104 protein-coding genes, 1 pseudogene and 1 riboswitch (2 of these 106 cut by a window edge) are annotated in these 110,542 nt (G+C 70.3%); of the genes and pseudogenes, 56 read left to right on the top strand and 49 right to left on the bottom strand.

What is annotated here, in order from left to right; all coding sequences use genetic code 11:
• The 4 genes from M3M27_RS00945 to M3M27_RS00960 all read right to left on the bottom strand — a co-directional run.
• A protein-coding gene (locus M3M27_RS00945) for a hypothetical protein (RefSeq protein WP_434026872.1) crosses the window boundary here: on the bottom strand, positions 1 to 791 show its start. The gene continues 1,306 nt to the left of window position 1, outside the view; 791 of the gene's 2,097 nt are visible here — the first part of the coding sequence; its start codon is at positions 789 to 791; its stop codon lies beyond the left edge, outside the window.
• Positions 792 to 806: 15 nt separating this feature from the next.
• On the bottom strand, positions 807 to 3,563 hold the full coding sequence (locus tag M3M27_RS00950; RefSeq protein WP_434026873.1) for a TonB-dependent siderophore receptor: 2,757 nt from the start codon (positions 3,561 to 3,563) through the stop codon (positions 807 to 809).
• 113 nt (positions 3,564 to 3,676) lie between these two features.
• Positions 3,677 to 4,639: a FecR family protein gene (locus tag M3M27_RS00955; protein ID WP_140724955.1), complete on the bottom strand. Its 963-nt coding sequence runs from the start codon at positions 4,637 to 4,639 to the stop codon at positions 3,677 to 3,679.
• Positions 4,639 to 5,121, bottom strand: coding sequence for an RNA polymerase sigma factor (locus M3M27_RS00960; protein WP_140724958.1), 483 nt, complete (start codon positions 5,119 to 5,121; stop codon positions 4,639 to 4,641). Before M3M27_RS00960 ends, M3M27_RS00955 begins: the two co-directional genes overlap by 1 nt.
• Positions 5,122 to 5,335: 214 nt before the next feature.
• On the opposite strand from M3M27_RS00960, the gene M3M27_RS00965 reads away from it, so the two are divergent.
• Together M3M27_RS00965 and M3M27_RS00970 are read left to right on the top strand one after the other, a co-directional pair.
• Positions 5,336 to 5,911, top strand: coding sequence for a superoxide dismutase family protein (locus tag M3M27_RS00965; RefSeq protein ID WP_434026874.1), 576 nt, complete (start codon positions 5,336 to 5,338; stop codon positions 5,909 to 5,911).
• 50 nt (positions 5,912 to 5,961) lie between these two features.
• On the top strand, positions 5,962 to 6,597 hold the full coding sequence (locus tag M3M27_RS00970) for a superoxide dismutase family protein (RefSeq protein ID WP_434026875.1): 636 nt from the start codon (positions 5,962 to 5,964) through the stop codon (positions 6,595 to 6,597).
• 50 nt (positions 6,598 to 6,647) lie between these two features.
• Here the strand turns inward: M3M27_RS00970 and M3M27_RS00975 are convergent, their stop codons facing one another.
• Entirely contained in the window at positions 6,648 to 7,079 is a 432-nt protein-coding gene (locus M3M27_RS00975; RefSeq protein WP_434026876.1) for an acetyltransferase, read from the bottom strand.
• 90 nt (positions 7,080 to 7,169) lie between these two features.
• On the bottom strand, positions 7,170 to 8,075 hold the full coding sequence (locus M3M27_RS00980) for a hypothetical protein (RefSeq protein WP_434026877.1): 906 nt from the start codon (positions 8,073 to 8,075) through the stop codon (positions 7,170 to 7,172).
• Between the two features lie 86 nt (positions 8,076 to 8,161).
• Here M3M27_RS00980 and M3M27_RS00985 point away from each other — a divergent pair, with 86 nt between their 5' ends.
• On the top strand, positions 8,162 to 9,442 hold the full coding sequence (locus M3M27_RS00985) for an acetyl-CoA C-acetyltransferase (protein ID WP_434026878.1): 1,281 nt from the start codon (positions 8,162 to 8,164) through the stop codon (positions 9,440 to 9,442).
• 155 nt (positions 9,443 to 9,597) lie between these two features.
• On the opposite strand, the gene M3M27_RS00990 is transcribed toward M3M27_RS00985, so the two are convergent.
• The 3 genes from M3M27_RS00990 to M3M27_RS01000 all read right to left on the bottom strand — a co-directional run bounded on the left by M3M27_RS00990 (position 9,598) and on the right by M3M27_RS01000 (position 12,708).
• Positions 9,598 to 10,860: a heme biosynthesis protein HemY gene (locus M3M27_RS00990; RefSeq protein WP_434026879.1), complete on the bottom strand. Its 1,263-nt coding sequence runs from the start codon at positions 10,858 to 10,860 to the stop codon at positions 9,598 to 9,600.
• Positions 10,857 to 11,834: a uroporphyrinogen-III C-methyltransferase gene (locus tag M3M27_RS00995; RefSeq protein WP_434026880.1), complete on the bottom strand. Its 978-nt coding sequence runs from the start codon at positions 11,832 to 11,834 to the stop codon at positions 10,857 to 10,859. The genes M3M27_RS00990 and M3M27_RS00995 overlap by 4 nt, the downstream gene beginning before the upstream one ends.
• Before the next feature lie 109 nt (positions 11,835 to 11,943).
• Positions 11,944 to 12,708 carry a uroporphyrinogen-III synthase gene (locus tag M3M27_RS01000; RefSeq protein WP_434026881.1) on the bottom strand — a complete coding sequence of 255 codons (765 nt, stop codon included), beginning with the start codon at positions 12,706 to 12,708 and terminating at the stop codon, positions 11,944 to 11,946.
• Between the two features lie 43 nt (positions 12,709 to 12,751).
• Here M3M27_RS01000 and M3M27_RS01005 point away from each other — a divergent pair, with 43 nt between their 5' ends.
• The 5 genes from M3M27_RS01005 to M3M27_RS01025 all read left to right on the top strand — a co-directional run bounded on the left by M3M27_RS01005 (position 12,752) and on the right by M3M27_RS01025 (position 16,136).
• Complete coding sequence (locus M3M27_RS01005; RefSeq protein WP_434026882.1) at positions 12,752 to 13,225, top strand: YiiD C-terminal domain-containing protein; 474 nt, start codon at positions 12,752 to 12,754, stop codon at positions 13,223 to 13,225.
• A 296-nt stretch (positions 13,226 to 13,521) separates the two neighbouring features.
• Positions 13,522 to 13,938: a hypothetical protein gene (locus M3M27_RS01010; RefSeq protein ID WP_140724990.1), complete on the top strand. Its 417-nt coding sequence runs from the start codon at positions 13,522 to 13,524 to the stop codon at positions 13,936 to 13,938.
• Positions 13,939 to 14,016: 78 nt separating this feature from the next.
• A complete protein-coding gene (locus M3M27_RS01015; RefSeq protein WP_434026883.1) occupies positions 14,017 to 14,454 on the top strand; it encodes a rhodanese-like domain-containing protein in 438 nt (145 codons plus the stop codon).
• Between the two features lie 118 nt (positions 14,455 to 14,572).
• Positions 14,573 to 15,091, top strand: a complete 519-nt coding sequence (gene secB / locus M3M27_RS01020) for a protein-export chaperone SecB (protein WP_140724995.1) — start codon at positions 14,573 to 14,575, stop codon at positions 15,089 to 15,091.
• 19 nt (positions 15,092 to 15,110) lie between these two features.
• A complete protein-coding gene (locus M3M27_RS01025) occupies positions 15,111 to 16,136 on the top strand; it encodes an NAD(P)H-dependent glycerol-3-phosphate dehydrogenase (protein ID WP_140724998.1) in 1,026 nt (341 codons plus the stop codon).
• Between the two features lie 142 nt (positions 16,137 to 16,278).
• Here M3M27_RS01025 and M3M27_RS01030 read toward each other — a convergent pair whose 3' ends face one another.
• The 3 genes from M3M27_RS01030 to M3M27_RS01040 form a co-directional block, all read right to left on the bottom strand.
• Entirely contained in the window at positions 16,279 to 16,866 is a 588-nt protein-coding gene (locus tag M3M27_RS01030; protein ID WP_140725001.1) for an OmpO family porin, read from the bottom strand.
• Positions 16,867 to 17,140: 274 nt separating this feature from the next.
• Positions 17,141 to 17,617: a tRNA (cytidine(34)-2'-O)-methyltransferase gene (locus tag M3M27_RS01035; RefSeq protein ID WP_140725011.1), complete on the bottom strand. Its 477-nt coding sequence runs from the start codon at positions 17,615 to 17,617 to the stop codon at positions 17,141 to 17,143.
• A gap of 51 nt (positions 17,618 to 17,668) precedes the next feature.
• Positions 17,669 to 18,124, bottom strand: a complete 456-nt coding sequence (locus M3M27_RS01040; RefSeq protein WP_140725014.1) for a hypothetical protein — start codon at positions 18,122 to 18,124, stop codon at positions 17,669 to 17,671.
• Positions 18,125 to 18,471: 347 nt separating this feature from the next.
• Between M3M27_RS01040 and M3M27_RS01045 the strand changes: the two genes are divergently transcribed.
• From M3M27_RS01045 to M3M27_RS01060, 4 genes are all read left to right on the top strand, one after another.
• The gene (locus M3M27_RS01045; protein ID WP_434026884.1) at positions 18,472 to 21,336 is read left to right on the top strand and encodes a M16 family metallopeptidase; all 2,865 of its coding nucleotides are present in this window, start codon (positions 18,472 to 18,474) and stop codon (positions 21,334 to 21,336) included.
• Positions 21,337 to 21,589: 253 nt separating this feature from the next.
• Positions 21,590 to 21,913: a DUF4156 domain-containing protein gene (locus M3M27_RS01050; protein WP_140725020.1), complete on the top strand. Its 324-nt coding sequence runs from the start codon at positions 21,590 to 21,592 to the stop codon at positions 21,911 to 21,913.
• Between the two features lie 101 nt (positions 21,914 to 22,014).
• Positions 22,015 to 23,031 carry a 3-oxoacyl-ACP synthase III gene (locus tag M3M27_RS01055; protein WP_140725023.1) on the top strand — a complete coding sequence of 339 codons (1,017 nt, stop codon included), beginning with the start codon at positions 22,015 to 22,017 and terminating at the stop codon, positions 23,029 to 23,031.
• 93 nt (positions 23,032 to 23,124) lie between these two features.
• Positions 23,125 to 24,033 carry an alpha/beta fold hydrolase gene (locus tag M3M27_RS01060; protein WP_140725026.1) on the top strand — a complete coding sequence of 303 codons (909 nt, stop codon included), beginning with the start codon at positions 23,125 to 23,127 and terminating at the stop codon, positions 24,031 to 24,033.
• 51 nt (positions 24,034 to 24,084) lie between these two features.
• Here the strand turns inward: M3M27_RS01060 and M3M27_RS01065 are convergent, their stop codons facing one another.
• Positions 24,085 to 24,468: a YkgJ family cysteine cluster protein gene (locus M3M27_RS01065; RefSeq protein ID WP_140725030.1), complete on the bottom strand. Its 384-nt coding sequence runs from the start codon at positions 24,466 to 24,468 to the stop codon at positions 24,085 to 24,087.
• A 132-nt stretch (positions 24,469 to 24,600) separates the two neighbouring features.
• Between M3M27_RS01065 and oleC the strand changes: the two genes are divergently transcribed.
• Both oleC and M3M27_RS01075 read left to right on the top strand, forming a co-directional pair.
• Positions 24,601 to 26,247, top strand: coding sequence for an olefin beta-lactone synthetase (oleC, locus tag M3M27_RS01070; protein WP_434026885.1), 1,647 nt, complete (start codon positions 24,601 to 24,603; stop codon positions 26,245 to 26,247).
• Between the two features lie 10 nt (positions 26,248 to 26,257).
• The gene (locus tag M3M27_RS01075; RefSeq protein WP_434026886.1) at positions 26,258 to 27,802 is read left to right on the top strand and encodes a winged helix-turn-helix domain-containing protein; all 1,545 of its coding nucleotides are present in this window, start codon (positions 26,258 to 26,260) and stop codon (positions 27,800 to 27,802) included.
• A gap of 317 nt (positions 27,803 to 28,119) precedes the next feature.
• Here M3M27_RS01075 and M3M27_RS01080 read toward each other — a convergent pair whose 3' ends face one another.
• Entirely contained in the window at positions 28,120 to 29,244 is a 1,125-nt protein-coding gene (locus M3M27_RS01080; protein ID WP_434026887.1) for a serine hydrolase domain-containing protein, read from the bottom strand.
• Positions 29,245 to 29,424: 180 nt separating this feature from the next.
• Here M3M27_RS01080 and oleD point away from each other — a divergent pair, with 180 nt between their 5' ends.
• A complete protein-coding gene (oleD, locus tag M3M27_RS01085) occupies positions 29,425 to 30,411 on the top strand; it encodes a 2-alkyl-3-oxoalkanoate reductase (RefSeq protein ID WP_140725042.1) in 987 nt (328 codons plus the stop codon).
• Here the strand turns inward: oleD and M3M27_RS01090 are convergent.
• Positions 30,354 to 32,066, bottom strand: coding sequence for a 2-isopropylmalate synthase (locus M3M27_RS01090; protein ID WP_434026888.1), 1,713 nt, complete (start codon positions 32,064 to 32,066; stop codon positions 30,354 to 30,356). The two genes, oleD and M3M27_RS01090, sit on opposite strands and share 58 nt — an antisense overlap.
• A 128-nt stretch (positions 32,067 to 32,194) precedes the next feature.
• Here M3M27_RS01090 and M3M27_RS01095 point away from each other — a divergent pair, with 128 nt between their 5' ends.
• Positions 32,195 to 32,965: an AraC family transcriptional regulator gene (locus M3M27_RS01095; RefSeq protein WP_140725048.1), complete on the top strand. Its 771-nt coding sequence runs from the start codon at positions 32,195 to 32,197 to the stop codon at positions 32,963 to 32,965.
• A gap of 193 nt (positions 32,966 to 33,158) precedes the next feature.
• The gene (locus tag M3M27_RS01100) at positions 33,159 to 33,317 is read left to right on the top strand and encodes a DUF1328 domain-containing protein (RefSeq protein WP_140725339.1); all 159 of its coding nucleotides are present in this window, start codon (positions 33,159 to 33,161) and stop codon (positions 33,315 to 33,317) included.
• Positions 33,318 to 33,462: 145 nt separating this feature from the next.
• Here the strand turns inward: M3M27_RS01100 and ddlA are convergent, their stop codons facing one another.
• Positions 33,463 to 34,572 carry a D-alanine--D-alanine ligase gene (ddlA, locus tag M3M27_RS01105; protein WP_434026890.1) on the bottom strand — a complete coding sequence of 370 codons (1,110 nt, stop codon included), beginning with the start codon at positions 34,570 to 34,572 and terminating at the stop codon, positions 33,463 to 33,465.
• A 163-nt stretch (positions 34,573 to 34,735) separates the two neighbouring features.
• Between ddlA and M3M27_RS01110 the strand changes: the two genes are divergently transcribed.
• The 5 genes from M3M27_RS01110 (at position 34,736) to M3M27_RS01130 (ending at position 39,397) form a co-directional block, all read left to right on the top strand.
• The gene (locus M3M27_RS01110) at positions 34,736 to 35,374 is read left to right on the top strand and encodes a ubiquinone biosynthesis accessory factor UbiJ (protein WP_140725061.1); all 639 of its coding nucleotides are present in this window, start codon (positions 34,736 to 34,738) and stop codon (positions 35,372 to 35,374) included.
• Positions 35,371 to 37,032 carry a ubiquinone biosynthesis regulatory protein kinase UbiB gene (gene ubiB, locus M3M27_RS01115; RefSeq protein WP_434026891.1) on the top strand — a complete coding sequence of 554 codons (1,662 nt, stop codon included), beginning with the start codon at positions 35,371 to 35,373 and terminating at the stop codon, positions 37,030 to 37,032. The genes M3M27_RS01110 and ubiB overlap by 4 nt, the downstream gene beginning before the upstream one ends.
• Positions 37,033 to 37,044: 12 nt before the next feature.
• Entirely contained in the window at positions 37,045 to 37,635 is a 591-nt protein-coding gene (locus tag M3M27_RS01120) for an O-methyltransferase (RefSeq protein WP_140725067.1), read from the top strand.
• Positions 37,636 to 37,790: 155 nt separating this feature from the next.
• Positions 37,791 to 38,258, top strand: coding sequence for an N-acetyltransferase family protein (locus M3M27_RS01125; protein WP_434026892.1), 468 nt, complete (start codon positions 37,791 to 37,793; stop codon positions 38,256 to 38,258).
• A gap of 56 nt (positions 38,259 to 38,314) precedes the next feature.
• Positions 38,315 to 39,397, top strand: a complete 1,083-nt coding sequence (locus tag M3M27_RS01130) for an MBL fold metallo-hydrolase (RefSeq protein ID WP_434026893.1) — start codon at positions 38,315 to 38,317, stop codon at positions 39,395 to 39,397.
• On the opposite strand, the gene M3M27_RS01135 is transcribed toward M3M27_RS01130, so the two are convergent.
• Both M3M27_RS01135 and M3M27_RS01140 read right to left on the bottom strand, forming a co-directional pair.
• Complete coding sequence (locus tag M3M27_RS01135) at positions 39,363 to 40,736, bottom strand: sensor histidine kinase (RefSeq protein ID WP_434026894.1); 1,374 nt, start codon at positions 40,734 to 40,736, stop codon at positions 39,363 to 39,365. The genes M3M27_RS01130 and M3M27_RS01135 overlap by 35 nt on opposite strands.
• Position 40,737: 1 nt before the next feature.
• Positions 40,738 to 41,361: a response regulator transcription factor gene (locus tag M3M27_RS01140; RefSeq protein WP_218569751.1), complete on the bottom strand. Its 624-nt coding sequence runs from the start codon at positions 41,359 to 41,361 to the stop codon at positions 40,738 to 40,740.
• A 306-nt stretch (positions 41,362 to 41,667) separates the two neighbouring features.
• Between M3M27_RS01140 and M3M27_RS01145 the strand changes: the two are divergent.
• A pseudogene (locus M3M27_RS01145) lies at positions 41,668 to 42,342 on the top strand (pseudouridine synthase); the annotation flags it as partial.
• A gap of 445 nt (positions 42,343 to 42,787) precedes the next feature.
• On the opposite strand, the gene M3M27_RS01150 reads toward M3M27_RS01145, so the two are convergent.
• The gene (locus M3M27_RS01150; protein WP_434026895.1) at positions 42,788 to 43,093 is read right to left on the bottom strand and encodes a hypothetical protein; all 306 of its coding nucleotides are present in this window, start codon (positions 43,091 to 43,093) and stop codon (positions 42,788 to 42,790) included.
• A gap of 21 nt (positions 43,094 to 43,114) precedes the next feature.
• Positions 43,115 to 43,648, bottom strand: coding sequence for a DUF2059 domain-containing protein (locus M3M27_RS01155; RefSeq protein ID WP_434026896.1), 534 nt, complete (start codon positions 43,646 to 43,648; stop codon positions 43,115 to 43,117).
• Positions 43,649 to 43,784: 136 nt separating this feature from the next.
• Between M3M27_RS01155 and arfB the strand changes: the two genes are divergently transcribed.
• The 5 genes from arfB to lepB all read left to right on the top strand — a co-directional run bounded on the left by arfB (position 43,785) and on the right by lepB (position 49,401).
• Positions 43,785 to 44,216, top strand: a complete 432-nt coding sequence (gene arfB / locus M3M27_RS01160) for an alternative ribosome rescue aminoacyl-tRNA hydrolase ArfB (RefSeq protein WP_140725091.1) — start codon at positions 43,785 to 43,787, stop codon at positions 44,214 to 44,216.
• Between the two features lie 2 nt (positions 44,217 to 44,218).
• Positions 44,219 to 44,848 (top strand): lysophospholipid acyltransferase family protein, encoded by a 630-nt coding sequence (locus tag M3M27_RS01165; RefSeq protein WP_434026897.1) that lies wholly within the window; start codon positions 44,219 to 44,221, stop codon positions 44,846 to 44,848.
• A gap of 25 nt (positions 44,849 to 44,873) precedes the next feature.
• On the top strand, positions 44,874 to 45,875 hold the full coding sequence (locus M3M27_RS01170; protein ID WP_434026898.1) for an isoaspartyl peptidase/L-asparaginase family protein: 1,002 nt from the start codon (positions 44,874 to 44,876) through the stop codon (positions 45,873 to 45,875).
• Between the two features lie 435 nt (positions 45,876 to 46,310).
• Positions 46,311 to 48,461 (top strand): peptidyl-dipeptidase Dcp, encoded by a 2,151-nt coding sequence (gene dcp, locus M3M27_RS01175; RefSeq protein ID WP_434026899.1) that lies wholly within the window; start codon positions 46,311 to 46,313, stop codon positions 48,459 to 48,461.
• Positions 48,462 to 48,774: 313 nt separating this feature from the next.
• A complete protein-coding gene (lepB, locus tag M3M27_RS01180; RefSeq protein ID WP_434026900.1) occupies positions 48,775 to 49,401 on the top strand; it encodes a signal peptidase I in 627 nt (208 codons plus the stop codon).
• 153 nt (positions 49,402 to 49,554) lie between these two features.
• Here the strand turns inward: lepB and M3M27_RS01185 are convergent, their stop codons facing one another.
• Both M3M27_RS01185 and M3M27_RS01190 read right to left on the bottom strand, forming a co-directional pair.
• Positions 49,555 to 50,178, bottom strand: a complete 624-nt coding sequence (locus tag M3M27_RS01185) for a hypothetical protein (RefSeq protein WP_434026901.1) — start codon at positions 50,176 to 50,178, stop codon at positions 49,555 to 49,557.
• A gap of 23 nt (positions 50,179 to 50,201) precedes the next feature.
• Positions 50,202 to 51,170, bottom strand: a complete 969-nt coding sequence (locus M3M27_RS01190; protein ID WP_434026902.1) for a LysR family transcriptional regulator — start codon at positions 51,168 to 51,170, stop codon at positions 50,202 to 50,204.
• A gap of 109 nt (positions 51,171 to 51,279) precedes the next feature.
• Between M3M27_RS01190 and aceB the strand changes: the two genes are divergently transcribed.
• The 5 genes from aceB (at position 51,280) to M3M27_RS01215 (ending at position 59,106) form a co-directional block, all read left to right on the top strand.
• Positions 51,280 to 52,977: a malate synthase A gene (gene aceB, locus M3M27_RS01195; protein WP_434026903.1), complete on the top strand. Its 1,698-nt coding sequence runs from the start codon at positions 51,280 to 51,282 to the stop codon at positions 52,975 to 52,977.
• Between the two features lie 76 nt (positions 52,978 to 53,053).
• A complete protein-coding gene (gene aceA, locus M3M27_RS01200) occupies positions 53,054 to 54,349 on the top strand; it encodes an isocitrate lyase (RefSeq protein WP_140725110.1) in 1,296 nt (431 codons plus the stop codon).
• Between the two features lie 297 nt (positions 54,350 to 54,646).
• A complete protein-coding gene (locus M3M27_RS01205; RefSeq protein ID WP_140725113.1) occupies positions 54,647 to 55,693 on the top strand; it encodes a GGDEF domain-containing protein in 1,047 nt (348 codons plus the stop codon).
• 24 nt (positions 55,694 to 55,717) lie between these two features.
• Positions 55,718 to 58,258 carry a putative peptide modification system cyclase gene (locus tag M3M27_RS01210; RefSeq protein ID WP_434026904.1) on the top strand — a complete coding sequence of 847 codons (2,541 nt, stop codon included), beginning with the start codon at positions 55,718 to 55,720 and terminating at the stop codon, positions 58,256 to 58,258.
• 81 nt (positions 58,259 to 58,339) lie between these two features.
• Positions 58,340 to 59,106 (top strand): IS5 family transposase gene (locus M3M27_RS01215; protein WP_113397320.1). Its coding sequence is split into 2 segments (ribosomal slippage): positions 58,340 to 58,664 and positions 58,664 to 59,106, totalling 768 coding nucleotides; the frame shifts between segments, so codons are not numbered across the junction.
• On the opposite strand, the gene M3M27_RS01220 is transcribed toward M3M27_RS01215, so the two are convergent.
• Entirely contained in the window at positions 59,103 to 59,735 is a 633-nt protein-coding gene (locus M3M27_RS01220) for a TetR/AcrR family transcriptional regulator (protein ID WP_113397321.1), read from the bottom strand. The two genes, M3M27_RS01215 and M3M27_RS01220, sit on opposite strands and share 4 nt — an antisense overlap.
• Positions 59,736 to 59,799: 64 nt before the next feature.
• On the opposite strand from M3M27_RS01220, the gene M3M27_RS01225 reads away from it, so the two are divergent.
• Positions 59,800 to 60,864 (top strand): alpha/beta hydrolase, encoded by a 1,065-nt coding sequence (locus tag M3M27_RS01225; RefSeq protein WP_434026905.1) that lies wholly within the window; start codon positions 59,800 to 59,802, stop codon positions 60,862 to 60,864.
• Here M3M27_RS01225 and M3M27_RS01230 read toward each other — a convergent pair.
• Together M3M27_RS01230 and M3M27_RS01235 are read right to left on the bottom strand one after the other, a co-directional pair.
• A protein-coding gene (locus tag M3M27_RS01230; RefSeq protein WP_113397323.1) for an IS5 family transposase occupies positions 60,823 to 61,589 on the bottom strand; the annotation gives its coding sequence in 2 pieces (ribosomal slippage) (positions 60,823 to 61,265 and positions 61,265 to 61,589; 768 coding nt in all). The two genes, M3M27_RS01225 and M3M27_RS01230, sit on opposite strands and share 42 nt — an antisense overlap.
• Positions 61,590 to 61,659: 70 nt before the next feature.
• Complete coding sequence (locus tag M3M27_RS01235; protein WP_140725351.1) at positions 61,660 to 61,983, bottom strand: NHLP-related RiPP peptide; 324 nt, start codon at positions 61,981 to 61,983, stop codon at positions 61,660 to 61,662.
• 118 nt (positions 61,984 to 62,101) lie between these two features.
• Between M3M27_RS01235 and M3M27_RS01240 the strand changes: the two genes are divergently transcribed.
• On the top strand, positions 62,102 to 63,262 hold the full coding sequence (locus M3M27_RS01240) for a putative peptide maturation dehydrogenase (protein WP_434026906.1): 1,161 nt from the start codon (positions 62,102 to 62,104) through the stop codon (positions 63,260 to 63,262).
• 9 nt (positions 63,263 to 63,271) lie between these two features.
• On the opposite strand, the gene M3M27_RS01245 is transcribed toward M3M27_RS01240, so the two are convergent.
• From M3M27_RS01245 to M3M27_RS01255, 3 genes are all read right to left on the bottom strand, one after another.
• Positions 63,272 to 65,269 (bottom strand): acetyl/propionyl/methylcrotonyl-CoA carboxylase subunit alpha, encoded by a 1,998-nt coding sequence (locus M3M27_RS01245; protein ID WP_434026907.1) that lies wholly within the window; start codon positions 65,267 to 65,269, stop codon positions 63,272 to 63,274.
• A 15-nt stretch (positions 65,270 to 65,284) separates the two neighbouring features.
• Entirely contained in the window at positions 65,285 to 66,895 is a 1,611-nt protein-coding gene (locus M3M27_RS01250) for a carboxyl transferase domain-containing protein (protein ID WP_434026908.1), read from the bottom strand.
• A 204-nt stretch (positions 66,896 to 67,099) separates the two neighbouring features.
• A complete protein-coding gene (locus tag M3M27_RS01255; RefSeq protein ID WP_140725129.1) occupies positions 67,100 to 68,263 on the bottom strand; it encodes an isovaleryl-CoA dehydrogenase in 1,164 nt (387 codons plus the stop codon).
• Between the two features lie 137 nt (positions 68,264 to 68,400).
• Here M3M27_RS01255 and M3M27_RS01260 point away from each other — a divergent pair, with 137 nt between their 5' ends.
• Positions 68,401 to 69,039, top strand: a complete 639-nt coding sequence (locus M3M27_RS01260; RefSeq protein WP_140725132.1) for a TetR/AcrR family transcriptional regulator — start codon at positions 68,401 to 68,403, stop codon at positions 69,037 to 69,039.
• A gap of 17 nt (positions 69,040 to 69,056) precedes the next feature.
• Here M3M27_RS01260 and M3M27_RS01265 read toward each other — a convergent pair whose 3' ends face one another.
• The 4 genes from M3M27_RS01265 to M3M27_RS01280 all read right to left on the bottom strand — a co-directional run bounded on the left by M3M27_RS01265 (position 69,057) and on the right by M3M27_RS01280 (position 72,522).
• Positions 69,057 to 69,332 (bottom strand): DUF3325 domain-containing protein, encoded by a 276-nt coding sequence (locus M3M27_RS01265; RefSeq protein ID WP_434027932.1) that lies wholly within the window; start codon positions 69,330 to 69,332, stop codon positions 69,057 to 69,059.
• Positions 69,333 to 69,385: 53 nt separating this feature from the next.
• Positions 69,386 to 71,011: a PepSY-associated TM helix domain-containing protein gene (locus M3M27_RS01270; RefSeq protein WP_434026909.1), complete on the bottom strand. Its 1,626-nt coding sequence runs from the start codon at positions 71,009 to 71,011 to the stop codon at positions 69,386 to 69,388.
• 481 nt (positions 71,012 to 71,492) lie between these two features.
• Positions 71,493 to 71,831 (bottom strand): DUF3649 domain-containing protein, encoded by a 339-nt coding sequence (locus tag M3M27_RS01275; protein WP_140725141.1) that lies wholly within the window; start codon positions 71,829 to 71,831, stop codon positions 71,493 to 71,495.
• A 46-nt stretch (positions 71,832 to 71,877) separates the two neighbouring features.
• Complete coding sequence (locus M3M27_RS01280; RefSeq protein ID WP_434026910.1) at positions 71,878 to 72,522, bottom strand: DUF4198 domain-containing protein; 645 nt, start codon at positions 72,520 to 72,522, stop codon at positions 71,878 to 71,880.
• A gap of 274 nt (positions 72,523 to 72,796) precedes the next feature.
• On the opposite strand from M3M27_RS01280, the gene M3M27_RS01285 reads away from it, so the two are divergent.
• Positions 72,797 to 73,315: a c-type cytochrome gene (locus tag M3M27_RS01285; protein ID WP_140725148.1), complete on the top strand. Its 519-nt coding sequence runs from the start codon at positions 72,797 to 72,799 to the stop codon at positions 73,313 to 73,315.
• 76 nt (positions 73,316 to 73,391) lie between these two features.
• Positions 73,392 to 75,113 (top strand): ExeM/NucH family extracellular endonuclease, encoded by a 1,722-nt coding sequence (locus M3M27_RS01290; protein ID WP_434026911.1) that lies wholly within the window; start codon positions 73,392 to 73,394, stop codon positions 75,111 to 75,113.
• A 31-nt stretch (positions 75,114 to 75,144) separates the two neighbouring features.
• Here the strand turns inward: M3M27_RS01290 and M3M27_RS01295 are convergent, their stop codons facing one another.
• The gene (locus M3M27_RS01295) at positions 75,145 to 75,516 is read right to left on the bottom strand and encodes a MerC domain-containing protein (RefSeq protein ID WP_140725154.1); all 372 of its coding nucleotides are present in this window, start codon (positions 75,514 to 75,516) and stop codon (positions 75,145 to 75,147) included.
• Positions 75,517 to 75,579: 63 nt separating this feature from the next.
• Here M3M27_RS01295 and M3M27_RS01300 point away from each other — a divergent pair, with 63 nt between their 5' ends.
• Entirely contained in the window at positions 75,580 to 76,905 is a 1,326-nt protein-coding gene (locus M3M27_RS01300; RefSeq protein WP_140725157.1) for a GTP-binding protein, read from the top strand.
• An 808-nt stretch (positions 76,906 to 77,713) separates the two neighbouring features.
• On the opposite strand, the gene M3M27_RS01305 is transcribed toward M3M27_RS01300, so the two are convergent.
• Complete coding sequence (locus M3M27_RS01305) at positions 77,714 to 78,586, bottom strand: EamA family transporter (RefSeq protein ID WP_434026912.1); 873 nt, start codon at positions 78,584 to 78,586, stop codon at positions 77,714 to 77,716.
• Between the two features lie 114 nt (positions 78,587 to 78,700).
• Here M3M27_RS01305 and M3M27_RS01310 point away from each other — a divergent pair, with 114 nt between their 5' ends.
• The 6 genes from M3M27_RS01310 (at position 78,701) to M3M27_RS01335 (ending at position 83,591) form a co-directional block, all read left to right on the top strand.
• Positions 78,701 to 79,363 carry an alpha/beta hydrolase gene (locus M3M27_RS01310; RefSeq protein WP_434026913.1) on the top strand — a complete coding sequence of 221 codons (663 nt, stop codon included), beginning with the start codon at positions 78,701 to 78,703 and terminating at the stop codon, positions 79,361 to 79,363.
• A gap of 57 nt (positions 79,364 to 79,420) precedes the next feature.
• Entirely contained in the window at positions 79,421 to 80,515 is a 1,095-nt protein-coding gene (gene zapE / locus M3M27_RS01315) for a cell division protein ZapE (protein WP_140725163.1), read from the top strand.
• 88 nt (positions 80,516 to 80,603) lie between these two features.
• The gene (locus M3M27_RS01320) at positions 80,604 to 81,065 is read left to right on the top strand and encodes a MarR family winged helix-turn-helix transcriptional regulator (protein WP_434026914.1); all 462 of its coding nucleotides are present in this window, start codon (positions 80,604 to 80,606) and stop codon (positions 81,063 to 81,065) included.
• A 106-nt stretch (positions 81,066 to 81,171) separates the two neighbouring features.
• The gene (locus tag M3M27_RS01325) at positions 81,172 to 81,603 is read left to right on the top strand and encodes an organic hydroperoxide resistance protein (RefSeq protein ID WP_140725169.1); all 432 of its coding nucleotides are present in this window, start codon (positions 81,172 to 81,174) and stop codon (positions 81,601 to 81,603) included.
• Positions 81,604 to 81,628: 25 nt separating this feature from the next.
• Entirely contained in the window at positions 81,629 to 82,660 is a 1,032-nt protein-coding gene (locus tag M3M27_RS01330; protein WP_140725172.1) for an alpha/beta hydrolase, read from the top strand.
• A gap of 223 nt (positions 82,661 to 82,883) precedes the next feature.
• A complete protein-coding gene (locus tag M3M27_RS01335; protein WP_434026915.1) occupies positions 82,884 to 83,591 on the top strand; it encodes an alpha/beta fold hydrolase in 708 nt (235 codons plus the stop codon).
• 21 nt (positions 83,592 to 83,612) lie between these two features.
• Here the strand turns inward: M3M27_RS01335 and M3M27_RS01340 are convergent, their stop codons facing one another.
• Positions 83,613 to 84,431 (bottom strand): DUF2884 family protein, encoded by an 819-nt coding sequence (locus M3M27_RS01340; RefSeq protein ID WP_434026916.1) that lies wholly within the window; start codon positions 84,429 to 84,431, stop codon positions 83,613 to 83,615.
• Between the two features lie 194 nt (positions 84,432 to 84,625).
• On the opposite strand from M3M27_RS01340, the gene M3M27_RS01345 reads away from it, so the two are divergent.
• Positions 84,626 to 85,042 (top strand): hypothetical protein, encoded by a 417-nt coding sequence (locus M3M27_RS01345; RefSeq protein WP_140725182.1) that lies wholly within the window; start codon positions 84,626 to 84,628, stop codon positions 85,040 to 85,042.
• Positions 85,043 to 85,079: 37 nt separating this feature from the next.
• On the opposite strand, the gene M3M27_RS01350 is transcribed toward M3M27_RS01345, so the two are convergent.
• From M3M27_RS01350 to M3M27_RS01360, 3 genes are all read right to left on the bottom strand, one after another.
• A complete protein-coding gene (locus M3M27_RS01350; RefSeq protein ID WP_140725185.1) occupies positions 85,080 to 85,382 on the bottom strand; it encodes a hypothetical protein in 303 nt (100 codons plus the stop codon).
• A 141-nt stretch (positions 85,383 to 85,523) separates the two neighbouring features.
• A complete protein-coding gene (locus M3M27_RS01355; protein ID WP_434026917.1) occupies positions 85,524 to 86,564 on the bottom strand; it encodes an NADP-dependent oxidoreductase in 1,041 nt (346 codons plus the stop codon).
• Between the two features lie 137 nt (positions 86,565 to 86,701).
• On the bottom strand, positions 86,702 to 87,664 hold the full coding sequence (locus M3M27_RS01360; RefSeq protein ID WP_140725193.1) for an aldo/keto reductase: 963 nt from the start codon (positions 87,662 to 87,664) through the stop codon (positions 86,702 to 86,704).
• Between the two features lie 178 nt (positions 87,665 to 87,842).
• Between M3M27_RS01360 and M3M27_RS01365 the strand changes: the two genes are divergently transcribed.
• Together M3M27_RS01365 and M3M27_RS01370 are read left to right on the top strand one after the other, a co-directional pair.
• Positions 87,843 to 88,697: a class I SAM-dependent methyltransferase gene (locus M3M27_RS01365; protein ID WP_140725196.1), complete on the top strand. Its 855-nt coding sequence runs from the start codon at positions 87,843 to 87,845 to the stop codon at positions 88,695 to 88,697.
• A 160-nt stretch (positions 88,698 to 88,857) separates the two neighbouring features.
• Positions 88,858 to 89,397 carry a pseudouridine synthase gene (locus M3M27_RS01370; RefSeq protein ID WP_140725200.1) on the top strand — a complete coding sequence of 180 codons (540 nt, stop codon included), beginning with the start codon at positions 88,858 to 88,860 and terminating at the stop codon, positions 89,395 to 89,397.
• A gap of 175 nt (positions 89,398 to 89,572) precedes the next feature.
• On the opposite strand, the gene M3M27_RS01375 is transcribed toward M3M27_RS01370, so the two are convergent.
• From M3M27_RS01375 to M3M27_RS01395, 5 genes are all read right to left on the bottom strand, one after another.
• Positions 89,573 to 89,980, bottom strand: coding sequence for a hypothetical protein (locus M3M27_RS01375; protein ID WP_434026918.1), 408 nt, complete (start codon positions 89,978 to 89,980; stop codon positions 89,573 to 89,575).
• A 133-nt stretch (positions 89,981 to 90,113) separates the two neighbouring features.
• Positions 90,114 to 92,627 carry an ATP-dependent helicase HrpB gene (gene hrpB / locus M3M27_RS01380; RefSeq protein ID WP_434026919.1) on the bottom strand — a complete coding sequence of 838 codons (2,514 nt, stop codon included), beginning with the start codon at positions 92,625 to 92,627 and terminating at the stop codon, positions 90,114 to 90,116.
• Between the two features lie 86 nt (positions 92,628 to 92,713).
• Complete coding sequence (locus M3M27_RS01385; protein ID WP_434026920.1) at positions 92,714 to 93,490, bottom strand: APH(3') family aminoglycoside O-phosphotransferase; 777 nt, start codon at positions 93,488 to 93,490, stop codon at positions 92,714 to 92,716.
• 146 nt (positions 93,491 to 93,636) lie between these two features.
• Entirely contained in the window at positions 93,637 to 94,341 is a 705-nt protein-coding gene (locus M3M27_RS01390; RefSeq protein ID WP_434026921.1) for a hypothetical protein, read from the bottom strand.
• A 194-nt stretch (positions 94,342 to 94,535) separates the two neighbouring features.
• Positions 94,536 to 95,846, bottom strand: coding sequence for an NCS2 family permease (locus tag M3M27_RS01395; protein WP_434026922.1), 1,311 nt, complete (start codon positions 95,844 to 95,846; stop codon positions 94,536 to 94,538).
• 382 nt (positions 95,847 to 96,228) lie between these two features.
• On the opposite strand from M3M27_RS01395, the gene M3M27_RS01400 reads away from it, so the two are divergent.
• Positions 96,229 to 97,032 carry a TatD family hydrolase gene (locus tag M3M27_RS01400; RefSeq protein ID WP_434026923.1) on the top strand — a complete coding sequence of 268 codons (804 nt, stop codon included), beginning with the start codon at positions 96,229 to 96,231 and terminating at the stop codon, positions 97,030 to 97,032.
• 62 nt (positions 97,033 to 97,094) lie between these two features.
• On the opposite strand, the gene M3M27_RS01405 is transcribed toward M3M27_RS01400, so the two are convergent.
• Positions 97,095 to 97,766 (bottom strand): VOC family protein, encoded by a 672-nt coding sequence (locus tag M3M27_RS01405; protein ID WP_434026924.1) that lies wholly within the window; start codon positions 97,764 to 97,766, stop codon positions 97,095 to 97,097.
• A gap of 56 nt (positions 97,767 to 97,822) precedes the next feature.
• A complete protein-coding gene (locus M3M27_RS01410) occupies positions 97,823 to 98,719 on the bottom strand; it encodes a LysR family transcriptional regulator (protein WP_140725225.1) in 897 nt (298 codons plus the stop codon).
• Between the two features lie 197 nt (positions 98,720 to 98,916).
• Between M3M27_RS01410 and M3M27_RS01415 the strand changes: the two genes are divergently transcribed.
• The 6 genes from M3M27_RS01415 (at position 98,917) to M3M27_RS01440 (ending at position 104,626) form a co-directional block, all read left to right on the top strand.
• Positions 98,917 to 100,164 (top strand): MFS transporter, encoded by a 1,248-nt coding sequence (locus M3M27_RS01415; RefSeq protein ID WP_434026925.1) that lies wholly within the window; start codon positions 98,917 to 98,919, stop codon positions 100,162 to 100,164.
• A gap of 55 nt (positions 100,165 to 100,219) precedes the next feature.
• Positions 100,220 to 101,050 (top strand): NAD-dependent protein deacetylase, encoded by an 831-nt coding sequence (locus M3M27_RS01420; RefSeq protein ID WP_434026927.1) that lies wholly within the window; start codon positions 100,220 to 100,222, stop codon positions 101,048 to 101,050.
• Between the two features lie 445 nt (positions 101,051 to 101,495).
• Positions 101,496 to 102,593 carry an NADH:flavin oxidoreductase/NADH oxidase gene (locus tag M3M27_RS01425; RefSeq protein ID WP_434026928.1) on the top strand — a complete coding sequence of 366 codons (1,098 nt, stop codon included), beginning with the start codon at positions 101,496 to 101,498 and terminating at the stop codon, positions 102,591 to 102,593.
• A gap of 19 nt (positions 102,594 to 102,612) precedes the next feature.
• Positions 102,613 to 103,488: an NAD(P)-dependent oxidoreductase gene (locus M3M27_RS01430; RefSeq protein WP_140725240.1), complete on the top strand. Its 876-nt coding sequence runs from the start codon at positions 102,613 to 102,615 to the stop codon at positions 103,486 to 103,488.
• Positions 103,489 to 103,557: 69 nt separating this feature from the next.
• Positions 103,558 to 104,409, top strand: coding sequence for a formyltetrahydrofolate deformylase (purU, locus tag M3M27_RS01435; protein ID WP_434026929.1), 852 nt, complete (start codon positions 103,558 to 103,560; stop codon positions 104,407 to 104,409).
• A 76-nt stretch (positions 104,410 to 104,485) separates the two neighbouring features.
• Positions 104,486 to 104,626 (top strand): hypothetical protein, encoded by a 141-nt coding sequence (locus tag M3M27_RS01440; protein ID WP_434026930.1) that lies wholly within the window; start codon positions 104,486 to 104,488, stop codon positions 104,624 to 104,626.
• A 56-nt stretch (positions 104,627 to 104,682) separates the two neighbouring features.
• Here M3M27_RS01440 and pncA read toward each other — a convergent pair whose 3' ends face one another.
• Positions 104,683 to 105,309, bottom strand: a complete 627-nt coding sequence (gene pncA, locus M3M27_RS01445) for a bifunctional nicotinamidase/pyrazinamidase (protein ID WP_140725244.1) — start codon at positions 105,307 to 105,309, stop codon at positions 104,683 to 104,685.
• A 181-nt stretch (positions 105,310 to 105,490) separates the two neighbouring features.
• On the opposite strand from pncA, the gene M3M27_RS01450 reads away from it, so the two are divergent.
• Positions 105,491 to 106,204, top strand: coding sequence for an MgtC/SapB family protein (locus M3M27_RS01450; protein WP_434026931.1), 714 nt, complete (start codon positions 105,491 to 105,493; stop codon positions 106,202 to 106,204).
• A 29-nt stretch (positions 106,205 to 106,233) separates the two neighbouring features.
• Here M3M27_RS01450 and metE read toward each other — a convergent pair whose 3' ends face one another.
• The 3 genes from metE to M3M27_RS01465 form a co-directional block, all read right to left on the bottom strand.
• On the bottom strand, positions 106,234 to 108,525 hold the full coding sequence (metE, locus tag M3M27_RS01455) for a 5-methyltetrahydropteroyltriglutamate--homocysteine S-methyltransferase (RefSeq protein ID WP_434026932.1): 2,292 nt from the start codon (positions 108,523 to 108,525) through the stop codon (positions 106,234 to 106,236).
• 193 nt (positions 108,526 to 108,718) lie between these two features.
• Positions 108,719 to 108,957, bottom strand: a riboswitch (cobalamin riboswitch).
• 506 nt (positions 108,958 to 109,463) lie between these two features.
• Positions 109,464 to 110,375, bottom strand: a complete 912-nt coding sequence (locus M3M27_RS01460) for a T6SS immunity protein Tli4 family protein (RefSeq protein ID WP_434026933.1) — start codon at positions 110,373 to 110,375, stop codon at positions 109,464 to 109,466.
• An 80-nt stretch (positions 110,376 to 110,455) separates the two neighbouring features.
• A protein-coding gene (locus tag M3M27_RS01465; RefSeq protein ID WP_434026934.1) for a hypothetical protein crosses the window boundary here: on the bottom strand, positions 110,456 to 110,542 show its final stretch. Its footprint extends 153 nt past the window's final position; only the last 87 of its 240 coding nucleotides appear in the window; the start codon falls outside the window, past its right edge; its stop codon occupies positions 110,456 to 110,458.

Here is a 110,542-nt window from a genome sequence, read left to right on the forward strand (position 1 = left end):
GAGCCGGCGAGCAGCTTCTCCCGGTAGGCGAGGAACTCCAGCGCCTGCCGGCTGCGCGGGTCGGTGCCTGCCTCGGCGGAGAACAGCTGCGCGGGCGACAGCGGCGCCAGCGGCGTTTCCCCGGTCAGGGCGACGATGCGCAGGCGCAGCGGCGCGTGCGCGGGCGCGTGCAGCACGACCGGGCGCCCCGCGCCGCCTTCCGCGCGGCCATCGAGCACCTCCACCTCCAGCGCGTAGCCGGCGGCGCCGTCGAGGCGATCGCGGCTCCAGCGCAGCCGTTGCGGCTCGATCCCGGGCTGCACCTCCGAACCGGCGGGCTGGGTGCCCTTGGCCTGCACGTCGCGCAGCACGCGGATGCTGCCGAGCGCGGCGGTCCTCACCGTCAGCGTCGGCGCGTCCACCGTGGCTTCCAGCGAGATGCCGCGCAACGGCCGGCCTTGCCCGTCGCGGCGCTGCACGCCCTGCAGCTCGCCCCGGAGCCGCCAATGCACGGGCGCCGCGGTCGGCTCGAACCACAGGCCGGCGCCGCTGTTGCCGGCGGGGAACGCGACCAGCAGGCGCGGCCGCGCGCCGTCGCTGAGCAGGGCGTGCGCGGCGATCTCGCCTTGCCGGTAGAAGCGGTTGTCGATGTCGCCCTCGCGGATGTCGAAACGCAGGGGCGATGCGCCGGCGGCCGGCGTGTCGACGGCGGAAGGCGTGGCGGCGCCCGCGGCGCCGGCGGTGGAAAGCAGCATCAGGACGGCCAGCCAGCGCATGCGCGCGGCCCCGGCGTTGCAGCGGAGAAGGGGCATGCGGGGATCCGTGGCTCAGAAATCGTAGGTCAGGCTCAGCAGCAGGTTGCGCCCGAGGATCGGCCGCGCGTAGAAGGCGCCGGACAACCCCGTGCCCTCGGCGAAGCCCGAGCGGGGATTGCCTTCGGTCAGGCCGACCTCGTTGGTGATGTTGTCGAGGTTGGCCTGCAGCATCCATTGCGGCGCCAGCCGGTAGGAAAAGCCGGCGCTCCACACGCCGTAGCTCGGCAGCTCCAGGGTGTTGGCGATGTCCGAATAGATCTTGTCCACGTAGTGGTAGGAGACGTAGACCTCGCCGCGGCCGTCCGGCAGCAGCAGGCTCGGGGTCACGGTGACGTTCACCGGCGGCGTGCGCTCGGGCTTGTTGCCGTCGAACAGGCGCGCGAAGCCGGTGCCCTGGTCGTTGGTGATCTGCACCTCGGACTTCTGCACCACGCCGGTGGCCTGCAGCTGGAACAGCGCCACCGGCTTCCACGTCACGTCGAACTCCACGCCGTTGGAGACGATGTCCGAGTAGAAGCGCACCTCGGTGGCCGCGCCGGGCGGCAGGCGCGAGAACAGGAAATCCTTGTACGTGGTGCGGAAGCCGGTCAGCGACGCGGTCAGCGTGCGGTTCTGGAAGCGCACGCCGACCTCGCCGAAGTCGATCTTGACCGGGTCGAAGCGGCCGTTGGCCTGGAAGCCGCGCGCGTAGCGCGCATACAGCGAGAAGTTGTCGCTGAGCAGGTAGGTGCCGCCGAGCGTGGCCGCGGTCTCGTTGAAGCCGCTGTCGTAGCGGTTGTAGCGGCCGGTGAAGGCGCCGCCGCCGAACTGCGCCAGGTAGTTGTTGGCGATGACGTCGTCCACGTCGTTGCCGGCGGCGTCGAACGCGCCCGCCACCGGCATCATCGCCTGCGAGATCCCCTCGTCGAAGCGGATGTCGTAGTGCTCCTGGCGGATGCCGCCGTCGATGCGCAGGCGGTCGGTGACCTGGAACTCGTCGTTGAGGTACAGCGAGTAGGAATCGGCCTTGTAGCGGTTGTTGCTGTCGCCCCAGCTGCTGTAGTTGAGCAGGCCGTTCTCGGTGAGGTAGCCGACCACGTTGCCGGCGGCGTCGAGCGCGACGATGTCCATCCGGTCCGGGCGGTCCCGCACTTCGCTGACGAAGGTGGAGGCGCCGATGTTGGAGTCGCGCACCCGGCTGTGGAAGTACAGCAACCCGGCGGTGAACGTGTTGCGCTCGCCCTCCCAGGTCAGGCTGGCGTCGTTGACGAACTCCTCCACGTCGCGGCGGTTGGAGCCGGTGATGCTGTGGGTGAGCAGGCCGTTGCCGTTGAGCGCGTCGAGCGCGCCCGCGCCGGCGATGACCTCGCCGGTGCGCACGCGCTGCAGGCCGGCCTGGACCGCGCCCTGCGCCGCGAAGCGGTCCAGCAGCACGCCGATGTCGGCGAAATTGTCGCGGTCCAGGCGGTAGGTGGCCGGCACCAGCGAGGCGTTGTCGGAACTGAACACCGCGTTGAAGCGGCTCTTGAAGTCGGTGTAGCGGCCCTTGGAACGGAAGGTCAGGCCGTCGTTGATGTCGTACTCGAAGTGGTAGCCGGGCGCGAACGCCTGCACGTGCACGCCGTCGCGCGCGTCGTTGCGGCGCCACGCGCTGCCGCTGGCCGGCGGGGTGCGCACGTCCATCGTCGCGTTGTCGCGGCTGAGCATCGATCCGCTGTTGGCGTCCAGGCCGGGCAGCGAACGCGGGTCGCCCGGGTCCTGCAGCGGGATCGGCAGCAGGAAGGTGTTGTGGTCGTTGACCAGCTTCAGGTCCAGGCCGAACTCGCCGCGGTCGAACATGCGGCCGATCGCGGCGCGGAAGATGCCGCCGCGGTCGGCGGTGAAACCGGGGTCGCGCACGCCGTCGGAGCGGCGGTAGAAGCCGCCGACGCTGTAGTGCCAGTCCTCGTTGATCGGCCCGCCCTGCCACAGGTCGACCCGGCGCGTGCCGAAGTCCGACAGGGTCAGGCGCACCGTGCCGGCCGGTTCCGCGCCGGGCTTGCGGGTCAGGAAGTTCACCGTCGCGCCCGCGCCGTTGACGGTGAGGATGCCGGAGGTGCCGCCGCGCACCGCTTCCATGCGGTCGATGCTCACTTCCTGCTTGAGGATCGTGTCGGCCAGGGCATTGGTGTAGAACACCGGCAACCCGTCCTCGGACAGCTGCACGAACTGCTGGCTGCCGCCGGGCATGCCGCGCACCGAGAAGTTGTTGGAGATCTCGCCGCCGGAAGCCTCCACGAACATGCCCGGGATCATCTCCAGCGCCTGCGCGGTGCTGCGCGGCGACTTGCGGTCGAGCGCGGCGCGGTTGGCCACGGTGATCGCCGAGGAGGATTCCAGCACGGTGCGGTGCGCGGCGGTGGTACCGGTGACGATCACCGCATCGAGGGTCTGCGCGCCGTTCGCCGGCGGGGCCTCGATCACCAGCACGTTGTCGCCGGCCGGGCGCGCGCGCAGGCCGGTGCCGGCGAGCAGCAGTCGCAGCGCCTCGTCGGTGCCATGGCTGCCGGCGAGCGCGCTGCTGCGCTTGCCGGCGACCGTGGCCGGGTCGAAGACCAGCTGCTGGCCGGTGGCGCGGCCGAACGCGATCAAGGCCTCGCCCAGGTCCTGGGCCGGGATGTCGAAGGCGATGCGCGAGGCCGGCGCCGCCGGGGCCTGGGCCAGCGCGGCCAGCGGCATCGCCGAAGCCAGCAGGGCCGACTGCAGGCAGGCACGGATGGCGTTGTGCTTCAAACGAGTGGGCAATCGCATGGGGCTCTCTCTCCGGTAGACGACGGCGCATGGCGCCGCTGCTACCAGGGAAGACGCACGAGAGCGGCGAACCCACACCTGCCCAGCGACGGGCCGAGCGGCCCGGACCGTCCTCAGCGCCGTTCCAGCACCGTGGTGTCGCCGCCGCTGCGTGCGTGCAGCGGCAGCAACGCGGTCACTCCCGAGACGAAGGCGGCGCTGTCGCCGGCCTTGAACATGCCGCTGATCCTCAGCTCGGCCAGGTTCGCCTCGCCGAGCTCCAGCTTCATCTTGCTGTAGCGGTTCACGCGCGCGATGGCCAGGTCCAGCGGCTCGTCGTGGAACACCAGCAGGCCGTCGCGCCAGGCCTGTTCCTGGCCGGCATCGATGCGGGCGACCTGGCCGCCCTGTTTCCGCGGGCCGCCGGTCCAGGCCTGCCCCGGCGTCAGCCGCTGCATCGACCGGAGGCTCGCGCTGCCCGTGCGGGCGCGCTCCACTTCGACGCTGCCTTCGTACAGCACCACTCGCACCTCGCCGGCGAGCCGTTCCACGCTGAACTGGGTGCCGGTGGCGATCACCCGCGTGTCGTCGGCGCGGACCACGAACGGGCGCGCCGGCTGCTTGGCGACCTCGAACGCGGCCCGCCCCTGGCGCAGCCGCAACTGCCGCAGCTGCTCGCCGTAGCGCACCTCCAGGCGGGTGTCGGCATCGAGCGTGACCCGCGAACCATCGTCCAGCACGACGGTGCGGCGCTCGGCCAAGTCGGTGCGATAGACCTCCGGCGCCAGCCTCCACCACAGCCCCAGGCCGACCAGCGCCAGGCAGGCGGCCGCGGCCAGCGCATACCCGGCACGATGGCGGCGGCGCGAGCGCGCCGCATCCTCGCGCGCGGCCCGGCGCAGCGCCTGCATGCGCGGGTGCTCGGCCGCCGCGCCGACCGCGTGCCAGGCCTGGCGCGCCCGTTCCAGCAGGCGCGCGTGCTCCGGGTCGGCGTCCAGCCAGCGCGCCAGCGCCTGCTGCTGCGCTTCGGACAAATCCCCCGCGGACAGGTGCAGGCACCACTCGGCGGCGGTCTCGGCGGCGGATGCGCTTCTCATCAGGGCTGCTCCAGCCGCGCGCTCAGCACGGTCATCGCGCGCAGCAGGTGCTTCTGCACCGCGCTGACCGAGATGCCGTAGCTCCTGGCGATGTCCGCCTGGCTGCGGTTCTCCAGGCGGAACTGCAGGAAGATCGCGCGCGTGCGCGGCGGCAGGCCTTCGAGCGCGGCGACGACCCCGTCCAGCGCCTGCTGGCCGGCCAGCACCCGCGAGGGATCCAGCATTTCCACTTCATGGTCGGGTTCGGACGAGGCGTGCAGGCGATGCAACGCCCGCACCTTCTCGCGGCGCGCGCGGTCGCGCAACAGGTTGGTGGCGCTGCGGAACAGATAGCCGTCCTCGTGGGCGCGATGTCCGGCCGGCGAGGCGGCCAGGTTCGCGAACACCTGGTGGGTCAGGTCCTCGGCCTCGCTGGGATCGGTGATGCGGCGGCGAAAGAACGACAGCAGCGCCGGCCGGTACCGCTGGTACAGCGCCGTCATCGAGCCGGCTGGCCATGCTGTCGCTGCGTGCCGCGCGCGCAGTTTCCGGGTGGTCATGACGCCGGGACTATAGGTCGGGGCCGCGGGCAAGGCTTGACACATTGCAGCAAACACCGCGGCGGCGCGCGTTAGACTGCTGGGCTGCGGCTTCGCTCGCGCCTTCATGGACCGTGCACGCCGCGCTGCCTAGGTTTGTCCGCCAAGGAGACATTCGATGCGTCACCGAACCCATGCCATCGCGGGAGCCGCCGTGCTGGCGCTGCTTGGAGGCTGCAGCAGCGCGCCGCCGCCGACGCCCGCCCCGCCGCCGGCGACCACGGTCGTGCCCAAGGTGCAGCGCGCCGAGGCCGCATTGGCATCGGCGTCCGGCAGCCTGGTCAGCGGCCGGGTCGTGCTGTTGCCGGCGGTGCAGGGCCTGCGCATCACCGGCACCATCGGCGGATTGCGCCCGGGGCGCAGCTACGGCTTCCACGTGCACGAGCGCGGCGACTGCAGCGCGGTGGATGCGAGCAGCGCGGGCGCGCACTTCAACCCGACCGCCGCGCCGCACGGCCGCCCGGGCGCGGCGCCGCACCACCTCGGCGACATGGACAACCTGGTGGCCGACGACGAAGGCGTGGCCCAGCTGGACCGCGTGTTGCCGGGGCTCAGCCTGGGCACCGGCCGCGCCGACGACATCCTCGGCAAGGCGATCGTCGTGCACGCCGATCCCGACGACTACCGCAGCCAGCCGGCCGGCAATTCCGGCGTCCGCCTGGCCTGCGGCGTGATCAGGGCCGCGTCCCGCTGAGCGGCCATTCCCCCTGGGCTCCGGCCCTGTCCCGTAGAGGAGAACCACGCATGCGCACGATCCCGACCCTGCTTTTCATCGCCATCACGTTGGCGCTGGGCGCCTGCAAGCGCGAAGAACCCGCACCGGCGGCCGAACCCGCCGCGACGGCCGACCAGGCGGCCGCCCCGGCCGGCGAGGACCGCGCCTCCGAGCCGCCTGCGCAATCGGGCACCACGCAGCCGGCGCCCAGCAGCGCCACCGCCGAGCTCAAGCCGACCCAGGGCAGCACGGTGAACGGCAGCGTCACCTTCAAGATCGTCGACGGCGCGCTGCGCGTGAGCGGGCAGGTCACCGGCCTCAAGCCCAACAGCGAGCACGGCTTCCACATCCACGAGAAGGGCGACTGCAGCGCGCCGGACGGCTCCAGCGCCGGCGGCCATTTCAATCCCGCGCAGAGCGAGCACGGCAGCATCGCCCACGATCCGCACCACGGCGGCGACATGCCGAACATCGTCGCCGACGCGCAGGGCAACGCGACGATCGACGGGCCGGTGTCCAGCAACGTGAACCTGGGCAAGGGCGATTCCTTCGACATCGCCGGCCACGCGGTGATCGTCCATGCCGATCCGGACGACTACAAGACGCAGCCCACCGGCAACGCCGGCGGCCGCCTCGCCTGCGGCGTGATCACCACCAATCCGTGAACGCGCACAGGGAGCCGGCCTCGCCCGGCTCCCTGCGGATGGCAGGCGGATCAATACGCCATGTGCACCAGCGGGAACGGCCTGCCGGCCGAGTCCGTTTCCGAGCGGCCGACGTCCTTGAAGCCATAGCGCGAATAGAACCCATGCGCGCGCGGATTCTGCTCGTTGACGTCGACGGTGAGACGCGGGTGCAGGGTCCTGACATGGTCGAGCAGGCGCGTGCCGGTACCATGCCCGGCCAGTTCGGGGTCGACGAACAGCATTTCCACCTGCGCGCCGTCGATGCCGATGAAGCCGGCGATGCGGCCCTGCGCCGTTTCCTCGATCCACGCCGCGACATTCGGCAGATACACGTCCCTGACCTGCGGATAGAGGTCCGCGATGTCCTGTTCGCTCAGGAAAGCGTGGGTGGCGCGCACGGCGCGATGCCAGATGTCGACCAGGATGGGATCGTCCGCGGCGACGCGAGCACGGATGTTCATAACACGCTCTAGGGCATTTTCGGAATCGAGTGACGACACATGGGATGACTGTGGGAGGCGGGATCCGCAAGCGCCCGAAATGAAAATGCGCTACGCGCCGGCCAGCGCCGCGCGGGCGTCCTCGCCGTTCTCGATGTGCACGTACAGCACCGGGATGCCGTGCGCCTCCAGGACCGCGGCCATCTGCCGCTGGCGGGCGAGGAACTGCTCGTATACGCCGCGCAGGCGCTCGCACTCCTGGCGATCCTGCCCGTAGTGCGCGCACCAACTGGCGGGATCGAACAGCGCCATGCGCACTTCGCCGCCGGCGTAGCGCAGCAGCGGCTCGGGCGGGGCATCCAGCCATTCCTCCTGCTCCGGCGCCAGCAGTGCGACCTCGATCAGCGGCCACAGCGCGGCCAGGCCCTGGTTGTCGTACTGCATCGACATCATCGCGGCCAGGTCGTGCACGGTCAGGTAGCGCGCGTGCTCGATGCGCGCGCCGAACGCGTCCTGCGCCAGCAGTGCGGTATCGGCCTGGGCCATGCCCTGCGCCAGCAGCACGTCCTCCAGCGCGGCGGCGACCTGCCGCACGATGGCCGGGTCGCCGCTGAGCAGGAACGGCAGCACGCGCAGGCTGCCGCCGCCGAGCGTGGCATCGGCCTGGAACGGCAGGGGGACCTGGCCTTGCGCGTCGGCGCCGAAGGCGAGCACGCGCGGTCCCTGGTTGCGGCCGGGAGCGCGCGCCTGCAGTTCGTCGAGCCGGCGATGCATCGACCAGCCCGGCCGGAGCACCTCGGCCGGATCGAAATGCGCCGCGGCGAAGCTCAGCTCCAGCTCGCGCACCTGCGGCACCCACTGCGCCAGGTCGCGGCCGACCCGCTCGGCCAGCGCGCCGGCCTGGTCGGAGGAAAGCGCGGCCACGCGCGGGACGGTGCCGCCGGCCAGTTCGAGGGCCAGTACGCCGAGGGCGGTGGTGCCGAGGTCGCTAGTGCTCATGGTTCGCGGTTGGCCCATCACGGGGTCGAGGCTACACTTCGGCCATTATGCCTGCCGTCCCCGTGCAGGCCACCCCGAGTCTTCCTTCCATGCCAGGTCCCTCGATGTCCTCTCCTCGCCCCGTCGCCATCCTGGGCGGCGTCCGTATTCCGTTCTGCCGCCAGAACACCGCCTACTCGGACGTCGGCAATCTCGGCATGTCGGTACGCACGCTCGGCGCGCTGGTGGAGCGCTTCGGGCTGCACGGGCAGCAGCTCGGCGAGGTGGCGATGGGCGCGGTGATCAAGCATTCCTCGGACTGGAACCTGGCGCGCGAGGCCGCGCTGTCGTCGGGGCTGTCGCCGCTGACGCCCGGCATCACCCTGCAGCGCGCCTGCGGCACCTCGCTGGACACGATCATCCACATCGCCAACAAGATCGCGCTCGGCCAGATCGACTCGGGCATCGGCGGCGGCTCGGACACCACCTCGGACGTGCCGATCGTCTACGGCAGGAAGCTGCGCGCGCGCCTGCTCGCCGCCAACCGCGCCAAGACCACCGGCGACAAGATCAAGGCGATGCTCTCCGGCTTCCGCCTGGGCGAGCTCAAGCCGGAATTCCCCGGCGTGGCCGAGCCGCGCACCGGCAAGAGCATGGGCGACCACTGCGAGGACATGGCCAAGGAATGGAACATCTCGCGCGAGGCGCAGGACGAATGGGCGGTGTCCTCGCACAAGAAGCTGGCCGCGGCCTACGAGAGCGGCTTCTTCGAGGACCTGATCGCGCCGTTCCGCGGCGTCAGCCGCGACAACATCCTGCGCCCGGATACCTCGGTGGAGAAACTGGCGACGCTGAAGCCGGCGTTCGACAAGGTCTCCGGCCGCGGCACGCTGACCGCCGCCAACTCGACCCCGCTCACCGACGGCGCCGCCGCGGTGCTGCTGGCCAGCGACGAGTGGGCGCGCGCGCACGGCCATGAGCCGCTGGCCTACCTCCGGGACGCGCAGGTCGCCGCCGTCGATTTCGTGCATGGCGAAGGTCTGCTGATGGCGCCGACCGTGGCGGTGCCGGAGATGCTCAAGCGCCAGGGCCTGGCCCTGCAGGACTTCGACATCTACGAGATCCACGAGGCGTTCGCCGCCCAGGTGCTGTGCACGCTGCGCGCCTGGGAGAGCGAGGACTACTGCCGCAACCGGCTCGGCCTGGACGCGCCGCTCGGCCGGATCGACCCGGCCAGGATCAACCCGCTGGGTTCCTCGCTGGCGACCGGCCACCCGTTCGCCGCCACCGGCGCGCGCATCGTCGCCACCGTCGCCAAGGAGCTGAAGCAGCGCGGCGGCGGCCGCGCGCTGGTGTCGATCTGCACCGCGGGCGGCATGGGCGTGGTGGCGATCGTCGAACGCTGATTTTCCTGCGCAGCGGGAAAATCGCCCGAGCTCGTGCTCGCAAAACCTCGGGCCCCGGCTCCGTGGCTTCCAAATCCGCCTTCCGCGCGCCCCCTTGAACTGCAGGAGGCTATGCGCCGGATAGCGCAGCGGCGCGCGCCGCGATGGGACTGGTATCAGCCGCGCAGGCGCGGATGGCCGAACTCGTCGCGTTCCTCGGGGACGGCCTCGTCGGCGATGCGTTGCTGCAGGTCGCGCAATGCAAGGTCGAGCGCAGGTTCGCCGCGCGCCACGCGCAATGCGTTGGCGTAGCACTGCTGGGCGGTGCGGTCCTGGCCGGCGGCGGCGAAGCCGTGGCCGAGTTCCTCCCAGCCTTCGGCGCCGACACCTTGCGCGATCGCGCGATGCAGGAACTCCTCCGACTGCGCGGCCTGGTGCTGGTGCCGGGCCAGGCGGCCCAGGGTCAGCAGCAGCGCGGGGCTGTCCGGATGCTGGGTCAGCCAGCGTTGGGCGCTGGCGCGGCGCGAGTCGTACTTCTCCATCGGCAGCAGGCCGTACAGGCGCGCCAGCGACTCGTCCCAGCGGCCGTCCAGCGCCTGCTCCAGGCTGTGCAGGGCGGCATCGTCCCAGCGCAGCGCGGCGGCACGCGAGGCATAGGCCGCCGCGACCGACGGCATCGTGCGCAGCGACTTGGGGACGCTTTCCCAGCGCACGGCCAGGGCATTGGCATCGCCGGCCTGCTGCAGGGCCTGCGCGGCCAGCCGGGTTTCCAGCTCGCCATAGGCCTGCCCGGACAGGACCTGCTGCTGGCGCAGCGCGCCCAGCTGGCCATAGGCCTCGTCGGCCCGTCCGATCCGCGCCAGCGCCTCGGTGCGCAGCAGCAGCCCGCGCGGCGGCAGCGGTTGCGCGCCGGCCACGTCGAGCGCATTGATCGCGTCCACCGGGCGGTCCTTCGCGAGCAAGCGCTCCGCCTGCAGCAGCGCGTGGGCCTGCGGGTCGCGCTCGCCGAGCCTGCGCGCGAACGCCTCGACCGCGGCATCGTCGCCGCGCGCGTCGGCCACGCGCACCGCGCTGGCCAGCGCGATCGCGCCGACCTCGTCGTCTTCGCTGGCGGCCGCCAGCAGCTTCTCGGCCCTGCCCCACTGGCCGTGCTCGGCGGCGCGCAGGCCTTCGATCAGGCGGGCGCGGCCCTTCTTGCGGCGATAGCGGTTCCAGGTGCGGAACGGCAGGCTGAGCAGCGTCCACAGCAGCCACAGCACCAGCAGCGCGATCACCAGCAGCAGCAGCGCCTGCGGGCCCGGCGCCACGTAGTCGTTGCCGCCGGCGCGGACGATCACTTCGCCGACGTCGTAGCTGGTCTGGCGCGAGAGCCATTGCGCGCCGAGCACGCCCAAGGCCACGGCGACCAGCAGGATCAGCAGGGTACGCAGCGGTTTCATGGTCCGTTCCTCCCTTCACGCATGGCCCGCAACTGCAGCAGGGTGCTGCCCAGTTCGGGCGTGGCCGGCCGCAGCGGGGCATGCTGCAGCCGGGTCAGTTCGGCACGCAGGCGACGCAGCGCCGCGCTGTCCGGCCACAGCCGGACGAGCCAGCCGTCGACCCGCGCCAGCGCCTGCTTCCAGGCCGTGGCGTCGCCGCGCTCCAGCGCCGCGCGCGCCAGGCTGATCTCGATCTGCAGCGAATCGCGGGCGCCGATCCGCTGGGACCGGGCGACCAGCACGTTGCCGCGCGACGGGCGCACCTGGACCAGCGGCGAGAGCAGCTTCTGCCACCAGGGGCGCGCGTCCCCGGCCGCATCGGCCGCCTGGGCGGGCAGCGCGTCGAGTTGCCCGACCAGGCGTTCCAGCTCGCCGCCCAGCGCGGCCTGCGGGCCGGCGCCGAGCGCATCGAGCGCGTTGCGTTCCTGCACCAGGGTCTGGCGCACGTTGAGGTATGCGGGATCGTCGATGCCGGCCAGGGCGCCGGCGGCCAGCGCATAGGCCCTGCGCGCGCCATCCAGGTCGCCGGCGATCGCCAGCCGCTGCTGGCCCTGGCTCAGCAGCAGTTCCACTTCGTCCAGCCGCAGCGCCTGCGCGCCGTGGCGGCTGGGATCGGCGAGCTTGGAGACCGTTTCTTCCAGCAAGGCGCTGCGCTGGCCCAGGCCGAGCATCTCGTCGCGCAACACCCGGTTGGTGGCCGCCGCGTCCTGCAGGCGTTCGCTGGTCGCCCGCTGGTCGCGGCGCAGGGTCTCCAGGGTCTGGTCGAAGACTTCCCAGCGGCGCTGCTCCTCGCCGGCCACGCGGTCGCGCTCGGTGGCGTACGCATGCCAGGCGCGCCAGCCGCCCCAGCCCGCCGCCGCAAGCACGACGACGACCACGGGCAGCATGACCCATGCCCATCGCGGTCGTCGTGGAGTACTCGGCGTCGGATCCATGCGGCCTCCTGGCTGTGGCACGGCGTTGGAAGCCGCCGGCGTCGCGCAACAGCATGGCGTGCGTCGCGTCGCGACGGCAAGACGCGCGCGCGCAATGGCACGTCCTAGTTCAGCCAGGTATGCGCGGTGTCATCGCCGCCGCGGCGGCTTTCGCGAGCTGCGCGGGCATCGGGCCTTCGGCGCGGTGGACCTCGATGAACCCGTGCTCGCGCGCGTACGCGGCCAGGCGCTCGCTGGCCGCGACCACCGGTCGCCGGCGCAAGGCCTGGAGCGCATCGGCGGGCAACTGGCGCAGCAGGAGTTCCAGCGCCTCGCCGCTGCTGAGGGCGAGCACGCTACGGGGCAGGACGCGTTCCAGCCGCCGGATCGCCTGCGCCGGCAGCGCGACCGGAACCCGCCGGTAGACGTCGGCGCGCAGGACCGCGACGCCGCGGGCCTGCAGGTCGCGCGCGATCACGCCGCGCCCGCCGGGAGCGGTGACCAGCCCGATCGCGTCGTAGCGCGCCAGTTGCGGCAAGGCCAGCACGCCTTCGCTGTCCATCCGCGCGGGGGCGAGCACGTCGCGGATGCCGTGCCGGCGCAGCGCGCGCGCGGTGCCTTCGCCGACCGAGACCGCCTGGCGCAGCGCGCCGGCGAACGCCGGGTCGATCGCCTGCGCCGCTGCAACCGCGGCCGGGCTGGTGAACAGCGTCGCCGGGGCGCGCAGCGCGGCCTGCAATGCGTGCCGCGCGGCGGCATCCGGATCGTGCTCGATCCGCCATGGCGAGAGCGCCAGCAACCGCCCGCCGGCGCGCGCGCAGGCGGCGCGCAATCCCGCGTGCGCGCCGGCCGGGCGCAACGAAAGCAGGTACCAGTCATGTGCCGATGGGGTCATTGCGGGCATTATGCGAGCCCTTCGTCGTCCACGGTCGTTGTCCATGCTCCATGCCGATCGCCTGTCACCCGCGCTCCAGAACCTGCAACGGCACCTGGATGCGATGCCGCCCGTGGCGGCGATGCGGATCGCGGTCGCCGGCCTGGACGAGCGCGGCCTGTGCCTGCGCGCGCCGCTGGAGGCCAACGTCAACGACAAGCGCAACGCCTTCGGCGGCAGCCTGGCGTCGCTGATGACCCTGGCCGGATGGAGCTGGCTGAACCTGCACCTGCAGGCGGCCGGCGAGATCGCCGACATCTACGTGGCCGACAGCCAGCTGCGCTACCTGGCGCCGGTCTACGAGGACCTGGTGGCGTGCGCGGCGCCGGCCGAGGGCCAGAGCGGGGACGCGTTCCTGGCGACCTTGCGCCAGCGCGGCAAGGCCCGCATCACCGTGCAGGCGCAGGTGACGCTGCAATCCGGCGTGGTCGCGGCGAGCTTCAGCGGGCGCTTCGTGGCGCTGGCCAAGCGCGAATGAGTACGATGGCGTCCTCTAGAGCGTGTTATGGACTTTGGGATGAGCGCGAAGCGGCCTGGGGCGTGTCGAGACAAGGCGTGCGCTGCAGCCCAGGCTGGCCGCCTGGGCAAAGCGCGCAACGCCGTATCGGCGCGCCCCAGGCCACTTCCCGGATGGCCGTCAGCGGCACGGAGCCGGCGCCGTGCGGCTTGCCTTGGCCACCCGCCAAGGCGGCCCCACGCGACACCGGCTCCGCACCGCTGACGACCCACTCATTTCATTCCAAAGTCCATAACACGCTCCAAGGGGATGCCTCGATGCGCCGACTCGCCTGGTTGTCGATCTGCCTGCTGCTGCTCGCCGGGAGCGCGCAGGCGCTGAGCCGTGCCCAGCAGCGCAGCCTGCAGGAAACGCAGAGCCTGTATGCCGCGGCGGTCCGCTGGAGCGACCTGGACCGCGCCGAGGAGATGGTCGATCCGGAATACCGCGAAAAACACCCGCAGACCGACCTGGAGCGGGCCCGCTACGAGCAGGTGCAGATTTCCGGCTACAGCGAGCTGCGCAGCGGCACCGAGGGCGAGGACCGGGTGGTGCGCGAGGTGGAGATCCGGCTGATCAACCGCAACACGCTGGCCGAGCGCAGCGTGCGGGTCCGCGAGGTCTGGCGCTGGGACCCCAAGGCCAAGCAGTGGTGGCTGGCCTCCGGCCTGCCCGACCTGTGGAAGGGCGAATGACGGCCGGCGCCGCGGTAACCGGCGCGCCCGCCGGCTGTGCGACAATCGCCGGCCCGCTTCATCGATCCCCGTGAGCCCGTGAATCTCGAAGAGCTGCAGGCCTTTGCCGGCCGCAACCCCATGCTGTCGATCGCCCTGGTCGGCCTGACCCTCGCCATCATCGTCACCGAGATCGCGCGGCTGTTCCGCGGCTACAAGGCCATCAAGCCGGTCGAGCTGACCCGCCTGATCAACAGCGACAACGCGCTGGTGGTGGACCTGTCGGCCGCCGCCGACTACGAGAAGGGCCATATCGCCGGCAGCCGCAACGCCGTGGCCGGCAAGTTCGACGCCGGGCACAAGCTGGTGACGGACCGCAAGTCGCAGCCGGTCGTGCTGGTCTGCCGCAACGGCACCGCTTCGGCGGCCGCGGCCAAGAAGCTCAAGCAGGCCGGTTTCGAGAAGGTCTACTGGCTGGAGGGCGGCATTCCCGCCTGGCAGCAGGCCGACCTGCCGCTGGTGAAGGGCCGCGCCTGATCCCTGCACCCTTGTGGTGGCGCTGGCAAGTCCCCATCGCTGTCATGAGATACTTGCCGTTTAGCAAGCGTTCCACCCACCGCATCACTTACCAAGAACCGTTTTCTGGAGTCCAGGAATGTCCGACGAAACCACCAACGGCGCCGCCGCGCCGGCCGAAGCCGCCGCCGGCCCCGCCTTCACCATCGAGAAGATCTACGTCAAGGACGTTTCCTTCGAGTCTCCGAACGCCCCGGCCGTGTTCAACGACGGCAGCCAGCCGGAGCTGCAGCTGAACCTCAACCAGAAGGTGCAGCGCCTGAACGAGAACGCCTTCGAGGTGGTACTCGGCGTGACCCTGACCTGCACCGCCGCCGGCCGTACCGCCTACGTGGCCGAAGTGCAGCAGGCCGGCGTGTTCGGCCTGGTCGGCCTGGAGCCGCAGGCGGTCGACGTGCTGCTCGGCACCCAGTGCCCGAACATCCTGTTCCCGTACGTGCGCACCCTGGTCAGCGACCTGATCCAGGCCGGTGGCTTCCCGCCGTTCTTCCTGCAGCCGATCAACTTCGAGGCGCTGTACGCCGAGACCCTGCGCCAGCGCGCGCAGCAGGGCGAGGCCCCGTCGCTGGCCGATTCCGAGCCGGCCGGCAACGCCTGATCCGGGTTCCGATCAGCGGATGAGCGATCCGAAACGGAAAATCGCCGTCCTCGGCGCCGGCTCCTGGGGCACCGCCCTGGCCGCGCTGGTCGCACGGCACGGTCACCCGACCGTGCTGTGGGGCCGGGACGCGAAGGTGGTCGAAGCGATCGACCGCGACCACGAGAATCCCCGCTACCTGCCCGGCATCGCGCTCCCCGAGGGTTTGCGCGCGACCACCGACCTGGCCGCCGCCGTCGAAGGCGCCGGCTGGATCCTGGTGGTGGTGCCGTCGCACGCCTTCACCGAGACCGTGAAGGTGCTGGCGCCGCTGCGTCCGGCCGAGGCCGGCGTGGCCTGGGCGACCAAGGGCTTCGAGCCGGGGTCCGGGCGCTTCCTGCACGAGGTGGCGCGCGAGATCCTCGGCCAGGACGTGCCGCTGGCCGTGGTCACCGGCCCGTCCTTCGCCAAGGAAGTGACCCAGGGCCTGCCGACCGCGATCACGGTGCACGGCGACGATCCCGGGTTCACCCAGGTCGTGGCCGAGGCGATGCACGGCCCCGCGTTCCGCGCCTATACCGGCGATGACATGGTCGGTGCCGAACTGGGCGGGGCGATGAAGAACGTGCTGGCGGTGGCCACCGGCGTCGCCGACGGCATGCAGCTGGGCCTGAACGCCCGCGCCGGCCTGATCACCCGCGGCCTGAACGAGATGCTGCGGCTGGCCGCGGTGATCGGCGGCAAGCCCGAGACCTTGATGGGCCTGGCCGGCCTGGGCGACCTGGTGCTGACCTGCACCGGCGACCTCTCGCGCAACCGCCGGCTGGGCCTGGCGCTCGGGCGCGGGCAGAGCCTGCCCGATGCGGTCCGCGAGATCGGCCAGGTGGTCGAGTCGGTGCAGACCGCCGACGAGGTGATGCGCCAGGCCGAGGCGCATGGCATCGAGCTGCCGATCTCCAATGCGGTGCGCGCGGTGCTGCACGGCGAGATCACCCCCGAAGCCGGCCTCAAGGAACTGCTGGCGCGCGAACAGAAGCCGGAGTACCCGGATACGTTGTTCAAGTAAACCAGGGATGGTCCGGCCGGGCTCACCGTCGCTCGTCATTCACTGACGTAGTCGGTTATGCATTCTCAAAAAAAGCCCGGCCTTGCGGCCGGGCTTCGAGTGCGACGCGGGAGAGAGGACGCGCCGCAGACGCGCGGTGCGCTTACCAGCTGAAGCGCGGGCCGACCGACCATTCCTTGTCGCCGCCCTTGGCCATCTTGATGTCGCCGTTGATGCCCCAGTTCTGGTTGAGCTTCACCTGGCCACCGAGGCGGCCGTAGAACTCGCCGTCCGGGTTGACGCCGTGCTTCTTGGAGTAGTCCTCGTAGCCGGCCAGCGCGTAGACCTCGAAGTGCTGGCCGAACGCATTGCGCAGGCCGACCTCGGCGCTGTAGCCGTCGAAGTCGTACTTCACGCCGTTCGGCGAGCGGTCCGGGTTGAACTTGTTGTAGGCCACGCGGGCGACCAGGTCGGTGCTCGGGGCGATGGTGTAGTTGTAGCCGACGCCCAGGCGGTACTGCTGCACGTCGAGGTCGCTGTGGTCGAGCGACTGCTTGTTGTAGTCGCCGAACACGCTCCAGTTCGGGTGGAAGGCGTAGGAGCCCTTGAAGCCCCAACCGTCGGCGTCGCCGTTGTCGGCGTTCGTCTTGGTGTAGTTGCCCTCGACGTAGTTGTACGAGAGGTTGTCCGCGGCCGAGGCGGCGAACGGGAGGGCGGCGATCAGGCCGAGAGCGAGCAGGGAAGCTTTCATGTCGTTACCTCTTTATTGGTTATTACGGCGCTGAGGTCGAAGACCGTTCGCTGCCGAGATGTAAATTCTCCGTTAGCCGGCGGAATCGCCCCTGAATTCAGAACTGACCGGTACATAAATTAAAGGACGGATTCAGGAACTTTTGAGCGCATCGCGGGTGTGCGAAGCCGGTCACGATGCCGTGTACAGCAAGGATGCGCTGCGGTGAGATACGCGCGGTTCGAGGGCGCGATGGCGGTGCCGCGGATACTGCCCTGACGCGGGCTGGTCGGTCCTACGCGCCGCCGGCAAAGCCGAGCTGGCGCCAGGCCTCGAACACCACCACCGCCACGCTGTTGGACAGGTTGAGGCTGCGGTTGCCCGGTTGCATCGGCAGGCGCAGGCGCTGCGCCTCCGGCACCTGGTCGAGCACGTCGGCGGGCAGGCCGCGCGTCTCCGGGCCGAACAGGAAGGCGTCGCCGTCGGCGAAGGACGGGGTGTCGTAGCGGACCCGGCCGCGGGTACTCAATGCGAACAGCCGCGCGGGCCGGATGCTGGCCAGTGCGGCCGGCAGGTCGGCATGCACCTGCAGGCGGGCGTATTCGTGGTAATCCAGGCCGGCGCGCTTGAGCTGGCGATCGCTCAGGTCGAAACCGAGCGGTTCGATCAGGTGCAGCCGCGCGCCGGTGTTCGCGCAAAGGCGGATGACGTTGCCGGTGTTCGGCGGGATTTCGGGCTGGTACAGCAGGACATCGAGGACGGGAGCGCTCATCGGCCAAGTTTAGCCGGCCCTCCGGGATCGGCCGCGGCTGCGGCCGGTCCCTCAGTACTGGGCGAACGAACCGACCAGGGCCCGCAGGTCCAGCGGCGACGGCAGCAGGCGCGGCTTCGGCAGGTTGACGATGACCTGGCCGACCAGCTCGGCGACGGCGGCGGAAGCCTCGGCGGTCAGCGCGTTGGAGGCGGTCTCGCCGGACTCGCGGCTGGCCAGCAGTTCGGCGCGCTGCTCGGCGCTCGGGCGGACCTCGACCGCAGCCAGGGTCACCACGCGCAGTCCGGCTTCGTACTCGGCGACCTGCTCCGCCGAAGGGCGCACCTGCACGGCGGCCAGGGTGGGGATCGGGCTGGTGCGCTCGTGTTCGCGCTGGGCGATCTGCTCGGCGGAGGGACGCACCTGCACGGTGTCCAGCGTGGTGATCGGGGTGGCGTGGGCGGTCATCGAGGCCAGAACGGAACCGGCGGCGAAGGCGATGGCGGCGCTCAGGGACTTGGTGTTCATGACAGGGACCTTTGGTGTTGGTGATCAGTGGTGTGGTAGTAAAGTAATACACCGAATCTCTTGGTGCAAGCGGAATCGCTCATTTCCGGATCTTGTTCATTGTTCGTTCAAGATTCGTCGGAACGGCTTTCCGCCTGCCGAATACCGAGCAGGATGCGTGCCAATCGCAACCCATTGATTTCGAATGGGATTTGGAAAGGCGGCAGTGTCCGCTGTCCGGACACTCGTGGCCGGGGCCGCTGTCCGCGCATGCGCGGGCGGTTAGCCGGGGGCATGGCTTGCGGCCCATGAGCGGCCGCCGGGCGCCGCCTTAACATCGCGGCTCATCCCACGCACAAGGAGTGCGCATGTCGCTTCCACGTCGTCCCCGCGCCGCCGCACTGGCGGTCGCCCTGGCTACCGCCGCGTTCGGGTTCACCGCCTTGCCGGCTCCTGCGTTCGCGGCCGCGCCGGCCTCGGTCGCGGTGGACATCCCGTACGAGACCTTCACCCTGCCCAACGGCCTGCGCGTGATCGTGCACACCGACCGCAAGGCGCCGATCGTCGCGGTCAACCTCTGGTACCACGTCGGCAGCAAGGACGAGCCGGCAGGGCGCAGCGGCTTCGCGCATCTGTTCGAGCACCTGATGTTCAACGGCAGCGAGAACGCGCCGGGCGAGTTCTTCACGCCGTTCGAGCAGGCCGGCGCGACCGACATGAACGGCACCACCAACACCGACCGCACCAACTACTTCGAGAACGTGCCGACCACCGCGCTGGACATGGCGCTGTGGATGGAGTCGGACCGCATGGGCCACCTGCTCGGCGCGATCGACCAGAAGACGCTCGACGAGCAGCGCGGCGTGGTACAGAACGAGAAGCGCCAGGGCGAGAACCAGCCGTACGGGCAGTTGCGCCAGGTGATCGCGCGCACGATGTACCCGAAAGGGCACCCGTACCACCACACCACGATCGGCTCGATGAACGACCTCGACGCCGCCTCGCTGGAGGACGTGAAGACCTGGTTCCGCACCTGGTACGGCCCCAACAACACGGTGCTGGTGCTGGCCGGCGACATCGACCTGGCGACCGCGAAGGAGAAGGTGGCCAAGTACTTCGGCGACATCCCGGCCACGCCGACGATGGCCCAGCCCAAGGTCGACGTCGCGGTGCTCAAGCAGTCCGGCCGCACCGAGCTGGAGGACAAGGTGCCGCAGGTACTGGTCCAGCGCATGTGGAACGTGCCGCAGGTCGGCGCGACGGACGCCGACCTGCTCGACCTGGTGTCCGACGTGCTCGGCGGCAGCGCCAGCTCGCGCCTGGACGCGCGCCTGGTGCACCAGGACAAGCTGGTGGACAGCATCGGCACCAGCAACTACAGCTCGCAGCTGAGCGGCAGCTTCTCGGTGCGCGCGATGGTCAAGCAGGGCGTGGACCCGGCCAAGGTCGAGGCGGTGATCGAGGAGGAGCTGCAGCGCCTGATCAAGCAGGGGCCGACCGCCGAGGAACTCGAGCGCGCCAAGACCAACTACCGCGCCGGCTTCATCCGCGGCATCGAGCGCATCGGCGGGTTCGGCGGCAAGGCCGACGCGCTGGCCTCGTGCGCGACCTTCACCGGCGACCCGGGCTGCTTCCGCGAGTCGCTCGCCACCGTCGCCGCGGCCACGCCGGAACAGGTGCGCGCCGCCGCGGCCAAGTGGCTGGGCAACCCGAGCCACACCTTCGTGGTCAAGCCGGGCGCGCGCACGCCGCTGGCCGAGGAGCCCTCGGTCAAGCCGGCGCCGTTCGCCGCGGCCAAGCCGGATCCGAAGTACACCACCACGCCGAGCACGGTCGACCGCAAGGCCGGCATCCCCGAGGTCGCCTCCTATCCGCAGCTGAAGTTCCCGGCCTTGCAGCGCGCCAAGCTGAAGAACGGCAGCACCGTGGTGCTGGCCGAGCGCCACGAGATCCCGGTGGTGAACATCAGCTACGAGTTCGGCGGCGGCTATGCCAGCGACCATGGCGGCAAGCTCGGCACCGCCGGCTTCACCGCCGCGATGCTGGACGAAGGCGCCGGCGGCCTGGGCGCGCTGGCGTTCAAGTCGCGGGCCGAAGAGCTGGGCGCGGAACTGAACGCCGGCGCCTCGCTCGATGGCGCCAGCGCCTCGCTGTCGGCGCTGAAGGAGAACCTGGACGAGTCGGTGGGGCTGTTCGCGACGATGCTGCGCCAACCGCGCTTCGAGCAAGCCGAGATCGACCGGGTCAAGGCGCAGTGGATCGCCGGCATCGCCCAGGAAAAGGCGCGCCCGCAGACCGCCGCGCTGCGCGTGCTGCCGCCGCTGCTGTATGGCGAGGGCCATCCCTACGCCATCCCGTTCACCGGCAGCGGTACCGAGGCCGCGATCGCCTCGATCGGCCGCGACGACCTGCTGGCCTACCAGAAGCAATGGCTGCGGCCCGAGCAGGCCACGGTGATCGTGGTCGGCGACACCACGCTCGCCGAGATCGTCCCGCTGCTGGACAAGCACCTGGGCGACTGGAAGGGCGAGGGCGCGGCCAAGGCCGGCGTCGAGCTGCCGCAGGTCGAGCGCCCGGCCAAGCCGCGCGTGTTCCTGATCGACCAGCCTGGCGCGGTGCAGGCCAACATCTATGCCGGCGAGCTGGTGCCGTCGAGCAAGGACCCCGGCGCGGTGAAGCTGGAACTGGCCAACGACGTGCTCGGCGGTTCGTTCACCTCGCGCCTGAACATGAACCTGCGCGAGGACAAGCACTGGTCCTACGGCGCGCGCACCACGCTGCTGGGCGCGCTCGGCCAGCGGCCGTTCCTGGCGGTGGCGCCGGTGCAGATCGACAAGACCCGCGAGTCGGTGCAGGAGATCCAGCGCGAGATCGTCGAGTACGCCACCGGCAAGGTGCCGGCCACGCAGGCCGAGGTCGACAAGATCATCGCCAACGAGCTGCGCAGCCAGCCCGGCGCCTACGAGACCGCCAGCGCGGTGATGGGCACCATCGGCGGCATCGTCCGCTACGGCCGCCCGGACAACTGGGTGCAGGTCCGCAACCAGCAGGTGGCGGCGTTCACCCCGGCACAGGCCGCCGCCGCGGCCAAGGGCATCGACCCGCAGGCGTTGACCTGGGTGATCGTCGGCGACCTGTCCAAGATCGAGCAGCCGGTGCGCGGCCTCGGCCTGGGCGAGGTCAGCGTGATCGACGCCGACGGCAAGCCGGTGGCGCGGCCCGCCGCAAAGTGACCGCAGCAAGGCCCCGCCGCCAGGCGGGGCCTTGCGTATCCGCGGGCCCGTGCGGGAGCGGCTTTATGTCGGAACGGCTCCTGTGGGAGCGGCTTCAGCCGCGATGGGGCTTTCCCGGGAATGCCCCCCATCGCGGCTGAAGCCGCTCCCACGGGTGCGCAGGCGCAACAACCGCCCGATGAACCGGCGCACCCGGACTACCCGCCACTCATCCTGCTGGGCGACAATGTCCGCCCGCTTCGAGGAGTCCGCCATGCGTTCTTGCCTGCCCCTGGTCCTGGTCGCATCCGTTGCGCTGTCCGCATGCACCTGGGTGCCGATCGAGCAGGCCGGCAAGGCGGTGCGCGTGCTGCCCGCCGGCCCGGTCCCGGCCGGGTGCGTGCAGCAGGGCGAGGTGGTGGTGTCGGTGAAGAACCGGGTCGGTTTCATCAACCGCAACCCGCTCAAGGTGAAGGACGAACTGGAGACCCTGGCGCGCAACGAGGCCCCTTCGGCCGGCGCCAACGCGGTCCAGCCCCAGGGCGAGCCGGCCGACGGCAGCCAGCGCTTCACCGCCTTCCGCTGCCCCGGCAGGTGAGCGGCAGGGCCCGGGAAACGCGCCGGGACTTGTAAAGATGCGGTGAAACCGCCCAGCGGCTAGAATGGCAACCCCTCGCCTGAAGCCATGGCGCTACTTCGATGCTCTTCAAGAACGTCTCGATCGCGGGACTGGCGCACGTCGACGCGCCCCATACGCTGACTTCCCAGGAAATCAACGAGCGACTGAAGCCTACCCTGCAACGGCTGGGCATCAAGACCGACGTGCTCGGCGACATCGCCGGCGTGCACGCCCGTCGCCTGTGGGACGAGGACGTGCAGGCCTCCGACGCCGCCACGCTGGCCGCGCGCAAGGCGCTGGAAGACGCCGGCATCGGCGCCGACAGGGTCGGCCTGGTGGTCAACACCTCGGTCAGCCGCGACTACCTGGAGCCGTCCACCGCCTCCATCGTCTGCGGCAACCTGGGCGTGGGCGACCACTGCATGGCCTTCGACGTCGCCAACGCCTGCCTGGCCTTCATCAACGGCATGGACATCGCCGCGCGCATGCTCGAGCGCGGCGAGATCGACTACGCGCTGGTGGTCGACGGCGAGACCGCCAACCTGGTCTACGAGAAGACCATCGACCGGCTGCTGAAGATGGAAGCCACCGAGCAGGACTTCCGCGACGAGCTGGCCGCGCTGACCCTGGGCTGCGGCGCCGCGGCGATGGTGATGGCGCGCTCGGAGCTGGTGCCGGAGGCGCCGCGCTACAAGGGCGGCGTGACCCGCTCGGCGACCGAGTGGAACAAGCTCTGCCGCGGCAACATGGACCGCATGGTCACCGACACCCGCATGCTGCTGCTGGAAGGCATCAAGCTGGCCGAGAAGACCTTCGTGGCGGCCAAGCAGGCGCTGGGCTGGACCGTGGACGAACTCAACCAGTTCGTGATCCACCAGGTCTCGCGCCCGCACACCGCCGCGTTCATCAAGAACTTCGGCATCGACCCGGCCAAGGTGATGACCATCTTCGGCGAGCACGGCAACATCGGCCCGGCCTCGGTGCCGATCGTGCTGAGCAAGCTCAAGGAGCTGGGCCGCCTGAAGAAGGGCGACCGCATCGCGCTGCTGGGCATCGGCTCGGGCCTGAACTGCTCGATGGCCGAAGTGGTGTGGTGAACGCCCGCGCCCGCATGGGCGCCGGCGTTGCCGCGACGAATGCGACGCCCGTGCCGTCCGGCGCGGGCGTTTCCATGTCCAGCGAGTGATCCGATGAATCTTCCCGGCTATCCGGCCCGCCCCCGGCGCTTCGACGTCCGCCCCGGCATCGCGATGAGCTACCTCGACGAGGGCCCGCGCGACGGCGAGGTGGTGGTGATGGTCCACGGCAATCCGTCGTGGAGCTACTACTGGCGCACGCTGGTGGCGGGATTGGGCGACAGGTACCGCTGCATCGTGCCGGACCACGTCGGCATGGGGCTTTCCGACAAGCCGGACGACGCGCCGGGCGCGTCGCCGCGCTACGACTACACGCTGCAGTCGCGCGTGGATGACCTGGAGGCGCTGCTGCGCCATGCCGGCATCGACGACGCCACGCCGGTCACGCTGGCGGTGCACGACTGGGGCGGCATGATCGGCTTCGGCTGGGCGCTGGCGCACGCCGCGCAGGTCAAGCGGCTGGTGGTCCTCAACACCGCCGCGTTCCCGATGCCGGCGGCCAAGAAGATGCCCTGGCAGATCGCGCTGGGTCGCCACTGGAAGATCGGCGAGTGGCTGATCCGCGGCTTCAACGCGTTCTCGGCGGGCGCCGCGTGGATCGGCGTGGAACGGCGCATGCCGGCGCCGGTGCGCCGCGCCTACGTGGCGCCGTACGACAGCTGGGCCAACCGCATCTCGACGGTGCGCTTCATGCAGGACATCCCGTTGTCGCCGGCCGACCGCGCCTGGCCGCTGCTGGAAGCGGCGGGCAAGGCGCTGCCGGCGTTCGCCGACCGCCCGGCCTTCATCGGCTGGGGCCTGAAGGACTTCGTGTTCGACCATCACTTCCTCGACGGTTTCCGCGCGGCGCTGCCGGCCGCGCAGGTGCGCGCGTTCGAGGACGCCGGCCATTACGTGCTGGAGGACAAGCACGAGGTGCTGGTGCCGGAGATCCGCCGCTTCCTCGACGCGCATCCGCTGTAGCGGCCTGCGCATTCCCAGCCCCTCTTCCGCGGGAGAGGGGCGGAGGAGGCATCAGATTTCCGGCAACGGATTCTTCTCGGCCGGGTCCACGCCGATCCAGTCCGCCTCGGCCAGCGGCGGCAAGCCGTGCGCCAGGCGCGACTTGTCGCATTGCGCGCTGCGCTCGCCGAATTCCAGCGAGGCCGGCACCAGCGCGCAGACCGAAGGGCGGCGGTCGTGGATGGTGCAGCGGCTGTAGCGGCCGATGTCCGCGTCCAGCGCGATGCAGCGCGGGTTCGATTGCGAGGTGCCGCGCATCGCGCGCTCGTGCGTGCGCAGCGATTCGGTGAGCTCGAAAGGCACCCTGCCGCCCAGTTCGGGGTCGGCCTCGCTCCAGTGGAAACTGACGCGGAAATAGGCGCAGCATGCGCCGCAGGAGAGGCAGGGATGTGCCATGGGGTGCCGGGCCTTGCGCGGCGCAGGTGGGGAGGGGCGCGGCATTCTGCCCGAACCGTGGCGGCGCGCAAGCCGGCCCGCTTCAGGTCCGGCCGCGTCCGGCGCGCCGGCGCCATCGGCGATAATCCGGCGATGACCGAAGCCTGCAACATCGCCGCGACGCTGCCGCGGCTGGCCCGCGAGCGGCCCGACCAGATCGCCATCCGCTGCCCGGGCCGTCCCGGCCCGGGCGGCATGGCGCGCTACGACGTGGCGCTGACCTATGCCGAGCTGGACGCGCGCAGCGACGCCATCGCCGCCGGCCTGGCGCGCCACGGCATCGGCCGCGGCACCCGCAGCGTGGTGATGGTGCGGCCGTCGCCGGAGTTCTTCCTGCTGATGTTCGCGCTGTTCAAGGCCGGCGCGGTGCCGGTGCTGGTCGATCCCGGCATCGACAGGCGCGCGCTGAAGCAATGCCTGGACGAGGCCCGGCCCGAGGCCTTCATCGGCATCCCGTTGGCGCAGCTGGCGCGCCGGCTGCTCGGCTGGGCGCGTTCGGCGACCAGGATCGTCACCGTCGGCGCGCGCTGGGCCTGGGGCGGCACCACCCTGGCCAAGGTCGAGCGGGCCGGCCGCGACGCCGGCGGGCAACTGGCGCCGACCGCGCCGGACGAGGTCGCGGCGATCCTGTTCACCAGCGGCTCGACCGGCGTGCCCAAGGGCGTGGTGTACCGGCACCGCCATTTCGTCGGGCAGGTCGAGCTGCTGCGTAACGCGTTCGGCATGGCGCCGGGCGGGGTGGACCTGCCGACCTTCCCGCCGTTCGCGCTGTTCGATCCGGCGCTGGGCCTGACCAGCGTGATCCCGGACATGGACCCGACGCGCCCGGCCCGCGCCGACCCGCGCAGGCTGCACGACGCGATCGCGCGTTTCGGCGTGACCCAGCTGTTCGGCTCGCCGGCCTTGATGCGCGTGCTGGCCGACTACGGCCGGCCGCTGCCGACGGTGAAGCGGGTGACCTCGGCCGGCGCGCCGGTGCCGCCGGACGTGGTCGCGAAGATGCGCCGGCTGCTACCGGACGATGCGCAGCTGTGGACCCCCTACGGCGCCACCGAATGCCTGCCGGTGGCGGTGATCGAGGGGCGCGAGCTGGAAGCCACGCGCGCGGCCACCGAGGCCGGCGCCGGTACCTGCGTGGGCCGCGTGGTCGCGCCGAACGTGGTGCGGATCATCGCCATCGACGATGCCGCCATCGCCGACTGGTCCGGCGCGCGCGAGCTGGGCGCGGGCGAGATCGGCGAGATCACGGTGGCCGGGCCGACCGCCACCGACGCCTACTTCAACCGCGAACAGGCCACCGCCATCGCCAAGATCCGCGAGCGGCTGGCCGGCGGCGGCGAGCGCGTCGTGCACCGCATGGGCGACGTGGGCTACTTCGATGCGGAAGGTCGCCTGTGGTTCTGCGGCCGCAAGACCCAGCGCGTGGAGACCGCAGGCGGGCCGATGTACACCGAGCAGGTCGAACCGGTATTCAATGCGCTGGCCGGCATCGCCCGCACCGCGCTGGTCGGCATCGGCGCGCCGGGCCGCCAGGAGCCGGTGCTGTGCTACGAGCCCGCGCCCGGCGCGGCCGGCCGCGCCGCGCTGGAACGCACGCTGCGCGCGGCCGCCGATGCGCACCCGCACACGGCGGCGATCGCGCGGTTCCTGCCGCACCCGGGCTTCCCGGTCGACATCCGCCACAACGCCAAGATCGGCCGCGAGAAACTGGCGGCGTGGGCCGCCGCGCAACCGCGCTGAGGAACGGACGATGGGCGAACGCTACCGGCTGGACGATGTGATCATCGACGCGGACCGGCAGCGGGTCGAACGCGACGGCGTGGCGCTGGACGTGGGCGGGCTGAGCTTCCGCCTGCTGCATTACCTGCTGCGCCAGGGCCAGCGCGTGGTGGGATTCGACGAGTTGATCGAGCAGGTATGGGCGCCGGCGGTGGTCAACGAGGAGACCGTCACCCAGCGCGTGCGCCTGCTGCGGCAGGCGCTCGGCGACACCTCGCAGCGTCCGCGCTACCTGCGCTCGGTGCGCGGGCAGGGCTACCAGCTGTGCGCGCCGGTGCAGGCGCTCGCCACCGCCGCCCCGGTGGCACCCGCGCATCGTCATCGTCGCGGGTGGATCGCGGGCATCGCGGCGGTGGGCATGCTGGCGGCGGCGTTGGCGATCTGGCAGGGCCGGGCGCGGCAAGAGGCCACGGCTTCGCCGTTGCTGCAGCGGGCCGACTACTACGCCGGCATCGGCCAGCGCGAGAACAACGAGCGGGCGATCGCGCTGTACCGGCAACGCCTCCAGGAAGCGCCGGACGACGTGCGCGCGCAACTGGGGCTGAGCCGCGCCTATGGCTCCCGCGCCTGCCAGTACGGAGGCAATGCCGACGATGCGGCGCAAGCGCGGCGCCTGGCCCTGCAGGCCGTCGCGACCGATGCCCGGATGGCGGCCGCGCATGCCGCGCTCGGCTACGCGCACGATTGCCGCGGCGAGGTCGCGCAGGCGCTGGCGTCCTACGAGCAGGCGCTGCGGCTGGACCCGACGGCCGATGCGGTGCGCGGCTCGGCCGCCTACCTGTACGAACGCCAGGGGCGGCTGGCGCAGGCGCTGGCGGCCAACCTGCAGGTGCGCGAGCCGGCGAAGGTGCGCTTCCTGCCGATCCAGGTCGCCAGCAACCTCGACCTGCTCGGCTATGCCGATGCCGCCGAGGCGCGCTACCGGCAGAGTTTCCGCCTGTATCCGGACAGCGTGTTCTCCAACCTGGCCTGGCCGCGGTTCCTGTTCGTGCATGGCCGCCACGGCGAGGCGCAGGTGGCGCTGGACGAAGCGCTGCGCCGGGGCACCGAGCATGCGGGACTGTACCTGTTGCAGGCCGAACTGGCGCTGGCGCGGGGCGATGCGGATGCCGCGCGCGCAGCCAGCCTGCAGGCCTTGCGGCTGCGCCCGCAGGGCAGCCTGCCGCAGACGGTGGCCTGGGCGATCGGCGCGCAGCCGCCACCGCCGGCCGCGGTGCTGCGCGAGCGGGCGCAGGCGCTGCTGGAGGGACTCGCGCGCGGCGCCGATCCGCTGGATGGCCTCGACGCCGCGGTCTCGCTGTCGGCCGCCGGCGATCCCGGTGCGGCGGTGGCGGCGCTCGATCGCGCGCGGGCGGCGGGCTATCGCGATGCCGGTTACCTGCGCGCCTCGCCGTTGCTGGCGCGGTTGCGCGGGCGTGCGGACTTCGCGCAGGTGCTGGCACGCATCGAGGCAGACGTTGCCGCCCAGCGCGAACAGGTGCGCCGCGCCGGCTTGTTGCCGGGGGATATCCATTAAGGCGTATCGATGTCCGCGCCTGCGCTGGGTCCGGCGCGAACGGGTGCTTTTTGCAAAGGGACTCCGGTCCCGGCGCGCTTTCCCGATGCCGTTCGAGTCTCCTTCTCCCGCAAGCGGGTTGCGACCCGTGCCCTGACCGATCGCTTCGCATCTTCGCGCGGGCGGCGTTCGACAGGCAGAGGGGGCAACCTGCACCTGCCGTTCGCCGCTTGGCATTCACGCCCGGCTACGTGACTGCAAGGACCTGTTCGCGATCTCCGCGGGAGCAACTTCGAGAAGAGCGTTTTTTTTGCCTGCCTGGAGATCGTGAACGAGCCCTAGGGCATCGCCTGGAGCACGTAGTCCGCGAACAGCTTCTGCGACTGCTGGTGCATTTGCCGCTGGTTGTAGGCGCGGCGGGTGATGACGGCCACCAGGCGTTCCTCCGGCAGCACGAACACGTAGTTGCCGCCGTTGCCGGACATCGCCCATACCCCGCGCTCCACGCCGCGCACGGGGAAGCGGAAGCGCCACAGCAGGTAGCCGTAGTCGGCGTCGTCGCGAGCCTGGGCGCGCACCGTCATCATCGCGTCCGTCCAGGAGGCCGGCAGCAGCTGCCGGCCGTGCCAGCGGCCATGGTCGAGCAGCAACTGGCCGAACTTGGCCAGGTCGCGGCTGCGATAGCGGGTGCCGCCCCCGCCCATGCCGGTGCCTTCCGAAGCGTGCACCCATTGCGAGCGCACGATGCCAAGCGGTCGCTCCAGCGCCTGCGCGGCGAAATCCTCCAGGCGTTGGCCGGTCGCCTTCTCCACCAGCGCGCCGAGCAGGAAGCTGCCGGCGGTGCAGTAGGCGAAGGCGCGGCCGTAGGGACTCTGCTGCGGCCGCTTCATCCACGGGGCATAGCCCTTGACGGGCAGGTCCAGCGCGAACTGCACCCAGTCCGCGCTCAGGTACATGCGTTCCTCGTTGCCGGCGGAGAAGCCGTTGTCGTCGTCGCACTCCCATTGCGAGCTCATCGTCAGCAGGTCCTCCACCGTGATCGCGTCCTTGCGCGGGTCGGGGTTCTGCCAATGGCGATCGCGGAAGCCGTCGTAGACCCTGGCCTGCACGCCGGGAATCGCGCCCTGCGCGATCGCCGCGCCGACCAGCAGCGCGGTCACGCTCTTGGTGGCCGAGCGGGTGTCCTGCAGGGCCTGTCGGTCGCTGTCGCCGAAGTAGCGTTCGTAGACCAGGGCCCCGTCGCGCGCGATCAGCACGCTGGTGGTCTCCGGCGCCTGGCCGTCGGCGATGGCGCGTTCCATGGCGGCGAGGACGTCGGTGTTCCAGCCGGCGGCGGCCGGGGCGGCGGTCTTCCAGCCGTCGTCCAGCGCTGGCGGGGCAGGCAAGGGAACGGCCGCCGAGGCCACGCGGGCGCAGGGCAGGAGCGCGAGCATCAGGACGGTCGGGAGAAGCGGGCGGCGCATGGCGGGTCCGTTGCGATGGAGGGACCGCGACTACGCCTGCAACGCGCATGAAGTGCCTGATGCCCGGATGAAGAATCCTGAAGTCCCGCAGGATCAATGGCTTGGGCGGGGAAAGATCGCCAGCGGGGCCGGCGGCGGCTATCGTGTGCGCCTTTCCCGGAATGCGGATGCGATAGCGCGATGAAGATCCTGGTCACCGGCGGCGGCGGTTTCCTCGGCCAGGCGCTGTGCCGCGGCCTGGTCGAACGCGGCCACGAGGTGCTGAGCTTCAACCGCGGGCACTACCCGGCGCTGCAGCGGCTCGGCGTCGGCCAGATCCGTGGCGACCTCGCCGACCCGGAGGCGGTGCGGCATGCCGCGGCCGGGGTGGACGCGGTGTTCCACAATGCCGCCAAGGCCGGCGCCTGGGGCAGCTACGAGAGCTACCACCTGGCCAACGTGGTCGGCACCGAGAACGTGCTGGCGGCCTGCCGCGAGCACGGCATCGGCCGGCTGGTCTACACCTCCACGCCCAGCGTGACCCATCGCGCCACCCATCCGGTGGAGGGATTGGGGGCAGACGAGGTGCCCTACGGCGAGGATTTCCAGGCGCCGTACGCGGCGACCAAGGCGATCGCCGAGCGCGCGGTGCTGGCGGCCAACTCGCCGCGGCTGGCGACGGTGGCGCTGCGCCCGCGGCTGATCTGGGGCCCGGGCGACAACCAGCTGGTGCCGCGCCTGGCCGAGCGCGCGCGGCAGGGCCGGCTGCGCCTGGTCGGCGACGGCAGCAACCGGGTCGATACGACCTACATCGACAATGCCGCGCAGGCGCACTTCGACGCGTTCGCGCACCTGGCGCCGGGCGCGGCCTGCGCCGGCAAGGCCTACTTCATCTCCAACGGCGAGCCGCTGCCGATGCGCGAGCTGCTCAACCGGCTGCTCGCCGCGGTGGGCGCCCCGCCGGTGACCAGGACGATCTCCTTCAAGACCGCGTATCGCATCGGCAGCGCGTGCGAGAAGCTGTGGCCGCTGCTGCGCCTGCGCGGCGAGCCGCCGATGACGCGGTTCTTGGCCGAGCAGCTGTGCACGCCGCACTGGTATTCGATGGAACCGGCGCGGCGCGATTTCGGCTACGTGCCGAGGGTGAGCATCGCCGAGGGGCTGGAGCGGCTGGCCGCGGCCTCCTGAGCCGGGGCCGCCGCGTCCAGCCGGTTGAGCGCGGCCAGCAGCGCCAGCAGCGAGGCGGTGGCGGCATCGTGGTGGCGGCCGGCGCCGAAGCGGGTCCCGGGCACGCCCGGCCACGCCGCTTCGACGATGGCCAGCACCTCCGAACCGTCCCGGCCGAACCGCTCCTGCTGGTGATGGTCGATGCGCAGCGGCAGCCCGAGCGCGTCGAGCGCGGCCGCGAGCGCATCGTCTCCGGCGCCGTGCAGGCGCTGCCCGGCGCCGGCCGCGCCGGAGAGTTCCAGTGCCAGGCACATGCCGCCGTCGCGCGGCTCCCATCGATGGCCGCGATGGCGCCAGCGGCCCGCGGGCGCGAGATAACTCGCCTCGAACAATCGCCACAGCGTCGCGCTGTCCAGTTCGGCCTCGCTGGCGTCGGCCTGCTTCTGCACGATCGCGCTGAACTCGACCTGCATCCGCCGCGGCATCCGCACGCCATGGTCGCGCTGCAGCAGGAACGCGATGCCGCCCTTGCCGGACTGGCTGTTGACGCGGATCAGGCCCTCGTAGGTACGGCCGAGGTCGGCGGGGTCGATCGGCAGGTAGGGCACCTGCCAGTAGCCTTCCTCGCGCTGGACCGCCAGGCCCTTGGCGATGGCGTCCTGGTGCGAGCCGGAGAAGGCGGTGAACACCAGGTCGCCGACGTAGGGATGGCGCGGATGGATCGGCAGGGCGGTGCAGTCCTCCACCACGCGCGCGACCGCGGCGATGTCGGAGAAATCCAGCCCGGGCGCCACGCCCTGCGTGTACAGGTTGAGCGCCAGCGTCACCAGGTCGAGGTTGCCGCTGCGCTCGCCATTGCCGAACAGGCAGCCTTCCACGCGCTGCGCGCCGGCCAGCAGCGCCAGCTCGGCGCACGCCACGCCGGTGCCGCGGTCGTTGTGCGGATGCACCGACAGCACCACGTGCTCGCGCCGCTCCAGGCGCCGGTGCATCCACTCGACCTGGTCGGCGAACACGTTCGGCGTGGCGACCTCGACCGTGGTGGGCAGGTTGACGATCATCGGCCGCGCGGGCCCGGCGTCCCAGGCGCGGATCGCCGCGTCGCACATGCGCAGCGATACTTCCGGCTCGGCCATGCAGAAGGTCTCCGGCGAGTACTGCAGCACCCACTGCGTCTCCGGATGGCGGTCGGCGAGCCGCCGCAGCAGGCCGACGTGCCGCACGACCAGGCGTTCGATCTCGTCCACGGTCATGCCGAACACCACCTCGCGCCAGACCGGCGCGATCGCGTTGTACAGGTGGACGATGGCGCGGCGCGCGCCGGCAAGGCTGGCGACGGTGCGCTCGATCAGGTCCTCGCGCAGCTGCGTCATCACCATCGGGGTGACGTCGGCGGGAATGCGGTCCTGTTCGATCAGCCGCCGCACGATCCCGAAGTCGGTGGCCGAGGCGGCCGGGAAGCCGACCTCGATCTCCTTGAAGCCGATCCGCACCAGCTCGTCGAACAGGCGCAGCTTGCGCTCGCCGTTCATGGGCTCGAACAGCGCCTGGTTGCCGTCGCGCAGGTCGGTGGAAAGCCAGGCCGGCGCCTGCCGGAGGGTTTGCGAGGGCCAGCGGCGGTCCGGCAAGGCCATGGGCGCCAAAGGCCGGTACTTGGAGGCAGGATCGGAGAGCATCGTGGGAGCGGGGCGACGGATGGAACGGCACGACCGGCGGGCCGTGGCCCACGGTAGCCCCGCGCCCGGATGGTCGGCGCGCGCGAAACCGTCTACTTTTGTCGCAGGAAGGACAAGCCCGCCCTGCCATGCCCCACGCGTCGCTGCCCCGCGCCCTCTACGAATCCCGCGTCCGCCCGCTGAACGGCGTGGCGGTCGACTACCCCGACGGCCACCAGGTCCCTGCGCACGTGCACCCGCGGGCCCAGCTGGTCTACGCGGTGAAGGGCCTGATGGTGGTCTCCACGCCGCGCGAGCGCTGGCTGGTGCCGTCCAACCGCGCGGTCTGGCTGCCGCCCGGTACCGAACATGCGATTCGCATGCGCGGCGCGGTGCACATGCGCAGCCTGTTCGTGAACGCCGATGCCGCGCCAGGCCTGCCGCAGCACGCCTGCGTGATCGCCGTGGCGCCCCTGCTGCGCGAGCTGATCCAGGCGGCGACGCTGCTGCCGCCCATGTACGACGTATCCGGGCGCGACGGCCGGCTGGCCGCGCTGCTGCTCGACGAACTGGGCAAGGGCCCGAGCCTGCCGCTGCGCTTGCCGTGGCCGGAGGATCCGCGCATCGCGCGGGTCTGCGAGCGATTGCAGGCCGAGCCGGACGACGCTCGCGGTACCGCGGAATGGGCGCATGCGTTGTCGATGAGCGAGAAGACCTTCCAGCGGCATTTCCGGCGCCATACCGGCCTGAGCTTCGCGCGCTGGCGCCAGCAGGCGCGGCTGCTCGGCGCGCTGGAGCGGCTCGCCGCCGGCGATCCGGTGGGAACGGTGGCGATGCGCCAGGGCTACGAAAGCCAGAGCGCGTTCGCCGCGGCGTTCCGGCGCCAGTTCGGCGCGTCGCCTTCACGCTTCTTCGACTGAGCCGCGCGCGCTGCTATCGGATCGTTTCATGCACCGGCCGGGCACGTGCGTCGCGGATCATGCCGATGGCGTCGGATCGTGCCGTTGCGGCGGCGCTCCTCATCCGGCGGCGACGCGGCCCTCACCCCGCGACCACCGCGCGATCCCGATCATGCGCGTGCGCCGATCCGGCACGACGACCATGGGACCCGCCATGCTGCATTACGCCATCATCTTCTTCGTGATCGCCATCATCGCCGCGGTGCTCGGCTTCAGCGGCATCGCCGGTGCGGCATCCAACATCGCCTGGATCCTGTTCGTCATCTTCCTGGTCCTGGCGGTGATCTCGCTGTTCCGCCGCGGCAAGGTCTGACGCCGGCACGAGCTCGCATCTTCGGGACAGGACTTGGATCGCCCATGCTCCCGGAAGCGTTCCGGCCAGGCAGGCCCGGCTGCGCATCGGCATTCAGCTCTGGCGAGGGCGCCGAGCTGGATGCCGGTATCCCGGCGCAAACTCTCTATCGCTGCGGCAAGACCGCCGAGCGCGTCAACGCGCGGTCGGCGGCATGGCGCTCCAGCGCCAGCTCGATCAACCGCGTGACCAGTTCGCGATAGCCGAGCCCGCTGGCCTGCCATAGCTTGGGATACATGCTGATGCGGGTGAAGCCGGGCAGGGTGTTGACCTCGTTGACCACGATGCGGCCCTGCGGGGTCAGGAACACGTCCACCCGGGCCATGCCGGCGCAGTCGAGCGCGCGATACGCGCGCAAGGCCACGTCCTGGATGCGCGCCTGCGTGTCCGCGTCGATCGCCGCGGGCACCACCACGTCCGCGCCGGTCTCGCTGATGTACTTGGTGGCGTAGGAATAGAACTCGTCGTGCACCACCACTTCGCCGCAGACGCTGGCCTGCGGCTGGTCGTTGCCGAGCACCGCGCATTCGATCTCGCGCCCGTCGATCGCCGCTTCCACCAGGGCCTTGTGGTCGAACTCGAGCGCCTGCGCCATCGCCGCCTCGAACTGCGCGCGGTCGCGCACCTTGCTCACGCCGACCGACGAGCCCTGGTTGGCCGGCTTGACGAACAGCGGCAGGCCGAGTTGCGCTGCCAGCGCGTCGAAGTCGGCGGTGCATGCGCGGTGGCGGTCGAAGCAGGCGAACGGCGCCACCTCCAGGCCGGCGTCGCGCAGCAGCCGCTTGGCGACGTCCTTGTCCATCGCCACCGCCGAGCCGAGCACGCCGGACCCGACGAACGGCAGGTTCGCCATCCGCAACAGGCCCTGCAGCGAACCGTCCTCGCCGAGCGTGCCGTGCACGATCGGGAACACCACGTCGATCTGTTCCGGCATCTGCGCCTGCTGCAGCGGCCGCAGCGGCTGGGGTTCCGCGCCCGGCACCAGCGCCAGCGAGCGGCCGGTGCGGTTGAACGCGATCCGCGCCGGATCGTCGGCATCGAGCAGGAAGCCGTCGAGCTCGGCCAGGTGCCACTGGCCCTGCTTGTCGATGCCGATCAGGCTGACGTCGAAGCGGTCCTTGTCCAGCGCATCGACGATGTTCTTCGCCGATTGCAGCGACACCTCGTGCTCGGTCGACTGGCCGCCGAAGACGAGGCCCACCCGGATCTTGCGCATCTGCGGATCGCTGTCGAGGAAAAAGGGGGCGATAGCATGCGCCGATACGGATCGAAAGACGAGGGCGCGGGCGAAGCCTCGCGGCGCCGGGCCGCGCGAGGCTCGCCCGCGCCCCAGCCTCCTCTTCCGGTGGGGGAGGGGAGAGGTCCGCTAGAATGCGCGCATGCCAGGTTCCCCCCTCGATTCCCTCAAGCCGCTGGCCGGCCGCGCGCTGGAAGCCGCCCTCAACCGTGCCGTGGCATTGGACCCGGACACCCGCGACGCGCTGCAATCGCTGGATGGCCAGCGCATCGCGCTGACCCTGGAGGCGCCCGCGCTCGCTCTGCAGATCCGCGTCGCCGAGCGGCGCCTGGAGGTCGGCCCGGTCGACCGGGACGGCGAGCCCGACCTGGCCGTGCGCGGCACGCTGGCCGGCCTGCTCGGGCAGCTGCCGTTCCTGGCCCAGGCGCGTCGCAACGGGCCGCCGGCCGGGCGCGTGCGCGTCTCCGGCGATGCGGAACTGGCGCGGCGCTTGCAGCAGCTGGCCTCGCGCTTCGACCCGGACTGGCAACTGCCGTTCGTGGCGGCGTTCGGCGAGATCGTCGGCGTGCAGGTCGCCAACGGCGTGCGCGATGCGCTGCGCAGGTTCAGGCGCGGCGCTTCCGACCTGGCGCAGAGCGCGGCCGAGTTCGTCACCGAGGAGTCGCGCGACGTGGTGCCGCGCGCCGAGCAGGAAGCCTTCCACGACGACGTGGACGTACTGCGCGACGACGTGGAGCGGCTTGCCGCGCGCATCGCCCGCCTGGGCGGAGGGCGGGCATGAAGGCGTTCTTCCGGGCCGGGCGCATCGGCCGGGTGATCCTGCGCTATCGCCTGGACGATCTGCTCGACGGCACGCCGGTCGAGCGCTGGCTGCGCCTGGCCAAGCCGTTCGTGCCGCGCGCCTCCGCCGAGATCGCCGCGCTGCCGCGCGGCGCCCGGTTGCGCCTGGCGCTGCAGGAGCTCGGGCCGATCTTCGTGAAGTTCGGCCAGATCCTCTCGACCCGCCGCGACCTGATGCCGCCGGACGTGGCCGAGGAGCTGACCCTGCTGCAGGACCGCGTGCAGCCGTTCGACGGCGAGGCCGCGCGCCGCATCGTCGAGCAGGCGCTGGGCCGGCCGGTCGCCGAGGCGTTCGCCGCGTTCGACACCGAGCCGCTGGCCTCGGCCTCGATCGCGCAGGTGCACGCGGCGACGCTGCCGGGCGGGCGCGAGGTGGTGGTCAAGGTGCTGCGCCCGGGCATCGAGAAGCAGATCGATGCCGATATCGCCCTGCTGACCTCGCTGGCCGCGCTGGTCGAGCGCACCCACCCGCGCGCCGACAAGATCCGTCCGCGCGAGGTGGTCGCCGAGATCGAGACCACGCTCGCCGCCGAGCTGGACCTGCAGCGCGAGGGCGCCAACGCCAGCGTGCTGCGGCGGTTCTGGGAGCACTCCGACGACCTGTACGTGCCGGAGGTGATCTGGTCGCACACCGCCGAGCGCGCGCTGACGCTGGAACGCGTGCACGGCATCCCGTCCGACGACATCGCGCGCCTGGACCAGGCCGGCATCGACCGCAAGGTGCTCGCGGCCAAGGGCGTGCGCGTGTTCTACACGCAGGTGTTCCGCGACAACTTCTTCCACGCCGACGCGCACGCCGGCAACATCTGGGTGGACAGCGACCCGGCGCGGCGCTCCAACCCGCGCTTCATTGCGCTGGACTTCGGCATCATGGGCCAGCTCTCGCAGGAGGACCAGTACTTCCTCGCCGAGAACTTCATGGCGATCTTCAACAAGGACTACCGCCGCATCGCCGAGCTGCACGTCCAGGCCGGCTGGATGCCGGCGCACGTCCGCATCGACGAGCTGGAGGCCGCGGCGCGCTCGGTGTGCGAGCCGTACTTCACCCGCCCGCTGTCGCAGATCTCGCTGGCCGAGGTGCTGATCAAGCTGTTCCGGGTCGCGCAGCAGCACCAGCTGATCCTGCAGCCGCAGCTGATCCTGCTGCAGAAGACCCTGCTCAACATCGAGGGCGTCGGCCGCCAGCTCGATCCGCAACTGGACATCTGGGCGGTGGCGCGCCCGGTGCTCGAGCGCATCCTGCGCGAGCGCTACAGCCCGCGCAGGGTGCTGAAGGAACTCGGCAAGCGCCTGCCGGAAATCATGACCCACGCGCCGGACATGCCGCGCCTGGTGCACGCCTGGCTCAGCCAGCAGGTCGAAGGGCGCCACCAGGTGGACGTGCGCTCGCCCGACCTGAAGGCGCTGGACGCCAGCTTGCGCCGGCTGCAGCGGCGCGCGGTCGGCGCGATCGCCGGCAGCGGCCTGCTGGTCGTCGCCGCGGTGCTGTACGGCCTGCATCCGCCGCACGGCTGGTACCTGGGTTCGGTGCCGGTATGGAGCTGGGCGAGCGGCATCGCGGGCGGCATCGCGTTGTTGTCGGCGTGGCTGCGGCGCTAGCGGGGAAGTGACGTGGCGGGCGGACTGCAGGCCCTGAAGGACGAACTGGCCCGCTTCGGCGAGGCCAACGACGCGGCGGCCGCGGCCACGGGCGGCCCGCGCATGCTCAACATCACCCCGGACACCGGCGAACTGCTCGCGGTGCTGGTGCGTTCGACGCGCGCGCGCCGCGTGCTGGAGATCGGGACCTCAAACGGCTATTCCACGCTGTGGCTGGCCGAGGCCGTCGCGGCGACCGGCGGCCACGTCACCACGCTGGAATCGTCCGGGGCCAAGATCGCGATGGCGCAGCGGACCTTCGCGCGCAGCGGGCTGGACCGGCACATCGCGCTGGTCCATGCCGACGCCGGCGCGTGGCTGGCCCAGGCGCCGGAGTCCGGCTTCGACCTGGTGTTCCTGGACTCGGACCGCAGCCGCTACCTCGACTGGTGGCCGGCATTGCGGCGCGCGCTGCGCCCGGGCGGGCTGCTGGTGGTCGACAACGCGGTTTCGCACGCCGGGGAGATGGCCGGTTTCGAACGTGCGTTGCGCGGCGACGGCGAATTCGCCTGCGCGCTGGTGCCGGTCGGCAAGGGCGAACTGCTGGCGGTGCGCGCGGGCTGAATCGCGCCGACTTAAAGAGTTCTTAAAAGCGCTCGAGCAAGCTGGCATGCACAGGGCGGAGACCGCCCGCCGCGGAGCATGCCGATGATCCTGCACGTCCTTCTCCTTCCATTGTGCGCCGTGCCGGCGGCACGGCATCCCACGGAGCGCGCGGCATGATCGCGCTGGCTTCCCCGACGATGCGTGCGCGGCCCGCGCCGCTGCCGGTGGCGCCGACGTTGCGCCGGGCCTTCGGCGGCGACGCGCGCACGCTGTGGGCGCTGTGCCGCGAGGCCGCCGCCCCGGACCCCGCGCAGGCGCTGGCCGCGGACATGCCGCTGCCGTTGCGCGAGGCGCTGTTCGACACGCCGTGCCGGAGCTGGGCCTGGCTGGCCGAAGTGGGCGGCGACGCGATCGGCATGATCGTCGCCAGCGCCGGCCTGGTCCTGCCGCAGGGCGGCTATTGCCTCAGCGTCGATGCGATCTACGTGCGCCCGGCCTGGCGCGGGCGCGGCGTCGGCACGCGCCTGCAGGCGCACGCGTTGGCGATGGCGGCGGAAATGGGCTGCCTGCAGCTGCGCCTGGGCGATGGCCGCGTGCTGGAAGCGGTCGCGCCGGCACGGCCGCGCGAGGCCGTCCCATGAAGCGTCGCCGCCGCTACGTCGTTTTCCTCTCCCTTTGCAGCCTCGTCGGAATCTCCATGTTCCTCGTTCCCGGCCGTACCGCCGAATATCCCGATTCGCCGCAGTTCCACGATGGCGCCTTCCGCAACCCGGTCACGCCCAAGGCCCCGAAGGGCTGGGAGTCGCTCGCGCTGTTCTGGAAGTTCATGACCGGCAAGCGCCCGACCACCCGCCCGGCCATGCCGCCGCCGGTGCAGCCGCTGGCGGCGCGGATGCTGGCCGGCGCGCCCGACAACCGCCTGTACCGGCTCGGCCATTCCACGGTGCTGGTCAAGCTCGACGGCGGCTGGTGGCTGACCGACCCGGTGTTCTCCGAACGCGCCTCGCCGTTCTCCTGGGCCGGGCCGCGCCGCTTCCAGTCGCCGCCGATCGCGCTCGACCAGTTGCCGCCGTTGCGCGGCGTGATCCTGTCGCACGACCACTACGACCATCTCGACAAGGCCACGATCCGCGCGCTCGCCGACCGCACCGAGCTGTTCCTGGCGCCGCTCGGCGTGGGCGAACTGCTGGTGCGCTGGGGCGTGGACCCGGGCAAGGTCGAGCAACTGGACTGGTGGCAGTCGCTGCGGGTCGGCGCGGTCGAGCTGACCGCGACGCCGGCGCAGCACTTCTCCGGCCGCGGCCTGTTCGGGCGCGACCGCACGCTGTGGGCGTCGTGGGCGATCCGCGCGCCGGGCATGAACCTGTTCTTCAGCGGCGATACCGGCTACTTCCCGGGTTTCGCCGAGATCGGCGAGCGGCTCGGGCCGTTCGACCTGACCCTGGTCGAATGCGGCGCCTACGACCCGCTCTGGGAGGGCGTGCACATGCTGCCCGAGCAGACGGTGCAGGCGCACCTGGACCTGCGCGGGCGCTGGCTGCTGCCGATCCACAACGGCACCTTCGACCTGGCCTTCCACGATTGGGACGAACCGCTGGAGCGGGTGCTGGCCGCGGCGCAGGCCCGCGGCGTGGCCATCGCCATGCCGATGCTCGGGCAGGCGGTCGACGTCGCCTCGCCGCCACCGCCGCAACGCTGGTGGCGCATGCCAGGCCATGCCGACGAGCCGGCGCCGCGTTCGGTGGTCAGCGCGGGCGAGGCAGGGGGAATGCCACGCTGATGCCGAGGCCGCGGCCGCCGACGCCCTCGGCGACCGCCAGCGTCGCGCCATGCCGGCGCGCGATGCGGGTCACCAGCGACAGGCCGATGCCGCTGCCGCGCTCGCCGTTGCCGTTGCTGCCGCGGAAGAAGCGCTCGAAGATGCGCTCGCGTTCCTCGGCCGGCACGCCCGGCCCGTTGTCGCGCACGTCCAGGCGCGCGCGGCCCTCGGCGATGCGGCAGTCGATCTCGATGCGCGCGCCCTCGCCGGCGTAGCGCACGGCGTTGTCGATCAGGTTGCGCACCAGGATGCCGAGGTCGTCGAGGTTGCCGTGCACCGGCGTCTCGCTGGCGGTCACGGCCAGCACCTGGCGCCGGCGCGCGGCCATGCCCTCGAACTCGCGCGCGACCATCGTGGCGACTTCCGCCAGCTCCACGGTGGTTTCGTCGCGGCTGCGCTGCGAAGCCTCCAGCCGCGCCGAGTCGAGCAGCTGCTGCGCCAGCCGCGAGGTGCGTTCGATGCCGCCGGCGAGCCGTTGCAGCGCGAGTTGCGCTTCTTCGCGGGTATCGGCCTGCATCGCCAGCTCCGCCTGGGTCAGCAGCGCCGCGAGCGGGGTGCGGATCTCGTGGGCGGCGTCGGCCAGGAATTGCCGTTCGGCCTGCATCGCATCGCCCAGGCGGGCGAGCAGGGCGTTGAAGGATTCGACCAGCGGCAGGATCTCGCGGGTCATCCCGTCGGTGGGCAACGGGGTCAGGTCGAGCGGTTCGCGCCGCGCCATGTCGCCGCGTAGGCGGGCGATCGGGCGCAGCCCCCAGTGCACCGCCCACCAGCACGCGCCGACCAGGGTCAGCAGCGCCAGCAGCGCGTAGAGCGCCCCGGCCCCCGCCCAATGGCGCAGCTCCGCCTGCACCTGCGACAACGCCAACCCGGTCTGGACCTGCACCCGGCCCTCGGCGTCGCTGACCGCGTAGACCCGCCACTGCTCGCCGGCGGTGCGGCCGTGGCCGAAACCGGGCCGGAAGTCCGCCTTCAACGGCGCGCGCGGCGCGCGGCGCGACGCGACCACGCGCTCGTGCCCTGCCAGGCTCCAGACCTGGAACTGGAGCTTGTCGAACTTCTGCACCGCCGCGGCCGGCTGGTGCGGCGGCAGCTCCAGCTGCCCGGAGCCGTTGATGCTCGCGATGTCGCGCGGCATCGACAGCAGGATCTGCTCGGCCACCTCGCGCAGCATCATGTCGCCCTGGTGGCTCTGCTGGCGCGAGAGCTGCAGGTACTCGCAGCCCAGCCAGGCCAGCCAGCCGAACATCAGGATGCCGGTGAGGGCCTTGAGCAGCTTGAGCTTGAGCGAGCGATGGCGCATGTCAGCCGATGCGGTAGCCGATGCCGTGCACGGTGGCGATGAACTCCTCGCCGAGCTTGCGGCGCAGCTGGTGCACGTACACCGCGATGGTGTTGCTCTCGAGGGTGCCGTCGCCTCCGTAGACCAGCGTTTCCAGGGTTTCGCGCGGGACCACGCGGCCGCGCCGTTCCATCAGCGCCAGCAGGGTACGGTACTCGTTGGTGCCGAGCCGGATCGGCTCGCCGCCGCGGCTCACCGTGCGCGAGGCCGGGTCCACGCTGACGTCGCGCCAGGACAGCTGCGGCGTCACCCGGCCCTGCGCGCGCCGCACCAGGGCGCGCAGCCGCGCCAGCAGCTCGTCGCTCTGGAACGGCTTGACCAGGTAGTCGTCGGCGCCGGCGTCCAGGCCGCTGACGCGGTCGCTGAGGCGGTCGCGCGCGGTGACGATCAGCACCGGGGTGGTGTCGTAGCGCTGGCGCAGCGCGCGCAGCACGTCCAGCCCGGAGCCGCGCGGCAGGCCCAGGTCCAGCAGCACGGCGTCGTAGGCATGGTCGACCAGCGCCAGCTGCGCGGCGGCGGCATCGCCGGCGCGGTCCACCTGCCAGCCGTCGCGGGCCAGCGCGGCGGCCACGGCATCGCCGAGCATGCGGTCGTCTTCGACGAGCAGGACCTGGGACAAGGGCGGGTTTCCGGGAGGTTGGCCGGCGATGGTAGGCCGGAGGGTTTAAAGAGTTCTTAAAAGGTCCTGTTCGTACTGGCGGGTGGTCCCTCGTGGGCGATCGCCGTCGGGGATAGCCCCGTGGGAGGGACGTCCGTCCCGACGGAGCCCTGCCGGGAAAGCGTCGGGACCGAAGTTCCTCCCACGGGGGCGGAGCCTTCCGGCGCCTTCGTAAATCGCGCCGCGCCCGCCGATAATGCACGGGTGAACGAAATCCCCGAAACCGTGCAGGTCCTGCACCTCGACGATGTCCTGGCGGTGGTCGACAAACCGGCCGGGCTGATGGTCCACGACAGCAAGCTGGCGCGCGGGGAGGACGATTTCCTGGCCGACCGCCTGCGCGAGCAGCTGGGCCGGCCGATCTTCCTGGTGCACCGGCTCGACCGCGCCACCAGCGGCTGCCTGCTGCTGGCGTTCGAGCGCGAGGCGGCGGGCGCGCTCGGCAAGGCGTTGATGGGCGGCGAGGTCGAGAAGGACTACCTGGCGGTATGCCGCGGCTGGCCGGCGGAGGCCGCGTTCACCGTGGACCACGACCTGGACGGCGGGCCGGGCAAGCCGCAGAAGAAGCCGGCGGTCACCCGTTTCCAGCGCCTGGCGACCGGCGAGCTGCCGGTGCCGTCGGCCGGTTTCGAGACCTCGCGCTATGCGCTGCTGCGCTGCCAGCCGCAGACCGGGCGCTTCCGGCAGATCCGGCGCCATCTCAAGCACCTTTCGCACCATCTGATCGGCGACACCAGCCATGGCGATGGCCGCCACAACCGCACGTTCCGGATGCTGGGCGTGCATCGCATGCTGCTGCATGCGGAGCGGCTGGCGTTTCCGCATCCGGACGGCGGGCGGGTCGAGGTGAGGGCGCCGCTGGATGCGCAGTTCCGCAAGGCGTGCGATCTGTTCGGCTGGTCGCCGTAGGGTTGGCTACCGGCAGGGTGGGACGGCTGTTCGGCCGGATGGCTCCGCACGGACCGATGGGGCTTCGCTGGTGTTGGTCGTGGGCGATGGGAGGCGGTGATGTCTCCTCGTCATGCCAAACCGAGGGTTGTACCCGCATGTGTTGGTGCCAGCGACTTGTTCCCTTCCCGGGGCGAAGCCATGTGGTTCGCGCGGCACTGGGCGCCACCGGGCCAGGCCCGATGGCCGGGGATCGAAGATCCAGGGACGTTGTTTCTGGCCCTGGGGGCCTTGGGCAATGAAGGCAAAAGCTTTCGCCTTGCGGCGAGTCAGTTTTCTTTGCTTGCGCACGCGCGCCGCAGGAGCGGCGCCGCACGGCGAAGCCGGCCCGAAGGGCGCGGCACAAGGATGTGCCGCGTGAAGAAAAGTAACCCAAAGAAGCGCTTCACAGCAGCCGAACGGTTGATCAAGCACCCCCCGCCTGCGCGCCCGCAGCCAGCGGGATTTTTCGACGCGACTCGCCCGCCATGCGGCCGAGCCTTGGGTATTCGCCGCGCGCCGAATGCCCGCCTGCCGGGGCGAAGCGGTGCTTCGCCTTTTTCCGGCGAGCCCATGTGCGTCGCCCCTGCGGGGTTTTTCCCGCCGGCTCCGCCGCTGCAGAGGGGCCACGCCGCAGTGACATTCGTGGGCCGTGGCGGTTGGCGCGCCGTCGCGCGAGGAGGCGTTGCCCGATCCAGAACGAAATCACGAGCAACAGCAACAGCAACAGCAACAGCCTAGATCCCTGCCGTCCTCACTGCTTTGCTGCCGCCGGTTCGTTGGCGATCGCTTCCAGGTCCCGCTGCAGATCGGCGAACAGCGGCATCATCTTCTGCTGGATCGCCACCATCAGGTTCTGCATCAGCGCCGGGGTCTTGTCGAGCAGGCTCTGGCCGGCCGGGCTCTCGTAGAACTCGGCCATCGCCAGGACGTCCTCGCGCGAGAACGATTTCTTGTACAGGTCCACGTACATCGGCCGCATCTGCGACCAGGACAGCGCCTGGCGCAGCGTCTCGCGGGTACGGGCCTGGATGCGCGCCAGCTTGTCCTTCTGCTCGGCGGTCAACGGGTGCTGCGCCGCGAGCTGGTCGAACTGCTGCTGCTGCATCGCCTCGATCTGCGGCAGCATCGTGTCGAGCATGTTCTGCGCGCGGGAGGCGGAGAGCAGGCGGTTCACGTCGGCGTCGCTGGGCGCGGCGGCCAGGGCCAGCGGGGCGGCGGCGGCCAGCGCGACGGCCAGGCACAGGCGGGTGCAGAGGGTGCGCAGCGGGCGGGAGCGGTGGTTCATGGGAGCGTCCTGCGGAATGAGCGAAGCGGCAGGATAGCGCTCCGCGCCGGCACCGGAACGTGCCGGCCGCGGCCGGCGGGCCCGGCAGGGCGCCCCGGATACCTCCCGGTAACCGGCGGCCCGATACAATCGGCGCATGGGGAACGAACCGATCCATGTCGATGCCGTGCTGGCGATCCCGGAAACGGAGATCGTCGAGCGCTTCGTGCGCGCTTCCGGCGCCGGCGGCCAGAACGTCAACAAGGTCGCCACGGCGGTGGAGCTGCGCTTCGACGTGGCGCGTTCGCCGTCGCTGCCCGAACCGTTGCGCGCGCGCCTGCTGGCCCGGCGCGACCGCCGGCTCACCGACGAGGGCGTGCTGGTGATCGAGGCGCAGCGCTTCCGTACCCAGGAGCGCAACCGCGAGGACGCGCGCGCCCGGCTGGCCGAGTTCATCGCCGGCAGCCTGTCGGTCCCCAAGCGAAGGATCGCCACCAAGCCCACCCGCGCATCGCAGCTGCGCCGCCTGGAAGCCAAGCGCGGGCGCAGCGACGTCAAGCGTGGCCGTTCTTCGTCCCATTGGGAGTGAAAGTGAGTCAAACCGTCCCGCCGCTGCCGCCCCCGGCACCGCTCGACCCCCTGCGCCAGCCCTCTCCGCCGAACATGCCGCCCGCGCATGGCCCGTTCGTGCGCTGGCTGGGGCGTACCGCGCTGCGCCTGAGCGGCTGGAAGATCGTCGGCCGGCTGCCGGACCTGTCCAAGCTGGTGATGATCGTGGCGCCGCATTCGTCCAACTGGGACGGGTTCGTCGGCTTCGCCGCCAAGTTCGCGCTCGGCTTCGGGGTCAAGGTGCTGGGCAAGGCCAGCCTGTTCTGGTGGCCGCTGGGCCCGTTGCTCAAGCGCCTGGGCGCGATCCCGCTCGACCGCAGCTCGCCGCAGGGCACGATCGGCCAGGCGATCCGCCTGATCCGCGAGTCCGACCGGCTCTGGTACGTGCTGACCCCGGAGGGCACGCGCAAGCGCGTGGAGCAGTGGAAGGCCGGGTTCTGGAAGATCGCCCAGGGCGCCGGGGTGCCGATCCTGCCGGTGTACTTCGACTATCCGAGCAAGACCATCGGCGTGGGCGAGCCGTTCTGGCCGGGCCAGGACATGGAGGCCGACATCGCCGCGATCCGCACCTGGTACCGGCCCTGGATGGGCAAGAACCGCGGCACGGTCTGATCCGCTCCACTCGACGAGGCATCGCATGAAGAAACTGTTCCGACATTCGCTGTTGCTCGCCCTGTCGCTGGCCGGCGCGAGCGCCACGGCGGCCGAGCCCATGCTGGTGGTCCACGGCGGCGCCGGGGTGGTCAGGAGCGGGCTCGACGCGCAGGACGAGGCCGAGGCGCGCGCGGGGCTGGAGCGCGCGCTGCGCGCCGGCCACGCGGTACTGGCGAAGGGAGGCAGCGCGGTCGACGCGGTGGCCGCCACGATCGTCGTGCTGGAGGACGCCCCCCAGTTCAACGCCGGCCGCGGCGCGGTGTTCACCCACGACGGCCGCAACGAACTGGATGCGGCGATCATGGACGGCAGTACCGGCAAGGCCGGCGCGGTGGCCGGCGTGCACCGGGTCAAGAACCCGATCCGGCTGGCGCGCGCGGTGATGGACAAGTCGCCGCACGTGATGCTGGTCGGCGACGGCGCCGAGGCCTTTGCCGAGGAGCAGGGCGTCGCCCTGGTCGATCCGGCCTACTTCCGCACCGAAAAGCGCTGGCAGCAATTGCAGAAGGCGTTGAAGGAGGAGGCCTCCGGCCAGGCGCATGCCGACCTGGAGACCGCCAAGCACTTCGGCACGGTCGGCGCGCTGGCGCTCGATGCGCAGGGCCGGCTCGCGGCCGGCACCTCCACCGGCGGCATGACCAACAAGCGCTACGGCCGGGTCGGCGACTCGCCGATCATCGGCGCCGGCACCTATGCCAACGCCCAGTGCGCGGTGTCCGGCACTGGCTGGGGCGAGTTCTACATCCGCGCGGTGGCGGCCTACGACATCTGCGCGCGGATGAAGTACGCCGGCCAGGGCCTGGCCCAGGCCGCCGAAGCGGTGATCGACCGGCAGATTCCCCAGGCCGGCGGCGACGGCGGGGCGATCGCGCTGGATGCCAACGGCAATTTCGCCTTCCCGTTCAACACCGATGGCATGTACCGCGGCTGGATCGGCGCCGACGGCGTGCCGCATGTGGCGATTTTCAAGGAAGAGAAGCTTTGAGAGCCGGGACTCGGAAGAGCGACAGGCCTACTTCGGATCGAGTGCTGTTGTGGGAGGGACTTCAGTCCCGACAGGCTTTACCGGCCTTCTGTCGGGGCTGAAGCCCCTCCCACAAAAGAGCAAAAATCGGCGCAAAAGCCTGAAAAACACTTGACAGGCAATCGAGGCCAAAGAGCCTGTTTTGGAATCCCGAATCCCGAATCCCGAATCCCGAATCCCGAATCCCGAATCCCGAATCCCGAATCCCGAATCCCGAATCCCGAATCCCGAATCCCGAATCCCGAATCCCGAATCCCGAATCCCGAATCCCGAATCCCGAATCCCGAATCCCGAATCCCGAATCCCGAATCCCGATCCAATGGCACATGCCGCCGCGCCGGAAACCGGGTAGGTTGCGCGGCTGTCGCTGTCCCCAGTCCCCAGGAGTTTCATCCCATGTCGCGTACCGTCGTACTGGCCGCCGCCATCAGCCTGGCGCTGGCCGCCTGTTCCGGAAAAGAGTCCCCCGCCGTGCCCGAGAAGACCGCCACCGCCCAGACCCCGGATGCCGCGCCGAACCCGCTGCTGGCCGCCAGCACGCTGCCGTTCCAGGCGCCGCCGTTCGACAAGATCCAGGACAGCGATTACCTGCCCGCCTTCGAGGAAGGCATGCGCCAGCACCTGGCCGAGGTCCGCAAGATCGCCGACAACCCCGAGCCGGCCACCTTCGCCAACACGATCGAGGCGCTGGAGCGCTCCGGCGAGACCCTGACCCGCGTTTCGCGCATCTTCTTCGGCCTGGTGCAGGCCGACACCAACGACGCGCGCCAGAAGATCCAGGAAGAGATCGCGCCCAAGCTGGCCGCGCACCAGGACGAGATCAACCTCGATCCGAAGCTGTTCGCGCGCATCAAGTCGATCTACGACCAGCGCGACGCCTTGAACCTCGATCCGGAACAGAAGCGCCTGGTCGAGCGCGACTACCAGGAGTTCGTCCGCGCCGGCGCGCAGCTGTCCGACGCCGACAAGGCCACCCTGCGCAAGCTCAACGTCGAGGAAACCACGCTTTCCACCCAGTTCCACACCAAGCTGGTCGCCGCGACCGCCGCCGGCGCGGTGGTGGTGGACGACAAGGCCAGGCTGGACGGCCTGAGCGACGGCGACGTCGCCGCGGCGGCCGAGGCGGCCAAGGCGCGCAAGCTCGACGGCAAGTACGTGCTGGCCCTGCAGAACACCACCCAGCAGCCGGTGCTGGCCTCGCTGAAGGACCGCGACCTGCGCGCGCAGGTGCTGCAGGCCTCCGAGACGCGCACCGAGAAGGGCGACGGCAACGATACCCGCCAGATCATCCAGCGCCTGGCGCAGCTGCGCGCGCAGAAGGCCAAGCTGCTCGGCTTCGACAGCTACGCCGCCTACAGCCTGGGCGACCAGATGGCCAAGACCCCGGACGCGGCCTTCAAGCTGCTCAGCGATACCGTGCCGGCCGCCACCGCCAAGGCGCGCAGCGAGATCGCCGAGATGCAGAAGGTTATCGACGCGCAGAAGGGCGGCTTCAAGCTCGCCGCCTCCGACTGGGACTTCTACGCCGAGCAGGTGCGCAAGGACAAGTACGACCTGGACGAGTCGCAGATCAAGCCGTACTTCGAGCTCGACAACGTGCTGCAGAACGGCGTCTTCTACGCGGCCAACCAGCTCTACGGCCTCACCTTCAAGCAGCGCACCGACATCCCGACCTACCATCCGGACATGAAGGTGTACGAGGTATTCGACAAGGACGGCAGCTCGCTGGCGCTGTTCTACACCGACTACTTCAAGCGCGACAGCAAGTCCGGCGGCGCCTGGATGGACGTGTTCGTCGAGCAGGACGGCCTGACCGGCGCCAAGCCGGTGGTCTACAACGTCTGCAACTTCACCAAGCCCGCGCCGGGCCAGCCGGCACTGCTCAGCTTCGACGACGTCACCACGATGTTCCACGAGTTCGGCCATGCGCTGCACGGCATGTTCTCGAAGGTGAAGTATCCGTCGCTGGCCGGCACCAGCACCTCGCGCGACTTCGTCGAGTTCCCGTCGCAGTTCAACGAGCACTGGGCGACCGACCCGAAGGTGTTTGAGCACTACGCCAAGCACTACCAGACCGGCGAGCCGATGCCCAAGGAGCTGGTGGAGAAGATCCAGAAGGCCAAGACCTTCAACCAGGGCTACGCCACCACCGAGTACCTGTCGGCGGCGCTGCTCGACCTGGCCTGGCACACCCTGCCGGCGGATGCGCCGTTGCAGGACGTGGACAAGTTCGAGGCCGACGCGCTGAAGAAGTTCAAGGTCGACCTGGCGGAAGTGCCGCCGCGCTACCGCACCAGCTACTTCGACCACATCTGGGGCGGCGGCTATTCGGCCGGCTACTACGCCTACTTCTGGTCGGAAGTGCTCGACCACGACGCGTTCGAGTGGTTCAAGGAAAACGGCGGCCTGACCCGCGCCAACGGCGACACCTTCCGCGACAAGATCCTCTCGCGCGGCAACACCGTCGAACTGGCCGACCTGTACCGCCAGTTCCGCGGCAAGGACCCGAGCGTGGAACCGCTGCTGGAGAACCGCGGCCTGAAGTAAGTCGGCCGGACCTGCATGCAGATGGCCGTCGTCCCCGCCCAGGCGGGGGTGAAGCGTCGCTGCTTGCGGGCCACCGGCTCGCGTGGCGCCGAACGCCGTCGGGCTAGGCCCGATGGCCGGGGGGCGAAGACCCAGCGGCCCCGCATCGCGCGTTCAGCCCCGCAAGCGGGGATGGCGCCCCTGCCGCGCAACGAAACAGACGGGATGGCGTCCAGCGCCATCCCGTTTCTGTCTGCGCGGGTCATGACGATCGTCACTGGTCCCCGCTCCGAGCGTGGCCGATGCTGCGACGAACACGCGATCGGAGCAGGCCATGCACGCATCCGAAGAACCCAGTCGCTGGCACAAGACCCGCCACTGGCTGCGCCGCGAGGCCCTGCCGTTGGCGGCGATGATCCTGCTGATGACCGCCGCGCGGTCCTCCTTCGCCAACCATTACCACGTGCCCAGCGGCTCGATGCAGCCGACCTTGCAGCCCGGCGATCGCGTGGTGGTGGACATGAGCGCGTACGGCCTGCGCGTACCGTTCACCGAACGCATCGTGGTGGCGCGTGGCCAGCCGCAGCGCGGTGAAGTGGCGGTGTTCGACTCTCCCCATGACGGCACCCGTCTGATCAAGCGGGTGGTGGCCGTGGCCGGCGATCATGTCGATCTGCGTGGCGGGCACCTGTACATCAATGGGCAATCGCTGGCGGCCGACCAGGCCGGCCTGATCGAACGTTTTGACGGGCGCTCCGCGCGGCTCGATCTGAACGACGGCGGTGGCCCCGATCTGACGGATGCGGTGGTACCGCCAGGCAAGGTGCTGGTGCTGGGCGATCATCGCGGCGCCAGCTTCGATGGCCGCTTCTTCGGCTTTGTCGAGGCCGATCGCATCTACGGCAAGGCGCTGGCGATCTATTACCGTCGCGGCGAAGGATTGGAGTGGCGGCGGCTGTAGTCGCGTATCTCACGCGAACGATCTGTGTTTGCCCGGACACCCGGGCAAATGGGGTCCCAGTATTCTTCTGGCCGTCGTCCCCGCGCAGGCGGGGACCCAGCGGCTTTCGAGCAGACTCCGGGATGTGGCTGGAGCGTCGGGATCGGGGCATCGTCAGTGTGATCGATCGGTTCCGTCGATCTCTAATCCATCGCGGTAGATCAGGATGGCGGTACACGCGTTCTCTCTGAACCAGGCTCTGACATGAACATCGCCGGCACGCCAATCCCAGGCCTCGACGCCGAAGTCGAAACTGCCGCCATCGTGGCAGGTACCTGCGATCCGTTCGATATCCTCTAGGGACTTGCCGAGGAACTGCGCGGGCGGCTGGAAGCGCGCGATCAGCGCATCCGCGTTTGTCGGCCGGCGGTGCCAGTTGGGATCGATTCGTGCCTCGATGCATATGCCGTCGCGGAAATAGCCGCCCAGCCGTGGGTCCACGAAATCCCAGGTAGCGGCCACGATGCCGTTGTAGCGTCCTCCTTCCTGCAACCGCAGGGTGTGGTTGGGGCGCCCCAATGCTTTTTCGATCTCACGCCGTCGCTGGCCTATCAGCATTTCGGGATGCAACTGCGGTGGCAACGGAACCGGAGGCCGGGCGACCGTCGTCGTCGGGTCCGCACGGTGTCGGTTGTATGCCTTCAACAGGATCAGGCGCAACGATGCCCGCGTTATCCGCAGCAGCACCGGTGCGAACACCACGAGCAGCACCGCGGCGATTGCGATGGACAACAACATGAACGCAGTAGACACGTAGATCCTCACCGCTCCGAAGGCCCGCTCTCGTCGTAGCTGCGCGGCGCGAACAGGTCCGGCTGGATCAGCTCGATGAAGGCGCGCGCCTGCGGCGAGAGGTACTTGCCCTTGCGCACCACCACGCCGTAGCTGCGGGTCGGGAACCAGTCCTTCAGCGAGCGCATCGCCAGCTTGTCGCGGTCGGCTTCGGTCAGGCAGATCGCGGTGACGATCGAGATGCCCATGCCCATCGCCACGTATTGCTTGATCACCTCCCAGCCGCCCACTTCCAGCGCCACCGTGTAGGGCACGCGGTTTTGCTGGAACACCAGGTCGACCAGCCGGTAGGTGACCTGGCGCTTGGGCGGCAGGATCAGCGGATAGGGCGACAGGTCCTCCAGCGCGATCCTTGGCTTGCCGGCCAGCGGATGGTCGGGCGGCGTGATCAGCACCTGCTCGAAGCGGTAGACCGGCGCGTAGTTCAGGTCGGCCGGCACGTCGAGCATCGAGCCGACCGCCAGGTCGACCGCGTCCTCGCGCAGCAGGTCGGTGCCGTCGGCGCTGATCGCGTTGTGCAGGGTCAGGCGCACGTCCGGATGGCGGGCGCGGAAGTTCTCCACGATCTTCGGCAGCAGGTACAGGATCGTCGAGCTGTTGGCGGCGATGTTCAGCTCGCCGGCGTCCAGGCCCTTCACCTTGTCGCGGAAGCTCGCCTCCAGGCCGTCCAGGCTCTCCACCAGCGGCTGCGCCATCTCGTACAGCAGCTGGCCCTCGCGGGTGGGCGTCAGGCGCCGCCCGACCCGCTCGAACAGCACCGCCCCCAATTCCCGCTCCAGCGCCTGCAACTGCAGCGTCACCGCCGGCTGGCTGACGAAAAGCGCCTCGGCCGCGCGCGAGACCGAGCCCAGCCGGACCGTCTGGCAGAACGCCCGCAGCGGTTTGAGCCGGTCGGACTTGTAGGAAAAACGCGGACTTGCAGGGGGCTTCGTGGCCATGGCGTGACGACTATAAGCCAGACTTATGTAGAGCATTGACAAAACTATTTTGTCAAATACTTCCCGCTGGAGGGATGGTGGTGGCCCCCGGCAAGCGCAGGAATCCACCATGTCGATGTACGCGAATCCCTCGCAAGAGCACCGCACGTCCATGTGCGGGGAGGCGAAGGAAACGAATCCCCCGCAGGAACCCCGCACCTCCGCCCCCCGTCCCGAACCCGTCGAGCGGCCGACCCCCGGCCTGACCCTGACCACCCAGGTCGCCGGCCAGTCCGAGCTGCTCCCGCCTGCCGCGCTCGGGTTGCTGGTCTCGCTGCACCGGGCGATCGAGCCGGAGCGGCAGGCCCGGCTGGCCGCGCGTCGCGAGCGCCAGGCGTTCTTCGACCGGGGCGGGCTTCCGGACTTCCGAGCCGACACCGCCGCGATCCGTGCCGGCGACTGGACCGTCGCGCCGCTGCCGGCGGCGCTGCAGGACCGCCGGGTCGAGATCACCGGCCCGACCGACCCGAAGATGGTGATCAACGCGCTGAACTCCGGCGCCAAGGTGTTCATGGCCGACTTCGAGGACTCGACCTCGCCGACCTGGAAGAACCTGCTGGCCGGCCAGCGCGCGCTGATCGGCGCGGTGCGCGGCGATCTCGCCTTCGACACGCCGGCCAAGCACTACGCGCTGCGCCCGTACGAGGAGCAGGCGGTGCTGATCGTGCGCCCGCGCGGCTGGCACCTGGACGAGAAGCACGTGCTGGTCGACGGCCAGCCGATCGGCGGCGGCCTGTTCGACGCGGCGCTGTTCGCCTTCCACAACGCGCGCGCGCTGAGGGCCAAGGACCGCGGCCCGTACTTCTACCTGCCCAAGTTGCAGTCGATGGAGGAGGCGGCGCTGTGGGAGAGCGCGCTGTCGCACATCGAGGCGATGCTGGGGCTGCCGCACGCGCAGATGAAGGTCACCGTGCTGATCGAGACGCTGCCGGCGGTGTTCGAGATGGACGAGATCCTGTACGTGCTGCGCGATCGCATCGCCGGCCTGAACTGCGGCCGCTGGGACTACATCTTCTCCTACCTCAAGACCTTCCGCCGCCATGCCGACCGCGTGCTGCCCGAGCGCGGCCAGGTGACGATGACACAGCCGTTCCTGAAGGCGTATTCGGAGCTGCTGATCAAGACCTGCCACCGCCGCGGCGCGCACGCGATGGGCGGCATGGCGGCGCAGATCCCGATCAACCACGACGAGGCCGCCAACGAGCAGGCGATGGCGCGGGTGCGCGCCGACAAGCTGCGCGAGGTCACCGCGGGCCACGACGGCACCTGGGTGGCGCATCCGGCGCTGATCCCGGTGGCGAAGGCGATCTTCGACGAGCACATGCCCACCCCGAACCAGCACCACGTGCTGCGCAACGACGTGCAGGCCGAGCGCGACGCGCTGATCGCGCCGAGCCCGGGCACGATCACCCGCGCCGGCTTCGAGGGCAACGTCGAGGTGTGCGTGCGCTACCTCGCGGCATGGCTGGACGGCAACGGCTGCGTGCCGATCCACAACCTGATGGAGGACGCCGCCACCGCCGAGATCAGCCGCGCGCAGATCTGGCAGTGGCTGCACACCCCGGGCCGGCACCTGGACGACGGCACCGCGATCGACTTCGCCCTGCTGGAGACCACGCTGCGCAACCTGCCGGCGCGGCTCGGCAACCAGGCCGGCCTGCCGGGCGCGGCGCGCATCGGCGAGGCGATCGCCCTGCTCGACGGGCTCAGCCGCGCCGACGAGCTGGCCGAGTTCCTGACCCTGCCGGCCTACACGCTGATCGATTGACGCCAATTCCGTCATTCCCGCTTCCGCGGGAATGACGAACAAAGGCGCAGCACCCCCATCCAACGGAGAACGCACGATGACCACCAAGCTGCCGACCGCCGCCGACATCCAGCGCGAATGGGACACCCATCCCCGCTGGAAGGGCATCACCCGCAACTACAGCGCCGAGGACGTGGTGCGCCTGCGCGGTACCGTCCACGTCGAGCACTCGCTCGCCCGCCTGGGCGCGGAGAAGCTGTGGCGCTACCTGCACGAGAAGGATTTCGTCAACGCATTGGGCGCGCTGACCGGCAACCAGGCGATGCAGCAGGTCAAGGCCGGCCTCAACGCGATCTACCTGTCGGGCTGGCAGGTCGCCGCCGATGCCAACCTGGCCGGGCAGATGTACCCGGACCAGTCGCTGTACCCGGCCGATTCGGTGCCGGCGGTGGTCAGGCGCATCAACAACACGCTGCTGCGCGCCGACCAGCTGCACCATGCCGAGGGCAAGGACGAGGTCGACTTCCTGCAGCCGATCGTCGCCGACGCCGAGGCCGGCTTCGGCGGCGTGCTCAACGCCTTCGAGCTGATGAAGGCGATGATCGAGGCCGGCGCGGCCGGCGTGCATTTCGAGGACCAGCTGGCCTCGGTCAAGAAGTGCGGCCACATGGGCGGCAAGGTGCTGGTGCCCACGCGCGAGGCGATCGAGAAGCTCAACGCCGCGCGCCTGGCCGCCGACGTGATGGGCGTGCCGACGCTGCTGGTCGCGCGCACCGATGCCGAGGCCGCCGACCTGCTGACCAGCGACATCGACGAGAACGACCGGCCCTTCACCACCGGCGAGCGCACCGTCGAGGGCTTCTACCGCACCCGCAACGGCCTGGACCAGGCGATCAGCCGCGGCCTGGCCTACGCGCCCTACGCCGACCTGGTGTGGTGCGAGACCGGCAAGCCCGACCTGGAGTTCGCGCGCCGGTTCGCCGAGGCGATCCATGCCAGGTTCCCGGGCAAGCTGCTGGCCTACAACTGCTCGCCGAGCTTCAACTGGAAGAAGAACCTGGACGACGCCACGATCGCGCGCTTCCAGAAGGAGATCGCCAGCTACGGCTACAAGTTCCAGTTCATCACCCTGGCCGGCTTCCACAGCCTGAACTACTCCATGTTCAACCTGGCGCATGGCTACGCGCGCCGCCAGATGAGCGCCTTCGTGGAGCTGCAGGAAGCCGAGTTCGCCGCGGCCGAGAAGGGATTCACCGCGGTCAAGCACCAGCGCGAGGTCGGCACCGGCTACTTCGACGCGGTCACCCAGGCCATCCAGCAGGGCCAATCCTCGACCACCGCCCTCAAGGGTTCGACCGAGGAAGCCCAATTCCATGGTGAGAAGGCTGCCTGAGCCCGGCTCCGGCAGTGCTACTGGCCCTCGGGAGGGCCCGGCCCGGTTCGCCGGGCCTTTTTTTGCGAGTCCCAAACCGGGGCGTCCCCACCGTCGCCATGCCGGTATTTTTTTGCCTGCATGCCGCGAATGCATACTCCAGGCGTGCGCCACGGCGCTAGGATCGGCCTTGGGTCGGTCCGCTCCGTCCTGTCTCAAAATTTTGTGAGATTTACTGTGATGGCAAACAAGACCGGGAAGCGGGCTGGTAAGATCGAGGGCTGACTGGCAGCCCTCGCCAGGCGTAGGACCAAGGGGATGACCTGCGAAAGCGCGGTGCCGGGGTCGGTCGACCTGACCGGCCATATTGTCGATAAGCTGCCCAACGCATTGAATGCGGTGCTGGGGGCCGACGAGCTGGCGTTGTTCGCCAGGTTCGGGCGCGAGCGCGCCTTCCGTGCCGGCGAGGTCATCTTCCGCCGCGGCGAGATCCAGACGCAGATGTACGTCTGCCTGGAGGGCGAGGTCGATCTCGATTTCGGCGAGGACCTGATCGTCAAGCACCTGACGACCGGCGAGTTCTTCGGCGAACTCGGCCTGCTGATCGGCAACCACGCCCGCAGCGCCGACGCCGTGGCGGCGACCGCGTGCCGCCTGATCGAGCTCGACCACAACGATTTCCAGCAGCTGGTCGACTTCGATCCCGGCCTGATCGCGCACTTCCTGCGCCGCACCATCCTGCGCGTGGTCAACAACGAGCAACTGCTGATCCGCCAGCTGCGCCGCCGCAACCACGATCTCGAGCAGGCGCTCGACAACCTCCATGCCACCTCGCACCAGCTCAACCAGACCGAAGAGCTGGTGCGCACCGACGAGCTGACCGGCCTGTACAACCGCCGCGGCCTGGCCCTGCACCTGCAGGACTGCCGCCGCAGCGGCCGCTCGCCGGGCTTCGGCCTGCTGCTGGTCGATTGCGACCGCTTCAAGCACGTCAACGACGAGTACGGGCACATCGTCGGCGACCGCGTGCTGCAGAACGTGGCGCAGGTGCTGCGCTCGGTGATGCGCGAGGGCGACCTGGCCTGCCGGCTGGGCGGCGACGAGTTCTGCATGTTCGTCGGCGTCGAGGACGAGCGGGAGCTGTACCGCATCGGCGAGCGCGTGATCGCGCGCGTGCAGGGCGAGCTGGAGCGCGCCGGCGACATCCCGCACATCTGCTCGGTCAGCATCGGCATCAGCGTGGTCGACGGCGCCGGCGGCTGGAACGAGTGGTACGCGCGCGCCGACAACGCGCTCTACGAAGCCAAGCGCCTGGGCGGAAACCGCCTGCATGGCATGGACGACGCGCCGACCGCGGCGGGTTGACGGCAGGGCCCAGGAGCTCCGTCGATGAACGATGCCCACCAGCCCCGCCTCGACGCGCCCAAGCTGCGCACCCTGCTGCTGACCGACCTGTGCGGCTCCACCGAGCTGGTGGAGAAGCTCGGCGACAGCGCCGCCGCCGAGCTGTTCCGCGAGCACGACCACCTGGTGTTGAAGCTGCAGCGGCAATGGCGCGGCCGCCTGATCGACCGCTCGGACGGCATGCTGCTGCTGTTCGAGCGCCCGCTCGAAGGCCTGGGCTTCGCCCTCGACTACGCGCGCGGCCTGCGCGAACTGGGCAAGGCGCACGGCATCCGGCTGCAGGCGCGTGCCGGCCTGCACGTCGGCGAAGTGCTCACCTGGCGCAACAGCGAGGAGGCGGTGAGCATCGGCGCCAAGCCGGTGGAAGTGGAGGGCCTGGCCAAGCCGATGGCGGCGCGGCTGATGATGCTCGCGCGGCCAGACCAGATACTGCTTTCCGCCGTCGCCGAATCCCTGACCCGCCGCGCCGCGCGCGAACTGGGCGAGCGCGGCGAGCGCCTGCTGTGGAAGTCGCACGGCCGCTGGCGCTTCAAGGGCGTGCCGATGGCCCAGGAGGTCCACGAGGTCGGCGAGATCGGCATCGCGCCGCTGCGTTCGCCGAGGAATTCGCCCAAGGCGTGGCGCGACGTGCCGCTGTGGCGGCGGCCGATGGCGCTGGCCGCCGAGGTCGCGGCGGTCGCGGCGATCTGCGTCGTCGCCTGGTTCGCGACCCAGCCGGAGCCGGCGATCGCCTTCGCCGAGCGCGATTGGGTCGTCGTCGCGGACATGCGCAACCTGACCGGCGAATCCGTGCTCGACGATTCACTGGAGCAGGCGTTCCGCATCAGCCTCGAGCAATCGCGGTACGTGAACGTCCTCAGCGACCTGAAGATACGCCAGACGCTCGCGCTGATGCGGCGCGATCCCAACGCGTCGGTCCTGGACCGGCAGCTGGCTTCCGAAGTCGCCCTGCGCGACGGCGCCAGGGCGGTCATCCTGCCCACGGTGGCCAGCGTTGCCGGGCAGACGCACTTCAGCATCGAGGTGGTGGACCCGCATAGCCAGGCCACCGTCTATGTGGTGAACGAGAGGAACGACGGAAGCGACATGCTCGCGTCGCTGGACCGGCTCAGCCACGGATTGCGGGAAAAGCTGGGCGAGGCGATGCGGGACATCGACCGTTCGGCCCCGCTGCCCAAGGTCGCCACCTCGAACTTCGATGCGTTGCGCGCCTATGCGTTGGCGAGCAAGCACTACGCCCGGCGCCAGTTCGCCGAGGCCAGGCAGTACTTCCAGCAATCGATAAACCTGGATCCCGGCTTCGCGTTGGCTTACCTGGGCGTGATGCGGACCTACCTGTCGACAGCCGACAACCAGGCCGCGCTGCCGTACCTGGAAAAGGCGAAGGAGCTCAGGTCGTCGTTGCCCCCGCGCGATGCCCTGTACCTGGATGCCTGGACGGCCGAGCTGGAAGGACAACCCTGGAAGGAGGCGCGCGCGAAGTGGGACATGCTGGCGCAGATGTACCCGGACTATTTTGCCGGCCCGGCCCAGTCCGCCTGGCTGGACTTCGGCAACGGCTACTTCGCCTCCGCCAGGCGCAAGACCCGGCAATTCGATGCCAGCCAGAATCCTCTGCGCGACATCGCCTTCGAACTGCGCGGACGCGCCTTGCTGGCCGAGGAGAAGTACGGGGAGGCCCGGCAGGCATTCCTGCAGGCGGAGCAGCTGGGGGGATACGGCCCGAACCGCCGCCATGCGGCGGCGCTGGCGGCCGCGGGCGATTACCCGGCGGCGCTGGCGATGCTCGACGGCTTGAAGCTGGACGAGTCGCTGACGAACGGATTCGAAATGATGGCCATACCGTTCGATGCCGGCCGGCTCGATCGAGCCAGGGATGCCGCGCGGAAAATATACGCAGCGACGGACGATGCACCGCCCATCCTGCGCTACGGCCTGAGGGTCTCCGCATTGAGCATCCTCCAGGCCAGCGGCAGCAAGGAGGAAGTGCGCCCCAGGCTCCTGCCCCTGGTCGAGGAAATCCTGCAGGCGGCCGGCACGGATCGCAACGGCAGCCGCGACGACCTGGCCATGATGGCGATGGCTGCGATCCGCCTTGCCCAGCGCGATGGACAGCGGATCCCGAGCAGGGCATTCGCGCTCGTGGAACGGCTCGCCGACGAGTCGGCGAGCCCGCCATTGTCGAACATGCTGGCGGTCCTGCAGGCGGAACAGCTCCGGCTGCAGGGCAAGCCCGGGGAAGCGGTCGAGCTCCTCGAAGAGGCGGGATCGAAAGGGAATCCGGACTTCCTACAGAGGCACGTCGCCATGCGCGATGCCTTGCGGGACCAGGGCCGCATGGAAGAAGCCGCGAAAGAGAACCGGTGGCTGGGCAGCCGCCGCGGCCTGGCCTACATGGAGCCTTATGGCGCGCTGGTGCTCCAGGGCATGAACGTTTCCGACGTCGCCCTGGCGCGATCGCAGGGCATGGGCTTGGCCGGCAGCCCGGAGCCGCCGCCGGGCCGGGCCGTGGCGGCGGCGCGATGAAGCCCGCGGGCTAGGTTCTGTACTCATAAAGGTTGCGTCTGAGGTCGAGGCTTGATTCAAGGCTTCCGAAGGGAGCTTCGGATGGCGCGCTACGATTTGAGCGAAACGGAGTGGCGGCTGATTGGGCCGCTCCTTTCCAATAAGCCGAGGGGCGTGGCGCGGGTGGACGACCGGCGCGTGATCAACGGCATCTTTTACGTACTACGAACGGGCTCGCCGTGGCGTGACCTGCCTGAGCGCTACGGCCCGTATACGACGGTCTACAACCGCTACAATCGCTGGGCGAAGGCGGGGATTTGGCTGGCGATCTTCGAGACCTTGGCAGCCAAGTCCCCTCAGTCGATGCAAATGATCGACAGTTCCATCATCCGCGCACACCAGCACGCCGCGGGTGGAAAAAAGGGGGCCCGGATCACGCCATTGGCCGTTCTCGTGGAGGACTGAGCACCAAGATCCACGCTGTGGTCGATCAGGATGGTCTACCAGTGCGCCTGCTGATCTCGCCCGGACAAGCGTCCGACATGGGCGCGGTGCCCGATCTTCTCGCGGGCCTGCCGACCGCGACCAACGTCATCGCCGATCGCGGTTACGACTCAAACGCCGTGCTGGATCTGATCAAGCGCTCGGGAGCTGAAGCCAGCATACCGAGCTGTTCACGCCGCATCGTCAGACGCTCCATCGACCCCGCCGTCTACAGACAGCGAAACCAGGTCGAGCGCTTCTTCTGCCGCCTCAAACACTTCCGCCGCGTGGCCACACGCTTCGACAAGCTCGCCAGGAACTTCCTGGCCGCAGTCCTGCTCGCCTCAACTCGACTGTGGCTCAGAGCTTATGAGTCCACGACCTAGGCGATAGGCTCCGGCGCTGTCCTGATCGAATTCAAGGTTTCAGCAGCGATTTCCGCAATGTTCAGCAGTTCGTTGGCGGGCGCTCCATCTCGAGCCTGTATCGACATCCCCTGGACGACGCTTCCAACGTAGCGGGCCCACCCGGAAGGGTCGATGTCGGGTCGAACCTGACCCTTGGCAATGCCGTCCTCCAATCGTGCTCGGACCATGCTTACGCTACCCGCGCGCAATTCGCGCCCGAGTATCACAAGCGGGCTCGGGTTGGCATCGGCCGGCGTCGTCGTAATCATGCAGCCTGGGATTCCGGTCGTACGGCCAAAGGCGGCGGCCGACTCTCGCAGAACCCTGATGACCGAATCGATCGCATTTTCCTCTTCGGTGAGGGCCTTGACCACATAGCCGCCGATGGTCGACCCATAAAAATCGAGCGCTTCCCGATACAGCGCCTCTTTGGAGCCGAAAGCCGCGTAGAGGCTCTGCGCGGATATTCCCATCGCGTCCGTCAGCATCGGGATCGACGTCCCCTCGTAGCCCGACGCCCAGAACACCTGCATGGCACGCTCCAGCACAGTTTCGCGCTCGAAGGCAGGGGGGCGACCACGGCCGCGTTTTATTTTCACATCACCCATTGTGGTTATTCTCTGACTGGACTATATATCGCATCGACCGTTGTGATATATGGAGCGCCGTGTGATGCACAATCCCTATCTCGTCTCAGCTGACCAACCGATCGCGGCTCTGACCCGTGACGAAGCTATCTCCGACTCGACCCGTGCAGTGAACGCGAAACTCGCGCAGGACCTGGCGTCGATGAAGCCGATGGAAGGACTGCAGGAGATGCGCGAAGCATATGTGAAGGGGGAACTGGGACTGCCAGCGTCACCCAAGTCCTCTCGCGCAAGGACCATGATGATCGAAGGACCGGGCGGCCCGATCGAACTCCGTATCCTTGTTCCAAACGAAGTGCGCGGAGTTTATCTCCACATCCACGGTGGCGGCTGGATCGCCGGCAGCAACGACACGTGGGACGACCAGCTCGAACTCTTCGGCCGGGAGGCCGGAATGGCTACCGTCAGCTTCAACTATCGGCTGGCGCCGGAGCACCCGGCTCCTGCAGCGATCGACGACAGCGTTGCCGTCGCGTCCTGGTTGATCGACAACGCTGCTGCCGAATTCGGCACCTCGTGGCTGGCGATTGGCGGTGAGTCCGCTGGCTCCAATCTCGCGGCCTTGACCCTGCTGCGCTTGCGCGACCAGGGTAAGGGAGGTGCCTTCAAGGCGGCCAGCCTACTGTTTGGCTGCTTCGACCTATCCCTTACCCCAAGTGTATTCCGAGCGCAGGGAGCGCCGTTCGTGAGCCTGGACGCCATGCGCCAGTTCACTTCAGCATTCGCGGGTGACACGGATCTAAAGGATCCCAGCATCTCGCCGCTTTACGCCGACCTGCATGATCTGCCCCCCGCCTTGTTCAGCGTCGGGTCCGTGGATCCGCTTATCGACGACAGCCTATTCATGCACATGCGCTGGCAGGCGGCAGGTAATGTGTCTCAGCTCGCAATCTACCCGGGCGGCACTCATGGGTTCAACTCGTTCGATAGCGAAATTGCTCTGGCAGGTAATCGCGGGATCGCCGCGTTCCTCGCTGCAGTTCGGGCAGATCCTGAAGGCTTCGGGTTCAAACCGTCAGCCTCGGCGGATGAAAGATCGCGATCAGTTCTAGGTAGTGGACTCATAAGTTCGCAACCACAGTTTGGCTGATGCGAGTGCGACTGCGGCGAGGAAGTTTCTCGCCAGTTTGTCATATCGTGTCGCGATCCGTCGGAAGTGCTTGAGCTTGCAGAAGAAGCGTTCGACGAGATTGCGGCTTCGGTAGATGCTTGGATCGACCGACCGTTGAACCTTGCGGTCGCGCTGCGTCGGAATGTGCGCCCGCCCGCCGCGCTCATTGACCAGATCGATCAGGTATTGCCAGTCGTAGCCTCGATCGGCGACGACGATGGCGGCGGTCGGAAGGGCTTGCAGCAGATCGGGTGCGGAGGCCTTGTCGGAAGCCTGCCCAGCCGTGAGTGCGAGACGGACCGGCAGTCCCTTCTCGTCGACCACGACATGGATCTTGCTGGTCAGTCCTCCACGAGAACGGCCGATGGCGTGATCCGGACCCCCTTTTTACCGCCGGCGGCATGCTGGTGGGCGCGGACGATGGAACTGTCGATCAACTGCATCGACTGCGGCGAGGCAGCCGCCAAGGCTTCGAAAATCCGTAGCCAGACACCAGCCTTGGCCCATCGATTGTAGCGGTTATAGGACGTCGTATAGGGGCCGTAGCGCTCGGGCAGGTCGCGCCAGGGCGAGCCGGTGCGCAGAATATAGAAAATCCCGTTCAGGACGCGCCGGTCGTCCGCCCGCGCCACACCACGAGGCTTGTTGGGAAGCAGCGGCGCGATCAGCGCCCACTCCCGGTCCGTAAGATCGAAACGTGCCATTCAAGCTCCTCCTCAAGGAGCTTGAATCACGATCCAACTTCAAACGGAATCCTACTTATGAGTACAGAACCTAGGCCAGGCGCAAGGCCGTGGCGATCTGGCCGGCCTCGAACGCGTGCACGACGGTATGGGAGCCCTGGGCCGTGAGATAGCCCAGCAGCGCTTCGCGCGTCCCGGCGATCTCTTCCTTGCTGGCCAATTGCTTCGCGTGCAGGCAGCTCTCGCCCGATACCGCGGCCTTGGCATCGCTCTCGGACACGCCGAGCTCGCGCAACGCGGCGGCGGGATCCGTCCCGAACAGCGTGCGGAACGCGTCATCGCCGCTCAGGCGGGCCAGCAGTTGGTCGGCGACGGCGGGATCGAGCGGCGGATGGCCGGCTTCGTTCTTTTCCATGGTTTGCCCCAGTGTGGATGGATGAAAGGCGGACATCGCTTCGCGATGCGTCTCGTGCGACGAGAACATCTTTCGATGGATAATCCCCGCGCCCAATGTAACCGAGTCCGGTGAAAGAATGCTCGTCCGCCGTTGCGCCATCGTCATGGTCGAGCCGCGCGAGGAGGCGTCGTTCGATCTCGGCTCGTTGCTGGCGGGCGGCGCCGGACTGGCGCGGCGGATGCGATGGATGGCCTACGCGGCGCATCTGGACGAAGCCGTCGAGATCGATGGAGAACAACGCGAAGCGCTGGGCTCGATCTCGAGCCAGGAATGGATCGAGGCCGGCACGCTGCCGGGCGAACTGGCCGGGCGGATGCTGGACCGGGGACTGCTCATAAGCGACCGTCCCGATGATCGCTTCCGCTCCCGGGACGAAGCGGTAAGGACCGCGCACTGGTGGCCGTTGGCCGCATTGGCGCATCGGCATGGCCGTTGGCGGGGCCTGGACAGCGTCGCCTCCATGGAGGCCGCCGGCATGACCGACATCGCCGGCCTGCGCCGCAGGCTGGGCACGCCGCCGCCAGCCGTGGCCGAGCGCGTGCCCGGCGAGAGGCGCCTCCGCCTGCCGCATGCGGCGCACGACGCGCTGGACCGGCATTGGGCCGCCCGCAGTACCTGCCGCAACTTCGACGGCGCGCGCGCGCTTTCGCGGGAGACGTTCGCGTTGATGCTGCAACGGGTGGTGATGGCGCAAGCCTCGCTCGAGCGCGAGGACATCACCTTCCTGAAGAAGAACGTCGCTTCGGGAGGCGGGCTGCATCCCATCGGCACGTACCTGCTGGTACAGCGCGTGGACGGCGTTTCGCCCGGGCTGTACCACTATCACCCCGTCGACCATGCGCTGGAGCCCTTGCAGGCGCCGCCCGGCTCGCTGGAGTCGCTCGCGCGCCGCTGGCTTTCCGGCCAGCATTGGTTCGCGGACGCGCCGGTGCTGGTCATCCTCGCGGCGCGCTTCGCCAGGAGCTTCTGGAAGTACCGGCAGCACGCCAAGGCTTACCGCGCCTTGGTGCTGGAAACGGGCCATATTTCGCAGGCGCTCTACCTCAGCGCCCACGATCTCGGGTTGGGGGCCTTCGTGACGGCGGCCATCAACGAAATGGACGTCGAAGCGGACCTGGGCATGGACCCCGCGCAGGAAAGTCCCATCGCCGCCTGCGGGTTCGGCTGGCGGAGCCAGCGGATGCAGGTGCCGGAATTCGATCCCGCGGGCAAGGTCTGGATGCAGGCGGCGACCTGAGCGCGGCCGTCAAGACGACGCTTCGAGCTCCGCCAACGCATCGCCTTCGGCCACCAACTCGCCTTGCGCCACGCGATAGGCCTTGAGCCGTCCGTCGGCCGGCGCGACGAGGCTGTGCTCCATCTTCATCGCTTCCATCACCAGCAGCGGTTGGCCGCGGCGGACCTGCGTGCCCGGCTCGACCAGCAGCGCGACTATGCGGCCGGGCATCGGGGCGGACAGGGAGCCCGCCGCGGCATGATGCCCGCTGTCTTCATGGGCGAGGTCCTGGAGTTCGAAGCGAACCGGCCGCGCGGGGTCCAGCAACACCAAGGCCCGGTCGTCCCACAGGCTGCGGATCCGGACGCGGCGGCCGTCGACGATCGCCGCCAGCGTGCCGGCATGCTCCTGCAGCTCGACCTGGTGAACGGCAGCGCCGGTCGTCACCTGCCACGCGTGCCCCGCCCCCCGTACCGAGCAGGCCATCCGTTCGCCATTGCACAGGATGTCCAGCTTGCGGGTCGCCGGTTCCCCGATGCGCCAGCCGTCGGCGGATGCCCAGGGCGTCCACGGGTCCGCGGGATCGCGCCGGGCGGACTCCGCCTGGCGGGCGGCGATCATGGCCGCAGCGATGGAACGGAGCGGTTCCGCGATGTCTTCGGGCGGCGCCAAGGCCTCCTTCTCCCGCTCGATCAGTCCGGTGTCCAGCCTCGGTTCGGAAAACGACCTGGTGCCCGCCAGCCGCCAAAGGAACGACGCGTTGGTGACGACGCCGACGGCCTCCACGTCCGCCAGCGCCGCCCGCATCCGCCGCAGCGCGGCCGGGCGGTCCACGTCCCACACGATCAGCTTGGCGATCATCGGGTCGTAGTACGGGGTGATGGCGTCGCCCTGCTCGACGCCGGCGTCCACGCGCACGTGCGCGCTCGCCGCGGGCAGGCGCAGGTGGCGCAGGGTGCCGGTCGAGGGCAGGAAGCCGCGGTCGGCATCCTCGGCGTACAGGCGCGCCTCGATCGCATGGCCGCGGATGGCGAGCCGGTCCTGCGTGGCCGGCAGCGCTTCGCCGGCGGCGACGCGCAGCTGCCATTCGACCAGGTCGGTGCCGGTGACCAGTTCGGTCACCGGATGCTCGACCTGCAACCGGGTGTTCATTTCCATGAAGTAGAACGTGCCGTCCGGCGCGGCGATGAACTCCACGGTGCCGGCGCCGACATAGCCGACCGCGCGCGCGGCTTCCACCGCGGCGGCGCCCATCGCGGCGCGCCGTTCGGGCGTCATGCCGGGGGCGGGCGCTTCCTCGAGCACCTTCTGGTGGCGGCGCTGCACCGAGCAATCGCGTTCGAACAGGTGGACCACGTTGCCGTGGGCATCGCCGAACACCTGCACCTCGATGTGGCGCGGGCGCTCGACGTACTTCTCCACCAGCACGTGCGCGTTGCCGAACGCGCCCTGCGCCTCGCGCTGGCAGCTCGCCAGGGCCGCGGCGAAGTCCTCGCCGGCCTCGACCTTGCGCATGCCCTTGCCGCCGCCGCCGGCGCTGGCCTTGATCAGCACCGGGTAGCCGATCGCGTCGGCCTGCGCGCGCAGCAAGCCGGCGTCCTGGTCCTCGCCGTGGTAGCCCGGCGTCAACGGCACGCCGGCGCGCTGCATCAGCGCCTTGGCGGCGCTCTTGTCGCCCATCGCGCGGATCGCCCGTGGCGGAGGGCCGATGAAGACCACGCCCGCGCCGGCGCAGGCCTCGGCGAAATCGGCATTCTCGGACAGGAAGCCGTAGCCGGGATGGATCGCCTGCGCGCCGGTGGCGCGCGCGGCGGCGAGGATCGCGTCGCCGCGCAGGTAGCTCTCGGCGGCGGGCGCGGGGCCGATGCGGACCGCCTCGTCGGCCAGCCTCACGTGGCGGGCGTCGCGGTCGGCATCGGAATACACCGCGACGGTGGCGATGCCGAGGCGCCGGCAGGTGGCGATCACGCGGCAGGCGATCTCGCCGCGGTTGGCGATCAGGATCTTGTCGAACAGCGCGATGGTCATGGTCGCTCCGATGCGTTACATGCGGAACACGCCGAAGCGCGTGTCCTGCGGAGGGGCGTTGAGCGCCGCCGACAGGCCGAGCGCCAGCACGCGCCGGGTGTCGGCCGGGTCGATCACGCCGTCGTCCCACAGCCGGGCGCTGGCGTAGTAGGGATGGCCCTGGTGCTCGAACTGCGCGCGGATCGGCGCCTTGAACGCCTCTTCTTCCTCGGCCGGCCATGCCTTGCCCGCGGCCTCGATGCCGTCGCGGCGCACGGTGGCGAGCACGCTGGCGGCCTGTTCGCCGCCCATCACGCCGATGCGCGCGTTCGGCCACATCCACAGGAAGTTGGGCGAGTACGCGCGGCCGCACATGCCGTAGTTGCCCGCGCCGAAACTGCCGCCGATCACCACGGTGAACTTGGGCACGCGCGCGCACGCCACCGCCATCACCAGCTTGGCGCCGTCCTTGGCGATGCCGCCCTGCTCGTACTTGCGGCCGACCATGAAGCCGGTGATGTTCTGCAGGAACACCAGCGGGATGCCGCGCTGGCAGCACAGTTCGATGAAGTGCGCGCCCTTCAGCGCCGACTCGGAGAACAGGATGCCGTTGTTGGCGACGATGCCGACCGGATAGCCGTGCAGGTGCGCGAAGCCGGTGACCAGCGTGGCGCCGTAGCGCGGCTTGAACTCGTCCAGGCGCGAGCCGTCGACCAGCCGCATGATGACCTCGCGCACGTCGTAGGGCTTGCGCGTGTCGGAGGGGATCACGCCGTACAGCTCCTGCGCCGGATAGCGCGGCTCCTCCGGCGCCTGCAACGCCTGCGCGTGCGACGGCTTGCGCCAGTTCAGCTGCGCGACGATCGCGCGCACCCGCGCCAGCGCCTGCAGCTCGTTGTCGGCGTAGTGGTCGGCCACGCCGGAGACGCGCGTATGCACGTCGGCGCCGCCGAGCTCCTCGGCGCTGACCACCTCGCCGGTCGCGGCCTTCACCAGCGGCGGGCCGCCGAGGAAGATCGTGCCCTGCTCGCGCACGATCACGGTCTCGTCGCTCATCGCCGGGACGTAGGCGCCGCCGGCGGTGCACGAGCCCATCACGCAGGCGATCTGCGGGATACCCTGCGCCGACAGGTTGGCCTGGTTGTAGAAGATGCGGCCGAAATGGTCGCGGTCCGGGAAGACCTCGTCCTGCATCGGCAGGAACGCGCCGCCGGAATCGACCAGGTAGATGCACGGCAGCCGGTTCTGCTGCGCGATCTCCTGCGCGCGCAGGTGCTTCTTCACCGTGACCGGGTAGTAGGTGCCGCCCTTGACCGTTGCGTCGTTGGCGACGATCACGCATTCCACGCCGGAGACGCGGCCGATGCCGGCCACCACCCCGGCGCAGGGCACCGCGTCGTCGTACATGCCGTGCGCGGCGAGCGGCGCGATCTCCAGGAACGCGCTGCCCGGATCGAGCAGCGCATCGATGCGCTCGCGCACCAGCAGCTTGCCGCGCGCGGTGTGCTTGGCGCGCGCGGCTTCGCTGCCGCCCAGCGCGGTGCGGGCGAGGGTCGCGCGCAGATCATCGACCTGCGCCTTCAATGCGGCCGCGTTGTTCTGGAAGCTCTCGCTGCTGGTCTGTAGTTGCGTGGTCAGGAGGGTCACGACGGGAATCCTTGGAGATGAGAGCTTTTCGCTTTCCCTTCCCCTTATGGGAGAAGGTGCCCCGGAGGGGCGGATGGGTACGGGCGAAGCCTCTTGCTGTTCGAGGGGTTTCGCCCTCGTATCCTCACCCCGACCCGCGCCAGCGGCGTGGGCGCCCAGGGGCACGCGCGCCGGCCGTGCCCCTCGCCCCGGTGGGAGGGGGCTTCAACCTGTTCGTTCGAACAGCTCGCGGCCGATCAGCATGCGACGGATCTCCGAGGTGCCGGCGCCGATCTCGTAGAGCTTGGCGTCGCGCCACAGCCGGCCGGTGGGGTATTCGTTGATGTAGCCGTTGCCGCCGAGGATCTGGATCGCCTGGCCGGTGGCCCAGGTCGCCTTCTCGGCGGCGTAGAGGATCGCGCCGGCGGCGTCGCGGCGGGTGGTGTGGCCGGCGTCGCAGGCGCGCGCCACCGCATAGACGTAGGCGCGGCAGGCGTTGAGGCCGACGTACAGGTCGGCGAGCTTGGCCTGGATCAGCTGGAAGCTGCCGATCGGCGCGTCGAACTGGCGGCGCTCGTGCACGTAGGGCAGCACCACGTCGAGCGCGGCCGCCATCAGCCCGAGCGGGCCGCCGGCCAGCACCACGCGCTCGTAGTCCAGCCCCGACATCAGCACGCGCACGCCGCCGCCGACCTCGCCGAGCACGTTCCCGGCCGGCACCTCGCAGTCCTCGAACACCAGCTCGCAGGTGTTGGACCCGCGCATGCCGAGCTTGTCGAGCTTCTGCGCGGTCGAGAAGCCCTTGAATCCCTTCTCGACGACGAAGGCGGTGATGCCGCGCGCGCCGCCGTGCGGATCGGTCTTGGCGTAGACCACCAGCACGTCGGCATCGGGGCCGTTGGTGATCCACATCTTGTTGCCGTTGAGCACGAAGCGGTCGCCATGGCGGTCGGCGCGCAGCTTCATCGACACCACGTCCGAGCCGGCGCCGGGTTCGCTCATCGCCAGTGCGCCGACATGCTCGCCGCTGCACAGGCGCGGCAGGTAGCGGCGCTTCTGCTCGGCGGTGCCGTTCTTGCGCAGCTGGTTCACGCACAGGTTCGAATGCGCGCCGTAGGAGAGCCCGATCGCGCCGCTGGCGCGCGAGATTTCCTCCATCGCCACCACGTGCGCCAGGTAGCCCATGCCGCTGCCGCCGTACTCCTCCTCGACGGTCATCCCGAGCAGGCCCTGTTCGCCGAGCAGGCGCCAGAGCTCGGAAGGGAACACGTTGTCGTGGTCGGCTTTCGCCGCGCGCGGCGCGATCTCGCGCGCGGCGAAGGTGGCCACGCTCTCGCGCAGCAGGTCGATCTCTTCGCCCAGGTCGAAGTTCAGGGCTGGCACATGCATGGGGCGGCTCCGCGAGGGACGGGACGCTCCGGGTGGGGGTGGCGGTACGGACCGCCGGCACGGGCGTTTCGGCGCAGCCTACCCGGATCCGGCAAAAAAGTGAACACGAATTCAAAAAATGAATGTAGAATCATTCAATGGCCTACAAACGCTCCCCCTTGATGGAAGAGCGCCTGGCCGGCAACCGCGAGCGCATCCTGCTGGCGGCGCGCCGGCTGGTCGCCGGCGGCGGCTATCGCAATGCGCCGGTGACCGCGGTCGCGGCCGCGGCCGGGGTCTCCACCGGGCAGATCTACCGCTACTTCCCGTCCAAGGCCGAACTGTTCGTCGAGGTGCTCAACGAGGCGGTGGCGCACGAGGTGGCGCTGCTGCGCGCGATCGCCGAAGGCGAGGGCACCGCGGCCTCGCGGCTGCGTCAGGCGATCGAGTCGTTCGTGCGGCGCGCGCTGGCCGGGCCGGGCCTGGCCTACGCGTTCATCGCCGAACCGACCGAGCCGGAGGTCGAGGCCGAGCGCATCCGTGGCCGCAAGCTGTTCGGCGACGTGTTCCGCGACCTGCTGGCGGCCGGCGTCGCCTCGGGCGAGTTCCCCGAGCAGGACCTGGATGCCGGCGCCGCCTGCATCGTCGGCGCGTTCACCGAGGCGCTGGTCGGGCCGACCGCGCCCACGCGCACGCCGCGCGACGGCGAGCAGTTGGTGGAAGCGATCTGCGGGTTCTGCCTGCGCGCGGTCGGCGCCAGGGAAGGACGGAAGAAGCCGGCCAGGCCCAAGGCCTAGCGCCGGCGAGCCGCGTTCTACGCCAGCAGCGCCAGCAGCATGCCCACGGCCGGCGCGGCGAGGGCGGCGGGAACGATCGCGCGCGGCCGGTACGGCAGCAGCCACAGCGCCAACACCGCGGCACCGGCGGTGAGCGCGCCGAGCCATTGCACCGTGCCGACCGCCCAGCCGCGCGCGACCACGCACAGCGCGAACGCCACCGACAGCAGCAGCCAACCCGCCGCCCGCAGCGCGCGCATCCGGCGCGGGCCGGCGCGGTCCTTGCCGTACAGCTCGAGCTGGTGCTTCTCCATCGCCAGGCACAGCGCGGCGAAGCCGGAATAGCTGAGCGCGAGCGCCAGCCAGATCACGAGGCACCCTCCTGCACGGGCGGAAGCGCGGCTCCGGCCGGGCGGGCGGCGCCGTTGCCGGCCTTGGCGCGCCGTTCCGCCGCCGACAGCGGCGGCCGCCAACGCTGCATGCGCCAGCCGGCCACGCCCAGGCAGATGCCGAGGAACAGGGCGGCCAGGTCCACGCCGGCCAGCGCCCAGTCGCCGGCAGGCAGGGTGGCGCCGAGATGGACATGGGTGGTCAGCGCATTGACCACCGGCACGCCCGCGAACAGGGCGCCGCCCAGGTACAGCTGCCACGACCACATCGGGCGCCTGGGCCATGCGAACGCGGCCACCAACGCAGCCGCCCACGCCCAGAAGAACACCGCCACCTCGACCTCGGCGCGGCCGGCGATGCCGACCGGTACCAGGCGGTTGGCCCAGAAATAGCCGGCGAACGCGATCGGCAGGCCGGCCACCGCGCCGATGTTGAGCGAATCCACCAGCCGCAGCCCGAAGCCGATGCGCCCGGCCTTCTGGTGCTTGGGGCGTTCTTTCACCGCCCACAGCACCACGCCGCTGGCGACCATCAGGCAGCCGAGCAGGCCCGAGCCGAAGAACAGCAGGCGCAGCAGCGGTTGCGCGAACTCGGCCATGTGCAGGCCGTACATCACCCCGCGCGTCCGGGTGGCGCCGCCCGGGTCGCCGCTGCGGCGGAGCAATTGCCCGGTGGTGCCGTCGACCAGCAGCGACGGCGCGTCGATCGAGATCGAGCGCGTGCGCTGGACCAGCGCCACGCTCGCGTGCGCATCGCCGGGATGGCTGACGAACACGCTGGCGACCTCGCTGCCGGCAGGCCATTGCTGGCGCGCGGTCTGCAGGAAGCGTTCCAGCGGCAGCATCGCCGCCGGCACGCCGGCCGCCTGGCGGGTGTCGGCCAGGCGGTTGAGCGCTTCGTCGTAGAAGCGCGCCTCGCCTTCCGGGTAGGTCGCGGTGGCGCCCCACGGCAGGTACATGAAGATCAGGGTGACGATGCCGGTGTAGGTGACCATCGCGTGGTACGGCAGCGCCAGCACCGCGCTGACGTTGTGGAAGTCCAGCCACGAGCGCTGGCCCTTGCCGGGGCGGAAGGTGAAGAAGTCCTTGAAGATCTTCTTGTGCGTGATCACGCCGCTGACGATCGCCACCAGCATGAACATCGCGCAGAACCCGACGATGTAGCGCGCCCAGGTGTACGGGATGTAGTGCAGGTCGAAATGCAGGCGGTAGAAGAAATCGCCGCCCATGGTCTCGCGCGCCCGGATCGCCTCGCCGGTGGACGGATCGACCGTGGCGCTGCCGAACCCCGGGCGCGCCGGCGCATCGGCGTCCGGCGGCGGATTGATCCAGTACATCGCGAGCACCGGGTCGCGCGGCGTCGGCAGCGTGATGTTCCAGCCTTGCGCGTCGGCCGCATGCGTGCGCAGGTAGCGCTCGGCGCTGCGCAGCGCGGTGGCGGCGTCGACCTGCGTGGCCGGCAGTTCCGGCCGCATCCAGCGGCTGATCTCCTGCCGGTAGTAGCTGGCGGTGCCGCCCATGAAGATCAGCAGCAGCACCCAGCCGACCAGCAGGCCGGTCCAGGTGTGCAGCCAGGCCATCGATTGGCGGAAGCTTTGTTTCATGGCGCACATCCCTGTGCGCCACCCTGCGGGCGGCTCCGCCGTGCAAAACGGCCGTCCTGCCGTTTTGTCATGGCGCATCCCTGTGCGCCACCCTGCGGGCGGCTCCGCCGTGCAAAACGGCCGTCCTGCCGTTTTGTCATGGCGCATCCCTGTGCGCCACCCTGCGGGCGGCTCCGCCGTGCAAAACGGCCGTCCTGCCGTTTTGTCATGGCGCATCCCTGTGCGCCACCCTGCGGGCGGCTCCGCCGTGCAAAACGGCCGTCCTGCCGTTTTGTCATGGCGCATCCCTGTGCGCCACCCTGCGGGCGGCTCCGCCGTGCAAAACGGCCGTCCTGCCGTTTTGTCATGGCACATCCCTGTGCGCCACCCTGCGGGCGGCTCCGCCGTGCAAAACGGCCGTCCTGCCGTTTTGTCATGGCGCATCCCTGTGCGCCACCCTGTGGGTGGCTTCGCCGTGCGGAACGGTCGTCCTGCCGTGCTTTCATGCCGCACCGTGCCGCAGCAGCGCGGCGATGCCGAACATCAGCGCCGCCGGCCCTGCGATGCCGAGCCAGGCCCGCCAGGCGCTGCGTACCGCGAACGCCCACAGCGCGGCGCAGGCGCACACCACGATGCCGGTCATCATCCCGGTCAGCACGGCCTGGCTGCGCGGCATCGGCAGGGCCAGCGCCATCAGCAGCGCGGTCGCGCTGGCCAGCGCATAGCCGCCGCCGATCGCCGCGATGCTGCGCGAGAGCACGCCCAGCCACGGCCGTCGCAACCATGGCAGGCGGTGCCGTGCCGGCGAGGCGGCGTGCGCATCGGGCGCGATCCCGGTCATCGGCGGGTGGATGCAGCGATCATGGGGGCGGGTGCCGCAGCGGGGATCATTCGGCCAGGAACGTCAGCGTGCTGATGTGGTGGATGGTTTCCACCTGCTTGCCGGCGATCTGGCGCTGCACCGGTTCCTTGTGCGCCACGACCGCGATGTGGCGTCCTTCCGCCAGCGCCGGCAGCGCGACCCGGCCCTGCGGGTCGGACTTGAGCTGCTTGGTCCACTTGCGCGGATCGATCAACGTCACTTCGGCATCCGGCAGCGGCTTGCCGCGGTAGAGCACGGTCAGCACGTCGCCGCCGGCGGAGGCGGGCACCAGCTCGAAGTCCAGCTTCGACGCGGTGCTCTGGCGGCCGGCGCGCGCGTAGTAGCTGACCGACTCGTACTTGCCGCCTTCGCCCTGCCACGGTTCGAACACCTTGTCGTCGAACAGCCAGGCATCGCCGTCGCCCTGCAGCGGCGCGACCAGGTGGTCGTCCTTGCGCACGACCGCCGCCGCCTTGCCGTGCGCGCCGAAGATCTCCGGCGCGACCACGCGCTTCAGTTCGTCCTCGCCGTGGTCGAGCACTTCCTGCGCCGGTTCGCCGAAGTAGACCCGCACAGGGCCGGCGCCGTCGCGTTCGATCCAGATTTCGTGCGCCTGGGCGGACAGCGCCAGCGAGGCGAGGAGCAGGGCGGACAACAGCGATCGCTTCATGGAGACGACTCCTGCGGAAACGGGGAGGGGGAAGATGGGTGATTGTTGGGAATGATACTCATTTGTGACCGGACCGCAAAACGGCGAATCCATGCGGCAGTGCCGCAAAGCGCCGCAAGGCCCCCGCGCGCCGGCGGCGGGATTTCCCGTGGAAAACGCGCGGCGCGCACGCGCGGCGCGGTTTCCGTGCGATCGCTTCGGCAGATGAATCGGGGGCTGCTCTATACTCCGGCGGCGTAGCGAAGGTCCCAGACCCACAGCCAGGAGGGAGCGCGTGCGGAATTACGATCTCGAGTTCCTGAAGAAGTTCTCGATGGTGATCGGCTTGCTGGTCGTCATCACGCTCGGCCTGATCGGCCTGGCGGCTTACTTGCAACGAGCCATTCCCGACGAGGTGTCGCCGACCGCGGCCAAGCGCCTCGAGCAACGCATCGCGCCCTCCGGCGCGGTGTATGCCGGCGCCACCGGCGCGGCGGCCCAGGCCGCGGCCCAGGCGGCCGCGCAGGCCAAGGCCGCTTCGCAGGTCGCCTACGGCGGCACCACCGACGGCAAGACGATCTTCGACAACCTCTGCACCGCCTGCCATACCAATGGCGTGGGCAAGGCCCCGACGCTGGACCATTCGCACTGGGACGCGCGCCTCGCGCAGGGCAAGGAGACGCTGTACAAGCACGCCATCGAGGGCTACACCGGGCCCGATGGCGGCATCATGCCGCCCAAGGGCGGCAATCCGGCGCTGACCGAGGAACAGGTCAAGGCGACCGTTGATTGGATGATCGGCAACCTGAAATAGTCCGGCACTATGCTGGAACCCTGCGCGCCGCCCCGAGGGCGGCGCGTCCGTTTCCGTCCCTGGGAGTCCGTTCCGGATGCCGTTCCGCCCGCTCGTCGCCGGCCTGGCCGGCTTGTCGTACGCCGCCGTCTTCGCCTGCGCCGCCGCCGATGGCGCGATCCCGATCGGGCAGGTCCAGGGCCGCGGCACGACCAGCCCGCTCGATGGCCGCGAGGTCACGATCGAGGGCGTGGTGACCGCCGACACCCGCCAGGGCCTGGCCGGGCTGTTCGTGCAGGACGCGGGCGATGGCGACGACGCCACTTCCGACGGCTTGTTCGTCACCGGCGTGACCGATCGCAGCGTCGCGGCCGGGACGCGCCTGCGCATCGCCGGCCGGGTCGCCGAGGTCGGCGCCGGCCGCGATCGCACCTTGACCACGTTGCAGGCCGAGCAGGTGACGGTGCTGGCGCGCGACCAGCCGCTGCCGCTGCGCGTCCTGCGCGCGCCGCCGCAGGACTGGGAAGCGCTGGAAGGCGAGCGGGTGCGCATCGAGGCGCCGCTGGCCGTGGCGGGTACGGACCGGCTGGACCGCCATGGCGAGCTGGCCCTCGCCTTCGGGGGGAGGCTGTGGCAGCCCACCGAGCGGGCCGTCTCCGGCACGCCCGAATACGCGCGGATGCTGGCCGACAACGCGCGCAGGCAGCTGTTGCTGGACGATGCGAGCGGCGTGCGCGACCCGGCCTCGGTGCCCTACCTGCCGGAGGGCGCGGTTCTGCGGGGCGGCACCGAGGTGACCGGCGCGGAAGGCCTGGTCGACCAGCGTTACGACGGACGCTACCGGTTGCAGGCGACCGCGCGCTTGAACGTGCCCGAGCCCCGGCGTCCGGCGCCGCCGGCCGTGGCGGGCGAACTGCGCATCGCCTCGTTCAATCTCGAGAATCTCTTCAACGGCGACGGCCGCGGCGGCGCCTTCCCGACGCCCCGCGGCGCGCGCACGCAGGCGCAGTACCGCGCGCAGTTGGACAAGCTGGTGGCGACGATCCGGCCGATGCAGGCCGACGTGGCCGCGCTGATGGAACTGGAGAACGACGGCTATGGGCCCGATTCGGCCATCGCCGCCCTGGTGGACGCGCTCAACCGGGGGCAGGGCGAGGCCGGCGACTGGCGCTTCGTCGACGCCGGCAGCGGCCCCGGCGGCGACGCGATCCGGGTCGGGCTGATCTACCGCGGCTCGAAGCTCACGCCGGTCGGCAAGCCGGCCACGCTCACCGGCACGCTGTTCGACAACTACAACCGGGTGCCGCTGGCGCAGGCGTTCAAGCCCCGGCGCGGCCCGGCCTTCGTGGTCGTCGCCAACCATCTCAAGTCCAAGGGCTGCAACGGCGCGAGCGGGCGCGATGCCGACCAGGGCGACGGCCAGGGATGCTGGAACGCCACGCGCACGGCCGCGGTGCAGCGCCTGCAGCAATGGCTGCAGTCCGACCCTACCGGCGCGGGCACCCCGTACACGGTCCTGCTCGGCGATTTCAATGCGTATGCGATGGAAGCGCCGATCCGGGCGCTGCAGGCGCAAGGCTGGCGGGATGCCTTCGCGGTGGCGGGCGTCGACCGGCCCTACAGCTACGTCTACAACGGCTTGAGCGGGCGGCTGGACCATGCACTGGTGAGCCCGGCGCTGGCGCGGCAGGTGCGCGGCGCGGCCGAGTGGCACGTCAACGCCGACGAAGCCGACGACCAGGGCTACGCCGCGCGCAACGTGCCCGGACCCTGGCGCAGTTCGGACCACGATCCCCTGGTGATCGGGGTGTCGTTCTAGGGCGTTCGCATCCGGCGCGCCGCGCCCGCGCTCACCCGGCGTGCCGGCGCCAGTTCCAGAAATGCGCGCCGGCGACCAGCGTGCTTCCCGCCACCGTGAGCGGGGTTTCCAGCGCGTGCGCCGGCCAGCCGAGCGCGCCCAGCAGCAGGCCCGCGAGCCCCGCCGTGGCCATCGCCCACAGCCCGGGCGGCAACGCACGACGCCGGTGCGCGCGCCATAGCGCATAGCCCGAGATCGGCAACGCCACGCCGGCGAACGCCATGTGCACCCACTCCGCTTCGCTCCAGGCGCCGAACAGCGGCAACAGCGATGCCAGCAGCGGCAGTGCCAGGCAGTGCAGCAGGCACAGGCCCGACAAGGTCATCGCGGAAGCGTCGAATACGTTGGGATGGCTCTTCTTCATCGGCTTGCCTCTGGTCCAAATTGTTATAAAGTAACATTTCAGTCAAGCCCTCATCCCCCCCCAATGTCCCTGTCCGCATCCCGCCCCGATCCGCGCCTGCCCGTCACCGTCCTGTCCGGCTTCCTCGGCGCCGGCAAGACCACGTTGCTCAACCGCCTGCTGCAGAACCGCCAGGGCCTGCGCGTGGCGGTGATCGTCAACGACATGAGCGAGGTCAACATCGACGCGCAGCTGGTGCGCGACGGCGGCGCGCTCAGCCGCACCGAGGAGACCCTGGTCGAGTTCAGCAACGGCTGCATCTGCTGCACGCTGCGCGATGACCTGTTGCGGGAGGTGAAGCGGCTGGCGCTGGAGCGCCGCTACGACTACCTGCTGATCGAGTCGACCGGCATCGCCGAACCGATGCCGGTGGCGGCCACCTTCGCCGTGCGCGATGCCGACGGTTTCAGCCTGTCCGACGTGGCGCGCCTGGACACGATGGCGACCGTGGTCGACGGCAGCCGGTTCCTCGAACTGTTCGGCTCGCCGGCATCGCTGGCGTCGCTGGGGCAGCAAGCCGGTGCGGACGACGATCGCCGCCTGGTGGACCTGCTGGGCGAGCAGGTCGAGTTCGCCGACGTGATCGTGGTCGGCAAGTGCGACCTGGTCGATGCCGGGCACCTGCAGCGGGTACGCGCGGTGCTGCGCGCGCTCAATCGCGACGCGCGGATCGTCGAGTCGCGCCACGGCGACGTGCCGTTGCAAGCGTTGCTCGGCACCGGCCTGTTCGATTTCGCGCGCGCGCAGCAGGCGCCCGGCTGGCTCAAGGAGCTGCGGGGCGAGCATGTGCCGGAAACCGAGGAGTACGGCATCACCAGCTTCGTCTACCGGGCGCGCCGGCCGTTCCACCCGCAGCGCTTCGGCCGGCTGCTCGAGCGCGGCCTGCCGCAGGTGATCCGCAGCAAGGGCTTCTTCTGGCTGGCGAGCCGGATGGACTGGGTGGGCGAGCTGTCCAGCGTGGGCGGCGCCACGCGCACCCAGGCGGCCGGCTTCTGGTACGCGGCGCGGCACCGGGTGGAGGCGCGCACGGAAGGCACGCTGCCGCACATCGGGCCTGCGCCGCTGCCGTACACGCAAGCCGGTTGGCAGCGCCAGCAGGTCGAGTGCTGGAGCGCGCCGCCGCCGGCGCCGCAGGACGTGGGCGATGCCCGCGAGTACGCGGCGATGCAGCGGTTGTGGCATCCGCTATGGGGCGATAGGCGCCAGGAGCTGGCGGTGATCGGGGTGGGGATGGACGAGCGCGCGGCGCGCGCCGAGCTGGACGGGTGCTTGCTCGACGATCGCGAGTTCCGGGAGGGTCCGATGGCGTGGTACGGGTTGGATGATCCGTTTCCGCGTTGGCAGCGGTGAGGTCGTGGTGATGTCGGGTGTCGCTGAATGTTGTTGGGTCACCGGGGCTTCCCTGCCCACCGCCGTCCCAGCGAAGGTGGAACCGACGACCTTCGTCATCTGTCAGTTAAAGTGATTCATCTATCGTCATCCCCGCGAAGGCGGGGGCGATGGGCCGCTGCATGCGAGCCACCGGCTCGCGCGGCACAGAGCGCCATCGGGCTATGCCCGATGGCCGGGGATCGAAGATCCATGGACGTTGCTTTTGCTTTTTCTGTCTGGCAGCAGCAAAAGCTTTCGCCTTGCGGCGAGTTACCTTGTCTTTGCTTGTGCACGTGCGCCGCAGGAGCGGCGCCGCACGGCGAAGCCGGCCCGAAGGGCGCGGCACAAGGAGGTGCCGCGTAAAGAAAAGTAACCCAAAGAAGCGCTTCACAGCAGCCGAAGCGCTTTACAACAGCCGAATGGCTGGTCATGGCTGATCAAGCACACCCCGCCTTCGCGCCCGCAGCCGCGCTGCGGGTCCGCGGAGCCAATGGGATTTTCGGACGCGACTCGCCCGCTACGCAGTCGAGCCCGGGGCATTCGCCGTGCGGCGAATGCCCGCCCGCCGGGGCGAAGTGGTGCTTCGCCTTTTCCGGCGAGCCCCTGTGCGCCGCCCTTCGGTTGTTTCCCATTGGCTCCGCCGCTTCGGAGGGGCCGCGCCGCAGTGATATTCGTAGGCCATGGAGGTTGGCGCGCCGCCGCGCGAGGAGATGTTATCCATCTCGTGCGACATCACGAGCAACAGCAACAGCAACAGCAGTCACTGCACGCTCAAGCATCCCGGCACTTACGCCGCAAACGTGCCCTTTGCAATCAATCCGATCGCGACGACCGCCAGCATCAATGCGATCCGGTTGAGCGTGCTGGTGCGTTCGCCGAATGCGAACACGCCGACCGCGGCGCCCAGCACCACGACGCCGATGTTCATGGTGGCGAAGACCACGGCAGGGCTGTCGGGCAGGGCCTGGTGGGCGCGTACGTAGCACAGGATGTTGCCGAAGTTGAGCGCGCCCAGCAGCACGCCGGCGCCGAGGTTGCGCCATGCCAGCCGGGCATGGCCGCGCAGGTGCCGCCATGCCAGCCAGAGCGCCATCAGCACGCCGGCGATGGCGAAGCAGGCGGTGAGGGCCGAGAGCGACGGCGCGCCGGACTGCGCGATGTGCTTGAGCAGTACGTCGATCAGCGCGAAGCCGGCCCAGACGCCCAGCAGCCACGGCCAGCCCTTGCCGCCTGCCCGGCCGGTTTCCGGTCCGCGCGGACGGTTGGCGATGCCGGCCACCGCCAGCACGCCCAGCGCCAGTCCGGCCAGTTTCCAGCCGTTGGCGCGCTCGCCGAACAGCGCGAACGCGGCGGCGAGCGACAGCAGCAGGGACAGCCGCTGCGCCACGTCGCTGCGCACGATGCCGGCCAGGGCCACCGAGCGGCCCAGCACCAGGAAGATCGAAGGCAGCGCCACCGCCAGCGCCAACAGCGCGAACCAGGGCGTCTGCGGCGCACGCAGTGCGTCCAATGACGGATGCAACACCAGCAGCGACAGCGCGGTGGCGACGACGTAGTTGACCGCCACCATCTGGGCGACATCCAGGCGGCGGCGTGCGGCGAGTTTGAGCAGCACCGAAACCAGGACACTGCAGGCGACGGCGAGAAGCAGGAACGACATTGGCGTGGGGACTCGGCGGGCCGCGGCGACGAAGCCGCGCGGCAGGGCGGCCATTATCGCCAGTCCCCGGCGAAAGCGCCGCACATCCTGGTGCGGGGGTCTTATCATGGCGGCATGTCCATGCCTTCATTCCCCCTCGAATCCACCACGCTGGCGCTGGACGGGCCGGTCGGTCCGCTCGAGGTCGCGGTCGACCTGCCCGAGGCCGACGTCCCGCGCCGGCCGATCACCGCCATCGTCTGCCATCCGCTGTCCACCGAGGGCGGCACGATGCACAACAAGGTGGTGACCATGGTCGCGCGCGCGCTGCGCGAACTCGGCATCGCGGTAGTGCGCTTCAACTTCCGCAGCGTCGGCGCCTCCGCGGGCAACTTCGACCATGGCAACGGCGAGCAGGACGACCTGCGAGCCGTCGCCGCCTGGGTGCGCGCGCAACGTCCCGGCGACGTGCTGTGGCTGGCGGGTTTCAGCTTCGGCGCCTACGTCTCGCTGCGCATGGCGGGCGAACTGCAGCCGCAGGTGCTGATCTCGATCGCGCCGCCGGCGGGCCGCTGGGACTTCGACGGCGTGCAGCCGCCGCCGCAGTGGCTGGTGGTGCAGGGCGAGGCCGACGAGATCGTCGATCCGCAGGCGGTCTACGACTGGCTGGATACGCTCGATGCGCCTCCGGAACTGGTGCGCATGCCCGACACCAGCCATTTCTTCCACCGCAAGCTGATCGACCTGCGCGGCGCGATCCAGCACGGCGTGCGCCGCTGGCTGCCCGAGATCGGCTAGCGCGATGGAGCCCGTTCCCGGCGGCGCCCGGCGCGCCGCGTCCCCCGAAGATCCCCGATGCAAGAGCTGACCCCCTCGCAACGCTACGCGGCCGGCGTGGCACGCGGCGACTGGCGCGACGATCCCGCGCAGCATGCCGCCCTGGCCGAACTGGACCGCATCCACCTGGCGATCGCCGACAGCGCGCAGGAAGGCTGGCTGGACCGCCTGTCGGCGTTCTGGAAGAAGCCCGAGCCGGTGCGCGGGCTGTACTTCTGGGGCGGGGTCGGCCGCGGCAAGACCTTCCTCGTCGACCTGTTCTACGAAGGGCTGCCGATCCGGCAGAAGTACCGCACCCACTTCCACCGCTTCATGCGCGGCATCCACGAGCGGCTGCGCGAGCACCAGGGCCAGAGCGACCCGCTGGCGAAGATCGCGCAGGAATGGCGCGACAACCTGCGCGTGCTGGTGCTGGACGAGTTCTTCGTCACCGACATCGGCGACGCGATGCTGCTCGGGCGGCTGCTGGAGCGGCTGTTCGCCGAAGGCGTGACGCTGGTGACCACCTCCAACACCGCGCCGCAGAACCTGTACCTCAACGGCCTGCAGCGCGACAGCTTCCTGCCTGCCATCGCGCTGCTGCAGAAGTACTGCGTGGAGCTGTACGCCGAGGGCACCGAGGATTACCGCATGCGCGCGCTGACCCGCTCGCCGGTGTACCGCGCGCCGCTGGCGGCCGATTCCGACGCGTGGCTGGCGGGGCGCTGGGGCGAGCTTTCCGGCAATGCCGAGGCGCGCGCGGGCAACATCGAGATCGAGGGTCGCAAGATCCCGGTGCGCGGGCGCGGCAAGAGCATCGTCTGGTTCGATTTCCCCGCGCTGTGCGAAGGCCCGCGCGGGCCGAGCGACTACATCGAGATCGCGCGCGAGTTCACCACCGTGCTGCTCGGCGGCATCCCGCACTTCGACCGCATGAACGAGGACGCGGCGCGGCGCTTCGTCAACCTGATCGACGAGCTGTACGACCGCCAGGTCAACCTGGTGTGCACCGCGCAGGACCCGCCGCCGCAGCTGTACACCGGCGACCGCCTGGCCGGTGCGTTCGAGCGCACCGCCTCGCGCCTGATCGAGATGCAGAGCGCCGAGTACCTGTCCACGCCGCACCGGGCGTGAGGGCGGGCCTGCCGCGAACATGAACGTCGGCTGTATATGGCGTAATTGTTGTTTGCTATTCGATAGCGCGCTATGTAAAGTGCACGCCATGAACTCCGGGCACTCCAACGACACGAACGCAGGCGCGCTGCTGAAGCTGGACAACCAGCTCTGCTTCGCCCTGTACTCGGCCAACCTGGCGATGCACAAGCTGTATCGCGGGCTGCTCAAGGACCTGGACCTGACCTACCCGCAGTACCTGGTGATGCTGGTGCTGTGGGAACAGGACCAGCGCACCGTCTCGGAGATCGGCGATAAGCTCTACCTGGACTCGGCCACGCTGACTCCGCTGCTGAAGCGGCTCGAATCGGGCGGCCTGCTGACCCGCACGCGTGCGGCCAGCGACGAGCGCCAGGTGATCATCGCCTTGACCGAGCACGGTCGCCGCCTGCGCGAGAAGGCGCATGCGGTTCCCGAGCAGGTGTTGTGCGCCACCGCCTGCGACCTGGAACACCTGGGCCGGCTCAAGCACGAACTCGAAGAACTGCGCGGGAACCTCGCCCGCGCCTGATGCAAGCAAGCGGCACCTCGTTACGCCAAATAAGTAGTGCACGATCAAATCGTTTGTTATTCAACCTGCGCATCCGCGCCCTTCAATCCAATCAGGAGCAACGACCATGGCTTCACCCACCACCATCCTCTACACCGCCCATGCCACCGCCACCGGCGGCCGCGACGGCCGTGCCGTGTCCTCGGACAAGGTCCTGGACGTCCGCCTGGCGACCCCGCGCGAACTCGGCGGCGCCGGCGGCGAAGGCACCAACCCCGAACAGCTGTTCGCCGCGGGCTACTCGGCCTGCTTCATCGGCGCGATGAAGTTCGTTGCCGGCCAGGAAAAGATCCGGCTGCCGGCCGAACCGACCATCGAGGGCAACGTCGGCATCGGCCAGATCCCCGGCGGCTTCGGCATCTCGGTGGAGCTGCGCATCTCCGTGCCGGGCATGGAGCGCGAAGCGCTGCAGGCCCTGGTCGAGAAGGCCCACCAGGTCTGCCCGTATTCCAACGCCACCCGCGGCAACATCGACGTCGTGCTGACGGTCGTCGCCTGATCCCCATCGCCCAAGGAGCACCCACATGAACACCCTCAGCAAGATCCTGGCCGCCGGCGCGATCGCCGCGGCCGCCGGCAACGCGGTCGCGGCCCAGCCGGCCCCGGCGCCCCATGCCTTGGCGAAGGTCCAGTCGTTCCTCGATGCCTTGAACGCCAGCGGCGGTACCCCGATCGAGCAACTGAGCCCGCAGCAGGCGCGCCAGGTGCTGACCGATGCCCAGGCCGGCGCCAAGCTGCCGCCGGCCGAGGTCTCGCGCAAGACCATCGAGGCCGACGGCCAGCGCATCGGCCTGGTCGTGGTCAAGCCGCAAGGCAGCGCGGGCAAGACCCTGCCGGTGTTCATGTTCTTCCATGGCGGCGGCTGGGTGCTGGGCGACTACCCGACCCATGAGCGCTTCATCCGCGACCTGGTGAACGAGTCCGGCGCAGCGGCGGTGTACGTGGACTACACGCCGTCGCCGGAAGCGCACTATCCGGTGGCGATCCACCAGGCCTACGCCGCCACCAAGTGGGTGGCCGAGCACGGCGCGGAAATCGGCGTGGACGGCTCCCGCCTGGCCCTGGCCGGCAACAGCGTCGGCGGCAACATGGTGGCCTCGGTGGCGCTGCAGGCCAAGGCGGCCGGCACGCCCAGGATCCGCTACCAGGTGCTGTTCTGGCCGGTCACCGACGCCGCTTTCGATACCGCGTCCTACGACCAGTTCGAGAACGGCCATTTCCTGACGCGCAACATGATGAAGTGGTTCTGGGATGCCTACACCACCGACCCGAAGCAGCGCGCGGAGATCTACGCCTCGCCGCTGCGGGCCAGCAAGGAGCAGCTCGCGGGCCTGCCGCCGGCGCTGATCCAGACCGCCGAGCTGGACGTGCTGCGCGACGAGGGCGAGGCCTACGGCCGCAAGCTGGACGAGGCCGGCGTGGAGGTGACCGTGACGCGCTACAACGGCCTGATCCACGACTACGGCCTGCTCAACGCGCTCAGCGACGTGCCCAGCGTGCGCACCGCGCTGCGCCAGGCCGGCAACGAACTGAAGCAGCACCTGGCCCAGCCGTGACCGCCGGTCCGCACCGCCCTTGCGGTGCCGGACGCGACGAAGCCGCCCGGGAAGCCCGCGGTGGCTTCGTCGCGTCCGCGGCCATGCAGGATGTCGGGGCGGGGCCGCAAGCGCGCGGGTCCGCCTGCACAGTTCCATCGACGGGCATGACCGCGCGACGCGCCCGCCGGCACAATGCCGCCATGACCACGCTTCCCTCGACGGCCGGGGCCGCCCCCGCTCCGTGACCCGCCCGCGTTCGCCGCTGCTGCTGCTGCCCGGCCTGCTCAACGATGCCGATCTCTGGCAGGAGCAGGTCGAGGCCCTGTCCGACATCGCCGACTGCGTGGTCGGCGACCTCACCCGCGGCGATTCGATGCGCGTGCTGGCCGAACAGGTGCTCGCGCAGATGCCGCAAACCGGGTCGTTCGCATTGGCCGGCTTCTCGCTGGGCGGCTACGTCGCCCAGGAAGTGCTGCGGCTGGCGCCGGAACGCGTCGACCGGCTCGCCTTGCTCGACACTTCCGCGCGCCCGGACTCGCCGCAGCGCGCGGCCCTGCGGCGCGAGCAGGAACGCGGCCTTTCCGCGCCCGGCACCTTCGTCGGTTTCGGCGAGCGGCTGATGCGCAGCTACGTCGATCCCTCGCGCCACGGCGACGGCGCGCTGCTGCAGCGCGTGCAGGCGATGACCCGCCGCCTGGGCGCGGACGTGTTCCTGCGCCAGAGCCGCCTGCGGCGCGACGATGGCCGCGACCTGCTCGCCGCGTTCGCGCGGCCGGCACTGGTGCTGTGCGGCCAGAACGACGCGATCACGCCGCCGCCGCTGTCGCGCGAGATGGCGGCCCTGATGCCGGAGGCGCAACTGGTCGAACTGCCCGCCTGCGGCCACCTGTCGCCGCTGGAACAACCGCAGGCGGTGGCGGCGGCGATGCGGGCCTGGCTGCTGCGCTGAGCGGGCCGGGCGGGACTGCGCTCACCTCGCAGCGCGCAACGCGCTCCCGGCGGCGCCGCCGAGCGCCGCGCTGTAGCTGCCGGCTTCATGCCCGGCTTCCAGGTCGAGCAGGTGCAGCGGTTGCCCGTCGAGGCGGAATTCCAGCGACTGTTGCAGCGCATGCAGCGCCTCGACCTGCCCGCAGAGCGTCCGCGCCTTGGCTTCGAGCAAGCGGCTGCGGGCTTCCATGCGCTGGTCCAGCGCTTTCTCCATGGCTTCGCTGCGTCGCTCCAGCCGGTCGGCACCGCCGGTGAACACCGCGAACAGCGCGCTGCGGACGACGCTGCCGGCCATCGCATCGGCGGCCTGCTCGATGTTGGCCTCGAAGCGTTCGTCGAACACCTCCTGGTCCCAGCGTCCCTTGCCGAGCGAGCCGTCGATCTGCGCCAGCGCACGTTCGCGATAGTCGTCCAGCGCGCGCGCCTTGCGCTTGCTGCCGGTCATGGCCTCGACCACGCCCGCGAACGCATCGAACACGATGTCCACCGTCTCGCGCGCGATGTCGGCGACGGCCGGCATCAGCGCCCGGGCGCCGGCTTCCAGCTGCCGCAGGCGCTGCGCATCGGCCTCGCTGACCTGCCGGACCTGCTGGTCCACGCTCAGGCGGCCATCGTGGAAGAAGATCTCCTGCGGCTCGCCCTGCTTGCGGTGCAGCCAGATGCCGCCGGTATCGGCCAGCACGTCGTAGGAGGTGCTGAAGCCGCATTGCCGGGACGACAGCTGCGGGCGGCTCTCGCCCGCCTGGACGGACAGCGGCACGGCCAGCAGCAGCGGCAGCAGCGAACGAAGGACGGGGGACATGGCGGAGACCTCCTTGTGGCGTGGCGCCAGCATGGAGGGTCGCCACGGACGCGGCATGTGAGGGAAGTCAGGATGACGCCGGTCGCGGACGGGCCGCCCGGACGCGGCCGCCTAGACCCCGCCGCGACGCGGGATCACGCCCGCCTAACGGCACGCGCGGGATTCTTGCTGCATAGCAGCATCGGAGTCCGGTCATGCTCGACCCCCGCATCGAAAAGGTGGATCTCGCATTGAACGAGATCGATCCAGGCGAACTGGCCCGCAAGGTGGCGCTATGGCAGTGGGCCTGCCGCGAGATGCTGCACGAGACCTTGATCGGCATGCACCAGCTGTCCCACCTGGCGGGCATCGCCGAGCGCGTGGCCGACACCTGGCACGCGCCGGTGGACGTGTTCGAGCCCGAGCAACCCTTCATGGCGCGCGGCGCGCTGGCGGACCGGCGCCTGCCGCAGGTGCTGGATGGCCTCGGCCAGGCTGGCGATGCCGACGATCGCGCCCGGCTGTGGCGGCTGCGCTATGCCAGCCTGGTCGCCGCGACCTTGCAGGGCATGCGTGCGCTGGCCGGCAAGCACCGCATCGAACGCCAGGCCGTGCTCGACGGCTGGCATTGAGCCGCCTGCCCGTTCCCCCGCGTTTCCCCTCCGTTGTTCAACGCTCACGCGCCGACTGCTCCATGTGGCGCCAGGCATGCCGCACCAGCCCGCGGGCCTGCTCCCAGGGCACCGGCGACATGGGGTGCCGGCTCCGGTAGGTCTTGCGCAGTATCCGGTACAGCTGCAGTTCGCTCGCGTGCGGGTGCGCCAGGTAGACGTCGTAGCCCAGCTTGAGCAGCGTCGCGTAGTCGGAGAAGTCGTAGCGGCCCAGATGCCCGCCGGCATGCACGGCCTGCCAATAACTCAGCTCGGCCTGGACATCGATGATGGGACACGAGAAAGCGGAAACGGTCTGCATGGCGGAACTCCCGCAGTAGCGCCACGCCCCTGTTCCGACAACGTAGCATCCCGGCGACGGAAGCGCCAAGAGGGCGCGCGGCGCCGGCGCCGGATCGCCGCTTGGCGGCCACCTCCCGGGCGCGGGCGGCGCCTCGGTCGCTCAATCGTCCAGGCGTACCAGCCGCTTGCCGAAGTTGTCGCCGCGCAACAGGCCGATCAGGCCTTGCGGCGCGTTCTCCAGCCCTTCGACCACGTCCTCGCGGTAGCGGATCCTGCCTTCGCGCAGCCATTGGCCCATCTCGCGCAGGAATTCCGGATACAGGCGGACGAAGTCGCGCTGGATGAAGCCGCGCACAGTCAGGCGCTGGCGGAGTATCTGGCTGAGGAAGTCGGGCAGCCGGTCCGGCCCGGGGCGGACCTCGCCGCGCGCGTTGTAGGTGGCGATGGTGCCGCATACCGGGATGCGCGCGAAATCGTTGAGCAGGGGCAGCACGGCATCGAACACCTTGCCGCCGACGTTCTCGAAGTACACGTCGATGCCGTCGGGCACGGCCGCGCGCAACCGCTCGGCGAAATCGCCGGAGCGATGGTCCAGCGCTGCGTCCACCTGCAGTTCCTCGCGCAGGTAGCGCACCTTTTCCGGGCCGCCGGCGATGGCGACCACGCGCAGCCCCTGCAGCTTCGCCAGTTGCGCCACGGTGGCGCCGACCGGACCGCTGGCGGCGGCGACCACCAGCGTCTCGCCGGCTTGCGGCCGGCCGATCTCGCGCAGGCCGGCATAGGCGGTGAAGCCGGGCATGCCATGCACGCCGAGCGCCGTGCTCGGCGGCGGCTGGCCGTTTGGATCGAGCTTGCGGTTGAGGGTGCCGCCATCGACGATCGCGTGGGTCTGCCACCCGCCGGCCGGCGCGAACACCCAGTCGCCGCGCGCAAAGCCCGGATGGTGCGATTCGAGCACTTCGGCCACGGTGCGGCCTTCCATCACCTCGCCCAACGCGACCGGCGGCGCGTAGGAGCGGCCTTCGTCCATGCGTCCGCGCATGTACGGGTCCAGGGAGAGAATGCGGTTGCGCAGCAGCACCTGGCCGGGACCAGGCAGCGGCAAGGGAACTTCTTCCAGGCGGAAGTTCGCGGCGGTCGGCTCGCCCTGCGGGCGCGTGGCGAGCACGATGCGACGGTTGACGATCGGGGAGGCGGGCATGGGGGCGTTCTTGCGTGCGGAGGGGAACGAGGGGCGATGGCCGGCGGCATCGGCGAAGCCGCATGCGCGCTCGCGCTACGGCCCTTGCGCCCGGCGGCCGCGCCAAGGCGAGGAATCGCCGCGCGGCGCCGCGGATGTCACGCCACGTCCTCGGCGCTGGCCGCGTCCAGTTGCGCGACGTCGTCGGCGGACAGCTCCAGCGATGCCGCCTTGAGGATGTCGCGCAATTGCTCCACCGAGGTGGCGCTGGCGATCGGCGCGGTGACCGACGGGCGCGCGATCAGCCATGCGAGGGCGGCCTGCGCGGGCGTGGCCGAGTGCTTGGCGGCGATGTCGTCGAGCGCGGCCAGGATGCGGATGCCGCGCGGATTGAGGTACTGCTTCACCACCGAGGCGCCGCGCGCGCTGCTCTTGGCCGCGTCCGCGGCGCTGCGGTACTTGCCGGTGAGGAACCCGCTGGCCAGCGAGTAGTAGCCGATCACGCCGAGGCCCTGCTCGCGCACCAGCGGTTCCAGCGCGGCCTCGTAGCCGGCGCGGTCGTAGAGGTTGTATTCCGGCTGCAGCGTCTCGTAGCGGGGCAACTTGAACTGGCGCGAGACCTCCAGCGCGTCGCGCAGGCGCCGGGCATCGTAGTTGGAGGCGCCGATCGCGCGCACCTTGCCCGCCTCGACCAGGCGGCCGAACGCGGCCAGCGTGGCTTCCAGCGGCGTGGACTCGTCGTCCTCGTGCGCCTGGTAGAGGTCGATCACGTCGGTCTGCAGGCGCCTGAGCGAATCGTCCACCGCCGCGGCGATGTTCTCGGCGGACAGGCCCGGATGCTCGCTCCACTTGGCGACCTTGGTCGCGATCACGATCCTGTCGCGCTTGCCGCTGCGCTTGAGCCACTTGCCGATGATCGTTTCCGACTCGCCGCCATGGTTGCCGGGCACCCAGGCCGAATAGACGTCGGCGGTGTCGACGAGGTTGAAGCCGGCGTCGACGAAGGCATCGAGCAGTTCGAACGATGTCTTCTCGTCGGCGCTCCAGCCGAACACGTTGCCGCCGAATGCGATCGGTGCAACCTTCAGGCCGGAACGGCCGAGTTCGCGCAGCTGGGTCATGGGGGCGCTCCTGTTGAACAGAACGCCAAGCATAGTCACGCATGCCGCCGCCGCGTGTGACACCGGCACGGATTCAGTGTTTCGCATGCGGCGTCGCGCTAACGGTTTTTGAACGCATCGGCACGCGCGGCACGGCGTGCTAGGCTCGCCGCACTCGAATTCGCGGAGGGAGAGCGTCATGAGACAACATCATTTCGCGGGCGCTTGCCTGCTCGCGCTGGGCATGCTTGCGGCGGTGCCGGTCGCTTCTGCGATCAAGCCCGCCGACACGGCGACGTTGCCGGCGCCGGATGCGGGACTGCAGGCGGCGATCGACGGCGCATGGCGCGATCCGGCCAACGTCCGGCGCGACGCATACCGCCATCCCGGCCAGACGCTGGCCTTCTTCGGCCTGGAGCCGGACCAGACCGTCATCGAGATCACGCCAGGCGCCGGTTGGTATTCGGAGATCCTCGCGCCCTACCTGCGCGAGCGCGGCCGCTACGTCGCCGCGGTGGTCGACCCGCAGGCGGTGCCGGAAGGCAGGGGCCGCGACTACCAGCAGCGCGGGCGCGACCAGTTGGAGAAGAAGTTCGCCGCGCAGCCCGAGCTGTACGGCAAGGCCACCGTGGTCGCCTACGCGCCGGATGCGCCGGTGTTCGGCCCGGACGGCTCCGCCGACGTGGTGCTGACGTTCCGCAACGTGCACAACTGGCGCATGGCCGGGCAGGCCGAGGGCATGTTCAAGGGCTTCTACAAGGTGCTCAAGCCGGGCGGCGTGCTCGGCGTGGTGGAACATCGCGCCAAGGGCGACGTGCCGGCCGACGACAAGAGCGGCTACGTCGGCCAGGCCCAAGTGATCGCGATGGCCGAGGCGGCCGGCTTCGAGCTGGCCGGCAAGAGCGAGGTCAACGCCAATCCGCGCGACACCAAGGACCATCCCAACGGCGTGTGGACGCTGCCGCCGAGCAACAACCACGAACCCGCCGACGATGCCAAGTACAAGGCCATCGGCGAAAGCGACCGGATGACGCTGAAGTTCGTCAAGCGCTGACGAATCGCGGAAACCTCGTCGTTCCGCGGACGCGGAAGCGCCCGGATCGCCGGAACGCGCTTTTCGATTCCGCGGGACGACGCGCGGCAAGCCCCGCCTTCCCGCGGCCAGCGGACCGCGAACGGGGCTGCTGGTCGTTGCGAGTCCCGAGTCCGGCACCATGCTCATCGCCCTCAACAAGCCCTTCAACGTGCTCTGCCAGTTCACCGACCGCAGCGATCCGCCGCGGCGCACGCTGGCCGAGTTCGGCCTGCCGCCGGACGTGTACGCGGCCGGCCGCCTGGACTACGACAGCGAAGGGCTGCTGTTGCTCACCGACGACGGCCGGCTGGCGTCGCGGCTGACCGACCCGCGCCACAAGGAGCGCAAGACGTACTGGGTGCAGGTGGAAGGCGCGCCGCGCGAGGAGCAGTTGGCGCAGTTGCGGCGCGGCGTGCGGCTCAACGACGGGCCGACGCTGCCGGCCGGCGCGGAACTGCTGGAGACGGCCCCGGCGCTGTGGCCGCGCGATCCGCCGGTGCGCTACCGCAAGTCGGTGCCGGATGCATGGCTGCAGATCACCTTGCGCGAGGGCCGCAACCGGCAGGTGCGGCGAATGACCGCGGCGGTGGGGCTGCCGACGTTGCGGCTGGTACGCGTGGCGATCGGCGGCCACCGGCTGGATGGACTGGCACCCGGGGAGTGGCGGCGGATCGGTTGATCGCGGAAGCAGGAATGGCGCTGGCCGAGGCGAACCGTCGCCGGCGGGAATCGCCGGGAATTCTCGGTCGCATCCCTGCGATCCAGTTACGCGCCGATGGCGAGCAAACGGCGCTTTCCCGCCCCCGGGAGAGGGGTGGCTCCCCCAAGGGATACGAAAAGGCGGACGGGCGGGATCACTCGGCGCCGTCGGTCGGGGTGGTGGCGAAGCGGCGGTTGGCGCGCGCGGCGCGCCGTGCGGTGGTGTTGCCGGCATTGCCGTTGAGGCGTTCGGCGCTGCCTTCGATCACGCCTTGCTCCTGCTCGCGTTGCTTGCGCTTGCGGTACAGCGCATAGCCGATCAAGCCGACGCCGGCGACCGCCGCAGCCACGGCGATGGCGGGATTGCGCCGCACGAACTTGCCGGCGACGCGGCCGCCGGTCTTGACCGCGCCGATCGCCGCGCCGGTCTTCAGCCATTCGCTGGCATGCGGGGCGGCATGGCGCAGGCTGCTGCCGGCATGCTTGAGGCCGTCGCCGGCGCTGCTGGCCAGTTCCAGCGCCCGCTCCAGGGCACGGTCGGTGATCACGGTCAACTTGCTCATGGGGAGTCATCCTTTTCGTGGGCTGGACGAACAGTGTCCGACGGGATGCGTGTACGGGACGTTAGGCGGCGCTGGGCGTATCGGGCGCACAGAAGAAGCCCGCTGAGTTCGCCGTGCCACGGGCGGGACCGGATCACGTCCCGCGGGGCTTCGCGCGATGGGTGGCAGTCGCGGTCCAGGGGTCGTCGGGCCAAGGATGCTTCGGATACCTCCCCTTCATCTCCTTCTTCACCTCCGCATAGGTGGTATCCCAGAAATTGCGCAGGTCGCGGGTGACCTGCAACGGCTTGCCGCCCGGCGAGAGCAGGTGCAGCAGCAGCGGCACGCGGCCATCGGCGATGCGCGGGGTGTCGGCCAGGCCGAACAGCTCCTGCAGCTTGACCGCCAGCACCGGCGGCTGCGGTTCGCCGGCATGGTCGAGGGCATAGGCGATGGGGCGCTCCATGCCGGACGGCACTTCGATGCGGGCCGGCGCATGGCGCTCGATCCACTGGCGGCGGTCCCACGGCAGCGGCGTCTTCAGCGCTTCGCCGAGCTCGGCTTCGTCGAGCGCGTCCAGCCGCGTCTTGCCGGCGAAGGCGGGCGCCAGCCAGTCCTCCAGCGTGGCGAGCAGGGCTTCGTCGCCGTAATCGGGCAGGCCCAGTTCCGGCATCCAGGCACGCAGCGACTGCACGCGCGCGCGCCACTGCCGCAGCGATTCGGTCCACGGCAGCGCATCCAGGCCGAGCTCGCGCACCGCTCCGGCCAGCGCTTGCGCGGCATGCCGGGGATCGACCTTCCCGGCCGGGCGGCTGTCGAGCACGATGCGGTCGAAGCTCGATTCTCGCCGCGCCACGAGCGCGCGCTTGTCCGCGTCCCAGCGCACCACGTCCTGCTGCACGAAGCGCTCGGCGAAGTCGCGGCGCAGGCGCGCTTCGTCGACCGGGGCGGCGCGCAGCAGCAGGGCATCGCGCGCCTCGTAGCGCAGTTCGCTGGCGACCAGCCAGGGTTCGCCGCGCAGGTCGCTGGTATCGAACAGGCGTGCGCTGCGGCCGTTGGCGAGCAGATAGCGCAGCGGATCGGCGGGATGGCGCGCGGCGATGCGGTCGGGAAAGGCGTGGGCGAGCAGGTCGCCGAGTTCATGGGCGTCGATCTCGCCGGGCGGCGTCGCCTCGCAGCGCAGCCGCCGGCGCCATTGCCGGGCCGCCGCGTCGATCGCGTCCAGGGCGCTGCGGCTGGCATCGTGCGGGGCACGGCCGGCGCGGAACGCGGCCAGTGCGCGCCAGCGGGCCGCCAACGCATCGCCGCCCTGGCGCAGCGGATCGCGCGCTTCCAGCAGCGCCGCCAGGTCGCACGCCAGCGCCTGTTCGCGCGCTCCCTGCGCGGCGAGCAGCATCGCGGCCAGGCGTGGATGGGTACCCAGCGCGAGCATGCGCCGGCCCGGCGTGGTGATCGCGTTGCCGCCGGACAGCGCACCCAGGCGTTGCAGCAACTCGCGCGCGGCGGCCAGCGCGCCGGCCGGCGGCGGGTCGGCGAAACGCAGCGCGTCGCTGCCCCAGGCGGCCAGCTCCAGCGCCAGCCCGGCCAGCTCGACCTGCGCGATCTCGGGCCGGCGCTGGGCTTCCAGGCGCTGCGACTGCGGCCACAACCGGTAGGCCCAGCCTTCGGCGACGCGCCCGGCGCGCCCCGCGCGCTGGTCGGCGGAAGCCTGCGCGATCGTCGTCACGTCCAGGCGCGAGAAGCCGCTGTTGGGATCGTAGTGCGGCTCGCGCGCCAGGCCGCTGTCGATCACCACGCGCACGCCGGGCAAGGTGACCGAGGATTCGGTGACGTTGGTGGCGAGCACCACGCGGCGGCGGCCGCCGGGATCGGGCTGCAGCACGCGCGCCTGCTGTTCGACGGGGAGTTCGCCGTGCAGCGGCAGCACCTCGATGCCTGCGCCCGCCTGCGGCAGGGACGCGGCATCCAGGGCCGCCTGGAGCCGGGCGATCTCGCGCTGGCCAGGCAGGAACACCAGGAGGTCGCCCGGATGCGCCGCCAGCGCATGCTCGATCGCGCGGCGCGCCTGCGCTTCCATCGACTCGTCGCGGCGTGCGGGGAAATGCGCGATCTCGACCGGGAAGCCGCGGCCTTCGCTGGTGAGCCGCGGCGCGTCGAGGAACTGCGCCAGCCGCTCGCCGTCGAGCGTGGCCGACATCGCCACGATGCGTAGGTCGTCGCGCAGTTGCGCCTGTACGTCCAGCGCCAGCGCCAAACCGAGGTCGCCGGCCAGGTGGCGTTCGTGGAACTCGTCGAACAGCAGTGCGCCGACGCCTTCCAGCAGGGGATCGTCCTGGATCATCCGGGTCAGGATGCCTTCGGTGACGACCTCGATGCGGGTCTGCGCGGACACCTTGTTCTCGAAGCGGATGCGATAGCCCACGGTTTGGCCGGGCTGCTCCCCGAGCTGGCGCGCCATGAAGCCGGCGGCGCTGCGGGCGGCCACGCGGCGCGGTTCCAGCATCACGATCCTGCGGCCGGCGAGCCACGGCGCGTCGAGCAGCGCCAGCGGCACCTGCGTGGTCTTGCCGGCGCCGGGCGGTGCTTCCAGCACCAGGCGCGGATGCTCGGACAGGCTGGCGGCGATGGCCGGCAGCAACGGGGAAATCGGGAACGTGGGGCTGCTCATGCGCGGGGAAGGATACGGGCTGGGCGCTTCCGGCGCCCATCTCCCGCCGCGCCGGGATCGGGTGCGGGCCGGCAGGCGGCGTCCGCTCAGAACAGCTCGTCGAGTTGCTCGAAGAAGCGCCGCCTGTCCGGCCGATCCGGAACGCCGATCGTGGCCAGCAACGCCCGTGCCGCCTCGTCGCCGACGTCCTCGCGCAGGTTGCGATGGGCGAAGGCGATGTCCAGCCAGCGATCGGCGACGCCACCGCGGCCGAGGTCGATGAAGTGCAGGCTGTCGTGCGCATCCACGAACACGTTGCTGTCGCACAGGTCGCCGTGCGAGAACACCGGATCCTCGTCGGGCAGGTGCGCCTGCAGGTGCGCGAGCAGGGCCTGCGGCGTGTCCAGGCCTGGCCATTGCGAGAGGTCGTGGTCGGGGTCGATCAGGTCGCGGGCCAGCAGGTAGTCCAGCTCGCGCAGCCGCATCGCGGTGCCCGAGTCGAACGGGCAGTCCGAGACCGGCACGGCTTGCAGCTGTCGCAGCGCTTCGCGGAACAGGCCGGTGACCGGCAGGCCCGCGCGGAGGCGGGCGGACAAGGGCACGCCGGGCACCGCGCGCGTGACCATGAATTCCTCGCCCTCGTGCTCGGCCACCGCCACGACCTCGGCAACGGACAGCTTGCCCGCGAGCCAGTCCAGCACGCGCGCCTCGCGCCGCACGCTGTACGTGGTCGCCGCATGGACGGCGGGGCAGATCTTCAGGAAGAAGCGTTCGCGGCCGCGCCGGAACGCATGCACGCGACAGGGCGATTCGCCGATCGTATCCGGCAGCAGCGGCGCGCCGGCGACGACCTGCCGGATCGCGGCAGGCAAGGAGTCGTGCATGGACTTCGGGCGTGGTGGTGCGGGCGGAGTATGCGTTCCGCAGGTCGCGTCCCGCCCGGCTCGGCCGGCGGAACGCGATGGCGTGCGCGCAAGGGCGCCATCGGGACCACGCCGGTTCGTCGTGGCGCCCGGATGCGCCGGGCGCGTCAGTCCTTCGGCGGCGTGGGCGTGGAGAAGGCGATGGCGCTGGCGCCCGTGATCGGGCCGGTCTTCGCGCTGCCGTGCACGTAGAGCTTGACCGGCATTTCGAACTCGAGCGGGCCGTCCACCACGGCATTGGGGCCGATCACCACGCGGGGCGGGCGCCGGACATTGCTGTGGAACGGCTTCTTGAGGTGGATGCGGCCCTTGACGTGCGAGCCGATGCCGACGGTGATGTCGCTGCTGACGAAGGTGATGTCGCCCGCGACCTCGGCCTGCACCAGTCCGACGGCGCCGCTGATCGTGGTGATATCGCCTTCGATCCTGCTGCCGCGGTCGGCGAAGATGCTGCCGCTGACCGTGTCCACGCCGCCGTCGACCACCGCGCCGCGCCCCAGGGTGATGCGGCCGCTCACGTTCTTCAGTTCCCCGGTCTCGACGTCGTCGGCCAACTTCAGGTCGCCGCTGGTCGTGGCGATGTCGCCGACCTTGGCGCCGCGGTCGACGGTGACGTCGCCGCTGACGGACTGCACACTCCTGGCTCCGGCGTTGCTGCCCACGTGGATGTCGCCGCTCACCGTGCTCAGCCCGCCGTACTTCTGCCCGGGGGCTACCTGCACGTCATCGGAGATCTTGCTCAGGTCCTGCTGGGCCAACGCGGGAGCGGCGGCCAGCAAGGCCAGCCACAGAATCGATCTTGAAGCACGCATGGGGATCTCCTTGCTGCGATGGACGATGGCGGGGTTGCTTGAAGGCGGGCCGGGACAGGATGGGACCATGCCGGGGCGGCAGGGGGCACCTGCCTGAAGTCACTGGGCCGATCGGTTGCCGTTCGCGGGAACGGTTCCAGTCCCGACGCAGCCGCACCCGGCTCGTGGCGGATGGAGTCCCGGGAATGCACCGCTCACTGCAACGCATGCCGCAGCACGAACAGCGCGGTGATCACCCAACTGGCCGGATGCACCTCGCGCCAGCGCCCGGCCCCCAGCTTGAGCGCGACGTAGGCGAGGAAGCCCAGCGCCAGGCCATCGGCGATCGAATAGGTCAGCGGCATCGCCAGCGCGCACAGGGCGGCCGGCAGCGATTCGCCCAGGTCGTCCCATCGCACGTCGACCAGTTCGCGCAGCATCGAGGCGGCCACGTAGACCAGCGCCGGCGCGGTGGCGTAGGCAGGCACCATCGCCGCCAGCGGCGAGAACAGCAGCGCGAGCAGGAACAGCGCGGCCACGGTCAGCGCGGTCAGGCCGGTGCGCCCGCCGGCCTGCACGCCCGAGGCGCTCTCGATGTAGGCGGTGGTGCTGGACGTGCCCAGCAGCGAGCCGGCGAGGATCGCGCCGCTGTCGGCGAACAGCGCCCGGTTGAAGCGGCGCTGCAGCGCCGGCGTGCCGAGCAGGCCGGCGCGCTTGGCCACGCCCATCAGCGTGCCGGTGGCGTCGAACACCTCCACCAGCACGAACACCAGCACCACGTGCATGACCGCCGCGATGGCCGAGCCGCTGCCGTGGCCGCCCAGCGCGCCGGCCAGGTCGAGTTCGAGGAAGGTCGGCGCCAGGCTCGGCGGCCATGCGAGCAGGCCCTGCCAGTGCACCAGCCCGAGCATGCCGGCGGCCACGGTGACGGCGATGATGCCGAGCAGGATCGCACCGCGGATGCGGTGCAGGTCGAGGATCGCGATCAGGCCCAATCCTGCCAGCGCCAGCAACGGCTCGGGCCTGTGCAGGTCGCCCAGCGCCACCAGCGTGGCCGGCTGCGCGACCACCAGCCCCGCCTTCTGCAGGCCGATGAAGGCCAGGAACAACCCGATACCGGCCGCGATGCCGCTGCGCAGGGCGGGCGGGATGCCATCCACCAGCCAGCGCCGCGCGCCGGTCAGCGTCAGCAGCACGAACAGGCAGCCGGACACGAACACCAATCCCAGCGCCTGCTGCCAGCTGTAGCCGAGCGTGCCGACCACGGTGAACGCGAAGAACGCGTTGAGGCCCATGCCGGGCGCGGCGCCGACCGGATAGTTGGCGAGCAGGCCCATCAGCGCCGAGCCCAGCGCGGCCGCCAGGCAGGTGGCGACGAAGATCGCGCCGCGGTCCATGCCGGTCGAGGCCAGGATGTCCGGGTTGACGAAGACGATGTAGGACATCGTCAGGAAGGTGGTCGTGCCGGCCAGCAATTCGGTGCGCACCGTGGTGCGCGCGCCGGCGAGGTCGAAGCGGCCGATCATCGGGTCGTTCCGCGGGGGTTCGGCGCGATCGGGGCGCTTGGGCGGAAATACGGAGAACGGCTCGGTTTCATGCTTGGGCTCGCAGGGGAGGGGGCTACCCGCTTCCTGCGGGACGACGCGTGCCTATTCTGCCGGCTGCGACGGACCGGCGCGCACGCGGGAGATCGTGCCCACGGACGGGCGGGCCTCCATTGTCCCCAATGCAGTCCGGAGATCCGGGTGAAGCGCCTCGTGGGAGGGACTTCAGTCCCGGCGTGCCTTGCCGGCGCCGTTGGACGATCGCGATTCCTGCTCCGTCCGGCGGCCGAACCACGTCGCCCGGAGAGCGGGGCGACGACGAACCGCTACAATCCGCGATCCCCACGCAATCGCCTTCCGCCGCATGCAGCTGATCGATATCGGCGCCAACCTCACCCACGACTCCTTCGACCGCGACCGCGAGGCGGTGCTGCAGCGCGCGCGCGACGCCGGCGTGGTCCAGATGGTCGTCACCGGCGCCAGCCGCGAGCATTCGCCGCTGGCCCTGCAACTGGCGCAACGCCATCCCGGGTTCCTGTTCGCCACCGCCGGCGTGCATCCGCACCACGCGGTGGAGTACACCGACGAGTGCGACGCCGAGATGCGCGCGCTGCACGCGCATCCGGAGGTGGTCGCGGTCGGCGAGTGCGGGCTGGACTACTTCCGCGACTTCGCGCCGCGCCCGGCGCAGCGCAAGGCGTTCGAGCGGCAGCTGCAGCTGGCCAGCGAGAACGGAAAGCCGCTGTTCCTGCACCAGCGCGACGCGCACGACGATTTCATCGCGATGATGCGCGGCTTCGATGGCCGCCTCGGCCCGGCGGTGGTGCATTGCTTCACCGGCGAACGCCGCGAGCTGTTCGACTACCTCGACCGCGACTGGTACATCGGCATCACCGGCTGGCTGTGCGACGAGCGCCGCGGCGCGCACCTGCGCGAGCTGGTGAAGCACGTCCCGGCCGAGCGGCTGATGATCGAGACCGACGCGCCCTACCTGTTGCCGCGCACGCTCAAGCCGATGCCCAAGGATCGACGCAACGAGCCGATGTTCCTGGCGCACATCGTCGAGGAACTGGCGCGCGACCGCGGCGAGGAGGTGGCCCAGGTGGCCGCGGCGACCACGGCCGCCGCGCGTGGATTCTTCCGGCTACCGCAAGCGCCTGCCGCCTAGGCGAAGACCTTGCGGGAGCCGCTCCCGCAAAAAGGCTGCTCCCGCAGGATTCCATTGCCCGTCTAGGCCACCGAGCACAGCTCCCAGCCCTGCGCGTCGTACAGGCACAGCCCGGGCGGCGGGCCCTGCACGCGCACCCGTACGCCCTGCGCCCACGGCAGCCGCTTCTGTTCCGGGAACCAGCGGCGTTCGTGGTCGACCACGATCAGCAAGCCTTCGTGATCGCCGAGCGGCGCGAACACCGGCGTCGGTTCCTCCAGCGGCTGCATCCGGAAATGGTTGCCGACGCTGCGGGTCACCCCGGTGACGTTGGCGCTCGGCAGGCCGACCTCGCTGACGCACAGCAACTCGCTGCCGTGGAAGGGCCCGTGCACCGATGCCGGGGCCGGCAGGCGCTTGCGCGCGATCAGTTCCAGCACCGCGCAATCCGGGCCGGCGAAGTACACCGATTCCGAGTCCCAACCGCGCGCGAGCGGGAAACGCGAGGTGCCGCGCATGTCCTGCAGGATCGGCGCGCGCTCGCCGATCCAGCGGACGGCTTCCTCGAACCGGTCCGGCGCGACGTTGAACGCCAGGTGCGTGCAACCGACCACGCCCTGGGCGGGCACCAGTTCGATCTCGCTCCAGCCGATGCGCACGCGCGTGCCTTCCACCGGCAGCTGCAGCACGTCGCGATAGAACGCCGCGCTGGCGGCGGGGTCGTGGGTGGGCTGCTGCAGATAGACGATGCGCATCGGGCCAGTCCGGAGGAAAGGAGGGCCCTATTGCACGACCTCAACCTTGGTTGAGGTCAAGAGGCTTCCCGCGTCATCGACCGGGCGAGCCGGGTCAGGTGCTGCACCACCACGGTCTCGCGGCCGGGCAGCGAGGCCAGCGCCAGCCGCGCCAGCGGCACGTGGCCCTGGATGTCGATGTAGCGCACGCCCGGCAACTGCACGTGGGTCATCGCCTGCGGGACCACCGACACGCCCAGCTCGGCGGCGACCAGGTTGCAGATCGAGGCCATCTGCGGGGCCTCCTGGCTGACCTGGAGGGTGAAGCCGGCGAGCCGGCACGCCTGCGCGATCTCGTCGTACAGGCTGGGGCCGAAGCTGCGCGGGAACAGGATGAACGGCTCGCCCGCCAGCGCCGACAGCGGCAGGCGCGCGCGCCCGGCCAGGCGGTGCGCCGCCGGCAGCGCGATCTTCATCGGCTCGTCGGGGAAGTGCAGCAAATTCAGGCCGACCGGGGTCAGGCTGCTGGGGCGGATGAAGGCGGCATCGAGCTGGCCGCTCTCCATCGCCTTGAGCAAGCCGACGGTGTTGGTTTCCAGCAGCACGATGGTCACCTGCGGCCAGGCGCGCTGGAAATGCCGGATCAGCTTGGGCACCACCGGGTTGAACGCCGCCGAGGCGGTGAAACCCAGGCGCAGTCGCCCGCGCTCGCCGCGCGCGGCGCGCTGCACCGATTCGACCGCGGCATCGACGTCGGCCAGCACCCGGCGCACGTCCAGCAGGAACGCCTCGCCGGCCTCGTTCAGCTCCGCGCCCTGGTGGGTACGGCGGAACAGCGGCGTGCCCAGTTCCTTCTCGAGCGCCTGGATCTGCTGGCTCAGTGGCGGCTGGGCGATCCCGACGCGGGCGGCGGCGCGGGTGAAATTGCCTTCCTCGGCGACGGCCAGGAAGTACCGGAGGTGGCGCAGTTCCATCCCAAGATGCCCGGGGTATGAGGACTGCGGGGATCATATATTGGACAGATTGTTTCAGGAGGAAAATAATTTCGCCGGCTGTTCCTTGTCCCCAGGGAGAAGGGCCCCTCACCCCAACTCCTCTCCCGGAGGGAGAGGGGCTTTGCCGCCCCCTTCGATGCAGGCAGCACCCGCCACTCCTCCACGATCCGTCGCCCGTGAACACTTCCACCGCCCGTCCCGTGGACGCGGCCGCTCCCGCCCTGGCACGCATCCGTATCGCACTGTTCCTGGCCGGTTTCGCCACGTTCTCCCTGCTCTACAGCGTTCAGCCGCTGCTGCCCGAGTTCGCCCGCGAGTTCGGCGTGGATGCCGCCACCAGCTCGCTGCCGCTGTCGCTGGCCACCGGTGCGCTGGCGCTGGCGATCTTCTGCGCCGGCGCGGTCTCGGAGAACCTGGGGCGGCGCGGGCTGATGTTCGTCTCGATCGCGTTGGCGGCATTGCTCAACCTGGCCGCGGCGCTGCTGCCGCATTGGGGCATGCTGGTGGCGGCGCGCACGCTCTCCGGCATCGCCCTCGGCGGCGTGCCGGCGGTGGCGATGGTGTACCTGGCCGAGGAGCTGCCGGCCGAGCGCCTGGGCGCGGCGACCGGCCTGTACGTGGCCGGCAACGCGTTCGGCGGCATGAGCGGGCGCATCGTGATGAGCGTGCTCACCGACCACCTGGGCTGGCGCGGCGCGCTGGCGGCGCTGAGCGTGCTCGACCTGCTGTGCGCGGTGGCGTTCGTGCTGCTGCTGCCGGCCTCGCGTCATTTCGTGCGCCGCCATGGCATCAATCTGCGCTACCACCTGCGCGCCTGGCATGGCCACCTGCGCGATCGCCACCTGCCGTGGCTGTTCTCGATCCCGTTCCTGCTGATGGGCGCTTTCGTCAGCGTCTACAACTATGCCGGGTTCCGGCTCGGCGGGCCGGAGTTCGGCCTCAGCCAGAGCCAGATCGGCCTGATCTTCAGCGCCTACGTGTTCGGCATCGTCAGCTCGTCGGTGGCGGGCTTCGCCTCGGACCGGTTCGGCCGCGGCCCGGTGGTCCTGTACGGCGTGCTCGCGTGCATCGCCGGCGTGCTGGCGACCCTGCTGCACTCGCTGGCGGGGGTGATCGGCGGCATCGTGCTGCTGACGATCGGCTTCTTCATCGCGCACTCGGCGGCGAGCGCGTGGGTGGGCCGCCTCGGCGGCGCGAACCGCAGCCACGCCGCTTCGCTCTACCTGCTGGCGTACTACATCGGGTCCAGCCTGATCGGCTCGGTCAGCGGCTGGTTCTGGCAGCATGGCGGCTGGGGCGCGCTGGTGGCGTTCCTGTCGCTGCTGCTCGCCCTCGCGCTGCTGGCCGCGCAGGTCCTGCGCCGCAGCGCCGACGACTCGCGGCCCTATGGCCGGTTCGGGCCGCACCCGCCGCGCGGGGAGTGAAGCGGCGACGCGCGGCGCTTGCATGGCGGGCGCGGCGCCGCCATGTTGGAAAACCATGAGCGCCTCGCCCGCCGACCTGCAGGATTTCATCGAACGCCACCGGCGCCTGTTCGTGCTGACCGGCGCCGGTTGCAGCACCGGCTCGGGCATTCCCGACTACCGCGACCGTCAGGGCGGCTGGAAGCGCCCGCAGCCGGTGACGTTCCAGGCCTTCATGGGCGAGGCGGCCACGCGCCGGCGCTACTGGGCGCGCAGCCTGCTGGGCTGGCCGCGCTTCGGGCTGGCACGGCCGAACGGCACGCACCACGCCCTGGCGGCGCTGGAGGCGCGCGGCCAGTTGGAAGTGCTGCTGACCCAGAACGTCGACGGCTTGCACCAGGCGGCCGGCAGCAGCGAGGTGATCGACCTGCACGGCCGCCTCGACACGGTGCGCTGCATGGATTGCGAGCAGCGCAGCCCGCGCGAAGCGCTGCAGGCGCGGTTGGCGGCCGCCAATCCCGGGTGGGAACAGTTGCAGGCGGGCATCGCGCCGGATGGCGACGCGGACCTGGACGGGGTGGATTTCGATGCGTTCGTGGTGCCGGCCTGCGAGCGCTGCGGCGGCCTGCTGAAGCCGGACGTCGTGTACTTCGGCGAGAACGTGCCGCGCGAGCGCGTGGCACGCGCCAACGAACACCTGGCGCGGGCGGATGCGGTGCTCGTGGTCGGTTCCTCGCTGATGGTCTATTCCGGGTTCCGCTTCGTGCAGGCGGCGGCGCGCGCGGGATTGCCGGTCGCTGCGCTGAACCATGGGCGGACCCGCGCCGACGAACTGCTGGCGCTGAAGGTGGAGCACGATTGCGCGGGGGCGTTGGCGTTCTTGCTGGAGGGCGCGGCGGCGGCGTAGGGCGGCGGTGGGTGGTTTTCGTCGTGCCCGCCGTGGTCGTTCTCCGCGAGGCGCCGGCGACTTTGTCATCTCTCCGCTCTCGGCCGCCCTCTGTCGTCGTCCCCGCGAAGGCGGGGACCCAGCGACTTCGACGTCATCTGTCCGGCCCGATCTGTCCGGCCCCTGCCATCCCATCGTCCTGCTTAATCCTCCACCCTCATTCCCGTGAGGGAAGCGCTTTCCAGCAGCCGAACGGCCGATCGTCCATGGACGTGCCTTGGGCCATCGGCAATAGCAACAAGGGCAACGGTCCGGGGCCTGGTCGTCCGGCACCGGAGGCGGAAGGTCGCGCGAGCGGCGTTCTACGCATGCCTCCCGTATGACGCAGTGATCCATCGCGGGCGGTTGTAAGCGGCATCTTCCCGGGGTGGAATGGCGGTTTCCCGGTCATCCGCAAGGTCGTCTCTTGAGCCAGTTGTTCTCGCCGCTATCGCTCGGTCCGCTCGAACTCGCCAATCGCATCGTGATCGCGCCGATGTGCCAGTACTCGGCCGAGGAGGGGCGGGCGAACGACTGGCACGCCCAGCATCTGGGTAACCTGTCGCAGTCCAGCGCGGGCTTGCTGATCCTGGAAGCCACCGCGGTGGAAGCGCGCGGGCGCATCAGCTGGGCCGACCTGGGCTTGTACGACGACGCCACCGAGGCGGCGCTGCAGCGGGTGCTCGAGAGCGTGCGGCGCTGGTCGCCGATGCCGATCGGCGTGCAGCTCGCGCACGCCGGGCGCAAGGCATCCACCGAGCGCCCGTGGGACGGCGGCGGGCCGATCGCGCCCGGCCACCCGCATGGCTGGCAGACCGTCGCGCCGTCCGCGCTCCCGTTCCATCCGGGCGCGCCGTCGCCGCACGCGCTGGACGCGGCCGGCATCGATGGCATCGTGCAGGCCTTCGTCGACGCCGCCCGCCGCGCCGAGCGCCTGGGCCTGGACCTGATCGAGCTGCATGCCGCGCACGGCTACCTGCTGCACCAGTTCCTGTCGCCGCTGAGCAACCGGCGCGACGACGAGTACGGCGGCTCGCTGGACAACCGCATGCGGCTGGCGCTGCGCGTGTTCGACGCGGTGCGCGCGGCGGTGCCGGACAGGATCGCGGTCGGCGTGCGCATCTCCGCGACCGACTGGGTGGACGGCGGCTGGGACCTGGCGCAGAGCATCGCGTTGGCCAAGGCGCTGGATGCGCACGGCGCGCACTTCATCCATGTGTCCAGCGGCGGCCTGGATCCGCGCCAGCAGATCGCGCTGGGCGCCGGCTACCAGGTGCCGTTCGCCGAAGCGATCAAGGCGCAGGTGCGCATGCCGGTGATCGCGGTCGGCTTGATCACCGACCCGATGCATGCCGAGGCGTTGCTGGCCGAAGGTCGCGCCGATGCGGTGGCGTTGGCGCGCGCCATCCTCTACGACCCGCGCTGGCCGTGGCATGCCGCCGCGACGCTCGGCGCGAAGGTACGCGCCCCGTCGCAGTACCTGCGGTGCGAGCCGCGCGAGGCGCGCGGCCTTTTCGACATGTGAGCGGCGGCGGGATCACGCGATGACATTGGGTTTTCTCGGTCTCGGCACGATGGGCCGGCCGATGGCGAGCAACCTGCTGCGCGCCGGTTTCGCGACGACGGTATGGAACCGCGGCCCGGCGCCCGCGCAGGCACTGGCCCGGGAGGGCGCGATCGCGGTGGACGCGCCGGCGCAGGCGGCGACCGGGCCGCTGCTGTTCTCGATGCTCGCCGACGACGCGGCCGTGCGCGAGACCCTGTTCGGGCGCGGCGTGCTCGACGCGCTGCCGGCCGGCAGCGTGCACGTGAACATGGCGACGATCTCGGTGGCGCTGGCGCGCGAGCTGCACGCGCTGCATGCCGAGCGCGGCGTCGCCTACGTGGCCGCGCCGGTGCTGGGCCGCCCGGACGTGGCCGCCGCCGGCCGGCTCAACATCCTCGCCGCCGGCGACGAGCGGGCCATCGCGCGCGTGCAGCCGATGTTCGACGCGATGGGCCAAAAGACCTGGCGTTTCGGCGAGGCGCCCGAGCGCGCCAACGCGGTCAAGCTCGCCGCCAACTTCTGCCTGGCCAGCGCGATCGGCACGATGGCCGAAGCTTCCGCGCTGGTGCAGGGCCATGGAGTGGCGCGTGCCGATTTCCTCGAGATGCTGACCGGCACGCTGTTCTCGGCGCCTGCCTACCAGGGCTACGGGAAGCTGATCGCCGAGCGGCGCTACCGGCCGGCCGGTTTCAAGGCCACGCTCGGACGCAAGGACGTGGACCTGGCGCTGGCCGCCGCGCAGGCGCGCACGGTGCCGATGCCGCTGGCGGAGCTGCTGCGCGCCGCCCTGGACGACGCGATCGCGCACGGCGAGGGCGATGCCGACTGGGCGGTGCTGGCCGAGGTCGCCGCACGCCGCGCCGGGCAGGCCTGAGCGCAGCCGCGACGGTTTCGTCGGAAAACGTCGACCGGCCGCGCCCACGCCTTCGCTATCATTGGCCGGATGCGACCCGACTACATCCTCACCCTGTCCTGCCCCGACCGCACCGGCATCGTCTACCGCGTCAGCGGGCTGCTGTTCGAACTGGACTGCAACATCCTCGACGCGCAGCAGTTCGGCGACGAGGAAAGCGGGCGCTTCTTCCTGCGGGTGCATTTCGACATGGCCGACGGCGCGTCGGTGGCACGGCTGCGCGAGCGCTTCGCCGTGCTCGCGGCCGATTACGCGATGGACTGGCAGGTGCACGACGCGCGCCGGCGCGCACGCCTGCTGGTACTGGTCAGCAAGCAGGGCCATTGCCTCAACGATCTGCTGTTCCGCGCGCACAGCCGGCAGCTGAAGGTGGACATCGCCGCGGTCGCATCCAACCATGCCGACTTCGCGGGGTTGAGCGCGTCCTACGGCGTGCCGTTCCACCACCTGCCGGTCAGCGCCGAGAACCGCGCGCAGCAGGAGCAGCAGATCATCGACCTGGTCGAGCGCGAAAGGATCGACCTGGTGGTGCTGGCCCGCTACATGCAGATCCTCTCGCCGCGGCTGTGCGAGGCGTTGGCCGGGCGCGCGATCAACATCCACCACAGCTTCCTGCCCAGCTTCAAGGGCGCGCAGCCGTACCACCAGGCGCACGCGCGCGGGGTCAAGATCATCGGCGCCACCGCGCACTACGTGACGCCGGACCTGGACGAAGGCCCGATCATCGAGCAGGACGTGGCGCATGTGAACCATGCGATGACGCCGCGCGACCTGGTGCGGGTGGGCAGCGACACCGAGTCGCTGGTGCTGGCGCGCGCGGTGCGCCGCCACGTCGAGCACCGCATCCTGCTCAACGGGCACCGCACGGTGGTGTTTCGCTGAAACCGGCGACCCTTGGCGCTCGACAGGGCACCGCTGCGCGACCATGCCGGCCATCGCACCAGGCTAGGGAATGGACATGGGCGCCTTCAGCATCATTCACTGGACCATCCTGCTTGGGATCGGGTTGCTGGCGGCCGGGACCGGCCTGCTGGTCTGGGTGATCCCGAGAATGATTAATCGCCCCGGCGCAAGCGGATCGGCGCCTCCCAGCGATTGACAGCCGCTGGGCGGGCGGTGCGCTCCACGCACGGGCTGGCCCGCGCCGCGACGTCCTTATGCGATGGCGACGCCGGCGCTCTGCAACGCCGCGCGCGTCGGTGCGTCGCCGGCCGGGGTGACCGGTCGGGTCAGCTCCCACAGGAAGCGCACGCGGAAACCGGCGGCGACCGCGTCCTGCGCGGTCCACAGCACGCAGTAGTCGCGGGCCAATCCGCACACGTGCACCTCGGCGATGCCGCGTTCGCGCAGCCAGCCGGCCAGCCCGGTGGCCGGGCGCGTCCCGTCCGGTCCGTGGTTCTCGCGGAACGCGCTGTAGGAATCGACCTGCTCGCGCGTGCCCTTGCGCAGGATCAGGTCGGCGACGGTCCAGTCCACGCGCCGGTCCAGCGCGGCGCCCTGCGTGCCCTGCACGCAGTGGTCCGGCCACAGCGTCTGCGGATGGCCATGCAGTTCGACGACCTCGAACGGCTCGGCACCCGGATACTGGCTGGCGAAGGAGGCGTGCGTGGGCGGGTGCCAGTCCTGGGTCGCGACCACGGTGGCATAGCGGCGCGCCGACAGCAGGCGGGCGATGCCGGGCACGATCGCGTCGCCCTCGTGGCAGGGCAGCGCGCCGCCGGGCATGAAGTCCGGCTGCAGGTCGACCACGACCAGCGCGGTATCGGCGGGGTAGGCGGACATGGGGCGGCATCCACGGGGAGCGGGACGCCAGTCTAGTGCGTGCCGCACCGGGAGATGGGCTTTCCATCGGCAGCCGGCCCGCGGCCTCCGCCGGCGTCAGGAGGGGCGCCGCCGGCCTTCACCGCGCATGTCCGCCCCGGCGCGGATCATCCGGGCAGTGCCGGGAGAGGAGGAGCGGACCATGATCGCTGTTTCCGACGTCGCGATACGGCTGCTGCTGGCAGCGTTGCTGGGTGCGGTGATCGGCATCGACCGCGGGCGCCTGGAATGGGCGGCGGGCCTGCGCACGCACATGCTGGTCTGCGTGGGCGCCGCGCTGGCGATGATCGTCTCGGCCTACGGCTTTTCCGACATCCTGCGCCATCCGCAGGTGATCCTGGATCCTTCCCGCATCGCCGCGCAGGTGATCTCCGGGGTGAGCTTCATCGGCGCGGGCACCATCCTGTTCCTGCAGCGCGAGCGCGTGGTGCGCGGCCTGACCACCGCGGCCGGGCTGTGGGCCGTGGCCGCGATCGGGTTGGCCGCGGGCAGCGGATTGTATGCGGCGGCGATCATGGCGACGGCGTTGATGTGGACGATCCTCGCGCTGCTCAAGCCGCTGGAGCGGCGGTATCTCAACCAGCATGGCCGCATGAACCTGCAGGTGACGCTGCGGCACGGGACGCCGCTGGTCGGCGTGGAGGACGCGATGGCGCAACTGCAGCTGCCGCTCCGGCGCATCGTGCTGCGGCGCCACGCCGACGGCGAGGACACCCTCGAGATCCGCTGCGCGCCGGACATCGGCCAGGCGCGGTTGCTGGAAGCGGCCGGCCGGCTCGCCGGCCTCGAGGGCGTGGTCGCCGTGGCGACCCCCGATTCCATGCACGAGGCCAAGGAAGACCGCCGACCGGAGTGAAGCCGCCCCTCCGCGGAGGGGCGGGTCCTTCAGGCTGCCTGCGCGAGATCCTCGCGCAGCCGGTGGGCGGCCGCGACCATCGCCCGCAACGCCGCCTCGGTCTCGGCCCAGCCACGGGTCTTCAGCCCGCAGTCCGGATTGACCCACAGCTGCTCCGGCGCGAGCACCGCGCGCGCCTTGCGCAGCAGCTCCACCATCTCCCCGGTCGAGGGTATGCGCGGGCTGTGGATGTCGTACACGCCCGGCCCGATCGCGTTGGGATAGCGGAACCTCACGAAGGCGTCGAGCAGTTCCATGCGCGAGCGCGAGGTCTCGATCGAGATCACGTCGGCATCCATCGCCGCCACCGCCTCGATGATGTCGTTGAACTCCGAATAGCACATGTGGGTGTGGATCTGGGTGGCGTCGCGCACGCCCGAGGCCGCGATGCGGAAGGCTTCCACCGCCCACCCGAGATAGGCGTCCCGGTCGGCGCGGCGCAGCGGCAGGCCTTCGCGGATCGCCGGCTCGTCGATCTGGATGAGCCCGATTCCGGCCGCTTCCAGATCGCGCACTTCGTCGCGCAACGCCAGCGCGATCTGCCGGCAGGTGCTGGCGCGTTCCTGGTCGTCGCGCACGAACGACCATTGCAGCATCGTGACCGGTCCGGTCAGCATGCCTTTCATCGGCCGGTCGGTCAGCGACTGCGCGTATGCCGACCAATGCACCGTCATCGGGGCCGGCCGCGCCACGTCGCCGTAGATGATGGGCGGCTTGACGCAGCGCGAGCCGTAGCTCTGCACCCAGCCGAGCTTGGTGAAGGCGAAGCCGTCGAGCTGCTCGCCGAAGTACTCGACCATGTCGTTGCGCTCGAATTCCCCGTGCACCAGCACGTCCAGCCCGATCCGTTCCTGCACGCGCACGCAGCGTTCGGTGTGCTCGCGCAGGAAGGCCTCGTATTCCGCGGCGCCGAGCCGCCCGGACTTGAAGCGCGCCCGCGCCTCGCGCACTTCCCGGGTCTGCGGGAACGAGCCGATCGTGGTGGTCGGATAGTCGGGCAGCCGCAAGGCCTGCTGCTGGGCGAGCATGCGTTGCGGATAAGGGCTGGCGCGCCGTGCCGCCTCCGGGCCCAGCGCCGCCAGCCGGCGTTCCACCTCGGGCCGGTGCACGCGCGGCGAACGGCGGCGCGATTCCAGCGCCTGGCGCGCCTGTGCCAGCCTGGCCTCCGCCGACGGACGGCCATCGAGCGCGTCGGCCAACGTGCGCAGTTCGCCGAGCTTCTGCCTGGCGAACGCGAGCCAGCTGCGCAGTTCGGCATCCAGCGCCTTTTCCTGGTCGAGGTCCACCGGCACGTGCAACAGCGAGCACGATGGCGCCAGCCACAGCTTGTCCGCAGCGACATGGCCCCGTGCATAGCGCGCCAGGGTGAGCGCGTTGTCCAACGCCGCGCGCCATACGTTGCGCCCGTCGACCAGCCCGGCCGAGAGCGTGCGTCCGGCCGGCAGGAGCCTGAGGACGGCATCGAGCTGTTCGGTGCCGCGCACCAGGTCCAGGTGCAGGCCGTCGACCGGCAGGGCGGCGGCCACTTCGAGGTTGCCGCCGAGCGGGCCGAAGTAGCTCGCCAGCAGCAGCTGCGGACGCGGGCCCGACGCGAGCGCGGCATAGGCGTCGCGCAACGCCTGCTGCCAGCGGGCGTCGAGATCGAGCGCCAGCACCGGCTCGTCCAGCTGCACCCAGTCCGCGCCGGCGGCCTGCAGGCGCGCGAGCAATTCGGCGTAGGCCGGCAGCAGGCGCGGCAGCAACGCAAGCCGGTCGCTGCCGTCCACGGTCTTGGACAGCCAGAGGAACGTCACCGGTCCCGGCAGCACCGGGCGGGTGCGGATGCCCAGCGCCAGCGCTTCCCGGAACTCGGCGACGGGCTTGTCGCCCCGCAGCCGGAACGCCTGGCCGGCGTGCATTTCCGGCACCAGGTAGTGGTAGTTGGTGTCGAACCACTTGGTCATTTCCAGCGCGTGAAGGTCGATGCCGTCGCGCTGCACGCCGCGCGCCATCGCGAAGTAGCCGGCCAGCGGATCGGCGTCGGCCAGGGCGCGGTAGCGCTCGGGGATGGCGTCGAACAGCACCGCGGTGTCGAGCACGTGGTCGTACAGGCTGAAGTCGTTGCTCGGCGGCACGTCGACGCCGGCCTCGACCTGCAGCCGCCAGTGCCGCGCGCGCAACTCGCGCGCGCTGTCCTGCAATTGCGCGGCGCTGGCTTGGCCTTGCCAGTGGCTTTCCAGCGTGCGCTTGAGCTCGCGCCGCGCGCCGATGCGCGGGAAGCCCAGGTTGGTGACGATCGTCATGGTGTTTTCCTCATTGCGGTCTTGGGCATTGAGGAACGAAGGAACCGCGCACCGTGCTTCCCTGCACGCCGCGCCAGCGACCTCCGCCCCCGCGGGCGAACCGACGCCTGCGGGCACGACGGACGGCGTCCGCCACGGGGCGCACGCACGTCCGGCCGCTCCCCGCGGAGCGCCAGGTCGAAACGGAGGACGCTCGTGTCCCCCGGCCCAGGCCGGTATTCGGGCTGATGGACGGGCCGTGCATGGCACGGGGGCCTACTGTCCGCCGCTTCCCAGGCCCATGCAGGCGCCCAGTGCTGTTGGCGGGGGTCGTTTCCATTCACCGCTGCGGGGCAGCTCCGGAATGGCGGCAAGGCCGCTTCACCGGATTCCCGTTTAAATGCATCGCTTCATCCGAATGAAGCGATGCATACCTCGGCGGCGCACATGGTGGCGGCAGGACGACGGCGCGTCAAGCGCGCCCGCTTGGGCAGGTTATGGGAGGAAACGGACGAAAGCGGGCGTGCGGGATATCCGGTCCGAGGGGCCGCTTCGCATCGGGCAGGGGTTCTCGGGCACGGCGAGCGAACCACGCCGGTGGTCGTCGATGCCCGCACCAGCGACCTGGATGGTGCAGGGCGCTTCGGCCCGGTCACTACGCGTCTGCCGGCAGGTCGATGAGGTAACGGCCAAGGCAGTGCGTCCTCGTTGCTGGTTGGTTGGACTCCGCATGGTTTGTTCCATCGCGGCCGACCGCGTAGCCCATGCCGGTACCCAGCGCCAGAAGGAGCAAGGCTGCAACACTCGCGGTTCGCCTGGGTCGCTCGCTCATGGCCAAGCGAAATCCTCCAATACCATGCCTGCGCAGATCGCCCGAGTCCGATGTCCTGCGCGCCCGGCTTGCGGACGGCGGCCCTAGGGCCTAGCAGCGAACCAGGCCAGGTCTGCTCGGTCCCGGCTCATCTCTGCCGGAGCGTCGAAAGGATCGCATCCCACAGCGCGATGATCTCTTCTTGGCGAGGAGAAGGAACAGGATCGTCCTCGTCGCCGACATCCATTCCCACGGTGACGCCATTGGGCGCGGTATCGGTCTGCCATCTCAGATGGTAGACCTCGACCCCGCTGTTGAGCACCTTCTTCCATACGAGTTCCTGGCCGGGCATTCCCTCCAGGTCGCGCGTTCCGTCGCGCAGCGACTTGACGGTCTTGGGGTAGCCTGGATCGCTTGCCGCGCTGGGATCCTCCGCCAGGATGTCCTTGGCCGCGTTTCGCTCCCGCTCGATGTCGTAATGGATATCCAGCGCTTCATCCGCCAGGGAGTTCTCGTTCTCGAGCACGCTAACCCAAGCCCGTGCACCGTGCCATTCGCGGATGGTGGCCTGCATCGAGGCAAAAAGCCTCTGGTTGCCCTTGTCCAGATACAAGCCATCCAGGCAGAAGGCTCCGGAAGGCGCAACGGCACCGGCCCCGATAGGGTGCATGTCCTTGACGAAGTCGAGAAGCGCGGGAACCTGTGGTTTCTCCCCCGTCGCGACCGTGGTGCTCAATCTGTAGCCGCCATTCCCTGGCCACATGTAAGCCTCGACGTTGTAGGTATAGATGTCGACGGGCGAGCTACGATAAAACAAGACGCGGAGGCCGCCGATATCCTCGGCGGCTCGGAGGATATAGCCCTCCTTCTCATGATTCTGGGAATGCAGGTCTTGTTCGCGCGCTTCTACCTGCCTGAAGAAATCGAGCCGGTCGGCGGATCGCTGGCGCTCGATGGAGAACACGCCTACTTCCTGGTTCCAGGCCGCGGAAGAAGGCGACGGCAAGGCTATCTCCAACCGGCCGACGCACTGGATGCTGAGAGGGATGTTCGCTTTCATGTCGTTTGTCGATGACTGGTCTTGGCTGCGGGTACAGGCGCAAGCAAAGACCAAAGGGATGATCCATAGAATCTTCTTTGTCACTTTATTACCTGAACTGATTCGATGGATCGGACGATCGCATCCAGAACCGATAGGCGTACGCGTTCGTCGCCGTAACTTGCATC

It is taken from the genome of Xanthomonas boreopolis (assembly GCF_046529185.1).
Classification (GTDB): domain Bacteria; phylum Pseudomonadota; class Gammaproteobacteria; order Xanthomonadales; family Xanthomonadaceae; genus Pseudomonas_S; species Pseudomonas_S boreopolis.

Bases quoted from the DNA above. Each gene is read 5' to 3' on its own strand.
- M3M27_RS01300 (WP_140725157.1), top strand. From the start codon at position 75,580: ATGTCCCTGTCCGCATCCCGCCCCGATCCGCGCCTGCCCGTCACCGTC.
- M3M27_RS01220 (WP_113397321.1), bottom strand. From the start codon at position 59,735: ATGGGTGATGTGAAAATAAAACGCGGCCGTGGTCGCCCCCCTGCCTTC.
- M3M27_RS01075 (WP_434026886.1), top strand. From the start codon at position 26,258: ATGGGCGAACGCTACCGGCTGGACGATGTGATCATCGACGCGGACCGG.
- M3M27_RS01235 (WP_140725351.1), bottom strand. From the start codon at position 61,983: ATGGAAAAGAACGAAGCCGGCCATCCGCCGCTCGATCCCGCCGTCGCC.
- secB (WP_140724995.1), top strand. From the start codon at position 14,573: ATGTCCGACGAAACCACCAACGGCGCCGCCGCGCCGGCCGAAGCCGCC.
- M3M27_RS00980 (WP_434026877.1), bottom strand. From the start codon at position 8,075: ATGGGCCAACCGCGAACCATGAGCACTAGCGACCTCGGCACCACCGCC.
- M3M27_RS01060 (WP_140725026.1), top strand. From the start codon at position 23,125: ATGAATCTTCCCGGCTATCCGGCCCGCCCCCGGCGCTTCGACGTCCGC.
- M3M27_RS01055 (WP_140725023.1), top strand. From the start codon at position 22,015: ATGCTCTTCAAGAACGTCTCGATCGCGGGACTGGCGCACGTCGACGCG.
- M3M27_RS01400 (WP_434026923.1), top strand. From the start codon at position 96,229: ATGCAGCTGATCGATATCGGCGCCAACCTCACCCACGACTCCTTCGAC.
- M3M27_RS01350 (WP_140725185.1), bottom strand. From the start codon at position 85,382: ATGCAGACCGTTTCCGCTTTCTCGTGTCCCATCATCGATGTCCAGGCC.
- M3M27_RS01090 (WP_434026888.1), bottom strand. From the start codon at position 32,066: ATGCTCTCCGATCCTGCCTCCAAGTACCGGCCTTTGGCGCCCATGGCC.
- M3M27_RS01385 (WP_434026920.1), bottom strand. From the start codon at position 93,490: ATGCACGACTCCTTGCCTGCCGCGATCCGGCAGGTCGTCGCCGGCGCG.
- M3M27_RS01295 (WP_140725154.1), bottom strand. From the start codon at position 75,516: ATGAAGAAGAGCCATCCCAACGTATTCGACGCTTCCGCGATGACCTTG.
- M3M27_RS01245 (WP_434026907.1), bottom strand. From the start codon at position 65,269: ATGACCATCGCGCTGTTCGACAAGATCCTGATCGCCAACCGCGGCGAG.
- zapE (WP_140725163.1), top strand. From the start codon at position 79,421: ATGCAAGAGCTGACCCCCTCGCAACGCTACGCGGCCGGCGTGGCACGC.
- M3M27_RS01325 (WP_140725169.1), top strand. From the start codon at position 81,172: ATGGCTTCACCCACCACCATCCTCTACACCGCCCATGCCACCGCCACC.
- M3M27_RS01440 (WP_434026930.1), top strand. From the start codon at position 104,486: ATGGGCGCCTTCAGCATCATTCACTGGACCATCCTGCTTGGGATCGGG.
- M3M27_RS01155 (WP_434026896.1), bottom strand. From the start codon at position 43,648: ATGAACCACCGCTCCCGCCCGCTGCGCACCCTCTGCACCCGCCTGTGC.
- M3M27_RS01065 (WP_140725030.1), bottom strand. From the start codon at position 24,468: ATGGCACATCCCTGCCTCTCCTGCGGCGCATGCTGCGCCTATTTCCGC.
- M3M27_RS01135 (WP_434026894.1), bottom strand. From the start codon at position 40,736: ATGCGCCATCGCTCGCTCAAGCTCAAGCTGCTCAAGGCCCTCACCGGC.
- M3M27_RS01170 (WP_434026898.1), top strand. From the start codon at position 44,874: ATGAAGAAACTGTTCCGACATTCGCTGTTGCTCGCCCTGTCGCTGGCC.
- arfB (WP_140725091.1), top strand. From the start codon at position 43,785: ATGGGGAACGAACCGATCCATGTCGATGCCGTGCTGGCGATCCCGGAA.
- M3M27_RS00960 (WP_140724958.1), bottom strand. From the start codon at position 5,121: ATGACGGCGCTGTACCAGCGGTACCGGCCGGCGCTGCTGTCGTTCTTT.
- hrpB (WP_434026919.1), bottom strand. From the start codon at position 92,627: ATGAGCAGCCCCACGTTCCCGATTTCCCCGTTGCTGCCGGCCATCGCC.
- M3M27_RS01040 (WP_140725014.1), bottom strand. From the start codon at position 18,124: ATGAACACCAAGTCCCTGAGCGCCGCCATCGCCTTCGCCGCCGGTTCC.
- M3M27_RS01045 (WP_434026884.1), top strand. From the start codon at position 18,472: ATGTCGCTTCCACGTCGTCCCCGCGCCGCCGCACTGGCGGTCGCCCTG.
- M3M27_RS01125 (WP_434026892.1), top strand. From the start codon at position 37,791: ATGATCGCGCTGGCTTCCCCGACGATGCGTGCGCGGCCCGCGCCGCTG.
- M3M27_RS01330 (WP_140725172.1), top strand. From the start codon at position 81,629: ATGAACACCCTCAGCAAGATCCTGGCCGCCGGCGCGATCGCCGCGGCC.
- M3M27_RS00995 (WP_434026880.1), bottom strand. From the start codon at position 11,834: ATGGATCCGACGCCGAGTACTCCACGACGACCGCGATGGGCATGGGTC.
- ddlA (WP_434026890.1), bottom strand. From the start codon at position 34,572: ATGCGCAAGATCCGGGTGGGCCTCGTCTTCGGCGGCCAGTCGACCGAG.
- M3M27_RS01460 (WP_434026933.1), bottom strand. From the start codon at position 110,375: ATGAAAGCGAACATCCCTCTCAGCATCCAGTGCGTCGGCCGGTTGGAG.
- M3M27_RS01355 (WP_434026917.1), bottom strand. From the start codon at position 86,564: ATGCCCGCCTCCCCGATCGTCAACCGTCGCATCGTGCTCGCCACGCGC.
- M3M27_RS01305 (WP_434026912.1), bottom strand. From the start codon at position 78,586: ATGTCGTTCCTGCTTCTCGCCGTCGCCTGCAGTGTCCTGGTTTCGGTG.
- M3M27_RS00990 (WP_434026879.1), bottom strand. From the start codon at position 10,860: ATGAAACCGCTGCGTACCCTGCTGATCCTGCTGGTCGCCGTGGCCTTG.
- M3M27_RS01025 (WP_140724998.1), top strand. From the start codon at position 15,111: ATGAGCGATCCGAAACGGAAAATCGCCGTCCTCGGCGCCGGCTCCTGG.
- M3M27_RS01110 (WP_140725061.1), top strand. From the start codon at position 34,736: ATGCCAGGTTCCCCCCTCGATTCCCTCAAGCCGCTGGCCGGCCGCGCG.
- M3M27_RS01260 (WP_140725132.1), top strand. From the start codon at position 68,401: ATGGCCTACAAACGCTCCCCCTTGATGGAAGAGCGCCTGGCCGGCAAC.
- M3M27_RS00950 (WP_434026873.1), bottom strand. From the start codon at position 3,563: ATGCGATTGCCCACTCGTTTGAAGCACAACGCCATCCGTGCCTGCCTG.
- lepB (WP_434026900.1), top strand. From the start codon at position 48,775: ATGCACGCATCCGAAGAACCCAGTCGCTGGCACAAGACCCGCCACTGG.
- metE (WP_434026932.1), bottom strand. From the start codon at position 108,525: ATGACGATCGTCACCAACCTGGGCTTCCCGCGCATCGGCGCGCGGCGC.
- M3M27_RS01255 (WP_140725129.1), bottom strand. From the start codon at position 68,263: ATGCATGTGCCAGCCCTGAACTTCGACCTGGGCGAAGAGATCGACCTG.
- M3M27_RS01005 (WP_434026882.1), top strand. From the start codon at position 12,752: ATGCTCCATGCCGATCGCCTGTCACCCGCGCTCCAGAACCTGCAACGG.
- M3M27_RS01130 (WP_434026893.1), top strand. From the start codon at position 38,315: ATGTTCCTCGTTCCCGGCCGTACCGCCGAATATCCCGATTCGCCGCAG.
- M3M27_RS01360 (WP_140725193.1), bottom strand. From the start codon at position 87,664: ATGACCCAGCTGCGCGAACTCGGCCGTTCCGGCCTGAAGGTTGCACCG.
- M3M27_RS01365 (WP_140725196.1), top strand. From the start codon at position 87,843: ATGAGACAACATCATTTCGCGGGCGCTTGCCTGCTCGCGCTGGGCATG.
- M3M27_RS01240 (WP_434026906.1), top strand. From the start codon at position 62,102: ATGCTCGTCCGCCGTTGCGCCATCGTCATGGTCGAGCCGCGCGAGGAG.
- M3M27_RS01390 (WP_434026921.1), bottom strand. From the start codon at position 94,341: ATGCGTGCTTCAAGATCGATTCTGTGGCTGGCCTTGCTGGCCGCCGCT.
- M3M27_RS01275 (WP_140725141.1), bottom strand. From the start codon at position 71,831: ATGACCGGGATCGCGCCCGATGCGCACGCCGCCTCGCCGGCACGGCAC.
- M3M27_RS00955 (WP_140724955.1), bottom strand. From the start codon at position 4,639: ATGAGAAGCGCATCCGCCGCCGAGACCGCCGCCGAGTGGTGCCTGCAC.
- M3M27_RS01010 (WP_140724990.1), top strand. From the start codon at position 13,522: ATGCGCCGACTCGCCTGGTTGTCGATCTGCCTGCTGCTGCTCGCCGGG.
- M3M27_RS00985 (WP_434026878.1), top strand. From the start codon at position 8,162: ATGTCCTCTCCTCGCCCCGTCGCCATCCTGGGCGGCGTCCGTATTCCG.
- M3M27_RS01430 (WP_140725240.1), top strand. From the start codon at position 102,613: ATGACATTGGGTTTTCTCGGTCTCGGCACGATGGGCCGGCCGATGGCG.
- M3M27_RS01345 (WP_140725182.1), top strand. From the start codon at position 84,626: ATGCTCGACCCCCGCATCGAAAAGGTGGATCTCGCATTGAACGAGATC.
- M3M27_RS01270 (WP_434026909.1), bottom strand. From the start codon at position 71,011: ATGAAACAAAGCTTCCGCCAATCGATGGCCTGGCTGCACACCTGGACC.
- purU (WP_434026929.1), top strand. From the start codon at position 103,558: ATGCGACCCGACTACATCCTCACCCTGTCCTGCCCCGACCGCACCGGC.
- M3M27_RS01000 (WP_434026881.1), bottom strand. From the start codon at position 12,708: ATGACCCCATCGGCACATGACTGGTACCTGCTTTCGTTGCGCCCGGCC.
- aceA (WP_140725110.1), top strand. From the start codon at position 53,054: ATGACCACCAAGCTGCCGACCGCCGCCGACATCCAGCGCGAATGGGAC.
- M3M27_RS00970 (WP_434026875.1), top strand. From the start codon at position 5,962: ATGCGCACGATCCCGACCCTGCTTTTCATCGCCATCACGTTGGCGCTG.
- M3M27_RS01185 (WP_434026901.1), bottom strand. From the start codon at position 50,178: ATGTTGTTGTCCATCGCAATCGCCGCGGTGCTGCTCGTGGTGTTCGCA.
- M3M27_RS01280 (WP_434026910.1), bottom strand. From the start codon at position 72,522: ATGAAGCGATCGCTGTTGTCCGCCCTGCTCCTCGCCTCGCTGGCGCTG.
- M3M27_RS00975 (WP_434026876.1), bottom strand. From the start codon at position 7,079: ATGAACATCCGTGCTCGCGTCGCCGCGGACGATCCCATCCTGGTCGAC.
- M3M27_RS01095 (WP_140725048.1), top strand. From the start codon at position 32,195: ATGCCCCACGCGTCGCTGCCCCGCGCCCTCTACGAATCCCGCGTCCGC.
- M3M27_RS01265 (WP_434027932.1), bottom strand. From the start codon at position 69,332: ATGGAGAAGCACCAGCTCGAGCTGTACGGCAAGGACCGCGCCGGCCCG.
- M3M27_RS01420 (WP_434026927.1), top strand. From the start codon at position 100,220: ATGAGCGCCTCGCCCGCCGACCTGCAGGATTTCATCGAACGCCACCGG.
- M3M27_RS01375 (WP_434026918.1), bottom strand. From the start codon at position 89,980: ATGAGCAAGTTGACCGTGATCACCGACCGTGCCCTGGAGCGGGCGCTG.
- M3M27_RS01370 (WP_140725200.1), top strand. From the start codon at position 88,858: ATGCTCATCGCCCTCAACAAGCCCTTCAACGTGCTCTGCCAGTTCACC.
- aceB (WP_434026903.1), top strand. From the start codon at position 51,280: ATGTCGATGTACGCGAATCCCTCGCAAGAGCACCGCACGTCCATGTGC.
- M3M27_RS01100 (WP_140725339.1), top strand. From the start codon at position 33,159: ATGCTGCATTACGCCATCATCTTCTTCGTGATCGCCATCATCGCCGCG.
- M3M27_RS01225 (WP_434026905.1), top strand. From the start codon at position 59,800: ATGCACAATCCCTATCTCGTCTCAGCTGACCAACCGATCGCGGCTCTG.
- M3M27_RS01080 (WP_434026887.1), bottom strand. From the start codon at position 29,244: ATGCGCCGCCCGCTTCTCCCGACCGTCCTGATGCTCGCGCTCCTGCCC.
- M3M27_RS01410 (WP_140725225.1), bottom strand. From the start codon at position 98,719: ATGGAACTGCGCCACCTCCGGTACTTCCTGGCCGTCGCCGAGGAAGGC.
- M3M27_RS01405 (WP_434026924.1), bottom strand. From the start codon at position 97,766: ATGCGCATCGTCTATCTGCAGCAGCCCACCCACGACCCCGCCGCCAGC.
- pncA (WP_140725244.1), bottom strand. From the start codon at position 105,309: ATGTCCGCCTACCCCGCCGATACCGCGCTGGTCGTGGTCGACCTGCAG.
- M3M27_RS01290 (WP_434026911.1), top strand. From the start codon at position 73,392: ATGCCGTTCCGCCCGCTCGTCGCCGGCCTGGCCGGCTTGTCGTACGCC.
- oleD (WP_140725042.1), top strand. From the start codon at position 29,425: ATGAAGATCCTGGTCACCGGCGGCGGCGGTTTCCTCGGCCAGGCGCTG.
- oleC (WP_434026885.1), top strand. From the start codon at position 24,601: ATGACCGAAGCCTGCAACATCGCCGCGACGCTGCCGCGGCTGGCCCGC.
- M3M27_RS01310 (WP_434026913.1), top strand. From the start codon at position 78,701: ATGTCCATGCCTTCATTCCCCCTCGAATCCACCACGCTGGCGCTGGAC.
- M3M27_RS01450 (WP_434026931.1), top strand. From the start codon at position 105,491: ATGATCGCTGTTTCCGACGTCGCGATACGGCTGCTGCTGGCAGCGTTG.
- M3M27_RS00965 (WP_434026874.1), top strand. From the start codon at position 5,336: ATGCGTCACCGAACCCATGCCATCGCGGGAGCCGCCGTGCTGGCGCTG.
- ubiB (WP_434026891.1), top strand. From the start codon at position 35,371: ATGAAGGCGTTCTTCCGGGCCGGGCGCATCGGCCGGGTGATCCTGCGC.
- dcp (WP_434026899.1), top strand. From the start codon at position 46,311: ATGTCGCGTACCGTCGTACTGGCCGCCGCCATCAGCCTGGCGCTGGCC.
- M3M27_RS01205 (WP_140725113.1), top strand. From the start codon at position 54,647: ATGACCTGCGAAAGCGCGGTGCCGGGGTCGGTCGACCTGACCGGCCAT.
- M3M27_RS01395 (WP_434026922.1), bottom strand. From the start codon at position 95,846: ATGATCGGCCGCTTCGACCTCGCCGGCGCGCGCACCACGGTGCGCACC.
- M3M27_RS01050 (WP_140725020.1), top strand. From the start codon at position 21,590: ATGCGTTCTTGCCTGCCCCTGGTCCTGGTCGCATCCGTTGCGCTGTCC.
- M3M27_RS01140 (WP_218569751.1), bottom strand. From the start codon at position 41,361: ATGCTCGGCGATGCCGTGGCCGCCGCGCTGGCCCGCGACGGCTGGCAG.
- M3M27_RS01210 (WP_434026904.1), top strand. From the start codon at position 55,718: ATGAACGATGCCCACCAGCCCCGCCTCGACGCGCCCAAGCTGCGCACC.
- M3M27_RS01340 (WP_434026916.1), bottom strand. From the start codon at position 84,431: ATGTCCCCCGTCCTTCGTTCGCTGCTGCCGCTGCTGCTGGCCGTGCCG.
- M3M27_RS01030 (WP_140725001.1), bottom strand. From the start codon at position 16,866: ATGAAAGCTTCCCTGCTCGCTCTCGGCCTGATCGCCGCCCTCCCGTTC.
- M3M27_RS01320 (WP_434026914.1), top strand. From the start codon at position 80,604: ATGAACTCCGGGCACTCCAACGACACGAACGCAGGCGCGCTGCTGAAG.
- M3M27_RS01035 (WP_140725011.1), bottom strand. From the start codon at position 17,617: ATGAGCGCTCCCGTCCTCGATGTCCTGCTGTACCAGCCCGAAATCCCG.
- M3M27_RS01190 (WP_434026902.1), bottom strand. From the start codon at position 51,170: ATGGCCACGAAGCCCCCTGCAAGTCCGCGTTTTTCCTACAAGTCCGAC.